Origin of the sequence: Sodalis sp. C49 (genome assembly GCF_046352915.1) — a bacterium.
Classification (GTDB): domain Bacteria; phylum Pseudomonadota; class Gammaproteobacteria; order Enterobacterales; family Enterobacteriaceae; genus Acerihabitans.
This window is the reverse complement of sequence record NZ_CP163303.1, coordinates 5,124,201-5,238,398: the sequence shown is the minus strand read 5'-3', so window position 1 is coordinate 5,238,398 and position 114,198 is coordinate 5,124,201. Positions and strand designations below refer to the sequence as shown.

105 protein-coding genes, 2 pseudogenes and 1 riboswitch (2 of these 108 running past the window's edge) are annotated in these 114,198 nt (G+C 60.6%); of the genes and pseudogenes, 56 read left to right on the top strand and 51 right to left on the bottom strand.

Annotated features, from left to right (window positions below):
- A protein-coding gene (locus tag ABUK12_RS23740) for an ABC transporter permease (protein WP_410014128.1) crosses the window boundary here: on the bottom strand, positions 1–542 show its 5' portion. 397 nt of this gene lie to the left of the window's left edge; 542 of the gene's 939 nt are visible here — the first part of the coding sequence; its start codon is at positions 540–542; its stop codon lies off the left edge, out of view.
- Between the two features lie 23 nt (positions 543–565).
- Positions 566–979, bottom strand: a pseudogene (locus ABUK12_RS23735) (alpha/beta fold hydrolase); the annotation flags it as partial.
- A 253-nt stretch (positions 980–1,232) separates the two neighbouring features.
- Between ABUK12_RS23735 and ABUK12_RS23730 the strand changes: the two are divergent.
- Positions 1,233–1,991, top strand: a complete 759-nt coding sequence (locus ABUK12_RS23730; protein WP_410014127.1) for a LuxR family transcriptional regulator — start codon at positions 1,233–1,235, stop codon at positions 1,989–1,991.
- Positions 1,992–2,081: 90 nt separating this feature from the next.
- Positions 2,082–3,002, top strand: coding sequence for a proline iminopeptidase-family hydrolase (locus ABUK12_RS23725; protein ID WP_410014126.1), 921 nt, complete (start codon positions 2,082–2,084; stop codon positions 3,000–3,002).
- Positions 3,003–3,067: 65 nt separating this feature from the next.
- Here ABUK12_RS23725 and ABUK12_RS23720 read toward each other — a convergent pair whose 3' ends face one another.
- On the bottom strand, positions 3,068–4,546 hold the full coding sequence (locus tag ABUK12_RS23720; protein WP_410014125.1) for a 4-hydroxyphenylacetate 3-hydroxylase N-terminal domain-containing protein: 1,479 nt from the start codon (positions 4,544–4,546) through the stop codon (positions 3,068–3,070).
- 198 nt (positions 4,547–4,744) lie between these two features.
- Positions 4,745–5,188, bottom strand: coding sequence for a hypothetical protein (locus ABUK12_RS23715; protein ID WP_410014124.1), 444 nt, complete (start codon positions 5,186–5,188; stop codon positions 4,745–4,747).
- Positions 5,189–5,284: 96 nt separating this feature from the next.
- Here ABUK12_RS23715 and ABUK12_RS23710 point away from each other — a divergent pair, with 96 nt between their 5' ends.
- From ABUK12_RS23710 to ABUK12_RS23695, 4 genes are all read left to right on the top strand, one after another.
- The gene (locus ABUK12_RS23710; protein ID WP_410014123.1) at positions 5,285–6,316 is read left to right on the top strand and encodes a putative B6 ABC transporter substrate-binding protein; all 1,032 of its coding nucleotides are present in this window, start codon (positions 5,285–5,287) and stop codon (positions 6,314–6,316) included.
- Between the two features lie 62 nt (positions 6,317–6,378).
- Positions 6,379–7,941 carry a putative B6 ABC transporter ATP-binding protein gene (locus ABUK12_RS23705; RefSeq protein WP_410014122.1) on the top strand — a complete coding sequence of 521 codons (1,563 nt, stop codon included), beginning with the start codon at positions 6,379–6,381 and terminating at the stop codon, positions 7,939–7,941.
- Positions 7,938–9,026 carry a putative B6 ABC transporter permease subunit 2 gene (locus ABUK12_RS23700; protein ID WP_410014121.1) on the top strand — a complete coding sequence of 363 codons (1,089 nt, stop codon included), beginning with the start codon at positions 7,938–7,940 and terminating at the stop codon, positions 9,024–9,026. Before ABUK12_RS23705 ends, ABUK12_RS23700 begins: the two co-directional genes overlap by 4 nt.
- Positions 9,027–9,036: 10 nt before the next feature.
- Complete coding sequence (locus ABUK12_RS23695) at positions 9,037–9,969, top strand: putative B6 ABC transporter permease subunit 1 (protein WP_410014120.1); 933 nt, start codon at positions 9,037–9,039, stop codon at positions 9,967–9,969.
- 6 nt (positions 9,970–9,975) lie between these two features.
- On the opposite strand, the gene ABUK12_RS23690 is transcribed toward ABUK12_RS23695, so the two are convergent.
- From ABUK12_RS23690 to zipA, 3 genes are all read right to left on the bottom strand, one after another.
- The gene (locus ABUK12_RS23690) at positions 9,976–10,191 is read right to left on the bottom strand and encodes a DUF3820 family protein (protein WP_410014119.1); all 216 of its coding nucleotides are present in this window, start codon (positions 10,189–10,191) and stop codon (positions 9,976–9,978) included.
- Positions 10,192–10,220: 29 nt separating this feature from the next.
- Positions 10,221–12,245, bottom strand: a complete 2,025-nt coding sequence (gene ligA, locus ABUK12_RS23685) for an NAD-dependent DNA ligase LigA (RefSeq protein ID WP_410014118.1) — start codon at positions 12,243–12,245, stop codon at positions 10,221–10,223.
- A 68-nt stretch (positions 12,246–12,313) separates the two neighbouring features.
- Complete coding sequence (zipA, locus tag ABUK12_RS23680; protein ID WP_410014117.1) at positions 12,314–13,318, bottom strand: cell division protein ZipA; 1,005 nt, start codon at positions 13,316–13,318, stop codon at positions 12,314–12,316.
- Between the two features lie 228 nt (positions 13,319–13,546).
- Here zipA and cysZ point away from each other — a divergent pair, with 228 nt between their 5' ends.
- The 5 genes from cysZ (at position 13,547) to crr (ending at position 18,427) form a co-directional block, all read left to right on the top strand.
- Positions 13,547–14,311, top strand: a complete 765-nt coding sequence (cysZ, locus tag ABUK12_RS23675) for a sulfate transporter CysZ (protein ID WP_410014116.1) — start codon at positions 13,547–13,549, stop codon at positions 14,309–14,311.
- A gap of 143 nt (positions 14,312–14,454) precedes the next feature.
- Entirely contained in the window at positions 14,455–15,423 is a 969-nt protein-coding gene (gene cysK, locus ABUK12_RS23670; RefSeq protein WP_410014115.1) for a cysteine synthase A, read from the top strand.
- Between the two features lie 414 nt (positions 15,424–15,837).
- Entirely contained in the window at positions 15,838–16,095 is a 258-nt protein-coding gene (gene ptsH / locus ABUK12_RS23665; protein WP_162368145.1) for a phosphocarrier protein Hpr, read from the top strand.
- 53 nt (positions 16,096–16,148) lie between these two features.
- Positions 16,149–17,876, top strand: a complete 1,728-nt coding sequence (gene ptsI / locus ABUK12_RS23660; protein ID WP_410014114.1) for a phosphoenolpyruvate-protein phosphotransferase PtsI — start codon at positions 16,149–16,151, stop codon at positions 17,874–17,876.
- Between the two features lie 41 nt (positions 17,877–17,917).
- The gene (crr, locus tag ABUK12_RS23655) at positions 17,918–18,427 is read left to right on the top strand and encodes a PTS glucose transporter subunit IIA (protein ID WP_162368143.1); all 510 of its coding nucleotides are present in this window, start codon (positions 17,918–17,920) and stop codon (positions 18,425–18,427) included.
- A 1,453-nt stretch (positions 18,428–19,880) separates the two neighbouring features.
- Here crr and ABUK12_RS23650 read toward each other — a convergent pair.
- From ABUK12_RS23650 to ABUK12_RS23615, 8 genes are all read right to left on the bottom strand, one after another.
- Positions 19,881–21,197: an ATP-binding protein gene (locus ABUK12_RS23650; protein ID WP_410014113.1), complete on the bottom strand. Its 1,317-nt coding sequence runs from the start codon at positions 21,195–21,197 to the stop codon at positions 19,881–19,883.
- Positions 21,197–21,877: a response regulator transcription factor gene (locus tag ABUK12_RS23645; protein ID WP_410014112.1), complete on the bottom strand. Its 681-nt coding sequence runs from the start codon at positions 21,875–21,877 to the stop codon at positions 21,197–21,199. Before ABUK12_RS23645 ends, ABUK12_RS23650 begins: the two co-directional genes overlap by 1 nt.
- A 110-nt stretch (positions 21,878–21,987) precedes the next feature.
- Positions 21,988–22,875 (bottom strand): cysteine synthase CysM, encoded by an 888-nt coding sequence (cysM, locus tag ABUK12_RS23640; protein WP_410014111.1) that lies wholly within the window; start codon positions 22,873–22,875, stop codon positions 21,988–21,990.
- A gap of 72 nt (positions 22,876–22,947) precedes the next feature.
- Positions 22,948–24,039: a sulfate/thiosulfate ABC transporter ATP-binding protein CysA gene (gene cysA, locus ABUK12_RS23635; protein ID WP_410014110.1), complete on the bottom strand. Its 1,092-nt coding sequence runs from the start codon at positions 24,037–24,039 to the stop codon at positions 22,948–22,950.
- The gene (gene cysW / locus ABUK12_RS23630; protein WP_410014109.1) at positions 24,039–24,905 is read right to left on the bottom strand and encodes a sulfate/thiosulfate ABC transporter permease CysW; all 867 of its coding nucleotides are present in this window, start codon (positions 24,903–24,905) and stop codon (positions 24,039–24,041) included. The genes cysA and cysW overlap by 1 nt, the downstream gene beginning before the upstream one ends.
- Complete coding sequence (gene cysT, locus ABUK12_RS23625; RefSeq protein ID WP_410014108.1) at positions 24,905–25,738, bottom strand: sulfate/thiosulfate ABC transporter permease CysT; 834 nt, start codon at positions 25,736–25,738, stop codon at positions 24,905–24,907. The genes cysW and cysT overlap by 1 nt, the downstream gene beginning before the upstream one ends.
- On the bottom strand, positions 25,738–26,760 hold the full coding sequence (locus tag ABUK12_RS23620) for a sulfate ABC transporter substrate-binding protein (RefSeq protein WP_410014107.1): 1,023 nt from the start codon (positions 26,758–26,760) through the stop codon (positions 25,738–25,740). The genes cysT and ABUK12_RS23620 overlap by 1 nt, the downstream gene beginning before the upstream one ends.
- 250 nt (positions 26,761–27,010) lie before the next feature.
- The gene (locus tag ABUK12_RS23615; protein WP_410014106.1) at positions 27,011–27,595 is read right to left on the bottom strand and encodes an RpoE-regulated lipoprotein; all 585 of its coding nucleotides are present in this window, start codon (positions 27,593–27,595) and stop codon (positions 27,011–27,013) included.
- Between the two features lie 299 nt (positions 27,596–27,894).
- On the opposite strand from ABUK12_RS23615, the gene ABUK12_RS23610 reads away from it, so the two are divergent.
- The gene (locus ABUK12_RS23610; RefSeq protein WP_410014105.1) at positions 27,895–28,290 is read left to right on the top strand and encodes a YgiW/YdeI family stress tolerance OB fold protein; all 396 of its coding nucleotides are present in this window, start codon (positions 27,895–27,897) and stop codon (positions 28,288–28,290) included.
- A 43-nt stretch (positions 28,291–28,333) separates the two neighbouring features.
- Here the strand turns inward: ABUK12_RS23610 and ABUK12_RS23605 are convergent, their stop codons facing one another.
- The gene (locus ABUK12_RS23605) at positions 28,334–28,759 is read right to left on the bottom strand and encodes a GNAT family acetyltransferase (RefSeq protein WP_410014104.1); all 426 of its coding nucleotides are present in this window, start codon (positions 28,757–28,759) and stop codon (positions 28,334–28,336) included.
- 245 nt (positions 28,760–29,004) lie between these two features.
- Here ABUK12_RS23605 and amiA point away from each other — a divergent pair, with 245 nt between their 5' ends.
- The 5 genes from amiA (at position 29,005) to tkt (ending at position 34,535) form a co-directional block, all read left to right on the top strand.
- Positions 29,005–29,880, top strand: a complete 876-nt coding sequence (amiA, locus tag ABUK12_RS23600; RefSeq protein ID WP_410014103.1) for an N-acetylmuramoyl-L-alanine amidase AmiA — start codon at positions 29,005–29,007, stop codon at positions 29,878–29,880.
- Positions 29,881–29,983: 103 nt separating this feature from the next.
- Positions 29,984–30,904: an oxygen-dependent coproporphyrinogen oxidase gene (hemF, locus tag ABUK12_RS23595; RefSeq protein WP_410014102.1), complete on the top strand. Its 921-nt coding sequence runs from the start codon at positions 29,984–29,986 to the stop codon at positions 30,902–30,904.
- Positions 30,904–31,353: a YaiI/YqxD family protein gene (locus ABUK12_RS23590; RefSeq protein WP_410014101.1), complete on the top strand. Its 450-nt coding sequence runs from the start codon at positions 30,904–30,906 to the stop codon at positions 31,351–31,353. Before hemF ends, ABUK12_RS23590 begins: the two co-directional genes overlap by 1 nt.
- A 221-nt stretch (positions 31,354–31,574) precedes the next feature.
- The gene (gene tal, locus ABUK12_RS23585) at positions 31,575–32,525 is read left to right on the top strand and encodes a transaldolase (protein ID WP_410014100.1); all 951 of its coding nucleotides are present in this window, start codon (positions 31,575–31,577) and stop codon (positions 32,523–32,525) included.
- A 15-nt stretch (positions 32,526–32,540) separates the two neighbouring features.
- Complete coding sequence (gene tkt, locus ABUK12_RS23580; RefSeq protein WP_410014099.1) at positions 32,541–34,535, top strand: transketolase; 1,995 nt, start codon at positions 32,541–32,543, stop codon at positions 34,533–34,535.
- Between the two features lie 171 nt (positions 34,536–34,706).
- Here the strand turns inward: tkt and ABUK12_RS23575 are convergent, their stop codons facing one another.
- Together ABUK12_RS23575 and nudK are read right to left on the bottom strand one after the other, a co-directional pair.
- On the bottom strand, positions 34,707–35,414 hold the full coding sequence (locus tag ABUK12_RS23575; RefSeq protein WP_410014098.1) for a phage antirepressor KilAC domain-containing protein: 708 nt from the start codon (positions 35,412–35,414) through the stop codon (positions 34,707–34,709).
- 218 nt (positions 35,415–35,632) lie between these two features.
- Complete coding sequence (nudK, locus tag ABUK12_RS23570; protein ID WP_410014097.1) at positions 35,633–36,211, bottom strand: GDP-mannose pyrophosphatase NudK; 579 nt, start codon at positions 36,209–36,211, stop codon at positions 35,633–35,635.
- A 307-nt stretch (positions 36,212–36,518) separates the two neighbouring features.
- Here nudK and acrD point away from each other — a divergent pair, with 307 nt between their 5' ends.
- Complete coding sequence (gene acrD / locus ABUK12_RS23565) at positions 36,519–39,695, top strand: multidrug efflux RND transporter permease AcrD (protein WP_410014096.1); 3,177 nt, start codon at positions 36,519–36,521, stop codon at positions 39,693–39,695.
- Between the two features lie 117 nt (positions 39,696–39,812).
- Here acrD and ypfM read toward each other — a convergent pair whose 3' ends face one another.
- A complete protein-coding gene (ypfM, locus tag ABUK12_RS23560; RefSeq protein ID WP_410016756.1) occupies positions 39,813–39,872 on the bottom strand; it encodes a protein YpfM in 60 nt (19 codons plus the stop codon).
- Between the two features lie 363 nt (positions 39,873–40,235).
- On the opposite strand from ypfM, the gene ABUK12_RS23555 reads away from it, so the two are divergent.
- The 5 genes from ABUK12_RS23555 (at position 40,236) to ABUK12_RS23535 (ending at position 43,005) form a co-directional block, all read left to right on the top strand.
- Positions 40,236–40,412 carry a hypothetical protein gene (locus ABUK12_RS23555; protein ID WP_410014095.1) on the top strand — a complete coding sequence of 59 codons (177 nt, stop codon included), beginning with the start codon at positions 40,236–40,238 and terminating at the stop codon, positions 40,410–40,412.
- A gap of 219 nt (positions 40,413–40,631) precedes the next feature.
- The gene (locus ABUK12_RS23550) at positions 40,632–41,012 is read left to right on the top strand and encodes an ArsC family reductase (RefSeq protein WP_410014094.1); all 381 of its coding nucleotides are present in this window, start codon (positions 40,632–40,634) and stop codon (positions 41,010–41,012) included.
- Between the two features lies 1 nt (position 41,013).
- Complete coding sequence (gene dapE, locus ABUK12_RS23545) at positions 41,014–42,141, top strand: succinyl-diaminopimelate desuccinylase (protein ID WP_410014093.1); 1,128 nt, start codon at positions 41,014–41,016, stop codon at positions 42,139–42,141.
- Positions 42,138–42,812: a M15 family metallopeptidase gene (locus ABUK12_RS23540; protein WP_410014092.1), complete on the top strand. Its 675-nt coding sequence runs from the start codon at positions 42,138–42,140 to the stop codon at positions 42,810–42,812. The genes dapE and ABUK12_RS23540 overlap by 4 nt, the downstream gene beginning before the upstream one ends.
- A gap of 4 nt (positions 42,813–42,816) precedes the next feature.
- The gene (locus ABUK12_RS23535) at positions 42,817–43,005 is read left to right on the top strand and encodes a YpfN family protein (protein WP_331117783.1); all 189 of its coding nucleotides are present in this window, start codon (positions 42,817–42,819) and stop codon (positions 43,003–43,005) included.
- Between the two features lie 55 nt (positions 43,006–43,060).
- Here ABUK12_RS23535 and ABUK12_RS23530 read toward each other — a convergent pair whose 3' ends face one another.
- The 6 genes from ABUK12_RS23530 to dapA all read right to left on the bottom strand — a co-directional run bounded on the left by ABUK12_RS23530 (position 43,061) and on the right by dapA (position 49,547).
- Positions 43,061–45,082, bottom strand: coding sequence for a tRNA(Met) cytidine acetyltransferase TmcA (locus ABUK12_RS23530; protein ID WP_410016755.1), 2,022 nt, complete (start codon positions 45,080–45,082; stop codon positions 43,061–43,063).
- A gap of 55 nt (positions 45,083–45,137) precedes the next feature.
- Positions 45,138–45,590 (bottom strand): DUF441 domain-containing protein, encoded by a 453-nt coding sequence (locus ABUK12_RS23525; protein WP_331117787.1) that lies wholly within the window; start codon positions 45,588–45,590, stop codon positions 45,138–45,140.
- Between the two features lie 22 nt (positions 45,591–45,612).
- Entirely contained in the window at positions 45,613–46,470 is an 858-nt protein-coding gene (locus ABUK12_RS23520) for a neutral zinc metallopeptidase (protein ID WP_410014091.1), read from the bottom strand.
- A gap of 159 nt (positions 46,471–46,629) precedes the next feature.
- Positions 46,630–47,343: a phosphoribosylaminoimidazolesuccinocarboxamide synthase gene (gene purC, locus ABUK12_RS23515; RefSeq protein WP_410014090.1), complete on the bottom strand. Its 714-nt coding sequence runs from the start codon at positions 47,341–47,343 to the stop codon at positions 46,630–46,632.
- 245 nt (positions 47,344–47,588) lie between these two features.
- The gene (gene bamC, locus ABUK12_RS23510; RefSeq protein ID WP_410014089.1) at positions 47,589–48,638 is read right to left on the bottom strand and encodes an outer membrane protein assembly factor BamC; all 1,050 of its coding nucleotides are present in this window, start codon (positions 48,636–48,638) and stop codon (positions 47,589–47,591) included.
- Between the two features lie 18 nt (positions 48,639–48,656).
- Positions 48,657–49,547 carry a 4-hydroxy-tetrahydrodipicolinate synthase gene (gene dapA / locus ABUK12_RS23505; protein ID WP_410014088.1) on the bottom strand — a complete coding sequence of 297 codons (891 nt, stop codon included), beginning with the start codon at positions 49,545–49,547 and terminating at the stop codon, positions 48,657–48,659.
- Between the two features lie 128 nt (positions 49,548–49,675).
- Here dapA and ABUK12_RS23500 point away from each other — a divergent pair, with 128 nt between their 5' ends.
- The 3 genes from ABUK12_RS23500 to ABUK12_RS23490 all read left to right on the top strand — a co-directional run bounded on the left by ABUK12_RS23500 (position 49,676) and on the right by ABUK12_RS23490 (position 52,311).
- The gene (locus ABUK12_RS23500; RefSeq protein ID WP_410014087.1) at positions 49,676–50,266 is read left to right on the top strand and encodes a glycine cleavage system transcriptional repressor; all 591 of its coding nucleotides are present in this window, start codon (positions 49,676–49,678) and stop codon (positions 50,264–50,266) included.
- On the top strand, positions 50,266–50,733 hold the full coding sequence (gene bcp, locus ABUK12_RS23495) for a thioredoxin-dependent thiol peroxidase (RefSeq protein ID WP_410014086.1): 468 nt from the start codon (positions 50,266–50,268) through the stop codon (positions 50,731–50,733). Before ABUK12_RS23500 ends, bcp begins: the two co-directional genes overlap by 1 nt.
- Positions 50,734–50,838: 105 nt before the next feature.
- Positions 50,839–52,311 (top strand): M48 family metalloprotease, encoded by a 1,473-nt coding sequence (locus ABUK12_RS23490; RefSeq protein ID WP_410014085.1) that lies wholly within the window; start codon positions 50,839–50,841, stop codon positions 52,309–52,311.
- A 44-nt stretch (positions 52,312–52,355) separates the two neighbouring features.
- Here the strand turns inward: ABUK12_RS23490 and hda are convergent, their stop codons facing one another.
- The 3 genes from hda to upp form a co-directional block, all read right to left on the bottom strand.
- Positions 52,356–53,069, bottom strand: a complete 714-nt coding sequence (hda, locus tag ABUK12_RS23485) for a DnaA inactivator Hda (protein ID WP_410016754.1) — start codon at positions 53,067–53,069, stop codon at positions 52,356–52,358.
- Positions 53,070–53,176: 107 nt separating this feature from the next.
- A complete protein-coding gene (gene uraA, locus ABUK12_RS23480) occupies positions 53,177–54,475 on the bottom strand; it encodes a uracil permease (protein ID WP_410014084.1) in 1,299 nt (432 codons plus the stop codon).
- Between the two features lie 57 nt (positions 54,476–54,532).
- On the bottom strand, positions 54,533–55,159 hold the full coding sequence (gene upp / locus ABUK12_RS23475; protein ID WP_162368174.1) for a uracil phosphoribosyltransferase: 627 nt from the start codon (positions 55,157–55,159) through the stop codon (positions 54,533–54,535).
- A gap of 235 nt (positions 55,160–55,394) precedes the next feature.
- Here upp and purM point away from each other — a divergent pair, with 235 nt between their 5' ends.
- On the top strand, positions 55,395–56,432 hold the full coding sequence (gene purM / locus ABUK12_RS23470) for a phosphoribosylformylglycinamidine cyclo-ligase (RefSeq protein ID WP_410014083.1): 1,038 nt from the start codon (positions 55,395–55,397) through the stop codon (positions 56,430–56,432).
- Positions 56,432–57,070: a phosphoribosylglycinamide formyltransferase gene (gene purN, locus ABUK12_RS23465; protein ID WP_410014082.1), complete on the top strand. Its 639-nt coding sequence runs from the start codon at positions 56,432–56,434 to the stop codon at positions 57,068–57,070. Before purM ends, purN begins: the two co-directional genes overlap by 1 nt.
- Before the next feature lie 104 nt (positions 57,071–57,174).
- Here the strand turns inward: purN and pstB are convergent, their stop codons facing one another.
- From pstB to ABUK12_RS23450, 3 genes are read right to left on the bottom strand one after another with little or no spacing between them, the layout of a single operon-like run.
- Entirely contained in the window at positions 57,175–57,990 is an 816-nt protein-coding gene (gene pstB, locus ABUK12_RS23460; protein WP_410014081.1) for a phosphate ABC transporter ATP-binding protein PstB, read from the bottom strand.
- Positions 57,991–58,003: 13 nt separating this feature from the next.
- Positions 58,004–59,617 (bottom strand): phosphate ABC transporter permease PstA, encoded by a 1,614-nt coding sequence (gene pstA / locus ABUK12_RS23455; RefSeq protein WP_410014080.1) that lies wholly within the window; start codon positions 59,615–59,617, stop codon positions 58,004–58,006.
- Positions 59,614–61,848: a phosphate ABC transporter permease gene (locus ABUK12_RS23450; RefSeq protein WP_410014079.1), complete on the bottom strand. Its 2,235-nt coding sequence runs from the start codon at positions 61,846–61,848 to the stop codon at positions 59,614–59,616. The genes pstA and ABUK12_RS23450 overlap by 4 nt, the downstream gene beginning before the upstream one ends.
- A gap of 178 nt (positions 61,849–62,026) precedes the next feature.
- Here ABUK12_RS23450 and ppk1 point away from each other — a divergent pair, with 178 nt between their 5' ends.
- From ppk1 to yegD, 6 genes and pseudogenes are all read left to right on the top strand, one after another.
- Positions 62,027–64,096, top strand: coding sequence for a polyphosphate kinase 1 (gene ppk1, locus ABUK12_RS23445; protein ID WP_410014078.1), 2,070 nt, complete (start codon positions 62,027–62,029; stop codon positions 64,094–64,096).
- 3 nt (positions 64,097–64,099) lie between these two features.
- Complete coding sequence (gene ppx, locus ABUK12_RS23440) at positions 64,100–65,635, top strand: exopolyphosphatase (protein WP_410014077.1); 1,536 nt, start codon at positions 64,100–64,102, stop codon at positions 65,633–65,635.
- A 263-nt stretch (positions 65,636–65,898) separates the two neighbouring features.
- On the top strand, positions 65,899–66,045 hold the full coding sequence (locus tag ABUK12_RS23435; protein WP_410014076.1) for a YfgG family protein: 147 nt from the start codon (positions 65,899–65,901) through the stop codon (positions 66,043–66,045).
- Positions 66,046–66,425: 380 nt separating this feature from the next.
- Positions 66,426–67,685, top strand: a pseudogene (locus ABUK12_RS23430) (magnesium transporter); the annotation flags it as partial.
- Between the two features lie 142 nt (positions 67,686–67,827).
- Positions 67,828–71,190, top strand: a complete 3,363-nt coding sequence (locus ABUK12_RS23425) for a diguanylate cyclase (RefSeq protein WP_410014075.1) — start codon at positions 67,828–67,830, stop codon at positions 71,188–71,190.
- Positions 71,191–71,262: 72 nt separating this feature from the next.
- Positions 71,263–72,621 carry a molecular chaperone gene (gene yegD / locus ABUK12_RS23420; RefSeq protein WP_410014074.1) on the top strand — a complete coding sequence of 453 codons (1,359 nt, stop codon included), beginning with the start codon at positions 71,263–71,265 and terminating at the stop codon, positions 72,619–72,621.
- Positions 72,622–72,655: 34 nt separating this feature from the next.
- On the opposite strand, the gene ureG is transcribed toward yegD, so the two are convergent.
- From ureG to ABUK12_RS23380, 8 genes are all read right to left on the bottom strand, one after another.
- On the bottom strand, positions 72,656–73,291 hold the full coding sequence (ureG, locus tag ABUK12_RS23415) for an urease accessory protein UreG (RefSeq protein WP_410014073.1): 636 nt from the start codon (positions 73,289–73,291) through the stop codon (positions 72,656–72,658).
- 105 nt (positions 73,292–73,396) lie between these two features.
- Entirely contained in the window at positions 73,397–74,074 is a 678-nt protein-coding gene (locus ABUK12_RS23410; protein WP_410016753.1) for an urease accessory protein UreF, read from the bottom strand.
- A 1-nt stretch (position 74,075) separates the two neighbouring features.
- The gene (gene ureE, locus ABUK12_RS23405; RefSeq protein ID WP_410014072.1) at positions 74,076–74,528 is read right to left on the bottom strand and encodes an urease accessory protein UreE; all 453 of its coding nucleotides are present in this window, start codon (positions 74,526–74,528) and stop codon (positions 74,076–74,078) included.
- Between the two features lie 17 nt (positions 74,529–74,545).
- Positions 74,546–76,249 (bottom strand): urease subunit alpha, encoded by a 1,704-nt coding sequence (gene ureC / locus ABUK12_RS23400; RefSeq protein ID WP_410014071.1) that lies wholly within the window; start codon positions 76,247–76,249, stop codon positions 74,546–74,548.
- Positions 76,246–76,563: an urease subunit beta gene (locus tag ABUK12_RS23395; RefSeq protein ID WP_410014070.1), complete on the bottom strand. Its 318-nt coding sequence runs from the start codon at positions 76,561–76,563 to the stop codon at positions 76,246–76,248. Before ABUK12_RS23395 ends, ureC begins: the two co-directional genes overlap by 4 nt.
- 16 nt (positions 76,564–76,579) lie before the next feature.
- Entirely contained in the window at positions 76,580–76,882 is a 303-nt protein-coding gene (locus ABUK12_RS23390; RefSeq protein ID WP_323476240.1) for an urease subunit gamma, read from the bottom strand.
- 11 nt (positions 76,883–76,893) lie between these two features.
- Entirely contained in the window at positions 76,894–77,727 is an 834-nt protein-coding gene (locus ABUK12_RS23385) for an urease accessory protein UreD (protein ID WP_410014069.1), read from the bottom strand.
- A 341-nt stretch (positions 77,728–78,068) separates the two neighbouring features.
- On the bottom strand, positions 78,069–78,581 hold the full coding sequence (locus tag ABUK12_RS23380; RefSeq protein WP_410014068.1) for a GNAT family N-acetyltransferase: 513 nt from the start codon (positions 78,579–78,581) through the stop codon (positions 78,069–78,071).
- 147 nt (positions 78,582–78,728) lie between these two features.
- Between ABUK12_RS23380 and ABUK12_RS23375 the strand changes: the two genes are divergently transcribed.
- Together ABUK12_RS23375 and ABUK12_RS23370 are read left to right on the top strand one after the other, a co-directional pair.
- Positions 78,729–78,959, top strand: coding sequence for a DUF1272 domain-containing protein (locus tag ABUK12_RS23375; protein WP_410014067.1), 231 nt, complete (start codon positions 78,729–78,731; stop codon positions 78,957–78,959).
- A 177-nt stretch (positions 78,960–79,136) separates the two neighbouring features.
- Positions 79,137–79,319, top strand: coding sequence for a hypothetical protein (locus ABUK12_RS23370; RefSeq protein ID WP_410014066.1), 183 nt, complete (start codon positions 79,137–79,139; stop codon positions 79,317–79,319).
- A gap of 96 nt (positions 79,320–79,415) precedes the next feature.
- On the opposite strand, the gene ABUK12_RS23365 is transcribed toward ABUK12_RS23370, so the two are convergent.
- Both ABUK12_RS23365 and ABUK12_RS23360 read right to left on the bottom strand, forming a co-directional pair.
- Complete coding sequence (locus ABUK12_RS23365; protein ID WP_410014065.1) at positions 79,416–80,372, bottom strand: aldo/keto reductase; 957 nt, start codon at positions 80,370–80,372, stop codon at positions 79,416–79,418.
- A gap of 31 nt (positions 80,373–80,403) precedes the next feature.
- Positions 80,404–81,333: a LysR substrate-binding domain-containing protein gene (locus ABUK12_RS23360; protein ID WP_410014064.1), complete on the bottom strand. Its 930-nt coding sequence runs from the start codon at positions 81,331–81,333 to the stop codon at positions 80,404–80,406.
- Positions 81,334–81,581: 248 nt separating this feature from the next.
- Between ABUK12_RS23360 and ABUK12_RS23355 the strand changes: the two genes are divergently transcribed.
- The 12 genes from ABUK12_RS23355 (at position 81,582) to ABUK12_RS23300 (ending at position 98,968) form a co-directional block, all read left to right on the top strand.
- Positions 81,582–82,745 (top strand): methionine aminotransferase, encoded by a 1,164-nt coding sequence (locus ABUK12_RS23355; protein ID WP_410014063.1) that lies wholly within the window; start codon positions 81,582–81,584, stop codon positions 82,743–82,745.
- Positions 82,746–82,804: 59 nt separating this feature from the next.
- Positions 82,805–83,587 carry an ABC transporter substrate-binding protein gene (locus tag ABUK12_RS23350; RefSeq protein WP_410014062.1) on the top strand — a complete coding sequence of 261 codons (783 nt, stop codon included), beginning with the start codon at positions 82,805–82,807 and terminating at the stop codon, positions 83,585–83,587.
- A 190-nt stretch (positions 83,588–83,777) separates the two neighbouring features.
- A complete protein-coding gene (locus ABUK12_RS23345) occupies positions 83,778–85,034 on the top strand; it encodes an MdtA/MuxA family multidrug efflux RND transporter periplasmic adaptor subunit (protein ID WP_410014061.1) in 1,257 nt (418 codons plus the stop codon).
- Positions 85,034–88,153 carry an MdtB/MuxB family multidrug efflux RND transporter permease subunit gene (locus ABUK12_RS23340; RefSeq protein WP_410014060.1) on the top strand — a complete coding sequence of 1,040 codons (3,120 nt, stop codon included), beginning with the start codon at positions 85,034–85,036 and terminating at the stop codon, positions 88,151–88,153. Before ABUK12_RS23345 ends, ABUK12_RS23340 begins: the two co-directional genes overlap by 1 nt.
- The gene (gene mdtC, locus ABUK12_RS23335; protein ID WP_410014059.1) at positions 88,150–91,236 is read left to right on the top strand and encodes a multidrug efflux RND transporter permease subunit MdtC; all 3,087 of its coding nucleotides are present in this window, start codon (positions 88,150–88,152) and stop codon (positions 91,234–91,236) included. Before ABUK12_RS23340 ends, mdtC begins: the two co-directional genes overlap by 4 nt.
- 7 nt (positions 91,237–91,243) lie before the next feature.
- Positions 91,244–92,698 carry a multidrug transporter subunit MdtD gene (mdtD, locus tag ABUK12_RS23330; protein ID WP_410014058.1) on the top strand — a complete coding sequence of 485 codons (1,455 nt, stop codon included), beginning with the start codon at positions 91,244–91,246 and terminating at the stop codon, positions 92,696–92,698.
- An 11-nt stretch (positions 92,699–92,709) separates the two neighbouring features.
- Positions 92,710–94,095: a two-component system sensor histidine kinase BaeS gene (gene baeS, locus ABUK12_RS23325; RefSeq protein WP_410014057.1), complete on the top strand. Its 1,386-nt coding sequence runs from the start codon at positions 92,710–92,712 to the stop codon at positions 94,093–94,095.
- Complete coding sequence (gene baeR, locus ABUK12_RS23320; RefSeq protein WP_410014056.1) at positions 94,092–94,802, top strand: two-component system response regulator BaeR; 711 nt, start codon at positions 94,092–94,094, stop codon at positions 94,800–94,802. The genes baeS and baeR overlap by 4 nt, the downstream gene beginning before the upstream one ends.
- An 85-nt stretch (positions 94,803–94,887) precedes the next feature.
- A complete protein-coding gene (locus ABUK12_RS23315) occupies positions 94,888–95,226 on the top strand; it encodes a YegP family protein (RefSeq protein WP_410014055.1) in 339 nt (112 codons plus the stop codon).
- Between the two features lie 155 nt (positions 95,227–95,381).
- A complete protein-coding gene (yegQ, locus tag ABUK12_RS23310; protein ID WP_410014054.1) occupies positions 95,382–96,770 on the top strand; it encodes a tRNA 5-hydroxyuridine modification protein YegQ in 1,389 nt (462 codons plus the stop codon).
- A gap of 252 nt (positions 96,771–97,022) precedes the next feature.
- Positions 97,023–97,922, top strand: a complete 900-nt coding sequence (yegS, locus tag ABUK12_RS23305) for a lipid kinase YegS (RefSeq protein ID WP_410016752.1) — start codon at positions 97,023–97,025, stop codon at positions 97,920–97,922.
- A gap of 131 nt (positions 97,923–98,053) precedes the next feature.
- Entirely contained in the window at positions 98,054–98,968 is a 915-nt protein-coding gene (locus ABUK12_RS23300; protein ID WP_410014053.1) for a hypothetical protein, read from the top strand.
- On the opposite strand, the gene thiD is transcribed toward ABUK12_RS23300, so the two are convergent.
- From thiD to ABUK12_RS23280, 4 genes are all read right to left on the bottom strand, one after another.
- The gene (gene thiD, locus ABUK12_RS23295; protein ID WP_410014052.1) at positions 98,915–99,718 is read right to left on the bottom strand and encodes a bifunctional hydroxymethylpyrimidine kinase/phosphomethylpyrimidine kinase; all 804 of its coding nucleotides are present in this window, start codon (positions 99,716–99,718) and stop codon (positions 98,915–98,917) included. The two genes, ABUK12_RS23300 and thiD, sit on opposite strands and share 54 nt — an antisense overlap.
- Entirely contained in the window at positions 99,715–100,509 is a 795-nt protein-coding gene (gene thiM / locus ABUK12_RS23290; protein WP_410014051.1) for a hydroxyethylthiazole kinase, read from the bottom strand. Before thiM ends, thiD begins: the two co-directional genes overlap by 4 nt.
- A gap of 39 nt (positions 100,510–100,548) precedes the next feature.
- Positions 100,549–100,649: riboswitch (TPP riboswitch) on the bottom strand.
- A 114-nt stretch (positions 100,650–100,763) separates the two neighbouring features.
- Positions 100,764–100,991 carry a hypothetical protein gene (locus tag ABUK12_RS23285; protein ID WP_410014050.1) on the bottom strand — a complete coding sequence of 76 codons (228 nt, stop codon included), beginning with the start codon at positions 100,989–100,991 and terminating at the stop codon, positions 100,764–100,766.
- A 303-nt stretch (positions 100,992–101,294) separates the two neighbouring features.
- Positions 101,295–102,026 (bottom strand): helix-turn-helix transcriptional regulator, encoded by a 732-nt coding sequence (locus ABUK12_RS23280; RefSeq protein ID WP_410014049.1) that lies wholly within the window; start codon positions 102,024–102,026, stop codon positions 101,295–101,297.
- Between the two features lie 424 nt (positions 102,027–102,450).
- Here ABUK12_RS23280 and ABUK12_RS23275 point away from each other — a divergent pair, with 424 nt between their 5' ends.
- From ABUK12_RS23275 to ABUK12_RS23265, 3 genes are all read left to right on the top strand, one after another.
- Positions 102,451–102,897 carry an N-acetyltransferase family protein gene (locus tag ABUK12_RS23275; RefSeq protein WP_410014048.1) on the top strand — a complete coding sequence of 149 codons (447 nt, stop codon included), beginning with the start codon at positions 102,451–102,453 and terminating at the stop codon, positions 102,895–102,897.
- A 202-nt stretch (positions 102,898–103,099) separates the two neighbouring features.
- Positions 103,100–104,053 carry a zinc-binding alcohol dehydrogenase family protein gene (locus ABUK12_RS23270; RefSeq protein ID WP_410014047.1) on the top strand — a complete coding sequence of 318 codons (954 nt, stop codon included), beginning with the start codon at positions 103,100–103,102 and terminating at the stop codon, positions 104,051–104,053.
- A gap of 119 nt (positions 104,054–104,172) precedes the next feature.
- Positions 104,173–105,066, top strand: a complete 894-nt coding sequence (locus tag ABUK12_RS23265; protein ID WP_410014046.1) for an SDR family oxidoreductase — start codon at positions 104,173–104,175, stop codon at positions 105,064–105,066.
- A 26-nt stretch (positions 105,067–105,092) separates the two neighbouring features.
- On the opposite strand, the gene ABUK12_RS23260 is transcribed toward ABUK12_RS23265, so the two are convergent.
- Entirely contained in the window at positions 105,093–105,701 is a 609-nt protein-coding gene (locus ABUK12_RS23260; protein WP_410014045.1) for a TetR/AcrR family transcriptional regulator, read from the bottom strand.
- 115 nt (positions 105,702–105,816) lie between these two features.
- Here ABUK12_RS23260 and ABUK12_RS23255 point away from each other — a divergent pair, with 115 nt between their 5' ends.
- Positions 105,817–106,212 (top strand): tautomerase family protein, encoded by a 396-nt coding sequence (locus ABUK12_RS23255; protein ID WP_410014044.1) that lies wholly within the window; start codon positions 105,817–105,819, stop codon positions 106,210–106,212.
- Positions 106,213–106,323: 111 nt separating this feature from the next.
- On the opposite strand, the gene ABUK12_RS23250 is transcribed toward ABUK12_RS23255, so the two are convergent.
- A complete protein-coding gene (locus tag ABUK12_RS23250; protein ID WP_410014043.1) occupies positions 106,324–107,343 on the bottom strand; it encodes a zinc-dependent alcohol dehydrogenase family protein in 1,020 nt (339 codons plus the stop codon).
- 154 nt (positions 107,344–107,497) lie between these two features.
- Here ABUK12_RS23250 and ABUK12_RS23245 point away from each other — a divergent pair, with 154 nt between their 5' ends.
- The gene (locus ABUK12_RS23245) at positions 107,498–108,412 is read left to right on the top strand and encodes a LysR family transcriptional regulator (RefSeq protein ID WP_410014042.1); all 915 of its coding nucleotides are present in this window, start codon (positions 107,498–107,500) and stop codon (positions 108,410–108,412) included.
- Here the strand turns inward: ABUK12_RS23245 and ampC are convergent.
- Both ampC and ABUK12_RS23235 read right to left on the bottom strand, forming a co-directional pair.
- Positions 108,409–109,584, bottom strand: coding sequence for a class C beta-lactamase (gene ampC / locus ABUK12_RS23240; protein WP_410014041.1), 1,176 nt, complete (start codon positions 109,582–109,584; stop codon positions 108,409–108,411). The genes ABUK12_RS23245 and ampC overlap by 4 nt on opposite strands.
- 285 nt (positions 109,585–109,869) lie before the next feature.
- Positions 109,870–110,367, bottom strand: coding sequence for a MarR family winged helix-turn-helix transcriptional regulator (locus ABUK12_RS23235; RefSeq protein ID WP_410016751.1), 498 nt, complete (start codon positions 110,365–110,367; stop codon positions 109,870–109,872).
- Positions 110,368–110,523: 156 nt separating this feature from the next.
- Here ABUK12_RS23235 and ABUK12_RS23230 point away from each other — a divergent pair, with 156 nt between their 5' ends.
- On the top strand, positions 110,524–111,462 hold the full coding sequence (locus ABUK12_RS23230; RefSeq protein WP_410014040.1) for an AraC family transcriptional regulator N-terminal domain-containing protein: 939 nt from the start codon (positions 110,524–110,526) through the stop codon (positions 111,460–111,462).
- Positions 111,463–111,508: 46 nt separating this feature from the next.
- On the opposite strand, the gene ABUK12_RS23225 is transcribed toward ABUK12_RS23230, so the two are convergent.
- Complete coding sequence (locus ABUK12_RS23225) at positions 111,509–111,940, bottom strand: helix-turn-helix domain-containing protein (protein WP_410014039.1); 432 nt, start codon at positions 111,938–111,940, stop codon at positions 111,509–111,511.
- A gap of 488 nt (positions 111,941–112,428) precedes the next feature.
- On the opposite strand from ABUK12_RS23225, the gene ABUK12_RS23220 reads away from it, so the two are divergent.
- On the top strand, positions 112,429–113,040 hold the full coding sequence (locus tag ABUK12_RS23220) for a glutathione S-transferase family protein (RefSeq protein ID WP_410014038.1): 612 nt from the start codon (positions 112,429–112,431) through the stop codon (positions 113,038–113,040).
- Here ABUK12_RS23220 and ABUK12_RS23215 read toward each other — a convergent pair.
- Positions 113,037–113,945 carry a LysR family transcriptional regulator gene (locus tag ABUK12_RS23215; protein WP_410014037.1) on the bottom strand — a complete coding sequence of 303 codons (909 nt, stop codon included), beginning with the start codon at positions 113,943–113,945 and terminating at the stop codon, positions 113,037–113,039. The genes ABUK12_RS23220 and ABUK12_RS23215 overlap by 4 nt on opposite strands.
- 107 nt (positions 113,946–114,052) lie before the next feature.
- On the opposite strand from ABUK12_RS23215, the gene ABUK12_RS23210 reads away from it, so the two are divergent.
- Positions 114,053–114,198, top strand: partial view of an NADP-dependent oxidoreductase gene (locus tag ABUK12_RS23210; protein ID WP_410014036.1) — the 5' portion only. It continues 787 nt past the right edge of the window; only the first 146 of its 933 coding nucleotides appear in the window; it begins with the start codon at positions 114,053–114,055; the stop codon falls past the right edge of the window.

The window sequence follows — 114,198 nt, the reverse complement described above, 5'->3', positions numbered from 1 at the left end:
ACCAGGTGATGCAGCCTTGCGCTCCACGCGTCGCCATAACCGGAGACAGGAAACCAGCCCAGGGTGACGCTGAACAGCAGGATCAGCATAATGCCCAGCCAGAACGCCGGAAAACCCAGTCCGGCGGTGGAAAGCAGCCGGATAACCTGGTCGGCGGCGCTCCCCCGCCGGCGGGCGGCGACGGCGGCCAGCGGCACGGTGAGCAGCAGCGCCAGCAGCACGCTGCCCGCGACCAGGCACAGCGTGGGCTCAATGCGGGTCATAATCAGTTTCAGGGTATCGACGCGATAGACAATGGAGCGTCCCAGCTCGCCGTGCAGCAGGTTAGTGAGAAAATAGCCGTACTGTACCCATAGCGGCTGATCCAACGCATACTGGGCGCGAATACGCGCGATCGCCGCCGGGGTGCTGCGTACCCCCAGCAGAATGCGCGCCGGATCGCCCGGGATGGCGCGCACCAGCATAAAGGTGATGATGCTGATGCCCAGCAATACCGGCACCAGTTGCAGCGGACGGAACAGGACAAAGCGATAACGGTGCATTCTCCCTACCCCCTGCCGCGTTGATGGGGTATATCCGCCGCGGTATTTTCCAGGATCAGGCGTTTGATTGCACCCGGATGGTGCAATACCACCTCGATGCCCAGCCAGCCGCCCCAGGAATGACCGAGCAGATGCACCCGATCCAGTCCCATGGCCCGGCGTACGGTGTCCACTTCACGCACATAGCGCGCCATGGTCCATAATCCGGGCAGATCCGGCCGATCGGACCGGCCGGTGCCCAATTGATCAAACGCCACCACCCGGTAGCCGTGGTTGCTGAGGCAGGGTTGCGCTTCGCGCAGGTAGTCGCAGGGCAGCCCCGGGCCGCCGTTCAGGCACAGCGCTGTCTCGTCGCCCGCGCCGAACTCGTAGGCCGTCACCCGATAACCGTCGACCTCAATATCCACTTGCCGGTCAGGCCTGATCTCACTCCACATATCTCCCCCGGTGCTTGCCGGCGGCCCGCGCCACGCCGCCATGATGATGTCTTTACGCTACGCATAAGCCGCGGCGCTGAACAGTTAGTAAAAATGCTAGGTTTCGCCTCCGGTCCCCGGGCGGCGTGGCATCCAAATTGCATGCCATCCGGTGGCCGACAACAAGCGTCGCGAGCGCCGGAAGCGATACGGGAATGGCTTTGCAGGATCCATGCCCTGGCGCCATGGAGACTGGAAGAGATAAGGGGGGCCGATGAGCATTGTGGTAACCGATGCATTGCCGACGCCGCAGGCCGGCTGCAGTCTTGACGACGCCTTTTTATACCTGTACCGGCAAAGCGCCCGGCTGGGCATGGAGGCGCTGATTTATGATTACACGCCGGTGCCGCGCTCGCTGGAAGGCGAACTCATTACGCCGTCGGTGCTGCGCATGAGCAATGTGCCGGAGGATATGCGGCAGCTATGGACCGAAAGCGGCTACTACCAGGTGGATCCAGTGCAGTTGTACGCCCTGAAAAGCTGCGCGCCTTTCGTTTGGTCTTATCAGCGCCCGGATACGACCTTGCTGCGCGATATCATCGGTGAGCGACATCAGCCTGTAACGCACTATATGCGCGACAACAATATGCCCTGCGGCGCCACGGTGCCCCTGCACCTGCCGCAGGGGGGATTCGCCACCCTGACCGGCATCGTCAGCGGCGGCGGCCGGGAGCGCGATCTGACCCAGACTCTGGCGGAGCTGGGCCTGCTGGCCCATACCTTTCAGGAGCGTGTTTATCCGCTATTCGACCGCCAGATGCTGACCTGCCAGTATGTGCGCCTGAGCAAACGCGAAAGGGAGTGCCTGAGCTGGTCGGCCGAGGGGCTGACCGCCAAGGAGATCGCCCGCAAGCTGTCGCGCTCGATTGCCACCGTGACGCTGCATTTGAACTCCGCGGCACGCAAGCTGGGGGCCAGCAACCGGGTCCAGGCCGTGGTGCGGGCGATGCATTACCGCCTGCTCGACAGCTGAGCCGGCGCAATACCTAGCATTTTCTCTAGCTATCCGCCGCCGGGCGCGCTGTTTTACCCTAGGTTATCCTTAACCGACAGGTAAACCGTCATGTACAGCATTACCGAAGGCTACGCGCCGTTTCAGCAATACCAAACCTGGTACCGCATCTGCGGCGATCTCCATAATGGCAAGACACCCCTGGTGGTGGTCCACGGCGGCCCGGGCTGCACCCATGATTATGTCGACGCGTTCCGCGATATCGCCGCCAGCGGCCGGGCGGTCATCCATTACGATCAGCTCGGCAATGGCCGTTCCACCCATTTACCGGACCAGGGAGCCGACTTCTGGCGGGTATCGCTGTTCCTGGCGGAGCTGGATAACCTGCTGGCGCATCTGGGCATCGGCAACAACTATGCCTTGCTCGGCCAGTCGTGGGGCGGGATGCTGACGGCGGAGCACGCCGTATTGCGCCCGGAAGGTCTCAAGGCAATCGTCATCGCCAATTCGCCGGCGTCGATGGCGCTATGGCTACAGGCGGCGGCCAGGCTGCGCGCCCAGTTACCGGCCCCGGTACAGCGCTGTCTGGTGGAGCACGAAACCGCGGGCACCCTGGACAGCGAGGCGTATCGCCAGGCCACCCGGGTATTTTACCAGCGGCACGTCTGCCGGCTTACGCCCTGGCCGGAAGAAGTCACGCGCACCTTCGCCGCCATGGACGCCGACCCGACGGTGTACCATGCCATGAACGGTCCGACGGAATTCCACGTTATCGGCACCATGAAAAACTGGGACATTATTGACCGGTTGGCGCGGATACAGGTGCCGGCGCTGCTGATATCGGGCCGCTACGACGAGGCGGCGCCGGAGGTGGTGCAGCCCTTCAAGGATCATATCGCCGGCGCCGAATGGGTGATATTCGAGCAATCAAGCCATATGCCGCACGTAGAGGAGCGCGCGGCCTGCATGCAGGTAGTGGGGAACTTCCTGGACCGTCAGTTGGAAACCCGGGAGAGCGTCGCCGGCCGTTAACCGCCGCGGCGACGTTGCCGGCGGCGATGTGTTGGCGCGGCCCGGCAACCGCGGCCGTGCGGTCATCAGGCCAGCCCGGCCAGTTTTTTTACCTGGCCGACGAACGCATCGCGCTTCACTTCCTCGAATAGCCGGGCGCGCAGCCGCGGCGCCGGGCTGGCATTCACGTTCTCGAACAGCGCCACCCGTCCGGCCAGCGCCCCGGTGGTCATATCCCAGATAAAATTCATCAAGCGTTCTTTTTCCATGGCGCTGGCGCCGTGGCCGGCCAATAACTCCCGCAGCGCGTGACCGATATCGGGATTGTCGAAGGCCGCCTTGCCAAAACGCATCACCAGCCCCTGCCCGCACATCTCCTGCAGGATATGGACAATGTGCGGATAGTGCCGGATGGAATACAGGCGGCCGGCGGTCAGCATGCCGGCATCGGGCGCCATTACGCCGCCCTCGGTAAGACGCGCCTGCGCTTCGGCGGCATAGATAAAGGCGCGCAGGGTTTGGGCATATTCAATCAGCTCCCCCAGCATGGCCTGCACGGCGGGAATGCGGCCGGTGCCCAGCACATCCAGCACCAGCTGCCCGGCGCCGACAAACAGCTCGGCCTTTACCGCCAGCCTTGTCAGCACATGCCAGTGGGCGAAAACGCATACCGGGCCGTAATACCGCATCGCGTCGGGATCGCCAAGATTAAAAATACGCTCGGCGGGCACAAAAACGTTATCGAAAATAATAAACTGGTCGGCTTCTTCCCCCAGTCCGGCGAGGGGGTGGTCAAACGGATCGGCGCCGGGATGGGAGACCATTTCCCGCGAAATCAATTTGATGCCCTCGGCGTTAACCGGGATCGCCCCCCAGATGCAGGCTTCCGGCGGCGTTTCCTGGCTGCTCCCCAGGTTGGTGAAAAAAATCTCGTTGGCCTGGGCGGCAACGGAGCCGACGGTTTTGGCCCCTGAGACGCGAATCCCGCCCCGCTCGATACTTTTTACCCGCAGCAGCGACCCCCAACCCGCCTTGGGCGACGATCGGTCAGCCTGCGGGCCCGCCAGGCTTTCCGCGGCGGTCAGGTTATTATCGCGGCCATAGGCCAGGTAGCGTTCGATATTTTCGGCAAAATCGGGACGGCAGCCGTCCAGGGCGGACCGCTTGGCTTTAAAGACAGGCAGCAGGGCATAGAGTCCCACGACGATGGCGGGCGCCAGATCGGGCGGGCGACCGAAGGTGCCGCCGGTCTTGAGCGAGGTGTATTCAATCATTTTGCGCCGCTCGCGCAGATCATCGCAGGTCCGGGGAATTTGCCAGGCGCGGCTGACCACCGTCCCGCTGGCGGGATCGACGCAGGTGGTGGCGTCGGCATGCTCCGCGCTGAACTGGTCGTCGAACATCGACGCCAGCACATTGACCCCCGCCGCCAGCGCGGGGTCGTCCATCACGCTGCCAAGCCTGTTGCCGTTAACCCACAGCCGCCGTCCATCCTCCAGGGATGCCTTGAACTCGGCGCCGGTCTTAAGCCGGTGCGGCTTACCCTTTGCCAACACGGATGTCATAGTGATTCCCCTTCCCTTGGGTCAAAAACGCAACGCCCCGGCTTTACGCGCGCCGGGCGCTATTTTTACCTATCCCGGCCCGGTCTTTATGGCCTGCCGCTATCCACCGTACCCGGCCGGTTAAGCTAAGCACGGGCTAAAGCAAGATTCAAACGTTATGTCTTGCCGGGATAAGAAGGGTTTAAGAAACCCTCTGGGCTACAGACCGCTCGGCGCGACGCGGCACTGGATGGGGTCCGCGCCGCCGGCGCAGTCGAGCGTAAGGGAGCGCGGGCTTTCGCCCCGGTGCGTCGACAAGGCCACCTCGTAGCGGGTTTGCCAGGATCGCCCCTGCTCGCCGCACCAGAAGCGTTGAACGGGCAACCGATCCTGATGGTCATTGAGGATAATCACCTCGCCGCTGGCGATATTCTTCCACAGTCCGGTGGATAGCGTCGCGCCGGGGGCAACGGCGCCCAACGCGACCGAATACCAGTGGGCGGTGGTCGCTTCGCAGTCCAGCGGACGATGGCCGGTGTTGTTCACCACCACCAGAAAAGGGGTTAATCCCCGCGTACCGCGTTGATAATTTGTTGATTCCCCGGCGCAGATTGCGGTGGTGAAAAAAAACAAACAGGGCAATACTAGCCCCTTTAGTGTCATAAAGTGCTCCAGTAAACAGGTCCTATCCGTTAGGAATGCATCAGAAAAGATTTTATTAGCCGTATTGTCAACAATAAAATGTATCGAGGACAGAAGATGATGGGTAAAGGTTGGTTAAAATACGCGGCTGCGATGTCGGTGCTGTCGGTGCTCTGTTCAGCGGCCTATGCCGCTGATATTAAAACTATCGCCATAGTCACCCCCGAACCCGGCACTGATTTCGGCTGGAACCAACAGGGCATCAGCGCCGCCAGGGCGGCCGGTACCAAAGAAGGCGTCAAAGTCATGGTGGCGGAGAACCTCGGCTACGGCGATATCCGCCCCACGCTGCGCGACCTGACGGAAGATGGGGCGCAGCTTATCATCGCCCACGCCAGCGGTTATAACCAGTCAGGGCCGGAAATCGGCGCGCAGGCCAATGTGCCGGTGGCCATCACCGACAGCCCGTCGTCGTTAAAAGCCGGCAAAGTGGCCGATTATACGGTAAGCGGCCAGGAGGGGGCCTACCTGGCCGGCGCGCTGGCGGCGAAAATGACGCGCAGCGGCACCATCGGCATCGTGGTTTCCGGCGAGCCGCCGGCCTGGAACGCGCAGTCCTCGGCTTTTATCCGCGGCGCCAGGGCGGCCAGGAGCGATATTAAAATCCGTTACGCGGTGATCGGCCCGGCGGCGTACAGCGATGCCGCGGGCGGTAAACGCGTGGCGGCCTCCGTTATCGCCGCCGGCGCGGATATTATCTTCGGCCAGGGCAACGGCTCGAGCTTCGGCATGCTGCAGGCGGTGGAAACCACCCCGGCGCCGGACGGCGGCAAAGTCTATTTTATCGACGTCATCGGCGACAAATCCCCCATTGATAAAGGCAACCTGCTCAGTTCCGTCCTGTGGAACCTGACGCCGGTCTACACCGCCATGATCGAGGATCTCAAGCAGGATAAATTCGGCTCCCACAACTACAAGACTTCGCTGGCGGACGGCTCGATCAGTCTGCTGAAAACCGCCCATATCCCGGACGATATCTGGCAGAGCGTCAACGCGGTGCGCGACGACATCATCAGCGGTAAAATCACCGTGCCGGCGGATTACGACGCTAAATCGCTGCACGACCTGCTGGCCGCCGGCGGTAAATAGTCCGGCGGCAAACGCCCCGGCCGGGGCGCGCCCGTCGCGCTCCGCTTAACGTTATCGAGATCATGATGAGCCAGAATCTGCCTTCATCGGCCTGCCCGGTCGTGACCGTCTGCCAGGTCACCAAGCGGTATCCCGGCATTATCGCCAATGACCAGGTTGACCTGGCGCTGTGGCCCGGCGAGGTTCATGTGCTGCTGGGGGAAAACGGCGCCGGGAAATCCACCCTGGTCGCCATGCTTTCCGGGCTGCAGCAACCTGACGAGGGGCATATCGCGGTGGGGGGCCGGGTCGAATCGCTGTCCTCCCCCCGTCGCGCCCGCGCGCTGGGCATCGGCACCGTGTTCCAGCATGCCATGATGGTGCCGGCATTAAGCGTGGTGGATAATATCGCCCTCGGCGATCCCTGGTGGCGGCGTCCCGCGCGCCGCCATTATGCGGATCGGGTTAATGCCATCGCCCGGGATATCGGCGTCAGGGTCAACCCGTTCGCCCTGGCGGGATCGCTCTCGCTCGGTGAGCTGCAGCAGGCGGAAATCGTTCGTACCCTGCTACGCGGCAGCCGTGTACTGATCCTTGACGAAGCCACCGCCATGCTGACGCCCGACAACGCGCATGAACTGGGGCGGTTGATGCGCCGGCTGGTGGCGCAGGGCCTGGCGGTGGTCTTCATCACCCATAAGCTTAACGAGGCGCTGGCCTGGGGCGATCGCATCTCGGTGCTGCGCCGCGGCCGTAAAGCCGGCGAGATAGGGCCTGAACGGCTCAAATCCCTTACCGCCCCGCAGACGACCCAGGAAGTGGTCGAAATGATGTTCGGCATTCCCGGCCAGGCCGCCGCGACGCCCGCGGCAGCCGCGGCGCCGGCGCCGAAAACAGCCGGTAAGCCGGTGCTTGAGGCGCAGGGGTTGGCGGTAGAGGATCCGCTGGTGCCGGTCGCCGGCATCGATTTGATGGTTCGCGCCGGTGAAATCGTCGGCATCGCCGGCATCGACGGCAACGGGCAAAAACAGCTGGCCGAGGCGCTGGCTGGCCAGCGCCCGCTGGCCGGCGGGCAAATCTGCCTGGACGGCGAGCGGATAGACCATGAAAACATCGGCCAGCGGCGCCGGCGCGGTCTGCGCTACGTCACCGACGACAGGCTGGGCGAAGGTACCGTCGCCACCTTTCCGGTCTCGATTAACCTGCTGCTCAAGCAGATAGGCGACACGCCCTTCTGGCGGCGGGGCATCGTGCAGCCGGCGGCTATTGCACGGCACGCGCTCAGGCAAATCCTGGAATACGATATCCGTACCCCGGCGGTCGATACGCCGGTTGGCAAGCTGTCCGGCGGCAATATCCAAAAGACGCTGCTGGCGCGCGAACTTAGCGGCCAGGCCCGGGTGGTCATCTTCGCCAAGCCGACCCATGGGCTCGACCTGCAAAACACGCAATCGATCCGCGGGAGGATACGCCGCGCGGCCGGTGCGGGCATGGCGGTATTGCTGATATCAACGGATTTGGAGGAACTGCTGGAACTGGCGGACCGGATCGCGGTGATGGCGCAGGGCGGAATAATCGGCATGGTGGAGAATAATCCGGCGGCCCGGGGCCGCATCGGCGAGCTGATGAGCGGAGCCATGACATGAGCGGTCGCTCCGGTCCTGCCTGGGGGCGACGGCTGTCGCCGGCCCGGCTTAAATCCGCCCTGGCACGCGCCGGGCTGTCCGTGGCGCCGGTGGTTATCGCCCTGGTGATCACCGGCGCCCTGTTGCGGATCATGGGGGTCAATCCCCTGGATTATTACGGTTTTATTCTGCAAAAGGGGCTGATGACGCCCTCGGGCCTGCAGGCGACGCTGACCCGCATGGGGCCGCTGTTGCTTATTGCCGCCAGTTTGATGGTGGCGTTTCGCGCCGGTCTGTGGAACCTGGGCGGCGACGGCCAGTTTTTACTGGGCGCGGTTATCGCCTCGGCGGTGGCGGCCCCGCTGAATCAGCTCGGGGCGCCGTCGTGGCTGACGCTACTGGCGGCAATGGCGGCCGGTACGTTGATGGGCGGCGCATGGGCGATTCTGCCGGCCATCTTAAAGGCCTGGCAGCATATTAACGAAATCATTACCACGATGATGATGTCCTTTTTAGGCATTTCGCTGGCCAATGTGCTGGTCAAGCTGGTGTTCGCCGATCCCGCCACCACCGTGCCGGAAACCCGTACCCTTCCTTATGCGCAGCGGCTGCCGCCGCTGTTCGGCACCCATACCTCAAGCGGATTGCTGATTGGCCTGTTTGCCGTGATCGCGGTGCATTGGCTCATGAACCGCACCGCCTTCGGGCTGCGGTTGCGCACCGTCGGCGCCAATCCGCGCGCGGCGCTCCATGCCGGCCTGCCGGTCGGGACGCTGACCATCGCGGTACTCGCCCTGTCCGCCGCGCTGGCGGGCCTGGCCGGCGCGGTGGAGGTTATCGGCATCGAAGGCAACGTGCGCGCCGACTGGAACCCGGCCTATAGCCTGCTGGTGGTGCCGCTGGTGTTTCTGGCCCGCTTCAACGGGTTCGCCACCATCGCCTTTGTCTTTATTTTTTCGGTGCTGTCCATCGGCAGCGAAAGCGCGGCCCGGCGGATGGGCGTTCCCAACCATTTTACCCTGGTCACGGTAGCCGTGCTGCTTATCGTGCTCGGCCTGACGGAAATGGTCGCGCAGCGGCGGCGCGGCCGTGCCGGCGGGCAATGAGGCAAATCATATGGATTTACTGACGCAAGGTTTTCTCTCGTCCCTGCTGCTGGGGGCGATTATCGCCGGCGTACCGTTGTTGTTGACCGGCCTGGGCGAACAGTTATCGGAAAAGGCCGGCGTTTTGAATATCGGACTGGAGGGCATGATGCTCACCGGCGCCTACCTGGGTTTTTATACCGCCTGGCAGACCCAGTCCATGGGCCTGGGGCTATTGGGCGGCGCTGCCGGCGGCATACTCATCGCCCTGCTGATGGCCGTGCTGTGCGTCTGGCTGCGCCTTAACCAGATCGTCATCGGCATCGCGCTGACGCTCGGCGCCCAGGGCGCCACCGCGTTGTTGCACTACCTGCAATTCAGCCGCACCTACCCCCGCCTGGGCGGAATCGACAGCGTGGCGCTGCCGCTGCTGTCCGGCATACCCTTTATCGGGCGCATCTTGTTCAACCAGCCGCTGGTTGTCTATCTGGCGGTGGGGTGCGTGGCGCTGTTTGCCGCGGTCTATCGCCATACTAACCTCGGCCTGTATCTGCAGGCCGCCGGCGACAAGCCCGCCGCCCTCGACGCCGCCGGGGTAAGCGTTTTGTGGACACGCACGCTGGCGGTACTGGTGACGGGCGCGCTGGCGGGGCTTGGCGGCGCCTTTATGTCGCAGGTCGGCGCCGGTATTTTTGTGCCCTTCATGACCCAGGGCAACGGCTTTATCGGCATTGTGCTGGCGATGCTGGCGCGCGGCAGGCCGCTGTGGGTACTGGGGGGAGCATTGCTGTTCGGCGCCTGCCTGTCGTTGACCACCGCCCTGCAAGTGCTGGGGGTGGATATGCCCACCGATGTGATCCAGATGCTGCCGTTTATGGCGGTGATGGTGGTGCTGGTCGCATTCGGCCGGCGCGCCAGCTTGCCCGACGCCCTGGGTACGGCCTATATCCGGGGTGAACGCTAAGGACGGTTATTTGCGCTTCAGCGGCTTGATAAGCCCCTCAAGCCCCTCGATTTTAATGGCGAGCGTAATCGACATCAGTTCCCCCAGCCGGCCCTGGGGGAATTCACCTTTACGGGCAAACCACAGCAGATAAGGCTCGGGCAGATCGATAAGCGCCCGCCCCTGGTATTTGCCGAACGGCATTTCGGTATTGGCGATGGCCACCAGATCTTCTTTCTCCATGATTTACTCCTCTTGGGCCGGGATCGGTGTCACTCGCCCAGCAGGCGCATCATTTCCGCCTCATCTATTACCGGAATATTGAGCTGCTGCGCCTTGGTCAGCTTGGAGCCGGCCGCCTCGCCCGCAATCACCAGATTGGTCTTGGCCGACACGCTGCCGCTGACCTTGGCGCCCAGGGCCACCAGGCGATCCTTGGCCTCGTCGCGGGAAAGCCCGGTTAACGAGCCGGTCAGCACGATGGTCTTGCCGGCGAACGGGTTGTTGTCTTCGGCGGGCGCCGCCGCCGGCTCCGGCCAGTGGATACCGATGGCGGGACTGACCAGCTCGGCGATGACATCCAGGTTGTGCTGCTCGTCAAAAAAGTTGCGCACATGGGCGGCCACCACTTTACCAATATCCTGCACGCTCACCAGCGCGTCAATATCGGCGGCGTACAGCGCATCCAGGGTTTTGAATTCCGCCGCCAGGTTGGCGGCGGTGGCCTCCCCCACTTCGCGAATGCCCAGGGCATACAGAAAACGGGCAAACGTGGTTTGTTTGGCGGTCTCCAGGGCCGCCAGCAGATTTTGCGCCGACTTCGGCCCCATGCGATCAAGACGGGCCAGGATGTCTTTATTCAGGCGGAACAGATCGGCGGGCGTCTTGACCAGCTCGCGCTCGACCAGCTGATCGATGATTTTATCGCCCATGCCGTCCACATCCAGCGCCCGGCGCGACACAAAATGCTTCAGCGCCTCTTTGCGCTGGGCGCCGCAGACCAGGCCGGCGGTACAGCGTACCACGGCTTCGCCTTCCACCCGCTCGACGTCGGAGCCGCACACCGGGCAATGGGTGGGAAAGACGATCGGCCGGGCATCGCCGGGGCGTCGCTCCAGCACCACACCCACCACCTGGGGGATAACGTCGCCGGCGCGGCGGATAATCACCGTATCGCCGATTTTCAGCCCCAGGCGCTCGATTTCATCGGCATTGTGCAAGGTGGCGTTGCTGACCATGGCGCCCGACACCAGCACCGGCTCCAGACGCGCCACCGGCGTTACCGCCCCGGTACGGCCCACCTGGAACTCGACGTCCCGCACCCGCGTCATCTGCTCCTGCGCCGGAAATTTATAGGCGATGGCCCAGCGCGGCGCGCGGGCGACAAAACCCAGCCGCTGCTGCAGCGCCAGGGAATCGACCTTGATCACCACGCCGTCGATATCAAAGCCCAGGCTGGCGCGCTGTTCCTGGACATGGCGATAGAATTCCAGCACCTGTTCGGCGCCGGTACACAACCTAATACGGTTGCTGACCGGCACGCCCCAGGATTTAAACAGCTGCAAGCGTTGCCAATGGCTGGCGGGCAGCTCGCCGCCTTCCAGCAGGCCGACGCCGTAAGCGAAAAAGGTCAGCGGCCGTTTGGCGGTGATGGCCGGATCCAATTGACGCAGCGAGCCGGCGGCGGCGTTGCGCGGATTGGCGAACACTTTGCCGCCCTCGCGTTTGGCGTCGTCGTTCAGCCGCTGGAAACCGGCCTCGGACATAAACACTTCGCCGCGGATTTCCAGCCGTTGGGGAAGGGGTCCGTCGCCGTCCTGTAACCGCAGGGGGATGGTGCGGATGGTGCGCACGTTGGCGGTGATGTCTTCGCCGGTGGTGCCGTCGCCGCGGGTGGCGGCGCGTACCAGCCGGCCGTCTTCATACAGCAGGCTGACCGCCAGGCCGTCGAGCTTCAGCTCGCAGCAGAACACCAGGTCGTCGTCGCTTCTCAGGCGATCGCGCACCCGCTTGTCAAACGCCAGAAAACCGTCTTCGTCAAACACGTTATCCAGCGACAGCATCGGCACTTCATGGCGAATCTGGTGAAAGACGGTCAGCGGCGCGCCGCCGACGCGCTGGGTGGGGGAATCCGCGGTAAGCAGTTCAGGATGCTGCGCTTCCAGCTCGCGCAGCTGCGCCATCAGCCGATCGTATTCGGCATCCGGCACCTGCGGCTCATCCATCACATGATAAAAATATTCATAACGGCGCAGCAGGGCGCGCAGGGCGTCTATTTGTTGATTGATTGGTTCCATTGCTCACCATCAGCGAAAAACCCCCCGCAAGCGGGGGGCGTGAAAATCAGGCGCAACAGCCGTTGGCGTCAGGCGCTGGCGTTAACATCAAGCACGTCGCGAATGCGCGCCTTGTAGATATCCAGCTTCTGGGGCGTTAACATCCGGCGTTCATCATCCAGCACCACGCCGCCGCAATCGTCTGCGATACGCTGCGCCGATTGCAGCATCAGTTTGAAATTCTGATGCGCGTCGCCATAGGAGGGTACCATCATAAACATGGAGACGCCCGGGGTGGTGAAGGCCGCCATTTCCTCGGGATCAAAGGATCCGGGTTTGACCATGTTCGCCAGGCTGAACAGCACCGGGCCGCTGCCCGCGGGATTCAGGTGACGATGGAAGATATTCATTTCGCCAAACTGGAAGCCGGCCTGCAGCACGCTTTGCAGCAGTTCCTCGCCACCGATGACGGTGCCGTTGTGGGCCGCGACGTGCAGGACCAGTACAGTCTCCCGGCGCTTGGCCGGCTGGGGGTCGGCGTCCCTTGGCGCGTCGCCGCGCGTTTCCTCACGGGGGCGGGACGGCGCGGGAGCCGCGGGCGGCTCGTCCGGCAGCACGGCCTGCTGGCGTTTTTTGAAAAATGAGGTCTTCATCCGCGGCGCCGGAGCGGGCGGCGCGAGCTCGTCTTCCGCTTCTTCCGCCTCGCTGTCGGCGTCGACATCATCGAGCAGGGGATCGAAGTTATTGCGCCCCGGGGTTGCGGACTTATTGCCGAAACCCGGTTCCTGCTGCGAACGCGGTCCACGCGCATGTCCTCCCGGGACGCGAATCTCGGGTTCCTGCGTGTCATAGCGCCCAAACGCGGGCTCGTCGTCGGCACGGACCTTGGTTACCCTGACTTCGCCCACACCTTCATCACGCTCTTCCAGCGGAGGCTCGTCCTGATCCTGTCGGTCTTGTTTCAGTCGTTTAACCGGGCGATCGCGGAAAACCGATGAGCGTTCTTTACGGCTGGTCCACAGGCCGTGCAAGAGCAACGCTATGATAGCGATCGCACCAACAACGATTAATATCAGACGCAAATCCTGCATCATTGCCATCTCAGTTGTTCTAATTCATTGCCACGGCGGCAAACATTTACTCTGTTAACTCTATTTGCCTGCGTAGACAAGTGCAAGTCCGCGCGGTACTTTCTGACAATAAAGATAGCATCAGCACAGTTTTTTGCTGTTTTTTCAACCAAAAGTGCTAAAACGACAAAATACTGACGTAGCCGATGCGTCCGTTTTCCTTTTTCTCCGTATAAAAAATGGTCGAAAAAAATGTTTAACGATACAAAATCCCGCAGCGGTTGCCATTATTTTGTCCGCGGCTGGCATTTAATCATGCTGCCGGGCATCAAACGCTACGTTGTACTGCCGCTTATCATGAATATCGTGCTGCTCGGCGGCGCGTTCTGGTGGCTGTACACACGTCTGAATATCTGGATCCCCAGGCTGATGGAACATATCCCCGCCTGGATGCAATGGCTGGGCTATTTGTTATGGCCGCTGTGCGTCCTGGCGGTGCTGCTGATATTCAGCTATTTTTTCAGCACCGTCGCCAACTGGATTGCCGCGCCGTTCTGCGGTTTGCTCGCCGAACAGCTGGAAGCGCGTCTCACCGGTCATACCCTGCCCGACAGCGGGGTCATGGCCATGGTCCGGGATACGCCGCGCATCCTGCACCGCGAATGGCTTAAACTGGCGTACTACTTGCCGCGGGCTCTGGCGCTGCTGCTGTTGCACCTGATACCGGCCTTCGGCCAGACCGTGGCGCCGGTGCTGTGGTTTTTGTTCGGCGCCTGGATGATGGCCATCCAGTACAGCGATTATCCCTTCGATAATCACAAAGTGCCTTTTATCGCCATGCGCCGCGCATTGGCGCGACACAAAGCCCAGAACCTGCAGTTCGGTGCCCTGGTCTATATTTGTACCGTAATCCCCTTGCTTAATCTGGTGATTATGCCGGTGGCGGTATGCGGCGCCACGGCGATGTGGGTCGACAGGTATCGTACCGATTTCGCGGCGCCGGTGCCTATGAGGTAATGGCCCGCCCCCCGGCGGTACGTTCTTAAAACTTATGTCTTAATAACATATCGATATACTATTCTTTTACTTCCGTCGGCCATGCGAAAGGGTATGCTTTGGTTATCATTCCCCTAATTTGCACTTACAGTAAAGGACCGGCCATGAGCAATATTTACGAAGACAATTCCTACACCATCGGCCATACGCCCCTTGTCCGCTTAAACCGCATCGGCAATGGTCGTATTCTGGCGAAAGTGGAATCCCGTAATCCGAGCTTCAGCGTGAAATGCCGCATCGGCGCCAATATGATTTGGGACGCGGAAAAACGCGGCGTGCTCAAACCCGGCGTTGAACTGGTGGAACCCACCAGCGGCAACACCGGCATCGCCCTGGCCTATGTCGCGGCGGCGCGGGGCTACAAGCTGACCCTGACCATGCCGGAAACCATGAGCACCGAACGCCGTAAGCTGCTCAAGGCGTTGGGCGCCAGCCTGGTGCTCACCGAAGGGCCGAAAGGCATGAAGGGCGCCATCGCCAAGGCGGAAGAGATCGTGGCCACCGATCCCAAGCGTTACCTGATGCTGCAACAGTTCAGCAATCCGGCCAACCCGGCCATCCATGAACAGACCACCGGCCCGGAAATCTGGGAAGATACCGATGGCGATGTCGACGTCTTCATCGCCGGCGTCGGCACCGGCGGCACCCTGACCGGGGTGAGCCGTTATCTGAAAAAGACCAAGGGAAAAGCGGTTATTTCGGTGGCGGTTGAACCCACGGACTCGCCGGTGATCACCCAGGCGCTGGCCGGTGAAGAAATCAAGCCCGGCCCACATAAAATTCAGGGCATCGGCGCCGGTTTTATCCCGGAAAACCTGGATTTGAGCCTGATTGACCGCGTGGTGAAGATCACCAACGACGAGGCCATCGCCACCGCCCGCCGCCTGATGGAAGAAGAAGGCATTCTCGCCGGCATTTCCTCCGGCGCCGCGGTTGCCGCCGCGCTGAAATTACAGGAAGACGCGGCCTTCGCCGACAAGACCATTGTCGTGGTACTGCCCTCTTCCGGCGAGCGTTATCTCAGCACCGCGCTGTTTGCCGATGTGTTTACCGAAAAAGAGTTGCAGCAGTAAAATCCATCGTCGCTTATGTGCGCTTCTACCCCAAAAAGCACCCTGCCGGGTGCTTTTTTGTGGAGTAGATCAAATTTTTGCCCCCTGCATAATTGATTTTGTTGGCTCTGTCTTGTATTTAAGCAGACAATTATTTCGATGTATGAAATTAATCAGGCTATTAATTGTTCTGCTAGCTGAATCGATTAACGCCCTATGGATTTTGGCGCAAAAGCGGCATAATGGTAAATGGCACAACGGCGTATCACAGCTTTCATAAGCGTTAGCCAGAAATGCTTTTATACCGTTTTTTGCTCGCATACATCTTTGTCTTTGTAACATACTCAGGCACTAACCATATAGGCTAAAGTCCATGTTTTAAGCTAAACTTTAGCCCCACAACACTGATATCATCTAATAAGTTGGGGAAACATAATGTTCCAGCAAGAAGTCACGATTACCGCACCTAATGGTCTGCATACCCGCCCTGCCGCTCAGTTTGTCAAGGAAGCCAAAGGCTTCGTTTCCGATATCACCGTAAGCTCCAACGGTAAAAGCGCCAGCGCAAAAAGCCTGTTCAAACTGCAAACGCTGGGCCTGACCCAGGGTACCGTGGTCGCCATTATCGCCGAAGGGGAAGACGAGCAAAAAGCTGTGGAACATCTGGTTAAACTGATGGCAGAGCTTGAGTAATCCAGGCCCGTTTTTTTACGTTAACGCGAGTCACGAGTGAGTAAGGTAGGGTTATGATTTCAGGCATTTTAGCATCACCGGGCATCGCCTTTGGTAAAGCGCTCTTACTAAAGGAAGATGACATCGTCATCAACCGGAAAAAGATTTCTGCCAACCAGGTTGAGCAGGAAATCGAGCGTTTTCTGGCTGGACGTACCAAAGCATCCGCGCAGCTGGAAGCGATCAAAACCAAAGCTGGCGAAACCTTCGGTGAAGAAAAGGAAGCAATCTTCGAAGGCCATATCATGTTATTGGAAGACGAAGAGCTTGAGCAGGATATCATAGCCCTTATCAAAGAAGACCTGGCGACGGCGGACGCCGCCGTTTACAACGTTATCGAGACCCAGGCCAAGGCGCTGGAAGAGCTTGACGACGAATATCTGAAGGAACGCGCCACTGACGTGCGCGATATCGGCAAGCGGCTGCTGCGCAACATTCTCGGCATGCCCATCATCGATTTAAGCGCCATCGCCGAAGAAGTGGTGCTGGTGGCAACCGATCTGACGCCCTCAGAGACGGCGCAGCTCAATCTTGACAAGGTGCTGGGGTTTGTCACCGATCTGGGCGGGCGCACCTCCCATACGTCCATTATGGCCCGTTCCCTGGAACTGCCGGCCATCGTGGGCACCGGCAACGTCACTAAAAGCGTGGTTAATGGCGATTATCTGATTCTTGATGCCGTCAACAACCAGGTGTATGTCAATCCGACGCCGCAGCAAATCGAAGAACTCAAGGCGCTGCACAGCCAGTACGTGCTGGAAAAGACCGAGCTGGCCAAGCTGAAGGACCTGCCGGCCATTACCCTTGACGGCCATCAGGTCGAAGTGTGCGCCAATATCGGCACGGTGCGCGACGTCGCGGGCGCCGAGCGCAACGGCGCCGAAGGCGTGGGCCTGTATCGCACCGAGTTCCTGTTTATGGATCGCGACTCCCTGCCGACCGAGGAAGAACAGTTCCAGGCCTATAAAGCCGTGGCGGAATCCCTCAGCACCGGTTCCATTATCGTGCGCACCATGGATATCGGCGGCGATAAAGATTTGCCTTATATGAACCTGCCGAAAGAAGACAATCCGTTCCTGGGCTGGCGCGCCATCCGCATCGGCCTGGATCGCAAGGAAATGCTGCACGCGCAGCTGCGCGCCATTCTGCGGGCGTCGTCCTTCGGCAAGCTGCGCATCATGTACCCGATGATTATCTCGGTGGAAGAAGTGCGCGAACTGAAGGTGGAGCTGGACCTGCTGAAAGCCCAGTTGCGCGAGGAAGGGAAATCCTTCGACGAGTCTATCGAAGTGGGCGTGATGGTGGAAACACCGGCCGCCGCGACCATTGCCCATCATCTGGCGAAAGAAGTTGATTTCTTTAGTATTGGGACAAACGATTTAACTCAGTATACTCTGGCGGTGGATCGCGGTAACGAGTTAATTTCGCATCTCTACAACCCCATGTCACCGGCGGTGTTGACGCTGATTAAACAGGTTATTGACGCATCTCACGCGGAAGGTAAATGGACTGGTATGTGTGGCGAGCTGGCAGGTGATGAACGTGCTACACTACTGTTATTAGGGATGGGACTGGATGAATTCAGCATGAGTGCTATCTCTATCCCGCGCATCAAGAAAATTATTCGTAATACGAATTTTGGCGATGCAAAGGCGTTAGCAGAGGAAGCTTTAGCTCAACCGACCGCGGACGAGTTGATGAATCTGATAAACAAATTCATTGAAGAAAAAACGCTCTGCTGATTTCACGACGCTGACCCGCTATAAATGCTTAGGAGAAGATCATGGGTTTGTTCGATAAACTGAAATCTCTGGTTTCCGATGATAAGAAAGACATGGGAAGCATAGAAATAGTTGCACCCCTTTCAGGTGAAATTGTTAACATTGAAGATGTGCCTGATGTCGTTTTTGCCGAAAAGATCGTGGGCGACGGCATTGCCATTAAACCCAGCGGTAACAAAATGGTGGCACCGGTTGACGGCACCATTGGGAAAATTTTTGAAACCAACCATGCTTTTTCCATCGAATCCGATAGCGGGATCGAGCTTTTTGTCCATTTCGGCATCGATACCGTCGAGCTGAAGGGCGAGGGCTTTAAGCGTATCGCACAGGAAGGTCAGCGCGTCAAGAAAGGCGACGTCGTGATTGAGTTTGATCTGCCGTTATTGGAAGAGAAAGCCAAATCCACCTTGACTCCGGTCGTGATCTCCAATATGGATGAGATCAAGGAACTGATTAAGCTGACCGGCAGTGTTGTTGTAGGCGAAACACCCATTATTCGTATAAAGAAATAATACCAGGCAACCCAGTCCCAGCCAGGATGTGTTATCGTCCGGCGCAAACGGCACCCCAGCGGGTGCCGTTTCTCTTTGCTGAACCCGGTGTTGCCATGATTTGCCTTTAACACGTCTGTATTGCGACCGGTGATCATGGGGTCCGTCGCGCCATGGGACTGAGGTGGTCTGGCGATATTAGGTTCTGTGCAAGTGAATGTCGCCGCGATAAGGTTTATGTTGCCGTGGCGTGGGTTATGCCGCTGCGGTAAGGTTTATGTTGCCGTGGCGTGGGTTATGCCGCTGCGGTAAGGTTTATGTCGCTGCGGCGTGGGTTATGCCGCGGCGGTAAGGTTTATGTTGCCGTGGCGTGGGTTATGCCGCTGCGGTAAGGTTTATGTTGCCGTGGCGTGGGTTTCGCTTGCCGTGCGTGCGGTGGTTATATGCAATGCCGGGCGCCGGCAAGCGACAAGGAGGCCGTACCGCGACGGCCTCCTTGACCTCCGCGCGCCCGGCAGGTCGCGCGTCGCTGCGCGATGCCTTCCGCCGCCCATGTCCCCGTTATGCACCGGCCCGGTTAGCGCTCCCGGCGCAACCGGGCCTTTCGCCGCTCCCGGCGGCTCATGCCGGGGCCACTGGCGCCGTCAGCGCGCTTTATGCCGGTCCACATGTCGCTGTTCGCCTGCAGCCTATGAAGCGATCGCGACGCTGTTGCCTGGGATAGGGTCTGGCGTCGGCAGACGATTGACCGTTATAGATGCAGTTGGTAGAGCAAAAGACAGGTCATACAGGCATGCTCTTAGCAGTCATGCAGTCATGCAGTCATGCAGTCATGCAGTCATGCAGTTAGGCAGTTAGGCAGTTAGGCAGTTAGGCAGTAAAGTGTTTATCATTCAACTTTAAGCTTTAACAGTAAGCATTACACTTTCGGCCATCAGCGGGTAGACTCTGGGCCAAAATGGATGCTGATATTTTTCCCGGTAAGTGCATGCCGCAAGAAACCCAAAAACGCTATTTTACTCACAGGCGATGGTGTTGACGTGGTGCCGGCATAGAGTGCGCCGGCGGCGCGCATCACGGCTGGATGAGCCGCCGGGAGCGGCGAAAGCCCGGATTGCGCCGGGAGCGCATATCGGGCGGTCCAAAAGCCGGGATGGGTGATGCCGGGCACCGCGCAGCGGCGCACGATCTGCCGGACGCGCGGAGGTCAAGGAGGCCGTCGCGGTACGGCCTCTTTGTCGCTTGCCGGCGCCCGGCATTGCATATAACCACCGCACGCACGGCAAGCGAAACCCTCTCCGCGGCAACATAAATCTCACCCGCAAGCCCTCGCCGCGGCAACATAAACCTCACCCGCAAGCGTCAGCGAAACCCTCACTACGGCAACATAAACCTCACCCGCAAGCCTGTCGCGCAGTTGACTAAAAAACTGGCCCGACGCTACGCCATCTGCACCCTTAAACACGCGCAGGGTTCAGGCCCAGTGAGGAATACGGATACGGATGACCAGGCCGCCGCTGGCGCCGTTAAACGCTTCCACCTGCCCGCCGTGCGCCAGCACCGCCTTGCGGGCGATCGCCAGGCCCAGACCGTAGCCCTTGCCGTTCAAGGGCGAATTGACGCGCACGAAGGGATCGAAAATACTCGAGAGCTTGCTCTCCTCCACGCCCGGCCCCTGATCGGCAACGGTAATATCCAGTTGAGTCTCCACCCGGGACAGCGTCACGCTGACGCGTTGCCCGTGGGTGGAAAAACGCACGGCGTTGCGCACGATATTTTCCACCGCGCGCCGCATCATTTCCGCATTGCCTTTCACGGTATAGTCTTCCGGCTGGGCGGCGCTCAGCGCGATTTCCACCCCGGGCACCTGCGCCTCGTAGCGTGCGTCGTTGACCACCGCCTCCACCAGCCCGTACAGATCAAAATAGTCTTCGCCGGCAGACCCCTGGTGCTCGGCGCGGGTGAGCGCCAGCAGCTCGCCAATCATCCGGTCCAGACGGCCCGCCTCATGTTCGATGCGATCCAGGGATGCGGAAACATTATTCGGATTCTGGTGCGCCAGGCCGATGGCCAGCTGCAGGCGCGCCAGCGGCGAGCGCAGCTCATGGGAAACGTCATGCAGCAACGCCTCGCGATCGCTGACCAGCACCTGCAACCGTTCGGCCATGGCGTCGAAATCCTTGGCCACGTCGGTAATTTCGTCGTGGCGCCGACGCATCACCGGCAGCAGGCGCACGCTTAAATCGCCGCGGGATACCCGTTCAAACGCCCTGCGCAGCATCAGCATCGGCCGGGTCAGGTTCCAGGCCAGCAGCATGCTGAACAGCAGCCCGCCCGTCAGGCCCAGCCAGAACAACGGGCTTGGCATATGCAAAATGCTGCCGCGGCGTCCCTGGTGCGCGTCATGGCGCAGCCCGAGAAGATCGTAACTGAGCAGGTAATGCCGTCCGTCGGCGGCGGTAACCCGCCGGCTGATGATGTCGGGCGGTCCGAAGCGGGTGGTATCGTCCGCGACCGGATCGGCGACGTCGGCGACAAAGGAGAAGAACTGCCGATCGGTGCTCGTCCATGCCGCGCGCAGGGCCTCGAACGCCGGCGTCCCGCCGCTGGCCAGTACGGACGCGGCGGAGTCAAGCTGCAGGTTGGCGATACGGCGGGCGATATTTTCCTCGGGCGGCTCGTGATGGCTGCCGTAGAGGGAGAAAACCACCCAGAGCAGTTGGGTAATCAACAGGAAAATCAGCCAGAATCCCAGCAGTATCTTCCAGAACAAACGACCCCGGTTGGCCATTAGCGAATCCGGTAACCGATGCTGCGCACGGTTTCAATGCTCAGATTACTGCCGGGCAAAACGGATAATTTCTGGCGAATATTGCTGATATGGACATCGACGCTGCGATCGTAGGCCTCGCGGCGACGGCCCAATCCCTTTTCCGACAGGTCGTCCTTCGAAACCACGCGATCCGGCGTGCGCATCAGCAGTTCCAGTAAATTAAACTCCGAGGCGGTCAGGTCAAAGGCCACCCCCTGCCACTGGCTGGAGCGGGTAGCGGGATTGAGCGTCAGTTCGCCATAGCGTACCGCCCCCGATTCCGGCGGTTCACTGCGCTGCTCGTCAAACCGGCGCATCACGGCGCGCAGCCGCGCCACCAGTTCGCGTGGATAACAGGGTTTGGGCATATAGTCGTCGGCGCCCATTTCCAGCCCGATCACCCGGTCGATATTATCGCCTTTGGCGGTAAGCATGATAATCGGGATACGGCTGCTTTTGCGCACCTGGCGCAGCACATCGGTACCGCTCATATCCGGCAGCATGATATCCAGCACCATGGCGGTATAGTCGCCGGACAACGCGCCGATGACGCCTTCCTTTCCGGTCAGGGCCAACGACGTGGTAAATCCTTCAGCGGACAGGTATTCACTGAGCATCTTGCCCAGTTCCTGATCGTCGTCAACCAGCAAAATCTTCATGTTTTTCTCCATAACAGCGGCATCTCTCTTCATCAGGCCTAAGCATGGCATAAAACCGCGCCGGGCAGGCGAATTATCCCCTTATGCAGACCGCTAATCAGGTAAGTCGTTCAGACCGCGTCAAACACGCCGGTGGAAAGATATCGGTCGCCGCGATCGCAGATAATCGCCACGACCAGACTGCCAGGCGCCTCGCGGGCAATGCGCAGCGCGCCGGCCACCGCGCCGCCGGAGCTGACGCCGCAGAAAATGCCCTCCTCGCGCGCCAGCTGACGCATGGTATCCTCAGCTTCCCGCTGGTGGATATCCATGATCACATCAACCACCTCCGGGCGGAATATGCCTGGCAGATAGGCCTGCGGCCAGCGGCGTATGCCGGGGATAGCGCTGCCTTCGGCGGGCTGCAGCCCGATAACGCGCACGCCGCCGTTCTGGTTTTTCAGGTACTGGCCGACGCCGGTGATGGTGCCGGTGGTGCCCATGGCCGAGACAAAGTGGGTGATGCCGCCCGCGGTTTGCCGCCAGATTTCCGGGCCGGTGGTGGAAAAGTGGGCATAGGTATTATCAGGATTATTAAACTGGTCGAGCACCTTGCCCTCGCCTGAGCGCGCCATAGCCTGCGCCCGATCGCGCGCGCCTTCCATCCCCTCCTCCCGGCTCACCAGCACCAGCTCGGCGCCATAGGCACGCATCGCCGCCTGCCGCTCCATGCTCATGTTCTCCGGCATCAGCAGCCGCAGCCGGTAGCCCTTCATGGCGGCAATCATCGCCAGCGCAATGCCGGTATTGCCGCTGGTGGCTTCGATAAGCCTATCGCCCGGCGCGATTTCGCCACGCCGCTCCGCCTGGGCTATCATCGCCAGCGCCGCGCGATCCTTGACCGAGCCGGCCGGGTTATTGCCTTCCAGCTTAACCCGGATCTCGCTGCCGGTCCCCGCCCCCATACGGCTTAATGTTACCAACGGGGTATTGCCTATGCATTGTTCAAGGGTTGTCACGTCGCTATTCCAATAATAAAACAGGCGGCCACCGGGCCGCCTGTTGCGAGAAGGGGTAAGGTAAAGAACTTATCAAGCGCTTTCAGCGAAAGCAACGGGTTGCAACGCCTTATCGCCCACATACAGGCGGGCGTTCTGCGCCCCGAGGTAATACCGCTCGCCGCGCCGCGGCGGCGTCACGCCCGCGCCGGGCAATACCACGCTCAGGGGCTCCTGGTGCCAGCCGACGGGCTGGACCAGCAGTTGCCAATAATGCCCGCGCGGGCTGATATCAATGACCTGCACCGGCAGCGGACAACGATCGCTGGGCTGATCGGCGATCTCCATTTCCCAGGGACGCAGGAACAGATCCACGTGGCCCTGGTGGATGGGCGCATAGTACAGCGGCCAATGATACTGGCCGATATACAACTGCGACCCGCGGATTTCGCCATCCAGCCGGTTTACCTCGCCCATGAACTCCAGCACAAAACGGGTGGCCGGCTCGCGCCAGACGTCCTGCGGCGTGCCGACCTGCTCAATATTGCCCTGGCTCATCACCACCACGCGGTCGGCCACTTCCATGGCTTCTTCCTGGTCGTGGGTAACAAACACGCTGGTGAATTTCAGCTCTTCATGCAGCTGGCGCAGCCAGCGGCGCAGTTCTTTGCGCACCTGGGCATCCAGCGCGCCGAAAGGCTCGTCGAGCAGCAGGATTTCAGGTTCCACCGCCAGGGCGCGCGCCAGCGCCACCCGCTGTTTCTGTCCGCCGGAAAGCTGCGAGGGGAAGCGGTTGGCCAGGTGGCCAAGCTGCACCATCTCCAGCAGTTGCGCCACCTTCTGCTTGATGGCGGCGGCGGAGGGACGCGCGCGCCTGGGCAATACCGTCAGGCCGAAGGCGATATTGTCGGCCACGGTCATATGGCGAAACAGCGCATAGTGCTGGAACACGAAACCGACATGGCGATCGCGCGCATGACGCTGGCTGACATCCTGCCCGCCAAAACGCAGATGGCCGCTGTTATGGTGTTCAAGACCGGCGATAATGCGCAGCAGGGTGGTCTTGCCGGAACCGGACGGCCCCAGTAGCGCCACCATCTCGCCGGTGGGAATATCAAGGGAGATATTGTTCAGCACCTTGGTGCTGTCGAAATATTTGCTGATATTGTCGATTTCGATACTCATCACTGCTCCCCCTGCCGAAGATGCGCCTGCTGGCGCGCCAGGCGCCACTGCAAACCGCTCTTCAGGAATAATGTAACGATAGCCATCAGCGTCAGCAGCGCGGCGGCGGTAAAGGCGCCCACGGTGTTGTAATCCTGATGCAACAATTCAACCTGCAACGGTAAGGTATAGGTCTCGCCGCGAATCGAGCCGGAAACCACCGACACCGCGCCGAATTCGCCGATGGTGCGCGCATTGGTGAGGATGACGCCGTACAATAACGCCCAGCGGATATTGGGCAACGTCACCCGGCGGAACATCTGCCAGCCGGAGGCGCCAAGCAAAATCGCCGCCTCATCCTCGTCGCTGCCCTGGCTTAGCATCACCGGCACCAGCTCGCGCACCACGAACGGACACGTGACAAACACCGTGACCAGCACCATGCCCGGCCAGGCAAACATCAGCTGGATATTATGGGTGTCCAGCCAGCCGGCCAGCGGGCCGTTGGATCCGTAGAACAGCAGATACAGCAGGCCGGCCACTACCGGCGATACCGCAAACGGCACATCCATCAGCGTCAGCAGTAGCTGCCGGCCGCGGAAGTTAAACCGGGTTACCAGCCAGGCCATCAGCGTACCGAACACCACGTTGACCGGCACGGCGATCAGCGCCACCAGCACCGTCAGCCAGATGGCGTGCAGCATGTCCGAATCGTTCAGGTTGCGCCAAACCGGCGCCAGGCCATCCGCCAGCGCGGTGACGAAAATGTAACCCATCGGGATCACCAAAAACAGCAGTGAAATCACCATGCCGGTGCCGATTAACAGCCATTTCAGCCAGTCGGTGCGCACGCGTTCCGCGCCGTTAAAGGCGGAGATATCAGCCATCAGTGACCTCCCAGGCGCCTGCCGAAGCGCGATTGCAAGACGTTAATGGCGAACAGCAGCAGCAGCGACGCCGCCAGGATCACCGAGGCGATGGCGCTGGCGGCGGGATAATCGAACTCCTGCAGCCGGATGAAAATCATCAGCGAGGTGACCTCGGTTTTCCAGGCGATATTGCCGGCGATAAAAATCACCGCGCCGAACTCGCCCAGGCTGCGGGTAAACGACAGCGCGGCGCCGGCCAGCAGCGCCGGGGCCACCTCCGGCAATACCACCCGGCGAAACGACTGCCAGCGGCTGGCGCCCAGAGTTTGGGCCGCCTCCTCATATTCCGGGCCCAGTTCCTCAAGCACTGGCTGCACCGTGCGCACCACGAACGGAATGCTGGTAAAGGCCATCGCCACGGTAATGCCCAGCCAGGTATAGGATACCTTGATGCCGAAGTGCGCCAGCCAGGCGCCGTAGAAGCCGGTGGTGGAAAACAGCGTCGCCAGGGTCAGGCCCGCCACCGCCGTGGGCAGGGCAAAGGGTAAATCCATCAATCCGTCCAGCAGCCGGCGGCCGGGAAAATCATAGCGCGTCAGGATCCAGGCCATCAGCATGCCGAACGCGGCGTTAAACAGCGAGGCGACGCCCGCCGACAGCAGCGTGACCTTATAGGCCGCCAGCAGCTGCGGGCTGGTGATCACCTCCCAATACTGCTGCCAGCTCATCTGCGCGAGCTGCATCACCAGCGCGCTCAGCGGCAATAATAAAATCAGGCAGACAAACAGCAGACTGCTGCCCAGGCTCAAGCCGAAACCGGGCAGCACGCGTTTGCTTTGCAGGGCCAACATCAACGATGTCCCGCCGCGATTAATTTATCCAGCTCGCCGCCATTGCCGAAATGGGCGGTCATAACCTGCGGCCAGCCGCCGAACTGGTCCTCGACCCGAAACAGCGTGATTGCCGGAAATTTATCCTTCGCCGCCGTCATGATGGCGTCATTATTGACCCGGTAATAGAAGTTGGCGATGACCTGCTGCGCCGCCGGGCTGTAAAGGTAATTCAGGTAGGCTTTCGCCGCCTCGAGGGTGCCGTTTTTCTCGACGTTTTTATCCACCCAGGCTACCGGGAATTCCGCCAGGATATTCACCGCGGGCACGATAACCTCATAGTTGTCGGCGCCGTACTGGTTACGGATATTATTCACCTCCGATTCAAAGGAGATCAGCACGTCTCCCTGGCCCCGTTCGGCAAAGGTGGTGGTGGCGCCGCGGCCGCCGGTGTCGAAAACCTCGACATTGGCGATGAATTTCTGCATCCAGGCGCGGGTCTTCGCCTCGTCGCCGCCGTCCGCAAGGCTGGCGGCGCCCCAGGCGCCCAGATAGGTATAACGCCCGTTGCCGGAGGTTTTCGGGTTGGGGAACACCAGCTTCACGTCGTCGCGCACCAGATCGTTCCAGCCATGGATATTTTTGGGATTGCCCTTGCGCACCAGGAACGCCATGGTGGAATAAAACGGCGAGCTATTGTTGGGCAGCCGACTTTGCCAGTTCGCCGGGATTAAATCGCCGCGGTCGTGCAGGATCTGCACGTCGGTAACCTGGTTGTAGGTCACCACGTCCGCTTTCAGGCCCTGCAAAATCGCCAGCGCCTGTTTGGAGGAACCGGCGTGGGATTGTTTAATGGTCAGCGTGTCGCCGGGATGCTGCGTTTGCCACTGCTGCTCGAACGCCGGGTTCAGGGCCGCAAACAGCTCGCGCGACACATCATAGGAGCTGTTCAGCAATTCAGTCGAGTGCGCCGGACCGCAAGCCAGCAATACCGCCGCGATGCAACCTTTGACTGCACGGCTTGAAATCAGCGTTTGATTCATTCTTTACCTTTGGTTCATGCGTTATAAAACCTGCCTTATGGTGATACAGTTTATTTATAACAGCCCTATAACCTGTAACGGTTTTTTATACCTTTTTCTGCTTTAAGAGCATGAAAAGCTATAAGCACCCTCATGGTGCGTAAAACGCCGCCCGACGGCGGCCGTTAAGGCTAGGAACCAGGGTAAAAAAACGCCGGCTGCGGCGGTGAGCCGCACCGGCATCTCATGCGCGCCGCCGGCGGGAAACGGCTTAACCGGCGCTGTTGGCGTGCCAGACTATTTTGCTGACCCGCCAGCTTTTTAACGTGTCGTCCGCCGGCATCAGCTCATCCGGACCATGCCAGGTGCCGGAAAAAACATAGCTCACATGGCGGCTCTGCGGCGCGGCGCACACCACCTGATCCTCGCCTGCGCCGCGCGCGCAGGCGCCGAAGGCTTTGTCGTACAGACTGCTGAAGGGCGTGCCGATTTTTACGCCCCAGGCGCTGGCGATGTCGCTGTCCGTCACTTCCACGCGTTCAACCTTCCCCGCCTGCGGACCGTAAAACGTCATTTTTACCCGATCGTCTTTTAACGCCTGATAAAAGGCGACGATACCGCCGCTGCGCGTCTCCATGCCGCCGCGCAAACGATAATTGCCGTTCAGCGCCTTATCCAGCGCCTCATGTTCCAGCGGCGTGGCGGCGGTAACATTACCGACGCCGGTATCGCCGACAGTGGCGCTGCTGCCGAACCAGTTAAACGGCGACAGGCTGGACCAGGAGAAATTGGACAGGGTCGAACAGCCCGCCAACAAAATGGGAAGCCCGATAATCAACGGGCGCAACTGCTTCATGTAAACTCCTTAACAAAGATTCCGGCAAGCGTTTGCGGTATTGGATACCGCAAGCGACGTAAAGTGCCATTTATCGGATTTTTTGACAAACCCCGTTTCTAACACGGGAACATTCCGGCGGATAACGGATTATAGGGTGCGTTAATGTCTGTTTACCGGCCCCGTAATGACGGCGGGCTCGCAAATCAAGCGCCATGTGCCATGCTTAGGTTTTCATTGTATAAATAAATAATCGGGATTCTACCCTGCCCATGCCACCGGTTACGGCGGCATGGGCCGATTTAAAAGGAGAACTATTGATGATGAAAAAAGCGACAATTGCCGCGCTTATCCTATTATGCAGCCTGCCGGCACTGGCGCAAAACGGCGGTTTTCACGGCGACGAGCCGCCCCCGCCCCCCGACAAACAGCAAAGCGGCTTCAGAGGCTCCGCCGATGCCAAGCAGGTCACCATAAAGCAGGCCAAGGGGATGAAAGACAATGCCTGGGTCACCCTGCAGGGCAATATCGAGAAAAAGCTTGGCGGGGATAAATACCTGTTTCGCGACCATACCGGCAGTATCGAGGTGGAAATCGATAATGATAAATGGAACGGGCAGGATGTCTCTCCCAAGGATTTACTGGTCATCAGCGGTAAGCTGGATAAGGATCGCCACGGCGTAAACGTGGACGTGGAACATCTCCTGAAGCAATAAGCCGGCCGGGGCCGGCACGACCACCGGCCCTTCCCCCGCCGCGCTAGTACTCCTGATCCTCGATCAGCCGCTTGCCCAGGGTCACGCTCTCGATAAGTTCGTATTCCAGCTTTTCATACATGCCGATCACCGCCTCGTTGTCTTCGCGCACCATCAGATGGATCTTCGGACAACCGCGCGCGATAAGCTTTTTCTCCAGACGGCTTATCAGCGCGTTGGCAATGCCCCGGCCGCGGTAATCGGGGTGTACGCCAAGATAATAGGCCGAGCCGCGATGGCCGTCGTACCCGCCCATAATCGAGCCGACCACTTCCCCCGCCACCTCGGCCACCATAAACAGGTCGGCGCCGCACTGCATTTTGCGCTCGATATCCATTTCCGGATCGTTCCAGGGACGCAGCAAATCGCAACGTTCCCAAAGCGTAATCACTTCCTCGAAATCGTCTTGACGAAATACACGGATTTCCATAGCTGACCGCCGTAATCTCAAGCAAATAAACCTAATAGCCTGATTATCGCGTTATTTACCCTGAAGGCAAATAACATCGTCGCCGGGAGCGCTATTTCTTGCTTATTAACCTGATAACGGTTTTTCCCGCGCGCCGGCAGGTAATAGATGGACATAGTTCCGCCATCGATCGCGGGAGATTCTTATGTTATACCCTAACATTTGCCGCCAACCCTCAGAGCATCCGGTCTGTTTTAGCTATGGTCATGAAAAAAGTCATACCCTCCGCCCCCCTGAATATTCTGCAATCCCGCCGCCAAATGCTGCTGTCGTGCCTGGCGCTGGCCTCGTTGACCGCCCGGCCGGGCTTTGCCGCCGGCGCGCTGCTGCCCGCAAGCCCGGGCGCGCCCAGGCCCGCCGGCGGTCCGCACTGCGTGATGATTGATCCCGGCCATGGCGGCATCGATCCCGGCGCCATTGGCCATCAGGGCGCCAAGGAGAAGCATGTGGTGCTGGCGATTGCCAACAAGGTGCGCGACAACCTGGCGCGGCACGGCCATATCCAGACCCGGCTGACCCGCGAGCAGGACGAATTTATTCCCTTGTTCCGGCGGGTCGAGCTGGCCCATGAGCACCGGGCGGATCTGTTTGTTTCCATCCACGCCGACGGGTTTACCAGCCCGGACGCCGCCGGCGCGTCGGTATTCGCCCTGTCCAATCGCGGCGCCAGCAGCGCCATGGCCGGATATCTGTCGCAAAAGGAAAACGCCGCCGATGACGTGGCGGGAGGCAAATACCGGCAGCAGGATAATTATCTGCAGCAGGTGTTGTTTGATCTGGTGCAGACCGATACGATTAAAAACAGCCTGACGCTGGGCCGCCACCTGCTTAACCATATCCGGCCGGTGCATCAGCTGCACAGCCAGCATACCGAGCAGGCGGCGTTCGCGGTGCTGAAATCCGCCTCGATCCCGTCGGTGCTGGTGGAAACCTCCTTTATCACCAACCATCGGGAGGAGCAGTTGCTGGAAACCGCGGCGTTTCAGGATCGTATCGCCTCGGCCATCAGCAGCGGCATCGTGGACTTTTTCGCCTATTTCGACGCCCATGAGCGGCATGCGGGCGGCGCCACCCGCCCTTAAGGGGCGTTGCGGCGGTTGGTCACGGCAGCCGGCGAGGTTATACTGCATGGCCTATATCTCCGCGCGGCCTTAACCCCGCGCGCAATCAACCAGGGCTTGCGACATGACTTCACCTGATATTGGACATATCAAAGGCTTCCTGCTGGATCTGCAGGACAGAATCTGCCATGCCCTAGCCGCGGAAGACGGCGGCGCCTTCAGGGAAGACCTGTGGACGCGCGACGAGGGCGGCGGCGGGCGCACCCGGGTCCTGCGCCAGGGCCAGGTATTTGAACAGGCGGGAGTCAATTTTTCCCACGTGGAGGGCGCGCGCCTGCCCGCCTCCGCGAGCGCGCACCGGCCCGAACTGGCCGGGCGGAGCTTTCAGGCACTGGGCGTGTCGCTGGTGGTCCATCCGCACAACCCCTACGTTCCCACAAGCCATGCCAACGTGCGTTTTTTTATCGCCGAAAAACCCGGCGCCGATCCGGTGTGGTGGTTTGGCGGCGGCTTCGATCTCACGCCGTTTTATGGTTTCCAGGAAGATGCGGTGCACTGGCACCAGACCGCCCATGACCTCTGCCGTCCGTTTGGCGACGATGTGTATTCCCGCTACAAAAGCTGGTGTGACGACTACTTCTTCCTGAAACACCGCAACGAGGCGCGCGGCATCGGCGGGCTGTTTTTCGATGATCTCAACACGCCGGATTTCGAGCGGGCCTATGCCTTTACCCGTGCGGTGGGCGAAGGCTACCTGGACGCCTACCTGCCGATAGTCCGCCGGCGCAAGGTTTTGCCGTGGGGAGAGCGGGAACGCCAGTTTCAGCTCTATCGCCGCGGGCGCTACGTCGAGTTCAACCTGGTCTGGGATCGCGGTACGCAGTTCGGGCTGCATTCGGGCGGGCGCACGGAATCCATTCTGATGTCGCTGCCGCCGCAGGTGCGGTGGGAATATGATTATCAACCGCAGCCGGACAGCCCGGAGGCGGCGCTGTACCGCGACTTTCTGCCGGTGCGCGACTGGCTGTCCCAAGGAGAACGTTAATGGCGATATGGGTTGACGCCGATGCCTGCCCCAAGGTCATCAAGGAGATTTTATTCCGCGCCGCGCAACGGTTGTCGGTCATGGTGACGCTGGTAGCCAACCAGACCCTGGCGGTGCCGCCCTCGCCCTTTATCCGCACCCTGCGCGTCGGCGCCGGCTTTGACGTGGCGGATAATGAAATCGTCCGCCGCGTCGGCCCGGGCGATCTGGTGATCACCGCCGATATTCCCCTGGCGGCGGAAGTGCTGGAAAAAGGCGCGGTGGCGCTCAACCCGCGCGGCGAGATGTACCGGCCCGAGACGATTCGCGAACGGCTGACCATGCGGGATTTTATGGATACCCTGCGCTCCAGCGGCATCCAGACCGGCGGGCCGCCGCCGCTCAGCCAGCGCGAACGCCAGGAATTCGCCCGCGAGCTGGATAAGTGGCTGCAGCAGGCCAAAGGCTGACGACGCCGCGGTTTCACCCGGCACACGGCGGCGCCGGCGGCGGACGGGCCGCCGCTTTTTATTCGGCGCCCGGGCCCCGCTTGCCGCGGGGCCGCCATCGTTTTTGTCCATTATAATAATCAGAAAAAGCGCATTTCATTCTGCGTCTTGTTGAGGCAGTGTTATCCTTAGGTTAACTGTAACTTAGATCAGATGTATTATTTTCTTCATGGAGTTGAGAAATGAATCAGTTAGAAGCGCTAAAGCAATTCACTACCGTCGTGGCCGACAGCGGCGACATCGAATCGATTCGTCATTATACCCCGCAGGATGCCACCACTAATCCATCGCTGATCCTCAAGGCCGCCAGCCTGACCGCCTACCAGCCGCTGTTTGAAGACGCGCTGGCCTATGCCCGCAAGCAGGGCGGCACCCGGGAAACGCAGATCATCAATGCCAGCGATAAGCTGGCGGTGAATATTGGCGTCGAAATACTGAAAAGCGTCCCGGGCCGCGTCTCCACCGAAGTGGATGCCCGCCTGTCATTCGATCGCGGTATGTGCGTGGCCAAGGCGCGCAAACTGGTCGGCCTTTACCAGGATCAGGGCATTGATAAATCCCGTATCCTGATCAAGCTGGCCTCCACCTGGGAAGGCATCAAGGCGGCGGAGGAATTGGAACGGGAAGGCATCAACTGTAACCTGACCCTGCTGTTTTCGTTCGCCCAGGCCCGTGCCTGCGCCGAAGCCGGCGTATACCTGATTTCGCCGTTCGTCGGGCGCATCTATGACTGGTATAACCAGCGTAAACCGATGGAACCGTACGATGTGGAACAGGATCCGGGCGTTAAGTCGGTGCGCGCTATCTATGATTATTATAAAGAACATCGCTACCAGACGGTGATCATGGGCGCAAGCTTCCGCAAGACGGAACAGATCCTGGCGTTAGCCGGCTGCGATCGCCTGACCATTTCCCCGGCCTTGCTGGAAGAGTTGCATAACAGCGAAGAACCGGTAGAGCGCAAGCTCTCTCCTTCCACTGAAGGTTTTCACCAGCCCGCCCCGTTGTCCGAACCCGAATTCCGTTGGGAACACAACCAGGATCCGATGGCCGTTGATAAACTGGCTGAAGGCATTCGTCAGTTTGCGGTGGACCAACAGAGCCTGGAAGACCTCCTGGCGGCCAAACTGTAATCTTTGGAGCATTCAATGACCTCTCGTAAAGTGCTTGCCAATGCCATCCGCGCCTTAAGCATGGATGCGGTTCAAAAAGCCAACTCCGGCCATCCCGGCGCCCCGATGGGCATGGCGGATATCGCCGAAGTGTTGTGGCGCGATTATCTGAACCATAATCCGTCCAATCCGAAATGGATGGATCGCGACCGGTTTATCCTTTCCAACGGCCACGGCTCGATGCTGCTCTACAGCCTGCTGCACCTGACCGGCTACAACCTTCCCATCGAAGAGTTGAAAAACTTCCGTCAACTGCATTCCAAAACACCGGGCCACCCTGAATACGGTTATACCGACGGCGTGGAAACCACCACCGGCCCATTGGGCCAGGGCCTCGCCAACGCGGTGGGCATCGCCATCGCCGAACGCACCCTGGCGGCGCAGTTTAACCGTCCGGGCCATGAGATCGTCGATCATCATACCTATGTCTTTTTAGGCGACGGCTGCATGATGGAAGGCATTTCCCACGAGGTCTCCTCCCTGGCCGGCACCATGAAGCTCGGCAAGCTGGTGGCATTCTACGACGATAACGGCATATCCATCGACGGGCATGTGGAGGGCTGGTTTAACGACGATACCGCCAAGCGGTTTGAAGCCTACGGCTGGCACGTGGTGCGCGGTGTTGACGGTCACGACAGCGATGCGGTGAAAGCGGCAATTGAAGAAGCGCGCGCGGTGACCGATAAGCCGTCGCTGCTGATGTGCAAGACGGTAATCGCCTTCGGCTCGCCGAATAAAGCCGGCACTCATGGGGCGCACGGCGCGCCGCTGGGCGCCGACGAAGTCGCCGCCACGCGTAAGGCCATCGGCTGGAACGAGCCGCCGTTTGTCATCCCGCAAGAGGTGTATGACGGGTGGGACGCCAAACAGGCCGGCGCGGCCAAAGAGTCCGCCTGGAACGAAAAATTCGCCGCCTATGAAAAAGCCTTCCCGGAGCTGGCGGCGGAATTCAAGCGCCGTACCCAGGGCCATTTGCCCGCCGACTGGCAGGCGCAGAGCAAGGCGTATATCGAAAAACTGCAGGCCAACCCGGCCAGTATCGCCAGCCGTAAAGCCTCGCAAAACGCCCTGGAGGCTTTTGGCCCGCTGCTGCCGGAACTGTTGGGCGGCTCCGCCGACCTGGCGCCGAGCAACCTGACCCTTTGGTCGAAATCGGTGTCCATCGCCGATGACGCCGCGGGCAACTATATTCATTACGGCGTGCGCGAGTTCGGCATGACCGCTATCGGCAACGGTATCGCGCATCACGGCGGCTTTGTGCCTTATACCGCCACTTTCCTGATGTTCGTGGAATATGCCCGCAACGCGGTGCGTATGGCGGCGCTGATGAAGGCGCGGCAGATCATGGTGTATACCCATGATTCCATCGGCCTGGGCGAGGACGGCCCGACCCATCAGCCGGTGGAGCAGTTGGCGAGCCTGCGGCTGACGCCGAACATGAGCAACTGGCGGCCGTGCGACCAGGTGGAAACCGCCGTGGCCTGGCAGCAGGCGCTTGAGCGTCATGACGGACCTACCGCGCTTATCCTCTCGCGCCAGAACCTGGCGCAGCAGGATCGCAGCGCGCAGCAATTGGCCGATATCGCCCGCGGCGGTTACGTCCTGAAAGACAGCGAGGGTACGCCTGAGCTTATTATTATCGCCACCGGCTCGGAAGTGTCGCTGGCGGTGGCGGCGTGGGAGAAACTGAGCGGCGAGGGCCGTAAGGTGCGGGTGGTGTCGCTGCCGTCCACCGACGTGTTTGATAAGCAGGATGAGGCGTACCGTGAAGCGGTGCTGCCCCATGGGGTGCAGGCGCGCCTGGCGATTGAAGCCGGCATTGCCGATTATTGGTATAAATATGTCGGCCTGAACGGCGCCATTGTCGGCATGACCACCTTTGGTGAATCGGCTCCGGCCGAGGAACTGTTTAAGGTGTTCGGTTTTACGGTCGAGAATGTGCTGGAAAAAGCGCGCGGCTTGTTAAAGTAGTCTTGGGCGCTCGGTCGGGCGGCAACACCACGCCCGAGTCGACCCCATCGGCACGCTCTGCCTTGAACAGGTTTACCTGCGGATTTCATTCTCCGTGACTACCCTGCTTCTGAAACCAGCCGGCATTTGCCGGCTGGTTTTTTTTATGCCGGGAAGCGGCGGAAACGGTACTCAGGCCGCGGCGCCTTTTTGTTCCTGGGCGATATGCGCCGCCCATAAGCCGGCGGCCCATTTTACGCCTTTGGCCGTGAAGCGGGTCTGGGAAAAGGCGTGGCGGTTTTCCCCGGTGCCACGGTACAGTTCAAAGCGCCCCGCCTCCAGGTGCTGCTGGTGCGGCGTGAGCACGCCGGACAGGCGGTACATGATTTGGCGTTCCAGCAGGAACTGGCGGAAATCCGCTTCTTTGGCTTTCAGTAATTTGCAGACCTGGCGAAACCCCAGGGCGCCGTCGACCACCACGTAGCGATCGAAAAAATCCGCTTTGGGCGCGATAGCGGCAAGGCGGTTTTCCAGCGCCTGGCGGCGTTCATATTCCTGGGCCCAGGCGCGCGCCGCCACCGCCGGGTTGGTAAAGTCCGGCAGGTCGTGCTGCATTTCCCGTTCATGCCAGCGATCGAGCACCGCCGGGGTGTAGCCCGGCGACAGCCGCGCAATGACCGTAAGCGAGTCGCGCTTGTTCAGCTGATATTCCTGGGAGGTTCCGTCCGGGCGTTGATAATCCGTCGCGCGCACAGGCTGGCTTAGGCGCCGGGAGGCGTCCAGGCTGTTGATCAGGCGTTTCACTTCACCGTGGGAGATGCCGGTCAGACCGGCCAGTTCACGGCTGCTCATCGAGACCGTTTGATGAAGGGTTTCAAAACCCGCTGCGGATATCATCATAGCTTTCCCCACGTCTTTATCAGTACGGCAAACAGGCAGTGCGGGCATATCGCCGAACAGAGCCCATTATGGTTCACCACCGGACCGGAGCCTTTGCCGGGAGACAGGCTCCCTGTCGGTAGTGTAATAAATATACAGCATAGCTGTGTATTTATCCAGTACTTTATTAACGCGAGTCGTTACAGCCGCCGATTACCCAGCCGTCCGCCGCCTGGGCGTTATGCCTTCAGCCAGCCCCGGATGTGCGCCTGCTGCAACAGCATAATGGTCTTGCCGTCCTGGATGCGGCCGTCCTGCACCATCGCCATGGCCTCAGGGTACGGCAGCTCCAGCACTTCGATATCCTCATCATCAATACCGCCGCCGCTGTTGTCGCGCTGCGCATCGTCATATTCGGCGGCAAAAAAATGCAGGATTTCCGTAACGCCGCCCGGCGACATATAGGCCGAAAAGAGTTTCTCCACCGTTCCCACCGCATAGCCGGTTTCCTCAATGGCTTCGCGCCGGATGCACGCCTCCGGCGAGTCATCGTCCAGCAGGCCGGCGCAGGCTTCCAGCAGCATGCCGGTGGCGTTGCCGTTAACGTAGGTAGGCATACGGAACTGGCGTATCAGCACCACGCTGTTTTTGGCGCGGTTATACAGCAGGATGACGGCGCCGTTGCCGCGGTCGTAGACTTCGCGCATCTGGCGTACCGGCGTGCCGTCTTTTCTTTGCAGTTCGAAAACAAATCTCCGCAATACAAACCAATGGTCCGATAACAACTTATTTTCGATAATTTTGATCATAAACGCCATGACGCCCTCTATAATCCGACTAAAGACCTGGAACTGTGATCTTGATCATAACGCAAACCGGCGCCGGAGCGAGAGCGATTCCGGGCAAACCGCGTTAAAGGATAAGGTGGGAACAGGCTTGGCGCCGCGCGCGACCGGCGTGGAAAACGGCGGCGTCCGCCTCGGATACAACGACACTAGTACTTCTTTACACGATCTCCTTTTTTTCTCCACGTTTTCTTCGGTCCCGGCGCGTAAAGTACCATGGCGGCGAGCAACGTCACTTTCGCCGTACGATAACAGGACACTCGCCCCGGGGTTTTATTGAATGGCTAATTTTTTTATCGATCGCCCGATTTTCGCCTGGGTACTGGCAATTATCGTTGCCTTGACCGGCACCATGGCTATATTTACGCTGCCCATTGAGCAATATCCCAAATTAACGCCGCCCACGGTGCGTATTACCTCCAAGTATCCCGGCGCTTCCGCTAAAACGGTGGAGAATGCCGTTACCCAGATTATCGAACAAAACATGACCGGCCTGGATAATCTGCTATATATGGCCTCGCAAAGCAGCAATACCGGCCAGGCCACCACCACCCTGACTTTCGAGGCGGGGACCGACCCCAACGAAGCGATGCAGGAAGTGCAGAACCAACTGCAGGTGGCGATGAAACGATTGCCGCAGGCGGTGCAGACCCAGGGCGTGACCGTCACCAAGACCGGCGACAGCAACCTGATGATGGTGGCCTTTGTGTCCACCGACGGGTCGATGGATAAATCCGATATCGCGGATTATATGGTGAGCAACCTGCAAGAACCGCTCAGCCGGGTCAGCGGGGTCGGCAGCATCGATGCCTACGGGTCGCAATACTCGATGCGCATCTGGCTTAATCCTGATGCCCTGGTCAATTACCAGTTAACCACCGCCGACGTGGTCACGGCCATCGAGGCGCAAAACAGCCAGGTGGCGGTCGGCCAGCTGGGCGGCACGCCGGCGGTGAACGGGCAGGCGCTTAACGCCACCATTAACGCCCAGTCGCAGTTGCAGACGCCGGAGCAGTTTCGCGCCATTACCCTGCGGGTCAACAGCGACGGCTCGGCGGTGACGCTCGGCCAGGTGGCGACCATCGAGCTGGGTTCGGAAAGCTACGATTACCTGACCCGCTATAACGGCATGGCCGCGGCGGGCATGGGTATCAAGCTGGCCTCCGGGGCCAATGAGCTCGATACCAACCGGCTGGTAAAACAAAAGCTGGCGGAGCTGGCGCCCTTTTTCCCCCATGGCCTGAAGGCCGAAATCGCCTATGAAACAGCGCCGTTTGTCACCGCCTCCATCGAGGACGTGGTGAAAACCCTGCTGGAAGCCATTGTGCTGGTGTTCCTGGTCATGTACCTGTTCCTGCAGAATTTCCGCGCCACCCTGATCCCGACTATCGCCGTGCCGGTGGTGCTGCTCGGCACCTTTGCGGTGCTCTCTGCCAGCGGGTTCAGCATCAATACCCTGACCATGTTCGCCATGGTGCTGGCGATAGGGCTGCTGGTGGACGACGCCATCGTGGTGGTGGAAAACGTCGAGCGGGTGATGAGCACCGAGGGCCTGTCGCCGCGCGACGCCACGCGCAAATCCATGAGCCAGATCCAGGGCGCGCTGGTGGGCATCGCCCTGGTGCTGTCGGCGGTGTTTGTGCCGATGGCCTTTTTTGGCGGCACCACCGGCGCCATCTATCGTCAGTTTTCGGTCACCATCGTCGCCGCGATGGTGCTGTCGGTGCTGGTGGCCATGATATTGACCCCGGCGCTGTGCGCCACCCTGCTTAAACCGCTGCCGGCAAATCATCAGCACGCGCGGCGCGGTTTTTTCGGCTGGTTTAACCGCGTATTTGACCGGGGGGCGGAACGTTACCAGCAGGGGGTCACGCGCATTTTGCAACGCACGGCGCGCTGGCTGCTGCTTTACGGCCTGCTGCTGGCCGGCATGGCGTTTCTGTTTTTGCACCTGCCCACGTCGTTCTTGCCCGAGGAGGACCGGGGGGTGTTTATGGGACAGGTGACGCTTCCCACCAATGCGACCCAGGAACAAACGCTGAAGGTGGTCGCCAAGGTGGAAAACTACTTTCTGACCCATGAAAAAGATAATGTGCTGTCGGTATTCTCCACCATCGGCGCCGGTCCCGGCGGCAACGGGCAAAATGTCGCCAGGATGTTTATCCGCCTGAAGAACTGGGATGACCGCGCGAGCGCCGATCGCACCGCATCAGCCATTATCGCGCGCGCCACCAGGGAGTTCAGCCATATTTCCGAGGCGCGGGTGCTGGCCAATAATCCGCCGGCCATCTCCGGCCTGGGCAACGCCGCCGGTTTCGATTTGATGCTGGAAGACAAGGCGGGCCAGGGCCATGACACATTGATGAAGGCGCGCGACCAGCTGCTGTCACAGGCGGCCGCTTCGCCTGAGCTGTCGCGCGTGCGGCATAACGGGCTGGACGACAGTCCGCAGTTGCAGATCGACATCGATCAGCGCAAGGCGCAGGCCCTGGGCGTGAGCGTTGACGATATTAACGATACGCTGCAGACCGCCTGGGGTTCCAACTACGTCAACGACTTTATCGATCGCGGCCGCGTCAAGCGGGTCTATGTGCAAGCGGCGGCCAAATACCGCATGCTGCCCGACGACGTGTATCGCTGGTATGTGCGTAACGGCAGCGGCACCATGGTGCCCTTCTCCGCGTTCGCCACCTCACATTGGGAATACGGCTCGCCGCGGCTGGAACGCTATAACGGCGTTCCGTCGGTGGAAATTGTCGGCGAAGCCGCGGCCGGCGTGAGCAACGGCACGGCGATGGACCTGATGGAGAAGCTGGTGGCGGGACTACCCAACGGCATGGGGCTGGAATGGACCGCGATGTCGTATCAGGAACGGCTCTCGGGTTCCCAGGCGCCGGCGCTGTACGCTATCTCGCTGCTGGTGGTATTCCTGAGCCTGGCGGCGCTGTATGAAAGCTGGTCGATACCTTTTTCGGTGATGCTGGTGGTGCCGCTGGGCGTGGTGGGCGCGCTGCTGGCAACCTGGATGCGCGGGCTGGAAAACGATGTGTATTTCCAGGTCGGCCTGCTGACGGTTATCGGCCTCTCGGCGAAAAACGCCATTCTGATCGTAGAGTTCGCCAATGAGCTGAACCAGCGCGGCCAGGGAGTGATCGAGGCCACACTGCACGCCTCGCGCATGCGGTTAAGGCCCATCCTGATGACCTCGCTGGCGTTTATCTTCGGGGTGCTGCCGATGGCCATCAGCCGGGGAGCGGGGTCCGCCAGCCAGCACGCGGTCGGTACCGGCGTTATCGGCGGCATGATCTCGGCCACGATACTGGCGATCTTTTTTATCCCGCTGTTTTTTGTGCTGATCCGCCAGCGCTTCCCGACCAAAGATCATCCGGACGCCAATATCCAGTTATTGCCGGATAACGCGGACGTAACGCCCGGCGACGGCCCAACCCGGCTTTAAACCGATAATCCGCTAAAACGACAAAGGCCACCTTGATGAGAGGTGGCCGTTTATTCGTACGATGATTTCCAAGCTGGTTAGCGTTAAAAAGGAACAACGCCTTTTTTCAGCTTGCCACTACTTGCGCAGCATTGCTTCGATGAAATCTTTCCAAGTGACTAACTCTGTATCAATCATACCCTGCCTCTCTTTTTTGTACGGCGATTATACAAAGTCTCTTTAGAAAATAAAAGAGGGCTACGGATGTATTAATTTTAATTGCCCGTAGAGATCACATAATATATTAGCCTCAGGGGGCTAATGCCCTGTTTTGATGCACGACTCTCCGGCCATGACCGGTTTTTTCCCCGCAATGGTTAATGTTTAGATCAAAAATGTGACAATTCAGCCGCAATGATTGCAATTTGCTAAAAATTGCAATTAATTGCTGATTTTAAACAATAAATCTTTAATCATCATCGCAATATCCGCATTTGAACAGGCAAAACCAGGCATTTGCCCTACGCTTTCTTCATAAGTTCTTTTTATGGTTTGGCGCCCATGAACCAGGTAATGATAAAAAAACATATTCACCCTGAATGCTTAAAAGCGGGTGTCGGGGAGTCGAACGCAACCCTTTATAAGCGCAGCAAGAAATCCTTTATTGCCTTCATTGTCTTGGCGCTGCTTTTTAATAAACAGCACTATGGCCCGGCAGAAAAAACGCAACCCCGGTAAAGCGATACATGGGCGTAAAATAATAAATCGATGCATAAGTTAAATTATTGGCACATTATGTTATCACTTGGGTTAATAATAGGGTTTTTAGCGCGGTAAAAAAGACAGTATTGCCCGTCGTCTATAACGATAAGCAATGATTGCCCCGCCGTCTGGATCCTCCGGCCATTTTCCCGCATTATTGGCGCAACAATGTTTTTTTACAGGTAACGCTTTGCCATGGCAGACCCGGATGTTGCATTTACGCTCTACGGTATCAAAAACTGCGATACGATAAAAAAGGCCCGCCGCTGGCTTGACGAGCGGCAGGTGGCTTACCGGTTCCACGACTATCGCGTCGATGGCGTCGACCGCGGATTAGTGCAGGGTTTCGCGGACGGCGTGGGCTGGCAGGCGCTGCTTAATACCCGCGGCACCACCTGGCGCAAGCTAAGCGACGCCGAGCGGCAGGCGGCCGAAGGGGCCGCGGGGGCGCTGGCGCTGATGGTCGGCCAGCCGGCCGTCATCAAGCGGCCGGTGCTGCAGTCCCCTGACGGCAGGCTTATGGTGGGTTTCGACGCCGAAGGCTACCAACTCTTCATCACCCACAAGGAGGCCTGACATGTCTTGTCCGGTACTGGAGCTGGCGCAGCAGTTAATCAAACGCCCGTCCCTCAGCCCCGACGACGCCGGCTGCCAGGCGCTGCTGATTGACCGCCTGCGGGCGGCCGGGTTTACCATCGAGCCGATGAACTTTGGCGCCACGCACAATTTTTGGGCCTGGCGCGGCGAGGGCAGAACCCTGGCGTTTGCCGGCCATACCGACGTGGTGCCGGCGGGCGATGCTCTCGGCTGGGATAATCCGCCGTTCGAGCCGGCCCTGCGCGACGGCATGCTTTTCGGCCGCGGCGCCGCCGATATGAAAGGTTCGCTGGCCGCCATGATCGTCGCCGCCGAGCGTTTCGTCGCCCAGCATCCACAGCATCGGGGACGGCTGGCATTCCTTATCACTTCGGATGAGGAGGCCACCGGCGCCGACGGTACGGTAAAAGTGGTGGAAGCGTTGATGGCGCGCGATGAGCGGCTGGATTATTGCCTGGTGGGTGAACCGTCGAGCCATCTGCGCGTCGGCGATATCGTGAAAAACGGCCGGCGCGGTTCGCTTACCGCCACGCTTACCGTGCTCGGCACCCAGGGGCATGTGGCTTACCCGCATCTGGCGGATAATCCGGTGCACCGCGCCATGGCGGCGCTCAATGAGCTGGTGGCGATCGTCTGGGACGAAGGCAATGCGTTTTTCCCCCCCACCACCATGCAAATCGCTAATATCCACGCCGGTACCGGCAGCAATAATGTGATTCCGGGCGAATTGCTGGTGCAGTTCAACTTCCGCTTCAGCACCGAACTGACCGATACCCTGATCCGGTCCCGGGTGGAGGCCCTGCTGGAGCGTCACGGGCTGCGCTACCATATCGACTGGTGGTTATCGGGCCAGCCGTTTCTCACGCCGCCCGGAGAGCTGGTGGCGGCGGTCATCAACGCGGTCAGGCATTACCAGGACCTGACGCCGCGCCTGGAAACCACCGGCGGCACCTCGGACGGGCGTTTTATTGCCCGCATGGGCGCGCAGGTGGTGGAACTGGGGCCGGTGAACGCCACTATCCATAAAGTGAACGAATGCGTCAGCGCCGCCGACCTGCAATTGCTAAGCCGGATGTATCAGCGCATCATGGAGCAACTGATCCCATGATGACGCCGGACATGTTGACCGGCCAGACCGACCGGCACCTGGCGCCGCTGTGCGATCGCCATCGCCTGCAGCCCGAGGCGGTCGCCGCCTTTCAAGACCTGCGGCAGGCTGCGCGCCAGGCGGGTTTCAATCTGCAGCCGGCCAGCAGTTTTCGTGATTTTGACCGCCAATTGGCTATCTGGAATGGCAAGTTTCGCGGCGAGCGGCCATTATTAGATAACCACAGCTGGCCGCTGGACAGTCAAAGCCTGACGGTGGCCGAGCGCTGCCACGCCATCCTGCGCTGGTCGGCCCTGCCGGGCGCCAGCCGCCATCACTGGGGCAGCGATCTGGATGTGTACGATCCGGACTTATTGCCCGCCGGCGCGACGCTGCAGCTGGAGCCGTGGGAGTATCTGCCGGGCGGCTATCTTGCCCCGCTGGCCGACTGGCTGGGCGAATGGATGGCCGGATACGGTTTTTACCGCCCCTACGCCCATGACCGCGGCGGCGTGGCCGCGGAACCCTGGCACCTGAGCTATCGTCCCCTGGCGCAGGAGGCGGAGCGGCTGCTTACGCCGCAATTACTGCTGGCATCATGGAAAGACCGCGATGTGGCGGGCGCATCCTGGCTGACGCCTCGATTGCCGGCCCTGTTTCGCCGTTATATTGGAAATGTGGATAAGGAGTAAGGATATGCATTGGCTGGCGGACTACTGGTGGATTATTTTAATTATCCTGGCGGGTATGCTGATAAGCGGCATTAAAGAGTTGCGCCGCGTAGATGTGAAACGCTACCTGAAAGACAAGCCCGAGTTGCCGCCGCACCGCGACAACAACGCAAAATGGGACGACGACGACGACTGGCCGAAAAAGAAACCCTAGCGGCCAGAAATAACGGCAGGTTCCGTCGCGTGAAGAGGCGACGGGTCTTGCTGCGTCACGCCCCTTGAAGGTGCCCGCCGGGCGCGCTCCAGTCACGCCAGCGGCGGCAAGTGTCGCTACTGATATCTTCCAACGCCCGCGCGGTCTCCTCCCGCCAGCGTGTTATCACCGCCTTTTTACCGCTTAATCCCGTTTGCTCCACGATAGCGTTGACGTCAAGCCGTTGCTCCAGCCATAACCGCAGCGCCGCCAGCGGCAAGTCCGACCGGCGCAGCAACCGGCTAAGCGACATGCGGCAGGCCTCCGGCGTTCGCCGGGCAAACGCGAACCCGGCCAGGTTGCGCCAGTCATCATCATCCAGCTCGTCGGCGGCCGGCCGTGCGCAACCGTGTCCGCCGCCGGCGCCGGCGGCATGGAAGGCGTCTGCGTGGATAACACCATCACGAGTTAACAGCGCCGCGCCCTGCGCCGCCAGCCGATGACCGGCGGAACTGAGCGGATAGAGCGCCATGGCGCTGTAGCACCCGCTGCTGGCCTCCCGATGGGTGCCGATGTGCACCAGATGAAATCCCACCGCCTGCCAGAACCGCCACAGCTCGGCGGTCAGCCCGAAGCTGACCGAGACAAAATCCAATGGCGCGGCCCCGGCCACCATGCACGCTACCAGCTGCCGTCCCCACCCCCGGCGGCGCCCGGCCGCGGTCACCGCAATGCGGCTGATGCGGCGCGATCGCAGGCAGGGCGCCGTCCACAGGCCGCCGTGCGCCGCCAGCGATTGGGCGACCAGGCTGCCCGCCGGGCGCCGTCTTCCCGCCCAGACCTCATGGGCCAGCGCCGGCGGCAAACCGCCCTCCGCCACCGACCAGAGCGCGCCGGTTAAGCGATCGCCCGACCGGGCGGCAATAAAATACTGCCCCGGCGCATCCATTAACCGGCGTAAATCCAGCGGGGTGGTACGGTAATGGGCGCTGGCCAACAACTGGTAGAACGCCTGTAATTCCCGGGGATGGGACAACCAGTGTTCCCGGGCGGGACGGATCAGCGCCGGGGCGGCGTCAGGGGGCGCGGCGTCCCGCTCCGCCGGCTCGGCGAACAGCAGCGCCGCGCCCAGCCAGCGCTCCAGCGGGTCGTCTTTGGCCCAGCGCAGGGGGTGTTCCAGGGTAAGGTGATGCCATCTCGGCAGCGTTGCGCAGAACTTAAGCAGAAAACCCCGTCCGGTGCCTTCGTAGCCCTGCACGGTGGTGGTCAATAATACCCGGGGGAAATAACCCAGCAGTTCCCGTAGCAGCGGCATGGGAATGGCGGCGGCTTCATCCACCAGCAGCCAGTCCGCCGCCGGATGATGGCGGCACTGCAGCAGCAGGGCGTCGGGCGCGAAAAAGCGGACACGGTGACCGGCATGCCGCTCCAGGACCTCGGCCGTGGCTTTGGCGGGCGCCGTCGCCCAGCAGTGTCCTTCGCTGCGCGCCGCCAGCATCCCGGCCAGGGTCGATTTGCCGCGTCCGCGCGGCGCGGTCAGGACAAAAATACCGGTTTTAGCCGCCTGCAGCCGGGACAATACTGCCCGCTGTTCATCGGTAGGCCCCGGTGCCGGCGGCCGCCAGCGTGGGAGCGCCGGCTGCGGCGTAAAAATAGCGTCCTGCGGCTGGTGCTGGCGCAGCAGCGCCACGCCGGGGTCGGCCAACAGGCTTTGCCGGAAATGCGCCACAAAATGGGGGGTTGCAATGGGTATGGGACGTTCGCTCCAGCGCAGGGAATCGATATCGGGACGCGTTGGCCAGGATGCCCATTCGGGCACCAGCAGCACCAGCCAACTGCCGGCCCGCAGCGTGCCGGCCAGCGCCGCCAGCGCGTCGACCGCCAGGCCGTGGCGCGCGTCAAACACCGCGTGCCTGAATTCACGCCCCAACAGCGTCCTGAATGCGGCGGGCGCGCAGCAAAGCGGCCAGTCCTCTGGCGGCGCGCCAATCCAGGGCCAGTCCCCGGGCAACCGGCCGCGCAGCATCCGCGCCTGCGCGAGGCTCCATTCGGCGTCGCCGCTTACCACCAGCAAACGGCGCACGCCGGCGCGCCGCATTCGGGCCGTCGCCGCGCGCCAGGGGTCCGTCACGCCGGGAGCCGCCCTGTCCATGTCAGGTTTTGCCAATCAACAGCGACAGTATGCCTGCGGCAATCAGCGGCCCGACCGGCACGCCGCGAAACAGCGCCACGCCCATCACCGTTCCCACCAGCAACCCGGCCACCACCGAAGGCTGGTGGGCCATGAGGGACACGCCCCGCCCCCCCAGCCAGGACACCGCCACGCCGATAAGGATTGCCAGCAGTGATTTCCAATGCAGAAAGGAGTGCATGACGCTGCCGGCGGAAATGGTGCCGCTGGCGATGGGCGCCATGACGCCGATGGTCAGGATAATGATGCCCAGCGTCAGCCCCTGTTTTTCCACCCAGGGGAAAAAATGGCTCAGCGGGGTAATGCGGATAATCAGTAATACCAGGATCGCCACCGTAACGGTGTTGTTGTGGCTGATAATGCCCAGCGCCGCCAGCGCCAGCAAAATCAGCAGCGTAGGATCCAGAAATGTCATGGTGTAGTCCCTGCTGAGTCCTTTAGCGACCGGCAAAGGTATCGCATTGATTCATATCGCCGGTGTCAAAACCGCGTTTAAACCAGGTATAACGCTGCTGCGACGTGCCGTGGGTAAAGCTGTCCGGCACCACCCTGCCCTGTCCGCGCTGCTGCAGGCGGTCGTCGCCGATCGCCGTGGCCGCGTTCAGCGCCTCCTGCAGATCGCCGGTCTCGAGGATCTGCTGTTTTTGCATGGCGTTGCCCCACACGCCGGCATAACAATCCGCCTGCAGCTCCATTTTTACCGAAAGCTGGTTGATCTGTTGCTGCGTGGCGCCCTGCTGCATTTGCCTGACCTTTTGCTCGGTGCCCAGCAGATGCTGGACATGATGTCCCACTTCATGGGCAATCACATATCCTTGGGCAAAATCGCCGCCGGCCCCGAGTTTATTTTTCATTTCATCATAAAACGACAGATCGATATAGACCGTGCTGTCGGCGGGACAATAAAAGGGCCCCATCACCGACTGGCCGGTGCCGCAACCGGTTTGCGTGGCGCCGCGGTACATGACGAGCTTAGGCGGCGCATAGGTGTTGCCGGTGCGCTGGAAAATCTCTTTCCAGGTATCTTCGGTGGTGGCCAGCATCACCGAGGTAAATTTGGCCGCCTCGTCGTCATTGGGACTGGCGCGCTGCGGTGACGACTGCTGCACGGACTGGCCGCCGCCGGTAAGCAAAGGCGTCAAATCGATGCCGTAATAACCGGCCACCACCACCACGATCAGCACCACCACGCCCGTCTTGCCGCGCAGCGGGATGCGCATGCCGCCACCGCCGCCGGAAGATGAATTACGCCTGTCTTCAACATTATCGCTTTCGCGACGTCCTTGCCAACGCATACGCTTACCTACGGCTGTTTAGTTATACCGTGGAGGATAGCACAAAATGCCGTTTTGGACGGCGCCGTCCGCAGGCGCGCGCGGGAAAAACGGCATGACGCGGCATGCCTGTCGCCTCGGTCGGCAGGCCGCGGCGACGGCAGGGAAACGATTGCGTCGTTAGTCCAGCGTTACGCCAATACGGTGGGCAACTTCCTCGTAGGCTTCGATAACCCCGCCCAGGCTCTGGCGAAAACGGTCTTTATCCATCTTATTGAGGGTGGCTTTGTCCCACAGGCGGCTGCCGTCCGGCGAAAATTCATCCCCCAGCACCACCTCGCCATTAAACAGGCCGAACTCAAGTTTGAAATCCACCAGGATCAGGCCGGCATCGTCAAATATTTTACTCAGCACGTCATTGGCCCGGTAGGTCAGTTCTTTCATGCGCGCCAGATGCGGTGCGCTGGCCCAGCCGAAGGTCTCGCAGTAGGACTCGTTGATCATCGGGTCGTGTTTGGCGTCGTTCTTCAAAAACATATCGAACAACGGCGGATTGAGCACCAGCCCTTCCTCTATCCCCAAGCGTTTCACCAGGGAGCCCGCCGCACGGTTGCGCACGACGCACTCGACCGGCACCATGGCGAGTTTTTTCACCAGCACTTCGGTATCCGAAAGCAGACGCACGATTTGCGTCGGGATCCCGGCCTCGGCGAGTTTGGTCATGATAAAATAGTTGAATTTATTGTTAACCATGCCTTTGCGCTCGAACTGCTCAATGCGCTGACCGTCTAACGCTGACGTATCGTTGCGGAATTCCAGAATCAGCAAATCCGGATCGGCGGTGGTATAGACCGTTTTCGCCTTTCCGCGATACAACTCAGCTAACTTTTGCATCTTTTTTACTCCAGTGGCAGATAACGCAGACTAAAAATAAAAAAGGGCGTAGGCCCTCTGTTTGCTAACAAACCGCTGCCCGCGGGTAGAAGTTCATCAAGCCGCCGTCAATACGTCCATGCCGGCTCGGGCGCGCCATCCCTGGCGCGCCACCTTTATTTACCTTTATACACCTTGCCCATCCTGGCGGTACAAACGCCTACGAAGGCTGGTCAGCAAATACAGCGGGGCGTTAGCCCCTGATATTACTTACTCGATGTCTTACTGAACGCCGCCTGGAACACCGCCACCAGCGCGTCGTTTTTCGCCTGGGCGAGGGTATGGCCCTTCGGATCGGTAAACTGCAAGGTGCTGCGGTTGCCGAGATCGCCGACCTGCAGCTTGTAGTCGCCGTTAAGAAGATCCGGATCCTTGACGCCCAGGTCGTCCCAGGTGCCGCTGCCCGGCGCATCATAGGTCACGGAAATAGTGCCCAGCGGACGGCTGGTATCCTTGACCTTCATCCCGATTTTTTCAAGCGCCGCCGGCAGGTGTTGCCATACCACGGCATAAGGGGAACGCACCACCAGCAACGGCAGGCCGGAATCGTCGGCGCCGCTGATAACGCTCAGATCCGCCGTCTGGCCCGAGGCGATTTTACTTGCCTGGTCGCTGTCGAGCTGTTCAATCCCCTGCGCCACGCTGTTCAGCATGGCGACGGTATAGCGCTGTACGACAGCCGGGGCGCTGACCGGATTGCCCTGCTGCTCAAGCCCTAAGGATTTAACCATTAGCGAGGTTTGGTAGCCCTCGGTGCGCAGGCTGACCTGGTAACGGCCGCGGTATTGCACGTCCTCGTCGGCCCGCGTCCACTGCACCCAATCGGTATTGAGCGTCTGGCTGCCGTCCTGGCGGGAGGCGATGGTGTAACCTTTGCTTTGCACCACAGCGACCACCTTGGACCAAAGGTCGCGGGTTTGCGCGCTGTTTTCAAGCTGGATGACCGCGGTATCGCCCGTATATTGCGAGCGGGAACCATCAAGCAAAGCCAAAGGCTGCGCCGGAGGACGAATATCCAGTCCCTTGCCCACGTTCCCGCGGGCGTTCGCGACGGGCACTTCGTAATCCCCGGTCTGCACCGGCAGGATCATCCCTGATGGACTGTTGAGCGGGCGCAGCGCCGGCGCTTTCAGGTATTCTTCGTTGCCGTTGACCTGCCGTTTGTAACGTTGATCGCTGGAACAGGCCGCAAGCAGCATGAACAACGACGCGCCCACCACTTTTGCCACCATCGACTTTTGCAATAAATAAGCCATCAATTCTCCCTAACAGAGTTATAGCAAACCGGCATCCGTTAAAGCTTGCTCAACAACACGGCTATCATTCTCGGTCAGCGGCGTCATCGGCAAACGTAACGTATCGGTTGCCATTAATCCCAATGCTTTACAGGCCCATTTAACGGGAATTGGGTTGGATTCAATAAATAATTTCTGATGTAGCGGCATCAGGCGTTGGTTCAGGCGGCGCGCTTCGGCAAAATTGCCCTGCAGCGCCAGAGCGCAAAGCTCCGCCATTTCCCGCGCGGCGATATTGGCCGTGACGGAAATCACGCCTTTGCCGCCCAGTTGCATGAAGTCCAGACCCGTGGAATCGTCGCCGCTCAACAGGATAAAGTCCTCATCAACCAGCTCTTGGATCTGGCTGACGCGGTTTAAGTTCCCCGTCGCTTCCTTAACAGCCACGATATTCTTGATTTTCGATAAACGCCCGATGGTCGGCGGCAGCATATCGCACCCGGTACGCGCCGGCACATTATACAGGATTTGCGGCAGATCGGTGTGTTCGGCAATCGCCTTGAAGTGCTGGAACAACCCTTCCTGGGTCGGTTTATTGTAATAAGGCGTCACCGTCAGGCATCCGACCACGCCGCTATCGTTAAAGCGCTGCGTCAGGCTGACCGCCTCGGCGGTGGAATTGGCGCCGGTGCCGGCGATAACCGGAATGCGCCCGTCGCTTAACTCCAGGGTGCGCATCACCACTTCGCCGTGTTCGTCATGGCTCAGCGTCGCCGATTCCCCTGTCGTCCCGACGGAGACGATAGCCGACGTCCCGCTGGCCACATGATAATCGATTAATTTTTTTAGACTTACCCAATCGACGGCACCCTTGTCATCCATTGGTGTAACCAGCGCAACTATGCTGCCAATAAAGCTTCCCGTAAACATTGACCATCCCCTCCACAAACAGGTTATTCATGGTACTTTTGTCACCTATCCAAAAGCAAGCAAACATCGGCCATGTAAGCCCTTGGCAGCAGGTTTTTTTTAGGGTTACCATGTAAATCACATCAGCCATGACAGGAAGCACCATTTTGCCACAGTCACAACAACACTATCTGGTCATTACTGCGCTTGGCACCGACCGTCCCGGTATCGTCAATACCATTACCCGTCACGTCAGCAGTTGTGGATGCAATATTGAAGATAGCCGTCTTGCCATGCTGGGTGAAGAGTTTACGCTTATCATGCTGTTGTCGGGCAGTTGGAATGCGATTACCCTGATCGAATCCACCCTGCCGCTCAAGGGCGCCGAGCTGGACCTGCTGATTGTCATGAAACGCACCAACGCCGGCGAGCAGCAGGCGACGCCGAATACCGTCTGGGTCAAGGTCGATGTGCAGGACTCGCCGCATTTGATCGAGCGTTTTACCGATCTGTTCGACAGCCAGCACATGAATATCGCCGAGCTGGCCTCCAAGACCCAGCCGGCGCGGGGCGACGCGCCGCCGCGCCTGAATATCCAGATTACCGCGCACGGTCCCTCCGGCTGGCCGATGGAACAGATCGAAGATAGGTTTCATCAGCTCTGTACAGAACTGAATGCGCAAGGCAGTATTAGCATTGTGAATCATCCACAGAATCAAGAGAAAGATGGAGTATGTTAATGATGCCACTGAAAGCCGGAGATACCGCACCGAAATTTAGTTTGCCCGATCAGGACGGCGAACAGGTCAGTCTGACCGACTTCCAGGGACAAAAAGTGTTGGTCTACTTTTATCCCAAAGCCATGACGCCCGGTTGTACCGTCCAGGCATGCGGACTGCGCGACAATATGGACCAGCTGAAAAAAGCGGGTGTGGAAGTGCTGGGCATCAGCACCGACAAACCGGAGAAACTCTCGCGCTTCGCCGAAAAAGAGCTGCTGAATTTCACCTTATTGTCCGATGCGGATCATCAGGTGGCCGAGGAATTCGGCGTCTGGGGCGAAAAATCGTTTATGGGCAAAACCTACGACGGCATCCATCGCATCAGTTTCCTGGTGGGACTGGACGGCAGGATTGAAAAAGTCTTCGACGACTTCAAGACCAGCAACCACCATGACATCGTGCTGGCTTATCTGCAGGAGGCGTAGCCCCGCCGGGTCCGCTGTGCCCGTACACCGGGCGCGCCAGCGGTGAGAACACTTTCCGGCCCTGGCTGTCCAAGTGATATCACCCAGGTTAAGGTTGGATAGTTTATGTACACATGGATGAAAAAAAGTCTTGTCGCCGGCCTGTTGACCGCCATGGTCGCGGGCGGGCAGCCCGTGCTGGCCGACGAATTGCAGGACCAGCTGCCGGATATGGGCACCACCGCCGGCAGCACGCTCAGCATCGACCAGGAAATGCAGATGGGGGATTTTTATGTCCGCCAGATGCGGGGCGGCGCGCCGCTGATTAACGATCCCCTCCTCAACGCCTACATCAATCATCTGGGCGGCGTGCTGGTGGCGCATGCCAATTCGGTGCGTACGCCGTTCCATTTTTTCCTGATCCACAGCGATGAGCTGAACGCCTTCGCCTTTTTCGGCGGCAATGTGGTGATGCATTCCGCCCTGTTCTACTATACCGCCAATGAAAGCGAGCTGGCCTCGGTGCTGGCCCATGAACTTTCCCATGTCACCCAGCGCCATCTGGCGCGGGCGATGGAAGACCAGAAGCGCAACGCTCCCCTGACCTGGGCCGGCGCCCTGGGGTCGATATTACTGACCATGGCCAATCCGCAAATGGGCATGGCGGCCCTGAGCGGCACCATCGCCGGCACCCAGCAGGGCATGATCAGCTTCACCCAGGCGAACGAGCAGGAAGCGGATCGTATCGGCATCCAGGTGCTGCAACGATCCGGTTTTGATCCCCAGGCCATGCCAGACTTTCTGCAAAAGCTTTCCGATCGGGTGCGCTACTCCACCGCGCCGCCTGAAATGCTGCTCACCCATCCCCTGCCGATGAGCCGCCTGTCGGACATCCGCAACCGGGCGAACCAGATGAAGCATCTGGTCATCGATTCGTCGCAGGATTTTTATCTGGCCAAGGCGCGTATCCTCGGCATGTACGGCTCGGGCGGCATCGTGCTGGACGACGATCTGATCGCCGCCTGGAAAAAAGGCAACGCGCGCCAGCAGCTTGCCGCCGAGTACGGCCAGGCCATCCTGTTCTACCAGGCGAAAAAATACGACGACGCCCGCAGGGCGCTGCAACCCCTGCTGGCCAAACAGCCGGCCAATATCTGGTTCGTGGATTTGATGACCGATATCGATCTGGCGCAACAGCAGGCTCCCCGGGCCATTACCCGCCTGGAGGCGCTGGTGAAGGTCCAGGACAACAACGCGAATCCGGTGCTGTTGCTTAACCTGGCGAACGCCTATGTGGAGGGGAAACGTTTTGCCGATGCCAGCCGTTTGCTTAACCGCTACACCTTTAATCATCCCGACGACACCAACGGCTGGGACCTGCTGGCGCAGGCCAACGCCGGCCAGGGACTGCGCGATCAGGAACTGGCGGCGCGCGCCGAAAGCCTGGCGCTGAACGGCGAGCTGGATCAGGCGGTACGGGCGTTAAGCAGCGCCAGCTCGCAGGTTAAGCTCGGCAGCCTGCAGCAGGCGCGCTATGACGCGCGCATCGACCAGCTGCGCCAGATGCAAAAACGCTTTAAACCCTTCCAGAAGTCATAAGCATTGCGCCGGGCACGGTGCGTTGCTTATCCGGCGCGCGGCCGTTACAGATTAAGGATATCTTTGACGAAGGGAATAGTCAGCTTGCGCTGTGCGCGAATGGAGGCGTGATCGAGCTGATCGAGCGTATGCGACAGCGTGCGCATATCCCGCTCCAGCCGTTTGAGCAAAAAACGGCTGACATCTTCCGGCAGCTCAAAACCGCGCAGCCGGGCCCGCAGCTGCAGCGCGGCCCCTTTTTCCTCATCGGAGAGGGCCTGCAGGCGGTAAATCTGCCCCCAGTCCAGGCGCGAGGCCAGATCGGGCAAATTCAGGTTCAGCTGGCGCGGCGGACAGTTGCCGCTGATGATAAGCCGGGTGCGGCCCGTTTCCTGGATGCGGTTGTACAGGTTGAAAATGGCCATTTCCCAGGGTTCGTCGCCGACGATGCATTCGATGTTGTCGATGGTGACCAGCGCCAGTTGCTCCATGCCGTCCATCACCTCCGGCACAAACCAGGTGCGCTTATCCAGCGGCACATACCCCACCGCCTCCCCCCGTTGGGAAAGTTCGGCGCAGGCGGCGTGCATCAGATGGCTGCGGCCTCCCCCCTTGCGTGACCAAAAGTAAAGATAGCTGCCGTGTTCCTGCGCCAGCATGCTGTGCAGCGCCGCCAGCAACGACCTGTTTTCGCCCGGATAAAAGCTGGCGAAAGTTTCATCGTCGGGGAGATAAAGCGGTAAGGAAAGCTGTGCCGGCGTGTTCAGAAAGACCTCTATGCATACGGGCGGGAACCGATCTAGTTTATCATAGAATGGCCGCGGCGGCGTATTGCTTCACCGCCGGGCACCGGCCGCGGGTTATCCGTACACCCGTGGGCGCGAGGTTATTTTTCGGCGGATTCGGGAGCCGGGAGTTCGGTCGCCTCGATAATCACTTCTTCGCCGCGCACCAGGGTAATGACCCGGAACAGCAGGCTCAGGCCGATGCCCACCACGGTGGCCAGCGCCATGCCTTTCAGTTCGGCGGCGCCCAGATGGATTTTGGCGCCGCTGACGCCGATGATAAGGATAACCGAGGTCAGGATCAGATTTTGCGGTTTATTATAATCCACCTTCGATTCGATCAGCACCCGGATGCCCGAGGCGGCAATCACCCCGTACAGCAGCAGGGAAACGCCGCCCATTACCGGCACCGGCACCGCCTGGATGGCCGCCGCCAGCTTGCCGACGCAGGAAAGCAGGATGGCGAGGATAGCCGCGCCGCCGATAACCCAGGTACTGTAGACCTTGGTAATGGCCATCACGCCGATATTCTCGCCGTAGGTGGTATTGGGCGTCGATCCAAAAAATCCGGACAGCATGGTGGAAAAACCGTTGGCGAACAGCGAGCGATGCAGGCCGGGATCGCGCAACAGATCTTTTTTGACGATATTGGCCGTCACCACCAGGTGGCCGACGTGTTCGGCTATCACCACCAGCGCCGCCGGCAGGATGGTCAGGATGCCGATCCACTCAAAGCGCGGGGTATAAAAGGTCGGCAGCGCGAACCAATGGGCGGCGGCGACCGGGGATAAATCCACCACGCCCATCGCCCAGGCCAGCGCATAGCCCACCAGCACCCCGATCAGGATCGGGATAATGGCCAGGAAGCCGCGAAACAGCACCGATCCCAGCACGGTAACACCCAGGGTCACCAGGGAAATAATAATGGTGGAACTCGCCACCGGCGCGCCTTCCGTCGGCAGCAGCCCCGCCATATTGGCCGCGACGCCGGCCAGTTCCAGGCCGATTACCGAGACGATGGCGCCCATGGCGGCCGGCGGAAACACCACGTCAATCCAGCCGATACCGGCGACCTTGACGATCAGCGCCACCACGCAAAACAGCGCGCCGCAGGCGATAAAACCGCCCAGCGCCGCTTCATAGCCCAGCGGCAGCAACAGCAGCACCGGCGATATAAAGGCAAAACTGGAACCCAGGTACGCCGGGATCTTGCCCTTGCAGATAAACAGGTACAGCAAGGTGCCGATACCGTTAAACAGCAGGACGGTGGCCGGATTGATTTTAAATAAAATCGGCACCAGCACCGTGGCGCCGAACATGGCGAACAGATGCTGAAAGCTGAGCGGGATGGTTTGCAGTAGCGGCGGGCGTTCATCAACACCGATGGCGCGACGGGTCATGTTGAGTTTCCTTAAAGTGAGAAGCAAAAAAAAGCCGGCCTGCCGGCCGGCTTGATTTTATTTGGTGCCAAAGAGTTTATCGCCCGCATCGCCGAGGCCCGGCATAATATAGCCGTGCTCGTTAAGCCCCTTGTCGATGGCCGCGGTATACAGCTCGACATCGGGATGGGCTTTTTCCAGCGCCGCGATACCTTCGGGCGCCGCCACCAGGACCAATATCTTGATACTCTTGCAGCCGGCCTTCTTCAGTAGGTCGATGGTGGCGATCATCGAGCCGCCGGTGGCCAGCATCGGGTCGACCACCAGCGCCATGCGCTCGTCTATGCTCGAGGCCAGCTTCTGGAAATAAGGCACCGGCTCCAGGGTGGTTTCATCGCGATACATGCCGACCACGCTGATACGCGCGCTGGGCACGTTCTCCAACACGCCGTCCATCATGCCCAGGCCCGCGCGCAGGATAGGCACCACGGTGATCTTCTTGCCCTTGATTTGTTCAATTTCCACCGGACCGCACCATCCCTCGATGGTGACCTTTTCAGTTTCCAGATCGGCGGTTGCTACGTAGGTCAGTAAACTTCCCACTTCAGAGGCCAATTCACGAAAACGCTTGGTGCTGATATCATTTTCACGCATCAAACCTAATTTATGTTTCACAAGCGGGTGCTTTACCTCAACGATCTTCATCATTATTCTCCCCAAGTAGCATTAATTGCGCAAAAAAATCGCGAGATTATAACCCCTTTTATTTACTGCGCCATACGAAAATAGCTGATCCTGATCAACCGTTAAGCGAAATAAAGGCTGGACAACAAAAGCCGGGAGGGCGTTTGACATCACCACTCGCAAACGATTGCCCACGCTGTTAGAATTGCCTGCGCCAGAATACAAGCCAACATACCATCTCCGTGGGGATCTTGCAGTGACCGATAAAACCTCTCTCAGCTATAAAGACGCAGGCGTGGATATTGATGCCGGCAACGCCTTGGTAGACCGCATCAAAGGTGTGGTGAAACAGACAAAACGTCCGGAAGTCATGGGCGGGCTGGGTGGGTTCGGCGCGCTATGCGCCCTGCCGCAGAAATACCGCGAACCCATCCTGGTATCCGGCACCGACGGCGTCGGCACCAAGCTGCGTCTGGCGATGGATTTAAAACGTCACGATACCATCGGCATCGATCTGGTGGCGATGTGTGTCAACGATCTGGTGGTGCAGGGCGCCGAGCCGCTGTTCTTCCTGGACTATTTCGCCACCGGCAAACTGGATGTGGATACCGCGGCGGCGGTGATTACCGGCATTGCCGAAGGCTGTAAACAGTCCGGCTGCGCCCTGGTCGGCGGCGAAACGGCGGAAATGCCCGGCATGTATCATGGCGAGGATTATGACGTGGCGGGTTTTTGCGTCGGCGTGGTGGAAAAATCGGAAATCATCGACGGCAGCAAGGTACAGGCCGGTGATACTCTGCTGGCCCTGGCCTCAAGCGGCCCGCATTCCAACGGGTATTCCCTGGTGCGTAAGATCCTTGAGTTCAGCCAGACCGACCCGCTCACCACCCAACTGGACGGCAAGCCCCTGGCCGATCACCTGCTTGAGCCGACGCGCATTTATGTTAAGGCGCTGCTGGAGCTTATCGCGCAAACCGAGATCCACGCCATCGCCCACCTCACCGGCGGCGGTTTTTGGGAAAACATCCCCCGGGTATTGCCGGCGGACACGCAGGCGGTCATCGACGAGGGCAGTTGGCAATGGCCGGCGGTATTCGGCTGGCTGCAGCAGGCCGGCAACGTCAGCCGCCATGAAATGTACCGCACCTTTAACTGCGGCGTCGGCATGATTGTCGTGGTGCCTGCGCACAGCGCCGATCGGGCGCTGTCGTTGCTGACCGGCCTGGGCGAGACCGCCTGGAAGCTGGGCGAGATCCAGACGCTGGCCGGCGGCGAACGGGTTATTATCCGTTAATGAAAAAGCTGGTGGTGCTGATCTCGGGCGAGGGCAGCAATCTGCAGGCGGTGATCGACGCCTGCCGGCAGGAAAGAATGCCGGCACGGGTCGCGGCGGTCTTCAGCAACCGGGCCGACGCGTTAGGACTCAGGCGCGCCGCCCGCGCCGATGTGCCCGCCCGCGCGCTGCTGCCCGGCGACTATCCCGACCGCGCGTCCTTCGACCGCGCCCTATGCGAGGCCATCGACCGCTATCAGCCGGACGCGGTGATCCTGGCCGGTTATATGCGCATCCTGTCGCCGGACTTTGTCAGCCATTACGCGGGACGGATGCTGAATATCCACCCTTCCCTGCTTCCCTTGTATCCGGGCCTGCATACCCATCGCCAGGCGTTGGCCAACGGCGATCGCGAACACGGCACCTCGGTGCATTTCGTGACGGAACAGCTGGACGGCGGCCCGGTCATCCTGCAGGCGAAAGTGCCGGTCTTCCCCGGCGACACCGAGGCCGACCTGATCGCCCGGATTAAAACCCAGGAGCATGACATCTACCCACTGGTGATAAGCTGGCTGCTGGACGGCCGGCTTACGCTGCGGGAAGGCGCCGCCTGGCTGGACGGCGCGCCCCTGCCGCCGGCGGGATACGCGGCGGAATAAACGCCGCCGCGCCGCGCCATAACGCCGGCGGCAGCCACGGCGCCCGGCCGGTAAGGACGTTCACTGGGCGCCGACGCCCTTTGCCGGTAACATCGCCAGGCGAATTAGCGCAGGCGGCCGGTAATATATTCCTCGGTCTTACGCTGCGCGGGCGAGGTGAACAGCCGATCGGTGCCGGCGTATTCCACCAGCCTGCCCTGATGGATAAAGGCGGTATAATCCGATACCCGCGCGGCCTGCTGCATATTGTGGGTCACCAGCACCAGGGTGAAATGCGCTTTCAGCGAAATCATCAGTTCCTCGATGGTCAGCGTGGTGATGGGATCAAGCGCCGAGGTCGGTTCATCCAGCAGCAATACTTCCGGTTCAATGGCTATAGCCCTGGCGATGACCAGCCGCTGCTGCTGGCCGTTGGACAAGCGGAACGCATTCTCCTTCAGCCGATCTTTTACTTCATGCCATAGCGCCGCCGCGCGCAGCGCCTGCTCGGCCGCGTCGTCCAGCACCCGCCGGTCGCGAATGCCCAGCAGGCGCAGGCCGTATACCACGTTATCGTAGATGGATTTCGGAAAGGGATTGGGCCGCTGGAACACCATGCCCACCCGCCGCCGGAGCGCCACCACATCCTGCCGCGCGTCGTTGACATCCCGCCCCGCCAGGCGCACCGCGCCTTCGACGCGGCAATCATCGTTCAAATCGTTCATGCGGTTAAAACAGCGCAGCAAGGTCGATTTGCCGCAGCCGGAGGGACCGATCAGCGCGGTAATACGCTGCCGCGGGATGCGCAGGGTGATATCCTCAAGCACCGTGCGTCCGCCGTAGGAGACGCTAAGATGCTCGGTCTCCAGGACAGTCTGCTGCGGGGTAAAGCGCTGGACATCCGGCATCTGCGCAAAGAGATCGGGGGTTAGCAGGGACATAAATCACACTCCATTAAAGCGCCAGCGCGCGGTATTTTTCCCGCAGGCGGTGACGCAGGCCGATGGCCGCCAGGTTCAGCCCCACCACGATCACCACCAGCAACAGCGCCGTGGCGAAGACCAAAGGACCCGCCGCGTCGCTATCGGGACTTTGCAGCGCCATATCGTAAATCTGGAAGCCCAGATGCATAAATTTCCGCTCGGCGTGCAGATAGGGAAACACCCCGTCCAGCGGCAGCAGCGGCGCGGATTTAATGACCCCGACCAGCATCAACGGCGCGGTCTCGCCCGCCGCCCGCGCCACCGCCAGGATAAGCCCGGTGATCATCGCCGGGGCCGCGCCCGGCAGCACGACGCGCCACAGCGTTTCCGCCCGGGTGGCCCCCAGCGCCAGCGACCCATGGCGCAGCGACGGCGGAATGCGCGCCAGGCCTTCCTCGGTGGCGACGATCACCACCGGCAACGTCAGCAGGGCCAGCGTCAGCGCGGCCCACAGCAGTCCGGGGGTGCCGAAGGTCGGATTGGGCAACGCATCGGCATAAAACAGTTGGTCCAGCGTACCGCCAAGCACATAGACAAAAAAGCCCAGGCCGAACACGCCATACACAATAGAGGGCACCCCCGCCAGGTTGCCCACCGCAATACGGATTAGCCGGGTCAGCCAGCCGGACTTGGCATATTCATGCAGGTACACCGCCGCCATCACCCCGAGCGGCATCACCATCACCGACATCAGCATCACCAGCAGCAGCGTGCCGACAATGGCCGGGAAAACCCCGACCTGCGCCGGATTGTCATTGGCGTCGCGGGCGACAAAATGACCGATCTGCGTGGCCCAAAGCCTGACTTTTGCCATAAATCCCATCGCGTTGGGATACCAGGCGCGTTCGATTTCCCGCAGCGGTATCTCGCGGGTGGCGCCCCGGGCGTCACGCAGCAGCACCCGATCGCGGTCCATCTCTTTATCAATATCCGCCGCCTGGCGGGAGAGACTCTGCGCCTGGTGTTCGAGCTCACCCTGGCCGGCGCGGTACAGCGCCTGGTTGAGCGGCGTCCATAGCCCGTCTTTTTCCCATTGCTGCCGCCGGGCGGCTAACCGTTCGGCGCGCTGGCCAAGGTCGGCCTGCATCCTGGCGCGCAGTCCCGCGGCCAGCCGGCGCTGCGTGGCCATTGACGCCAGCCGCTGCTGCAGCGCCCGCGGCATATCGTCGGCGGTCAGGGGTTGCCCGTCCTCGGTCATGCCCTGCAAGAAACCATACTCCCTGCCATAGCCGCTGCGTTCCAGCACCACCAGATCCGGCGGGCGGGAACGCGCCACCACCCGATCAGCCCGCACCCGATAAAAATCCCGGGCGGCTGAGGCGCCGCCGGTGCGGATAATATAAAATTTATCCCCCTCGCCGCCGGGCGGCGCGGCGCGTTTTTCGGCGTAGATTTCGCCGATCCACGTGTCCGGCTGGCCGGACGCCGTCTCCAATTGCAATTGATACACCGGCTGCGGCCAGAACAGGCGCATGCCCTGCAGGCTGAGCAACGCCACCAGCATCAGCATGGCCAGCAGGCTGACGCTGACCGAACCGGCCGTCAGCCAGACCCATGGGCGGCCGGATTGGAACCAGTGCTTCATCCCGTCTCCCCGTCCTGTTGGCGGTAATGGGCGCGCAGGCGCAGGCGCAGCGCTTCGGCCAGGGTGTTTATCAGGAACGTAAAGATAAACAGCACCAGGGCTGTCAGCAGCAATAACCGATAGTGCCCGCTGTTAAGCGACGCCTCGGGTATCTCGATGGCGATATTGGCCGCCAGCGCGCGCAGGCCCTGGAACAGGTTGCCGTCCACGCGCGCCATGTTGCCGCTGGCCATCAGCACGATCATCGTCTCGCCGGTGGCGCGTCCGAGTCCCAGGATAAACGCCGAAAACAGGCCGGCGCCGGCGGACGGCAGGGTAACCCCCAGCAGCGTTTGCCAGGGGGTTGCGCCCAGCGCCAGCGATCCCTGGATCAACCGCGCCGGCACGTTGAACAGCGCGTCCTCCGCCAGAGAAAACATCACCGGCACCAGGGCGAAACCCATGGCGGTGCCGACCACCAGCGCGTTCAGCGGGTTAAAATCGTCTCCCAGCCAACCCGACAGGGGCTGGCCGAACAACGCCGCATCGATCCAGGGCGAAAGGCGGCACGCCAGCCAAACCACCAGCGCCACCACGGGCAGCAGCAGCAGACAGTCCCAGCCCGCGGAAAACCGGGCGCCGAGGCGGGCGGGCAACCGGCTGACCCCCCAGCCGGTCGCCAGTATCGCCAGCGGCAGCAAGAGCGGCAGCAGCAAAATGCCGCTCAGCACCCGGCTATAGTAGGGCGCCAGCCACAGAGCGGCGATCAGGCCGATAACGACGCTTGGCACCGCCCCCATGATTTCCATGGCCGGCTTGATCCACCGCCGCAGCGCCGGCGCCATAAACCAGGCGGTATACATTGCCGCCGCCAGCGCCAGCGGGGTGGCGAACAGCATGGCGTAACCGGCGGCCTTCAGGGTGCCGGCCAGCAGCGGCACCAGGCTGAATTTGCCGCCGTCCAGGCCGCCGGCGGCGGTGGATTGCCAAACCCAGGCCGGCGCGGGATAGTGGTGATAGGCTATTTTTTGCGTCAGCGTGCGCCAGCTGATATCGGGGAAGGCGGTATCGAGCCGCCAGATGCGCCAGCCGCCGGCATCCAGGGTGACGATGGCCTCATCCGCCCCGCCGCCGGGGCCGGGGCCGGGCTCACCGATTATCGGACTGAATACCGCGCGCAGGGCGGGCGCCAAACGGGTCTGCAGCAGGGGGGCCTCCTGGCGGGCGCTGAACAGGGAGAACGTACCGTCCGGGGCCAGCACGCCGAACACCGCGCGCTGCGCCGACGCCAGGATCTGCGCGCCGGGCGGCAGCGGGGCGGCAAATTCCCGAATGCGCGCCAAATGATGTCCGTTATCGTCGCTGACATCGAACCACAGGGCGAGCCGCTGGCCGGCAGCGCGCACCAGCAGGGAGCCGTCCGCGGGCAGCAGGGTCACCTGCGCCGGGCCCGCGGGCGCCAGCGCCTGCCGCTGGCGCAGCTGGATTTGACCGTCATCGCTGAGCCGGTAGATGCTCAGCAGGTTTCCGGCCCGCAGATACAGCAGGCGACCGTCCGGCGACAGCAGTACCTCATCGACGTCGCCGTCATCCGGGGTCAGTTCGCTACGCGTCAAGCCGGCTGGCCCCAGGCGGGCGACCAGAATCCGGCCGGATGCCAGCTGCGCCGCCATGACCGCCTGCTTTTCCGCCGGCTGCGCCAGCGCCGCATGACGCAGCGGCTGGCCGTCGCCGCTTAACGGCAGCGGGTTTTCCCCGAACGGAAATACCCATGAGAGCGCGGCGGCGCGGCCGTGCGGCTGCGCCAGACGGGCGTTGCCGCGGCGGTCAAGCAGCAGGTACAGCGGCTGGCCGCCGCTGGCGGCCGCCAGTCCGGCAAAATCCGCCATCAGGCCGGCCGCGGACGGCGCCGCGCCGCGCCGCGGCAGCAGATGTCCCTGCCCGCGCCCATCAATAACATAAGCGCTGGACAGGGAGGCGTCGATACCCATGGCCTGAATGGCGGCCACGCCAGCGCCGTCCGGCGGCGCGGCCGCCTGATCCCTTACCGCCTGACTCCAGGGGACGGCGCCAAGCGGCGTGACCGAGGGGGAACGAAACAGCGGCAATACCGCGTACAGCAGATAAAAAAACATGACCAACAGCGTTAACAGCACCAATGCCCCGCCGCCGCTGACGAGGCCGCGCGTCACGCGGTCGCTCCATCGACGGTAGGCGGCGGTTTTCGTATTGGATAGCCGTTTTATTGTCATATTCCTCTGTTATATAGAGTCAACCCTATGGTCGGTACTGATTAAGGAAGCCTATGTTGCCTGTAAGATATTAAGATGACAATCTTAAGAAGGTTGTTCTGATGGACTTTGCTCCCGTGGGGGCGATAATACTCTTAATACAGGATCCCCCCTTCCTGAACAAATTAACGGAGTGGCAATGGGTCAGGAAAAGCTTTACAGCGAAAAAGAACTGAGTTGGTTATCGTTTAATGAACGTGTTTTGCAGGAAGCCGCGGACAAATCCAATCCGCTCATTGAGCGGATGCGGTTTTTAGGCATTTATTCCAACAACCTGGACGAGTTTTATAAAGTCAGGTTCGCGGAATTAAAACGGCGCATCCTGATAAGCGAAGAACAAGGATCCAAGGTAACATCGCGCCATCTGCTGAATAAAATCCAGGCCAAGGTGCTCAATGCCGAGCAGGAGTTCGATAATCTCTATAACGATCTGCTGCTGGAAATGGCGCGCAACCAGATATTCCTGATTAACGAACGGCAATTATCCCCCAATCAGCAGGAGTGGCTGCGCGTATATTTCAAACAGCAGCTGCGCCAGCATATTACGCCGATCCTCATCCAGCATGACACGAATCTGGTGCAATTCCTGAAGGATGACTATACCTATCTGGCGGTGGAGATTATCCGCGGCCAGGAGACCAACTACGCCCTGCTGGAAATTCCGGCCGATAAAGTGCCGCGTTTTATCAATCTGCCCGCCGAGCCGCCACGCCGTCGCAAGCCGATGATTTTGCTTGATAATATACTGCGCTATTGCCTTGACGATATTTTTATCGGCTTTTTTGACTACGATACCCTGAACGCGTACTCCATGAAAATGACCCGTGACGCGGAGTATGACCTGGTCACGGAAATGGAGTCGAGCCTGCTGGAGCTGATGTCGTCAAGCCTTAAGCAGCGCCTGACCGCGGAGCCGGTACGGTTTGTCTACCAGCGCGATATGCCCAACAGCATGGTGGAAATGCTCAAGGATAAGCTGGGTATTTCATCCTATGACTCGGTCATCCCGGGCGGCCGTTACCATAATTTCAAGGATTTTATTACCTTCCCCAATGTCGGCAAGGCCAACCTGGTGAATAAACCGTTGCCGCGCCTGCGCCATACGTGGTTCGAACACTTCCGCAACGGATTCGACGCCATCCGGGAACGGGATATATTGCTGTATTATCCTTATCATACCTTCGAGCACGTCCTGGAATTATTGCGCCAGGCGTCCTTCGACCCCAACGTGCTGTCGATTAAAATCAATATTTACCGGGTGGCGAAAGATTCGCGCATTATCGACGCCATGATCCATGCCGCCCATAACGGCAAAAAGGTCACCGTGGTGGTGGAGTTGCAGGCGCGCTTTGATGAAGAAGCTAATATCCACTGGGCAAAACGGCTGACCGAAGCCGGCGTCCATGTGATTTTCTCCGCCCCTGGGCTTAAGATCCACGCCAAGCTGTTCCTGATATCGCGCATGGAAGGCGAGGAGATCATGCGCTATGCGCATATCGGCACCGGCAACTTCAATGAAAAAACCGCTCGCCTCTACACCGATTATTCTCTGATTACCGCCGACCCGCGCATTACCAACGAAGTGCGGCGGGTGTTTAATTTTATCGAAAATCCTTATCGTCCGGTCAGCTTCGATTATCTGATGGTATCGCCCCAGAATTCGCGCCATATGCTGTACCAGATGATCGATCAGGAAATCGCCAATGCCCAGGCCGGGCTTGCCTCGGGCATTACGCTTAAAATTAACAACCTGGTGGATCAGGGGCTTATCGACCGGCTGTACGCGGCCTCCGGCGTGGGGGTGCGCATCCGTATCCTGGTGCGCAGCATGTGCTCGCTGATCCCCAACCTGCCGGGCATCAGCGACAATATCCAGGTAACCAGCATCGTCGATCGGTACCTGGAGCACGATCGGGTCTATGTCTTTGAAAACGGCGGTGATAAAAAGGTATTCCTCTCCTCCGCCGACTGGATGACCCGCAATATCGATTACCGTATCGAAGTGGCGGTGGCGCTGCTGGACCCGCGCCTCAAGCAGCAGGTTCTGGATATTCTGGCATTACTGTTCAGCGATACGGTAAAAGCGCGCTATATTGATGCCGCCCTCAGTAATCGCTATGTCCCGCGCGGCAATCGTCGTAAGGTACGTGCGCAGATAGCCATCTATGATTATATTAAGCGACTTGAGCAATCCGGAGATCAGGCCTGACGTATGCCATTAAATAACTTAACCACGCCCAAACCCGAAGAATTCGCGGCCATCGATCTGGGATCGAACAGCTTCCATATGGTGGTCGCCCGGGTGGTCAACGGCGCGTTGCAAGTGCTGAGCCGGCTAAAGCAGCGGGTGCACCTGGCCGACGGGCTGGATGCCAATAATGTGTTAAGCGACGAGGCCATAGAGCGCGGGATAAACTGCCTGGCGCTGTTTGCCGAGCGCCTGCAGGGGTTTTCCCCGCTGCGGGTGACCATTGTCGGCACCCATGCCCTGCGCGAGGCGGTGAATGCCGAAAAGTTTCTCACCCTGGCGGCGCAGGTGATCCCTTACCCGATTGAAATTATTTCCGGCCATGAGGAAGCGCGGCTGATTTTTATGGGCGTGGAGCATACCCAATCCGAAAAAGGCCGCAAGCTGGTGATTGATATCGGCGGCGGCTCGACTGAGCTGGTGATTGGCGAAAATTTTGAGCCTATCCTGGTGGAAAGCCGCAGGATGGGGTGCGTGAGTTTCGGCAATCTGTTTTTCCCCGGCGGCGTCATCAGCCCGGCGCATTTCCGGCGCGCCCGCCTCGCGGCGGCGCAAAAAGTGGAAACCCTGGCCTGGCAATACCGCATTCTCGGCTGGCAGGTGGCCCTGGGCGCGTCCGGCACCATCAAGGCGGCCTGTGAAGTGCTGCTGGCGCTGGGCGAAAAAGACGGCGCCATTACGCCTGAGCGTTTGCAACTGCTGCATGACAAAATCATGAAGTTTAAAAATTTCAGCGCCCTGAACCTGCCGGGACTGTCCGAGGAGCGAAAGAGCGTGTTCGTGCCCGGCCTGGCGATTCTGTGCGGCGTGGTGGATGCCCTGGCCATCAGTGAATTACAGCTTTCCGACTGCGCCCTGCGCGAAGGGGTGCTGTATGAGATGGAAGGCCGCTTCCGGCATCAGGATATTCGCTCGCGCACCGCCAGAAGCCTGGCGGAACACTACAATATCGACAGCGATCAGGCCAAACGCGTCTGCGACACCACCGATCATCTGTATCAGCAATGGTGCCGGCAGAACGAGGATTTGCAAAACCCGCAGCTGGAAGCGCTGTTGATCTGGGCCGCGCAGTTGCATGAAGTGGGCCTGGGTATTAACCATAGCGGTTTGCAGCGTCATTCGGCCTATATATTGCAGCAGACCAATATGCCGGGATTTAACCAGGAACAGCAGCTGTTGCTGGCGACATTGGTGCGTTTTCACCGCAAGGGCATCAAGCTCGACGACATGCCGCGCCTGACGCTGTTCAAGAAAAAGCATTTTCTGCCCTGCCTGCAGCTACTGCGGCTGGCCGTATTGCTGAATAACCAGCGCCAGGCCACTTCGCCGACGCAGCTGCGGCTGCTGACCCACGAGCATCATTGGACGCTGGTGTTCCCGGCCGGTTTTTTCGCCCAGAACAATCTGGTGCAGCTGGATTTGGAACGGGAGCAAGCATACTGGGCGGAAGTTCCCGGCTGGCGCCTTGATATCACCGAGGAAGCCGAGGCGGTGAGTTAACCGCGGCGCGCAGCGGCTCCCGGCGTAGGGGGCCATGGCGCGCTATGGCTTAGCACAATGTTACCGCCCCAGGCTCATGTGCGGCTTGTGTGCGGTTTGACATGGATGTATAACATTCTTATGACTGAAAAGCGTCCGGAGATCATACAATCGCTTCCCCAATGCGGTTATACTGACAACCGATGCCGTTATCCCATAACCTTGAAAGGACCCCTTTAGTGAAGTTGGCCTATCCTATGCGCAGACGACGAACCTCGGTGCGAATGACTCGCTGGATCCTGTTTATCAGCTTTATTTTTTTATTCGCCCGTCTGATCTTCGCCACACTTGGCGCCTGGGACCATCACCAGGATACCCTGTCGGAACCGGCCGGCCAGATCATCAATGTCGACAATAGCCACGACGATTAATCCCGCCCCCGCCGCCGTTCGCGTGTAGTCGGCTGTAAGCTGTTCCGGCACAGGCCCGCGCAATCCGCTGCGCCGCGACCGTTTTCCCCGTCGCTTTTATCGCGTCCGATCCTTCCCGCGCCCCGCTGTGCTATCTATACTGCTTGCGACGGTAACCGATTTATCCGCCCGCAGCCCATAGTCAAACACGGGGAACGCACGCTATGCCCGCCATCAAACAACACTCCCTGGAACTGACCGGCCTGCGCCGTCAGGTACTGGGTTTACTGCTGTCCAACCGGGCGCTGGTCGACAGCATCCTGGGAAGGCCGGCGCGCGATACCTCGGTCGCTCCCCAGCTCATTTCCGACCAGACCGGCCGGCTGGTGGCGATTCAACGGCACCTGCACGCGGCGGATCTGGCGGATTTGCTGGAAAGCCTGCCCCATGATGAGCGGCTGGCGCTCTGGCGGCTGGTGGGCAACGATAAGCGCGGCAAAACGCTGGTGGAAGCCTCTGAAAGCGTCTGGGAAAGTCTGATCGCCGGAATGAGCAACCGCGATATCCTCAATGCCATCAGGCCGCTGGATGTCGACGAGCAGGCCTACCTGGCCCGCTATCTGCCGCGGGATCTGGTCGGCCGCATGCTGACGTCCCTGGAACCGCACCAGCGCGCCCAGGTACGGGCAATGATGAATTTTGACCGGGATAGCGTTGGCCATCATATGGATTTCGAACTGGCGGCGATTCGTCCCGACGTAACGCTCGCCACGGTGCAACGCTACCTGCGCTTACGCAAAACGCTGCCGGCCAATACCGATAAACTCTTTGTCGTCGATCGCCACAATCTGCTGGTGGGGGAACTGGCCCTGTCCACGCTGCTGCTTAAGCCGCTGCAGAAAAAGGTCCTTGAGGTCATGGATCCCAATCCCACTACCTTTCATCCGGAAGATCGGGCGGAGGACGCGGCCGGCGCGTTTGAACGTTACGATTTGATTACCGCGCCGGTGGTCGATGTCAAAGGCAAGCTGATGGGCAGGCTGAGCATCGAACATATGGTCGATCTGTTTTTTGAGGAAAACGACAGCAACCTGCGTAACCTGGGTGGTTTAAGCCCCGCCGAGGATATTTTCGCCCCGGTGAGCAAAACGGTGCGCACCCGCTGGGCGTGGCTGGCGGTCAACCTGTGCACCGCGTTTATCGCCTCCAGGGTGATCGGACTGTTTGAAGGCACGATATCGCAACTGGTGTCGCTGGCGGCCCTGATGCCCATCGTCGCCGGCATCGGCGGCAATACCGGTAATCAAACCATCACCATGATTGTCCGCGCGCTGGCGCTGCATCAGTTGGAAAAAGGCAACGCGGTGTTTTTACTGCTGCGGGAATTGGGCGTGGCGTTGATCAACGGCCTGGTCTGGGGCGGCATTATGGGCATCGTCACCTGGCTGCTCTATCGCGACGCGGGCCTTGGCGGCGTCATGATGCTGGCCATGCTGCTTAACCTGGTGCTGGCGTCATTGATGGGAGTGCTGATTCCGCTCACCATGGTACGCTTCGGTCAGGATCCGGCGGTGGGATCAAGCGTGATGATTACCGCCGTGACCGACACCGGCGGTTTTTTTATTTTTCTCGGGCTGGCGACGCTGTTTTTAATGCATTAACACGCCCTTTTTCTGACCTCGGCGCGGTGCAAGGCGCAGACCACCAGACCTATTATGTCCTTTGCTTATGTATAAACGGCCAAAACACACTTTTATGCGGTTTCTGAACTATTCTAACTATAAGAAAGCCTAGGATTCTATTATGCATGCCAACGACGCAGCCTCCGCTTATAAGGTTAAAAAAACAGGGATATTTATTGCGGCGGTAGCGTTGCTGGTTTTCATCTTGTCCATGGCTTGTCTGCGCCTCAATCATTACGCCGAACCCTTGTCCCCCTTATGGCTTGTCACCGCCGTTATGCTGTCGGTGCTGTTTTCCTGCCCTTGGCGCCGCTGGCCGGCGATGATACTGTGCTGCGCACTGGCGGTCATTGCCGCCCATAGGCTGATGGCGGAGGATATGCCGGCCGCATTGCCCCTGATTGGCATTTCCTTTGCCGAGGCCGCCTGCGGCGCCTGGCTGCTGAAATGGACGTTAGATCCCCTCGATCCGCTGGACGGCATCGTGCCCTGGATGACGTTTTTCCTGATTGCGGTGCTCCTGATCCCCTTTCTCGGCGCGCTGGCCGCGGGTTTCCTTGCCGCGCCCGCCCATATCGGTTTCATGGCGTTCGCGCCGCAGTGGTTTACCGCCGAGGCCATCGGCATCCTGGCGCTGACGCCGGTGGGCATGCTCTGCCGGCACCAGACGCTGCCGCTGATGCTAAAACAGCGGTCCTGGCTGGAACTGCTGCTGATGATCCTGCTGACGCTGGTCATCAGCTATTTTGCCCTGCGGTTTTTACCCTTCCCCTTTACCATTATTATTCTGCCGCTGCTGATGGGCGCCATACGCTTGCCGCGTTTTGAGGCCTTCGGCCTGTTTTTAGTCACCACCCTGGCATTATTCATTACGCTGGGTTCCGGGTTTATCAAGGTGGGTTTACCCACCAGCAATCACCTCGCCATTTTATTGCATATACCGCTGTTGATGATCCTGATCCCCGCCAATGCGATGGCCATGGTCATGTACGCCTTTCGCCTGGAACGCGGCCATATCATGCAAAGCGAGACCCGTTTTCGCAACGCCATGGAGTATTCCGCCATCGGCATGGCCTTGGTCTCGCTGGAAGGCACCTGGATGCAGGTGAATAAAGCGCTGTGCCGGTTCCTGGGCTATGAGGCCGCCGAACTGAAGAAGCTCAGTTTCCAGGAGATCACCTATCCGGCCGATCTCAGTTCCGATCTTATCCAACTCAACGATCTGGTTAACGGCCATATTGATAGCTATACGCTGGAAAAACGCTATATCCGCGGCGATGGGGAAATTGTCTGGGCGCTGCTGGCGGTATCCGTGGTGCGCGACCAGCAGAGCAAGCCGCTCTATTTTATTTCCCAAATAGAAGATATCAGCGAAATCAAACACAACAATATTATCAACCAGCGCCTGATGGAGCGCATTACCCTGGCCAACGAGGCGGGCGGCGTCGGTATCTGGGAGTGGGATGTCGAGGCGAAAATCATGAGCTGGGATAAGCGCATGATGGAAATTTACGCCATGCAATCCGGCGAAACCGTCAGCTATGACTATTGGCTGGCGCGCATTATCGATGAAGACCGGCCTTTGGCCCTGCAAACCCTGAACGAATCCCTGGAGGAAAATAAGCCGTTCCTGCTGGCATTCCGCATTCGCCATCCCGGCGGGGAAATCCGCCATATCCGCGCCTACGCCAATATGCTGATGGATGAGAACGACCGGGTGGTGCGCATGCTGGGCGTCAATCTGGATATGACCAGCGAGGTCCGCCTCCGGGAGGCCCTGCACGAGGAAAAGGAACGGCTGCATATTACCCTCGATTCCATCGGCGACGCGGTGATTTCCGTAGACCAGGGGATGCGCGTCAATTTCATGAACCCGGTGGCGGAAAAGATGACCGGCTGGCGCCAGGAGAAAGCCCATGGCCGGCATATCGACAGCATTATGCATATCAGCCTCGGCGTCGATGGCCCGCGGGTGGGCATGTCGATGGACGATGTCAATGCCGGGCCCCACGAGGGGTTGACCCTGCGCCAGGATCTGGTGCTCAACAACCGCAAAGGCACGCTGTTCGATATTCATTACAGCGCCACGCCGCTCAAGAACCTGAAGGGGGAAATCCTGGGCGCGGTGCTGGTTATCAAGGATGTCAGCGAGTCGCGCCAGTTGCTGTTGCAGCTCAGTTACAATGCGTCCCATGATGTCTTGACCGGCCTGCCGAACCGGGCCAGTTTCAAACAGCATCTTGATGCCGCGCTCCTGACGGCAACGCGCGAAAAACGCCGTCACGCCCTGGTCTTTATCGATCTGGACCGGTTCAAACAGATTAACGACACGGCCGGACACGCGGCGGGCGACGCCTTGCTGCTGGAGCTCGGCCTGCTGATGCAGGACAATATCCGGCAGTATGATTGCCTGGCGCGACTCGGCGGAGACGAGTTCGGCCTGCTCCTCACCGATTGTCCCTTACCCGAGGCACAGGGTCTGGCCCAGCGCGTCATCGATGCGGTTAACGCCTACCGCTTTTATTGGCAGGAGCAATTATTCCGTATCGGCGGCAGCGCCGGCGTCACGCTGATATCGGCGGATAATTGCGATCCCAAGGAAGTCATGGCCCAGGCCGACAGCGCCTGCTATGCGGCAAAACATAGCGGCCGCGGCCAGGTATTGTTATACGAGGCGCGGCAGGATCCCGCCGGCCCCGCGTCGGTAACACAGGATATCCTGAGCCGCGAGCGGCTGCTTGATATGATGGATAACGAGAGTCTCCACGTGCAGATCGAGGCGGTCGCGCCGCCCGATGCCAGGCTTGAAGTGGGTTTCTACCTGATAAGTTTCGTCATCCAGGGCCGGGACGCATTACTGGTCAGCCAGGAAGACTTTATGCGCGCGGCGCGGGCGCGTCATTTATCGCTGGCGGTGGATCGCTGGCTGCTAGGTCAGATCTTCACCGTCCATGGCGCCGCCATCGCCGCCCAGGGGATTTGCCTGGTACTCCCCCTGTCCATGGCAGGGCTGGCCGACGCAGACGTGATGGATGAGCTGCTGTCTCTCGGCGAGCGCCATCCTTTACTGAACGCGCGCCGGCTGATTATCAGTCTCGACGGCGAGGATTTCATGGCCGCTTATCCCGCCGCCGGGCTGGCCGCGGACCGATTGCGCCAGTACGGCTACCCCATCATGCTTAATCAGTTCGGCGCCGATTTAGGCGCGTTTAACAAGCTGAAAGCGGGGCATATCGATTATATCAGGCTGCCTGACCCGTTTATCGCCAATGTTCATTGCAGCCAGATGGACGATATTATGGTCAGGGTGATCCACGGCCATATCCATCGCCTGCGGGCGCGCTCCCTGGCCGGTCCCGCCAACCTGCCCGCCACGCTCGCCGCCCTTGCCGCCATCGGCGTCGATTTCGCCGCCGGCGAAACCGTAGGCCAGAGCCTGCCGCTGTCCACCCTATTGAATAAAGGCTATTTCACTGTTCAATAATCGTCGCGCGCCGTTGCCTGCTTCCCGACATTGCTGTAAAGTTCCCCGCCTCATCGGCATGGGGAGGCAGCGATGTTTATTGGTTTTGACTACGGTACCGCGAACTGCTCGGTCGCGGTGATGGACGGCGACCGGCCGCGCTTATTGCCGCTGGACGGCGCGTCGCCCTATATGGCCTCTATGCTTTGCGCGCCGACGCGCGAGGCTGTCAGCGAATACCTGCATCAATTCTGGCAGGTGCCCACCGGCAGTGATGAAAATCAACGGCTGCTGCGCCGGGCGATTAACGCCAACCGGGAAGAAGATATCGTCCTGACGGAGCAAAGCCTGCAGTTCGGCAGGCAGGCGCTGGCAAATTATATTGCCGATCCCGAAGAGGTTTATTTCGTCAAATCGCCTAAATCCTTCCTGGGCGCCAACGGTCTCAAGCCGCAGCAGATTGCGCTGTTCGAGGATCTGGTCTGCGCCATGATGCGTTATATCAAACGCCAGGCCGAGACGGCCTTGTCCACGCCCATTACCCAGGCCATGATTGGCCGGCCGGTCAATTTCCAGGGCACCGGCGGCGAGGAAGCCAACCGTCAGGCCCAGGATATTTTGCAGCGGGCCGCCTCACGCGCCGGGTTTACCGATATCGACTTCCAGTTCGAGCCGGTGGCCGCGGGGCTGGATTTCGAAGCCACCCTCGATCGGGAAAAAATTGTCCTGGTGGTGGATATCGGCGGCGGCACCACCGACTGCTCGCTGCTGCTAATGGGGCCGGAATGGCTGAAGCAGCGGGATCGCCGGCAAAGCCTGCTGGGGCACAGCGGCTGCCGCGTCGGCGGCAACGATCTGGATATCATGCTGGCGTTTAAATCGCTGATGCCGGAGCTGGGCCTGGGCGGCATGACGGAAAAAGGCCTGGCGCTGCCCGCCCTGCCGTTCTGGCAGGCGGTGGCGATTAACGATATCCCGGCGCAGGGTGATTTTTACAGCAACAATAACGGCCGGTTCCTGCGTGAACTGATCCGCGATGCCGCCGATCCCGAACGCGTCGGCGCCTTACTGCAGGTCTACCGGCAGCGGTTAAGCTATCGCCTGGTGAAGAGCGCGGAAGAGAGCAAAATCGCCCTGTCCAGCGAACCGGCGACCCGGGCGGGCCTGGAGTTTATCCGCCCCGGCATGCAGGTGCCCATCTGCCAGGCGGAACTGGAGGAGGCCATCAGGGCGCCGCTGGGCCGGATCCGGCAACAGGTGGACGACGTGCTGGCGCAGGGCGCCGCGCCGCGGCCGGATGTGGTCTATCTCACCGGCGGCAGCGCCCGCTCGCCGCTGTTGCGCCAGGCGCTTGAGCGCAGCCTGCCGGACATTCCGATCGCCGGCGGCGATGATTTCGGCTCGGTCACCGCCGGACTGGCGCGCTGGGCGCAGCGCCAGTTCATCACCTGAAGCCGGGCGGCGGCCGTAGCGCCTGGCCGGCGGCTTAGCGCGGCAACCCGCCGTCGGTTTCCAGCAGGCCCTGGCGGATGATAAAGGCGATGAGCGTATCCAGGCCGTCGCCGGTTTTCAGGTTGGTGAACGCCCAGGGGCGCGCTGGCCGCATCCGGTTGGTATCGCGCTCCATCACCTCCAGCGAGGCGCCGACGTAGGGCGCCAGATCGATTTTATTGATCACCAGGAAATCGGATTTGGTAATGCCCGGCCCGCCTTTGCGCGGGATCTTCTCCCCTTCCGCCACGTCAATCACGTAAATGGTCAGATCGGCCAGCTCCGGACTGAAGGTCGCGCTCAGGTTATCGCCGCCGCTTTCGATGAAAATAATGTCCAGATTGCCGAATTTGCGCGCCAGATCCTCCACCGCCGCCAGGTTCATGGACGCATCCTCGCGAATGGCGGTATGCGGGCAACCGCCGGTTTCCACACCGACGATACGATCGGCCGCCAGCGCGCCCGCCTCGGTGAGGATGCGCTGATCTTCCCTGGTATAAATATCGTTGGTCACCACCGCCAGCTGATAGCGATCGCGCAGCGATTTACACAGCACCTCCAGCAGCGCGGTCTTGCCGGAACCCACCGGACCGCCGACGCCGACGCGTAAGGGTTGTTTATATTCTTGCATCTTAACTCCCGGATAACATCGCAAAATAGGGCATTGTTCAATAACCCGTGCCGCACTCAGCACAGGGGGCGAAGCGTCCGCCGTTTGCGCCCGATACTGACATCATCAGGAACGAAACAGGCGTGAATACTGGGTTTCATGGCGGGACGACGCAATGGCCTGCAGCGGAAAACTGCCGCCCAGCGCATCGTCCTCCAGCCGCCCGGCGCGGGCGAATGCCGCCGGCAGCAGCGCGGACAGCTCACGTAACAGGCTTTGCGCCTTCTGCTGGCCGAACGGCACCAGCTTCAGCCCCGCCATGACGCCGCTTTCCAGCACGCTGTAGCCGTAGCCCATGGCCAGCGCCTCCAGAGGAATCGCCCATTGCCAGCCCAGCCAGGCCATACCCGCCAATTGGCTCTGGCGCAGCGCCGGCAGCCATGCGCCGTCCAGCGGCAGGTCCGGCCATTCCAGGATCAGCCGGCTTAACGCCTGGCCCCGCTGCTGTTCTTCGCGCCTGAGCTCGCAGGTCTCGCGCGCGGCCAGCAGAAAATCGCTCCAGCGGGCAAATTGTCCGCTGTCATCCGCCGCGCAGGCCCGGTACAGGCGGATCAATACCGGCCAGTCCAGGCCGCCTAAGGTGTCGGCGATAATCTGCCGCTGCCAGTCGGCAAAGGCGTCGCCTGACATAACCCAGCCCGCCTCCACCGCCCATTCCAGCCCCTGCGAATAGGTAAAGCCGCCCACCGGTAGGCTGGGGCTGATAAGCTGCATCAGGCGCAGCAGCGCGGTTTGCTCCAGCATATCAGTGCGGATGATGATGGCCATGGGGCGCGCTCTGGTACGCCCCGGCCTCGGGTTCGAACGCCGCCTGCTCGGTCCTGACCGCCGCGCCCAATCCCATCACCATGGCGTCCAGCACATGATCGTGCTGATAGCGCACCCAATCGCGCTCGATCTGCAACGGCACATGGCGGTTGCCCAGGTGATAGCAGACCCGCGCCAGCAGCAGCGTATCGCGCGCATACACCGTGGAGACGGTTTCAGGCGCGGCAATCACCCGCACGACTTCGTCGCCGTCTTCGGTGGCAAGCACGTCCCCGCCGCGGATCACCTGCCCGCGCGGCAACAGCAGGCCGGCCTCGCGGCCGTCGTCCAGCCGCACCTGGGCCCGGCTCTTGATGCGTGTATCCAGATCCAGCGTCACGGTGGCGGTAGCCTCTAAAGCCTTATCAAGGTGTTTCGTTAAAACAATCATCCTGATTCCCGACTCGGTTAAAAAAGAAAATAGCGCTGCGCCATCGGTAAAATATCGGCGGGCTCGCAGGTCAGGAGTTCGCCGTCGGCCCGGACCTGATAGGTCTGCGCGTCCACCTCGATGGTAGGCTGCCAGTGATTATGGATCATATCGGCCTTCCTGACGTGGCGGCAGTGCCTGACCTCGCCCAGCAGGCTTTGCAGGCCCAGCCGGCCGGCCAGGCCGTTGCCGTATGCCGCCTGGGACAAAAACGTCATGCGCGTGGCATGGCGCGCGCCGCCGAGCGCGCCGAACATCGGGCGGTAGTGGACCGGCTGCGGCGTGGGAATCGACGCGTTGGCATCGCCCATCGGCGCCATGGCGATCATGCCGCCCTTAATGATAAGCGCCGGCTTGACGCCGAAAAACGCCGGCGACCACAGCACCAGATCCGCCAGCTTGCCGCGCTCGATGGAGCCGACCTCATGGGATATGCCGTGGGTGATGGCCGGGTTGATGGTGTATTTGGCGATATAGCGCTTGACCCGGAAATTGTCGTTGCGCTCACCGTCCGGCGCGAGCGGGCCGCGCTGCACCTTCATTTTATGCGCCGCCTGCCAGGTGCGCAGGATCACCTCGCCCACCCGGCCCATCGCCTGCGAGTCGGACGACAGCATGGAGAAGGCGCCCAAATCGTGCAGGATATCCTCGGCGGCGATGGTTTCACGCCGGATGCGCGATTCGGCGAACGCCACGTCCTCGGCGATGCCGGCGTCAAGATGGTGGCAGACCATCAGCATATCCAGATGCTCGTCGATGGTGTTCACCGTATAAGGCATGGTGGGGTTGGTGGATGAGGGCAGGATGTTCGCGTGGCCGCACACCTTGATGATATCCGGCGCATGGCCGCCCCCCGCCCCTTCGGTATGATAGGTATGGATGGTGCGATCGCCGATGGCGGCCAGCGTATCCTCGACAAATCCCGCTTCGTTCAGGGTGTCGGTATGGATAGCCACCTGCACATCATACTTATCCGCCACGCCCAGGCAGCAATCGATGGCCGCCGGCGTGGTGCCCCAGTCCTCATGCAGCTTCAGGCCGATGGCCCCGGCTTCCACCTGTTCGGCCAGCGCTGCCGGCTGCGACGCATTGCCCTTACCGGTAAAACCGATATTGACCGGCAGGGTTTCCGCCGCCTGCAGCATGCGCGCCAGATACCAGGGACCGGGGGTGCAGGTGGTGGCGTTGGTGCCCGCCGCGGGCCCGGTGCCGCCGCCGATCATGGTCGTTACGCCGGCGCAGATGGCTTCTTCCACCTGCTGCGGGCAGATAAAATGAATATGCGCGTCGATACCGCCGGCGGTGACGATTTTGCCCTCCGCCGCCACCACTTCAGTGCCGGGACCGATGGGGATGGTCACCCCGGGCTGGATGTCCGGATTGCCCGCCTTGCCGATGCCGACGATCCGTCCGTCCTTGACGCCGATATCCGCTTTAACGATACCCCAGTGATCGATAATCAGGGCGTTGGTCAGCACCAGATCGACACAAAACGCCGACGTCATCTGCCCCTGCCCCATGCCATCGCGGATCACTTTGCCGCCGCCGAACTTTACCTCTTCGCCATACAGGGTAAAGTCCTTTTCCACCTCGATCCACAGCTCGGTATCCGCCAGCCGCAGCCGGTCGCCCACCGTGGGGCCGAACATTTCCGCGTAGGCGCGGCGGGAAATTTTGCTCATGACGATGACTCCAGCTTGCCCATGATCTCGCCGCGAAAGCCGTAGACTTCGCGTTTGCCCGCATAGGCCACCAGGGTAACGTCCCGGGACTGCCCCGGTTCGAAGCGCACCGCCGTGCCGGCGGCAATATCCAGCCTGAACCCGCGCGCCGCCGCGCGATCGAACTTCAGCGCCGGATTAACTTCGAAAAAATGGTAATGCGATCCCACCTGTACCGGCCGGTCGCCATGGTTGGCGACGGTAACCGTCACGCGATCGCGGTCGGTGTTAAGCTCGATATCGCCCTCGGCGATACACATTTCACCAGGTATCATAACGCCTCGCTGCTTGTCAGATTATCGGATCGTGGACCGTCACCAGTTTGGTGCCGTCGGGGAAGGTCGCTTCCACCTGCACGTCGGGGATCATTTCCGGCACCCCTTCCATCACGTCATCGCGGGTTAATACCTCGCGGCCCAGGCTCATCAGTTCGGCCACCGTCAGCCCGTCGCGCGCGCCCTCCAGGATCGCGGCGCTTATCAGCGCCACCGCCTCCGGATAATTCAGCTTCAGCCCACGGGCCTGCCGCCGTTCCGCCAGAAGGGCGGCGGTAAACAGCAACAGCTTGTCTTTTTCTCTTGGCGACAATTCCATTCTTCAACTCCTCAGGTTGCCCAGATACGCGGGGGCGACGCTTCCAGCCCCAGCATCCCGGGCCGTAAACAGGCCCAGATCCGGTGCAGCAGATGCTGCAGCCGCTGGTTATCATTATCCAGCACCCGTACGACCAGCAATGAATCCAGCAGGCTGGCGCCGGCCGCCGGCGCATGGGCGGCGTCGAGCAGCAGACGCACCTCGGCCAGCATCTTCTCGGTGACGGGGGTGGCATAAAAGGTCGCGCTTAGCGGATGGCCGCCCAGTTTTTCCAGCCGGCCCGCGCTGATGCGCAACCGCTCGAACAGGCCCGGCGATCCCGGCAGGATAATGCGCAGGGACGCATCCAGGCTACCGGAGGTAAAGGCTTCGCCGGCCGCCGGCCGGCCAAGGCACAGGGTTTCAAAGCCCAGCAGGCGCGCGCCGGGGGCCAGCCGGAACTCGGTATCGATAGCCACCCTGGCGGCCGGGAACAGGATATTATCCTGCGGCAGCCATTCAAGTATGCTGTCCTCGCCGAGCGAAAATCGCTGCGACACCCGGGCCAGCTGGCCCGCGCTGCGGTAAAATTTGGTGGCGCCCGGCATGGTCAGCAGCGCATGACTCTGCGCCGCCATGGCGACCGATAATTCAAGCCGGTCACCGCCGACCACGCCGCCCGGCGGATGCAGCAAATAGACGTGGGGGTGATCGGCCTGGGGATAAAACGCCCGCTGCACCCGGTAGGGTCCGCTATGCCGCCGGGTCGTCAGCAACGTCCGGCCGTGGCGCCGCTCGAATCCCAGCGCGAGCTTACCCAGCCAGCCCGCGGGCGGCGGCACGGGTAGAACAGTGTCGTTTGTCATAGCACCCTACTGCACGGCATACCATGGCCTTGTAGTGACAGGCCATGAGATAACAAGTCCAAAGCCTTTCCGTAGCAATATTTAAGCCAATTCTCAACCGGGGATCACCTGTGCTCACGCCCTCATGGCGCACCATATTAGTGCCATGCCTGCACCCCAAGCGGTAACAGCGATAAAAATGCGCCATGCCGGTGCGCAAGGGTGAACGCGCTATAACACCAACACCGCCTTCCCCGGCGGGAAAAACAGGGTTACCCGCCGACCCGGGTTCAGCTATAGGGCGAGATAAAATTAACCGTTGGGCGCGTTAAGGCACCGGGGATTAGGGGGCTAAAATGGCGTTAAGCCAAGGCGCCAGAACCGCGCAACATGGCGTACAGGGCGGTATCCCAGCGCTCCCGGCCCACTTTGGCCGAGCTGCGGCGCACGCCTTCGCGGATAAAACCCAGTTTTTCATAGGTGTGGATTGCCGCCTGGTTAAAGGTGTAGACATTCAGTTCCAGACGCTCAATCAGCGGCTCGGCAAACACCCGCTGCACAATGGCGCTCAGGAAGGGGATGGCGATGCCCTGCCCCCGGTTGGCGGGGTTCACGGCCACCCGCCCCAGCAGGGCGACGCCGTTGCGCCAGTCAAAAGTCACCTGGGCGGTAGCGGTGGCCGCGCCGGGCTCCCCGGCGCAAAACAGCCATCTCCGGGGAGGCGTGCCAGCCGATTCGCCGAGCATTTCAGCTAATTGCGGCAGATCCAGGGGAAAACGCGGCAGGGGACCGCCCCATTGCGCCAGCTCTTTTTCGGTGTTAAACCAGCGGCAGATGCCGGGAAAATCAGCTTCCGCCATATGACGTATATTCATTCTACCCCGCCGTGTAAGGACATTAACCCGACCCTGGGATATCTGTCCCGAAATGGACCTCATCCCGGCCGCTTTTGGCCTGTACTATATCAATATATTTTGTTAAAAATCACAAGTTGCCGTCAAACTTTATCACGTGGGGACAAGATGCTTGAATTACGCCCGAACTGCGAACGCTGTGATTGCGATTTACCCCCCGCAAGCCATCAGGCGCGCATCTGTTCTTATGAATGCACCTTCTGCGCCGACTGTGCCGCCAATGAACTTAATAATACCTGCCCCAACTGCGGCGGAGAATTAACTGCCAGGCCCATCCGTCCACCCCACCGGCTTAAACTGCATCCGGCCTCGACACGGCGTATTATTGCAAAACGTTAACTTTCAGCTATCGAATCCATCTATGAAAGCAGCTATCAAAGATAAGGCATTAACGTAATATGCTTTCATCGGCGACAAAGGAATGATGACCATTCGGTGCTGGCCGATAGATAAAGGATTAATACCCTTATCCGGCCCACTTTTTGTGCATAAAATTAACGTTATCCGAGGCAAAAAATGTATAATTTTTCACGTTTTCAGGCAAAAGAATTGGCATTGGCCTATATGAGCGGCAAGGCCACCGGCCTGACGCCGGAAGAATTTTTTCAACAGGTGATGAAAGCGGAAAAATCCTTTGATTCCCTGATCAGAACAGGAACCGCGCAGCCCGCCAAGGGTGTGCTGGTCAAATCCTTTTAACGCCCGCGGGCGGGAAAGTGAAGCCGCCCGCCCGGTATGATGCCCTACCCGGCGCGTGGCTCCTCCCGGCATGGCTGCGCGCCGCGGCCGCGAGGTTTATTTCCAGGCGCTGGCTTCATCCAGCACGCGGACATCCTCGGCGCTGAGGCGCAGTTCGAGCGCTTGCGCCAGTTCGTCAAGCTGTTCCACCGACGTTGCGCTGGCAATAGGCGCCGTGATGCCGGGCTGCTTGAGATTCCAGGCCAGCGCCACCTGGGTCGGCGTGACCTGGTGCTGCTCGCTGACGGCATCCAGCGCCTTCAGGATGCGCAGGCCGCGTGGGTTTAAGTATCCCTCGACCACGCTTTGCCCGCGCGGGCTTTTGGCGGCATCTTCGGCGGCGCGGTATTTACCGGTCAGGAAGCCGCTTGCCAGCGCGTAAAAGTTGATTACGCCAACGCCATGCGCGGTCACCACCGGCGCCAGGTTTTGCTCGTATTCCTGGCGATCGTAGAGATTAAACTTGGGCTGCAGCGTTTCATAACGCGCCAGGCCATTCTGTTCGCTGATGCGCAGCGCCTGCGCCAGGCGCGGACCTTCATAATTCGACGCCCCGATGGCCCGCACCTTGCCTGCTTTAATCAAGGCGTCGAACGCGGCCAGGGTCTCCTCCAGCGGTACGGACTTGTCGTCGTCGTGGGATTGATACAGATCGATATAATCGGTTTGCAGGCGCTTAAGCGACTCTTCCACCGCGCGTTTGATATACGCCGCCGACAGTCCCTTTTTATCGCCGCCCATGGGCTTGCCCACCTTGGTGGCGATAATCATCCCGTCCCGCCTGCCGCTTTTTTTCAGCCACTCGCCGATAATGGTTTCGGATTCGCCGCCCTGGTTGCCGTCAACCCAGGCCGAGTAGACGTCGGCCGTATCGATGAAATTCAGCCCGCGCTCCACGAGGGCGTCAAGCAGGCGAAAGGACATCTGCCGGTCGATGGTCCAGCCAAATACATTGCCGCCGAATGCCAGCGGCGGCACGGTAATCCCGGAACGGCCCAGCGTTCTTGTTTCCATGGTGATACCCCCTTATTGCTGTTGAGCGTTACTATTTTGCCATGCTGACTACCTTAGCACTCCCCAGGTTACGCGCCAGCCTTTGCCGGCTCTCCCGCGCCTCCCGCTCCAGCCAGTGCTTGAACAGCGTAAGCGAAGGCGACAGGACCTTTTGCTCAGGATGAATCAGATAATAAGAGGCGCCGCTTTGTATGCACAGCGGAAACGGCGCCGTCAGGCGCCGGGCCTCAAGATCGAACTCCAGCAGGCAGAGATCGCCCATGGCGATGCCATATCCCTGCAGGGCCGCGGTCATGGCCAGATCCAGCGTGTCAAAATGCTGCGCCTTGGTCAGCGGCGCTACGTCGCAGCCCGCCGTCTTTAACCATAATAGCCAATCACGGCGATCGCGGGTGGGATGAAGCAGGGTTTTATCCGCCAGCCGGGCGACGTCGGCGTCAGGCGCGGTCCACAGTGCCGGGATGCACACCGGAGTGAGTATTTCATCAAACAGCGGGGTGGCCTGGATGCGTTTATTCTCCGGCCGGCCGAAGATCACCGCCGCGTCAAAATGTTCGCTGGCGAAATTAACGCCGTGCGAGAATGAGGTGGTCAGGGCGATATCGATTTCCGGATGCTGGTTTTGCAGTTGCATAATGCGCGGCAGCAGCCAGCGCATGGCGCAAGTGGGGCATTTTACCCGCAGCGTGCCCGTGCGCCTGGCGGCAAGGGCGAGCGTGGCGTCGATTTGCCCCAGCGCCTGCTGCAGCGGCGCCAGCAGGGCGGCGCCCTGCTCGGTCAGTTCCAGTCCCCGCGCCTGGCGAATAAACAGCGCGCAGCCCAGGTGCCGTTCCAGGCCGGCTATCTGGCGGCTGACGGCGCCCTGGGTGAGATGCATATGTCGCGCGGCATGAGTGAAATTTAGCCGCTCAGCGACTACGATAAAGGTTTTCAGCACGTCCAGCGAGGGCAGCGGATTCATGATTCGGCTCCGGATAACAGCAGGATTGATGAAACATCCACGGGCATGGCTCCAGTGGTAATAGGGCCGGCGAAGGCGGCTGCGCCGCGCTGATGAGATTATCGCCGCGCTCCAGGCATGTTCCCGGCGCATGGCATGCATGATAAAGGATCGGTTGTCGCGCGGCCGGATATGTTGCTTAATCATGATTCATCCAGCCTTACGTGTCACGGCTTTTGCGGTTTTAACCCTACCAGGAGGTTGTTCCCATGCAGAGCGTTATTCCCCCCAGGTCTAAGTTGCCCGATGTCGGCACCACGATCTTCACCACCATCGGACAGCTGAGCGCCGAGCACCAGGCCCTGAATCTGTCCTCGGGGGCGCCAAGCTTTGACTGCGATCCGCTGTTGATAGACGGCGTGGCGAAAGCCATGCGTGCCGGACATAACCAGTATGCGGCAATGCCGGGACTGATGGCCCTGCGCGAGGCGCTGGCGGATAAAGTCGAGCGCCTGTACGGCTGCCGGTATGATCCTGAAAGCGAAATCACCATACTCGCCAGCGCCAGCCAGGGGCTTTACAGCGCCATCAGCGCCCTGGTGCATCCGGGCGACGAGGTGATCTATTTTGAACCGGCGTTTGACAGCTATTCCCCCATCGCCCGCTTGCAGGGGGCGGTGCCGGTGCCGGTGAAAATCCCGCTGGAACAGCACGCTATCGATTGGGACGCGGTGGCCGCGGCCGTGACGCCGCGCACGCGCATGATTATCGTCAACAGCCCGCATAACCCTACCGGCATGGTGTTCAGCGAAGAAGATATCCAACGGCTGACCGCCCTGACCGCCGGCACCGATATCCTGATCCTCTCCGACGAAGTGTATGAGCATATGGTGTTCGACGGCGCGCCTCACCGCAGCATGGCGGCGTATCCCGCCCTGGCCGAGCGCAGCGTGGTGGTTTCGTCCTTCGGTAAAACCTACAGCGTCACCGGCTGGCGCGTGGGGTATTGCCTGGCGCCGGCCGAATTGATGCTGGAAATCCGCAAGGTGCATCAGTTTATGGTTTTTGCCGCCGATACGCCGATGCAGTATGCGTTTGCCGAAGCGTTGGGCAAGCCGGAAAGTTATCTCGGCCTGGCGGCTTTTTACCAGCAAAAGCGCGATATACTGACCCGCGCCCTGCGCGATTCGCCGTTTAAACTGCTGCCCAGCGCGGGCGGTTTTTTCCTGTTGGCGCAGTTCAGCCATTTCTCGGCGGACAGCGATAACGATATGGTTATAAAATTAATCCGCGATGCCAAAGTCTCGTCGATACCCCTGTCGGCGTTTTACAGCGACGGCACCGAAACCGGCATGATCAGGCTCAGTTTCGCCAAAGATGAAGCCACGCTGCGCGAAGGCGCGCGCCGGCTTTGCGCATGGCGCCAGGCGTAAGTGGCCGGGATGGCCATATTTTTTTGACGTTCACACACTACCTATGACGGGACACGACAATGAAAAAAATAGCGACACTGTTGATATTGGCCTGCGGCATGGCCGCGCTGCCGGCCATGGCGGCCGAGGGCAAAATCCGTTTTGGCCTGGAAGCGCTTTACCCGCCGTTTGAATCCAAATCGCCGAGCGGTGAATTGCAGGGGTTCGATATCGATTTGGGCAACGCCGTGTGCCAGGCCGCCGGCGTCAAATGCGAATGGCTGGATACCTCATTCGATGGTTTAATCCCGGCGCTGCAGGGACGCAAATTCGACGCCATCAACTCGGCGATGAATGTCACCGAGAAGCGCCGCCAGGCCATCGATTTCACCCAGGTGATCTATCGGGTGCCCACCAAACTTATCGCCCGCGCCGACGCGGGGCTGCAGCCGACCCCGGACGCGCTGAAAGGTAAAAGCATCGGCGTGCTGCAAGGCTCCATCCAGGAATCCTACGCCAACGCCCACTGGGCCGGCCAGGGCGTGAACGTGGTGGCCTACCAGGATCAAAACCAGATCTATATGGATTTGACCTCCGGCCGCCTCGATGGCACGCTGGTGCTGGCGCCGGCCGGGCAGTCCGGTTTCCTGTCCCAGCCCCAGGGCAAGGGTTTTGCGTTTAGCGGACCCGCGGTCAGCGATGACGCCATCCTCGGCAGCGGCATCGCCTTCGGCATTCGCAAAGGCGACGACGCCCTGAAAAAACAGCTGGACGACGCCATCGCCAAGGTGAAGGCCCAGGGAACCATCGGCACCCTGGCGAAAAAATATTTCGGCGATATCGACGTGTCCGCCCCCAACTGATGCGTCCGCAGGCCCCGGAAAGCACTTTTCGGGGCAATATTCATACCAGAACGACAAACCCTGACAATACCTCCACACTTCCTCCATTTTTACCCGCGTTTTTTTGGCTAAACTGGGTATATCATTCTTATTTTATGCGGGAACGTGCGATTCTGATGCCTTGTCCGCATGATTACAGGTATAGCGATACATGAAGGGTAAACGCAATGGACGCTTATTGCTCCTGATAACGACACTGCTGATCCTCCTTATCGGCGCGTTTTTCATATGGCGGCATGTCCGGGAACAGCCCGCCGCCGAACCCACCGCCGCCGCCCGGCCGGGCGCGGCCCGCCCCGAGACCGGGCGGCGTGGCGGCCGCGCCGGGCGCCACGCGCAAACGCTGTCGCCGGTGCAGGCGGCCACCGCGCAGTCCCGATCGGTGCCGCGGTTTCTCACGGGCCTGGGCACGGTGACCGCCGCCGGCACCGTCACCGTAAGGAGCCGGGTGGACGGCCAGCTGATGGCGCTGCATTTCGCCGAGGGCCAATGGGTCAAGGCGGGGACGTTATTGGCGCAAATCGATCCGCGGCCGTTTGAGGTGGCGCTGCTGCAGGCCAAGGGGCAGCTGGCGAAGGACCAGGCGACGCTCGCCAACGCCCGGCAGGATATGGCGCGCTACCAGCAGTTGGTCAAAACCAGCCTGGTCTCCCGTCAGCAGCTCGACACCCAGCAATCATTGGTGCGCGAGGCCGAGGGCACTTTGCTGGTGGACCAGGCGGCGGTGGCCAGCGCCGAGCTGCAACTGGCCTACAGCCGCATTACCGCGCCGATGGACGGCCGGGTCGGCCTGCGCCAGGTGGATGTGGGTAATTTTATCACCAGCGGCGATACCACGGGCATCGTGGTGCTGACCCAGACGCGGCCGATCGATGTGCTCTTTACGCTGCCGGAAAGCGATATTCCAAGCGTTATCGCCGCGCAGAAAACCGGCAACGCGCCCCTGATTGAAGTATGGGATCGCACCAATAAAACCAAGCTGACCGAGGGCGCGCTGCTCAGCCTGGACAATCAAATCGACGCCACCACCGGCACGGTAAGGCTTAAGGGCCGCTTTGCCAATGCCGACGACAGCCTGTTTCCCAATCAGTTCGTCAATATCCGCATGAAGGTGGACACCTTGCAAAACGCGGTGGTGATCCCCCCCGCCGCGGTACAGATGAGCAACGACGGCCATTTTGTCTGGGTCCTGAACGATGACGACCAGGTGAGCCAGCACCGGGTCACCACCGGCATGGAAGACAGCCAGCAGGTGGTGATCACCGCCGGCCTGCAGGCGGGGCAGCGGGTGGTTACCGACGGTCTTGACCGGCTGACCGAAGGGGTCAAGGTCGAGGTTATCGCCCCCGCCAGCACGCAGCCCGCCGCAGGCCCCCGCGCCCCCGCGCGCCGCGGGGAAAAATCCTGATGGAGTTGCTGCCGTCCAGCCATAGCGGCGGCCCCTCGCGCCTGTTTATCCTGCGGCCGGTCGCCACGACGCTGCTGATGATCGCCATCCTGCTGGCCGGTATCCTCGGCTACCGGACGCTGCCGGTGTCGGCGCTGCCCGAGGTGGATTATCCCACGATCCAGGTGGTGACGCTGTATCCCGGCGCCAGCCCGGACGTGGTCACCTCCGCCATCACCGCGCCGCTGGAGCGGCAGTTCGGCCAGATGTCGGGATTAAAGCAAATGGCGTCGCAAAGCTCGGGCGGCGCGTCGGTGGTTACGCTGCAGTTCCAGCTGTCGCTGCCGCTTGACGTGGCGGAACAAGAAGTGCAGGCGGCCATCAATAACGCCACCAACCTGCTGCCGGACGATCTGCCCAATCCGCCGGTATACAGCAAGGTCAATCCCGCCGATCCGCCCATTATGACGCTTGCGGTCACGTCGACATCCATGTCGATGATCCAGGTGGAAGATATGGTGGAAACGCGGGTGGCGCAGAAAATTTCCCAGGTCAGCGGCGTGGGGCTGGTCTCGATTTCCGGCGGCCAGCGCCCGGCGGTGCGGGTCAAGCTTAACGCCCCCGCCCTGGCGGCCTACGGCCTGGACAGTGAAAGCGTGCGCACCGCCATCGACGCCGCCAACGTCAATTCCGCCAAGGGCAGCCTGGATGGCCCGCAGCGTTCGGTAACCCTGTCGGCCAACGATCAGATGAAATCCGCCGAGGATTACCGCCGGCTTATCGTCACCTGGCAAAACGGCGCGCCGGTGCGGCTGCGCGATGTGGCGACCATTGAACAGGGCGCCGAGAACAACCGCCTGGGCGCCTGGGCCAACCGTCAGCCGGCCATTGTCATGAATATCCAGCGCCAGCCCGGCGCCAATGTCATTACCACCGCCGACAGCATCCGCGCCCTGTTGCCGTCGTTGACCGCCAGCCTGCCGAAGTCGGTCACCGTCTCGCTGCTGGCCGACCGTACCGACAATATCCGCGCCTCGGTCAGCGATGTGCAGTTTGAACTGTTGCTGTCCATTGCGCTGGTGGTGATGGTGATTTACCTGTTCCTGCGCAATGCCGCCGCCACGATTATCCCCGCCGTGGCCGTGCCGCTGTCGCTGGTGGGCACCTTCGGGGTGATGTATCTGCTCGGATTTTCCGTCAATAACCTGACCCTGATGGCGCTGACCATCGCCACCGGTTTTGTGGTGGACGACGCCATCGTGGTGATCGAGAACATCTCCCGTTATATCGAACAGGGGGAAAAACCCCTGGCGGCGGCGCTGAAGGGCGCCGGCGAGATAGGCTTTACCATTATTTCCCTCACCGTGTCGTTGATCGCGGTGTTAATCCCGCTGCTGTTCATGGGCGATATCGTCGGGCGGCTGTTCCGGGAATTTGCGGTGACCCTGGCGATAGCCATCCTGATTTCGGCGGTGGTGTCCCTGACCCTGACGCCGATGATGTGCGCGCGCATGCTGAGCTACGAATCCCTGCGCCGGCAGAACCGCTTTACCCGCGCCAGCGAAAGGCTGTTCGAACAACTGGTGGCCGGCTACGGCCGCTGGCTGCGCAAAGTGCTGTTTCATCCCTGGCTGACGCTGTCGGTGGCGATTGCCATGCTGGCGCTGACCATTGTCCTGTACCTGGTTATCCCGAAAGGATTTTTCCCCACCCAGGACAACAGCGTGATCCAGGGCACGGTGCAGGCGGCGCAAAGCGTGTCGTTCAGCAATATGGCCCAGCGCCAGCAGGAGGTGCTGTCGGTCGTCATGCGCGATCCGGCGGTACAAAGCGTATCCTCGCTGATTGGCGTGGACGGCGCCAACGCCACGCTGAACAGCGGACGGCTGCAGATCAACCTCAAGCCGCTGGATAAGCGCCAGGACAGGATCGGCGTGGTGATCGAACGCCTGCAGCGGGCCACCGCCGGCCTGACCGGCATCCAGCTTTACCTGCAGCCGGTGCAGGACCTGACCATCGATACCCAGCTCAGCCATACCCAGTATCAGTTTACCCTGCAGTCCTTGTCCCTGACCGATTTGGGTAAATGGATACCGCCGCTGCTCACCCGGTTGCAAAGCCTGCCTCAGCTGCGGGATGTCAGCAGCGATTTGCAAGATCGCGGCCTGGAAGCCTATATCAAGGTGGACCGGGACAGCGCCAGCCGCCTGGGCGTCAGCATGGCCGATGTGGCGAACGCGCTGTATAACGCCTTTGGCCAGCGCTTGGTTTCCACCATCTATACCCAGGCCAACCAATACCGCGTGGTGCTGGAGCAGGATACCGACACCCTTTCCGGGCTCGCGGCGCTCGACGATATCCGCATCAGGGGCGCCGACGGCAATATGGTGCCGCTAAGCGCCATCAGCAGCGTACAGCAGCGCCTGGGCGCCTTGTCCATCAACCATCTCGAGCAATTCCCCGCCGCCACCGTCTCGTTCAATCTCGCCCCCGGGTATTCGCTGGGCCAAGCGGTGCAGGCCATTACCCGGGCGGAACAGGATCTGGATGTGCCCGACTCCGTGGCCACCCGGTTCCAGGGCAGTACGCTGGCGTTCCAATCGGCGCTGGAGAGCACCGTATGGCTTATCGTGGCGGCCATCGTGGCGGTGTATATCGTGCTGGGCGTGCTGTATGAAAGCTTTATCCATCCGGTCACCATCCTGTCCACCCTGCCCACCGCCGGAGTGGGCGCGCTGCTGGCGCTGATCCTGTCCGGCCACGAGCTGGACGTGATAGCCATAATCGGCATTATCCTGCTGATCGGCATCGTCAAGAAAAACGCCATCATGATGATCGACTTTGCCCTGGCCGCCGAACGGGAAAAAGGCATGACGCCCTATGACGCCATTTTCCAGGCGTGCCTGCTGCGTTTTCGCCCGATCCTGATGACCACCCTTGCCGCGCTGTTCGGCGCCCTGCCGCTGATGTTCAGCACCGGGGTCGGGGCGGAGCTGCGCCGGCCGCTGGGAATTTGCATGGTGGGAGGGCTGGTGGTGAGCCAGGTGCTGACATTGTTCACCACCCCGGTGATCTATCTGCTGTTCGACCGCCTGTCGCGCCGCGGCCGGGCCGTTGTCGATAAGCCGGAAACGACATGAAATTCTTCGCCCTGTTTATCTACCGCCCGGTGGCCACGCTGCTGCTGACGCTGGCGATTGCCCTGTGCGGGGTGATAGGCTTTCGCCTGCTGCCGGTGGCGCCGCTGCCGCAGGTGGATTTTCCGGTGCTGCTGGTCACGGCGTCCCTGCCCGGCGCCTCCCCCGAGACCATGGCCTCGTCGGTGGCCACGCCGCTTGAGCGGGCGCTGGGCCATGTGGCCGGCGTCAACGAGATGACGTCCACCAGCGCCCTGGGCACCACGCGCATTATCCTGCAGTTTGATTTTGACCGCGATATCAACGGCGCCGCGCGCGATGTTCAGGCGGCGCTGAACGCGGCGCAAAGCCTGCTGCCCAGCGGCATGCCCAACCGGCCGCAGTACCGCAAGGTGAATCCGTCCGACGCGCCGATCGTGATCCTGACCCTGACCTCGGACACCTACAGCCAGGGCCAGCTTTACGATATCGCGTCCACCCAGCTGGCGCAGAATATTTCCCAGATGGACGGCGTCGGCAATGTCACGGTCGGCGGCGGCTCGCTGCCGGCGGTGCGGGTCGAGCTCAATCCCCAGGCGTTGTTCAACCAGGGCGTATCGCTTGACGAAGTGCGCGAGGCCATCAGCCAGGCGAACGTGCGCCGTCCGCAGGGGGCGCTGGAGGACAACCAGTCCCGCTGGCAAATCCGCACCAACGACGCCCTGTCTACTGCGCGGGAATACCAGCCGCTGATTGTGCACTACCAAAACGGCGGCGTGGTGCGGCTGCAGGACGTGGCCGACGTGCGCGATGCGGTACAGGATGTGCGCAACGCCGGCATGGTCAACAGCAAGCCGGCCATTTTGATCGTGATTTTCCGCTCCCCCGACGCCAATATCATTTCCACGGTGCAAAGCATCCGGGCGGCCATCCCCGCCCTGCGCGCCTCGATACCGGCCGGCATCGAGATGAACGTGGCGCAGGATCGCTCGCCGACTATCCGCGCCTCCCTCGACGAAGTGGAACAGTCGCTGGTGATTGCGGTGGCGCTGGTGATCCTGGTGGTCCTGCTGTTCCTGCGCTCCTGGCGCGCGACGCTGATTCCGGCGCTGGCCGTGCCGGTGTCGCTGATCGGCACCTTCGCCGCCATGTACCTGTGCGGGTTCAGCCTGAATAATATCTCGCTGATGGCGCTGACCATCGCCACCGGTTTCGTGGTGGATGACGCCATCGTGGTGGTGGAGAATATCGCCCGTCACGTGGAATCCGGTATGAATCCCCTGGCGGCGTCCCTGCTGGGGGTGCGTGAAGTGGGTTTTACCGTACTGTCGATGAGCCTGTCCCTGGTGGCGGTATTTATTCCGCTGCTGCTGATGAGCGGCCTGCCGGGCCGGCTGTTCCGCGAGTTCGCCGTGACGCTGTCGGTGGCTATCATGATTTCCCTGGTGGTGTCGCTGACGCTCACGCCCATGCTTTGCGCCCGCCTGCTGGGCAGGGATACCGCGCGCGCCGCTAAAAAAACCGATCGGTTTACCGCCCTGCTGCTGCGGCTGCAGGGCGGCTACGCCCGTTCGCTGCGCTGGGTGCTTAATCATGCCGGCTGGGTGCTGGTGCTGTTTTTGACCACCCTGGCGCTGAATGTATGGCTGTATATCGCCATACCCAAAACCCTGATGCCGGAGCAGGATACCGGGCGGATACAGGGGTTTATCCAGGCCGATCAGAGTATTTCCTTCCAGGCGATGCGCGGCAAGCTGCAGGACTTTATGAAAATCGTGGCGGCCGATCCGGCGGTGGACAATGTCACCGGGTATACCGGCGGCTCGCGCACCAATGCCGGCTCGATGTACATCTCCCTGAAGCCGTTATCCGAACGCCGGGAAAACTCGCAGGAAATTATCGCCCGCCTGCGCGCCAAGCTTGCCCGGGAGCCGGGCGCCGATCTGTATTTGTCGGCGGTGCAGGATATCCGCGTCGGCGGGCGGGAGTCCAACGCCGCCTACCAGTACACGCTGCTGGCGGACGATCTGGCGGATCTGCGCGCCTGGGAACCCAAGGTGCGCCTGGCGCTGGCGGCGCTGCCCGAACTGGCCGATGTGAACTCCGACCAGCAGGATAAAGGGGCGGAGCTGGGATTGATCTATAATCGCGACGTGCTGTCCAGCCTGGGTCTGGCGGTCTCGGACGTCAATAATCTGCTTAACAATGCGTTCGGCCAGCGCCAGATATCCACCATCTACCAGCCCCTGAATCAATATAAAGTAGTGATGGAAGTGGCGCCGGCCTATACCCAGGACCCCAGCGCGCTGGACCACATGTTTTTGATCAACAGCGCCGGTCAGCCGATCCCGCTGTCGGCATTTGCCCAATGGCAACCGGCCAACGCCCCGCTGTCGGTTAACCACCAGGGACTGTCCGCTGCCTCGACCATCTCCTTTAACCTGCCGGAAGGCATGGCGCTGTCCACCGCCTCCGGCGCCATCGAACGCGCCATGACGGAATTGGGCGTGCCCGCCAGCGTGCGCGGCACCTTCGCCGGCACGGCCAAGGTCTTCCAGCAGACCCAGCAATCCCAACTGTGGCTTATCATCGCCGCCATCGCCACGGTGTATATCGTGCTGGGGATCCTCTATGAAAGCTATGTTCATCCGCTGACCATCCTGTCCACCCTGCCCTCGGCGGGCATCGGCGCGCTGCTGGCCCTGGAGGCGTTCAGCGCCCCGTTCAGCCTGATTGCCATGATAGGCATCCTGCTGCTGATAGGCATCGTCAAAAAGAACGCCATTATGATGGTGGACTTCGCCCTGACCGCCCAGCGGCAAAGCGGCATCAGCGCGGCGGATGCCATTTTTCAGGCCTGCCAGCTGCGCTTTAGGCCCATTCTCATGACCACCCTGGCCGCGCTGTTCGGCGCGCTGCCGCTGGTGATCGGCAGCGGCGACGGCGCCGAGCTGCGCCAGCCCCTGGGCATTACCATCGTCGGCGGGCTGGTGGTCAGCCAGCTGATGACCCTGTACACCACGCCGGTGATTTATCTGTTTTTTGATAAATTGCGTCTGAAAGGGCGTCCGTCCCGCGCCGGCATCGTTATCCCCGAGCAAGAGTAACCGCGATATGCAATGGCATCCCTTTCATCATAACACCGCCCCCGCCGACCCCCGGCCCTCCGCTTCCGTGCACTGGCAGTTGTGGACGGTGGCCTTTGGCTTTTTTATGCAAACGCTGGACACCACCATCGTCAATACCGCCTTGCCCTCGATGGCCCATAGCCTGAAGGAAAACCCGCTGCATATGCATTCGGTTATCGTCTCCTATGTGCTGACGGTGGCGGTGATGCTGCCGGCCAGCGGCTGGCTGGCGGACCGGTTCGGGGTGAAAAAGGTTTTTTTCAGCGCCATCGTGCTGTTTACCCTGGGTTCCCTGCTGTGCGCGCGGGCCGGGTCGCTGCAGGAACTGGTGCTGTCACGGGTGGTGCAGGGCATCGGCGGCGCGATGATGGTGCCGGTGGGCCGCCTGACGGTGATGAAAATCGTGCCGCGTTCGCAGTATATGGCGGCGATGGCGTTTGTCACCATGCCGGGGCAGATCGGGCCGCTGATCGGTCCCGCCCTGGGCGGCTTCCTGGTGCAATACGCCAGCTGGCACTGGATCTTCCTGATTAACCTGCCGGTGGGGATTGTCGGCGCCCTGATCACCTGGCTGCTGATGCCGAACTACAAAATGGAAACCCGCGGCTTTGATATCGGCGGATTTTTCCTGCTGGCGGTGGGCATGGCCACCATGACCCTGGGGCTGGAAGGCCATAAAGGGCTGAATATCCCCGCGGCGTATATCGTCGGCCTGATGCTGACCGGCCTGCTGGCGCTGTTTGGCTACTGGCTGCACGCCAGGCGCAATGAAAACGCGTTGTTCAACCTGCGGCTGTTTGAAACGCCCACCTTCGCCATCGGCCTGCTCGGCAGCCTGCTGGGCCGCATCGGCAGCGGCATGCTGCCATTTATGACGCCGCTGTTTTTACAGCTCGGCATGGGCTACACCCCTTTCCACGCCGGGCTGATGATGATCCCGATGGTGATAGGCAGCATGGGCACCAAACGCATTATCGTGCAGTTGGTCAACCGCGCCGGTTATCGGAACGTCCTGACCGGCGCCACGCTCGGGCTGGCGGCGGTGAGCCTGGTGTTTCCGCTGGTGGCGCTGGCGGGCTGGACTTACGCCATCCCGGTGGTACTGTTTTTCCAGGGGGTGGTTAACGCCATGCGTTTCACCTCGATGAACACCCTGACGCTCAAGGATCTGCCCGATCCGCTGGCCAGCGGCGGCAACAGCCTGTTGTCGATGGTGATGCAGCTGTCCATGAGCCTGGGCGTGACCACGGTGGGCATCCTGTTGGGCTTGTTTGCCGGCGGTCAGGCGCCGCTGGCGACAGGCGATATCCACGGCGTGTTTATCGCCACCTATTTATGCATGGCGGTGGTGATTGCCCTGCCGGCGCTGGTATTTATGCGCGTACCGCCGGACACCTCGCCCAATGGGCTATTATCCCAAAGCGACCCGAAGGGCCAATAAGGCATAAGAAGATGAAATTCGGCATTACCGCAAAGCTGTTCCTCGCCATTTTCGCCACCTGCATGCTGGTGGTGATTACCATGCACTGGGGCGTGCGCGTCAGCTTTGAGCGCGGTTTTATCGATTATATTAAACGTAGCAATAACCAGCGCATCGAGCTGTTAAGCACCGCGCTGGCCGAACAGTACCAGCTGCACGGCGACTGGCGTTTCCTGCGCAATAACGATCGTTTTGTCTATCAGCTGCTGCGTTCCTTTGAACAAAACCTGGACGAGGGCAAGAACCTGCCGCCCCACGGCCTGCGCACCCAGATCTGGGTGGTGGACGCGCAGCGGCAAAAGCTGGTCGGGCCGGGCGGCCCCCTGCCGGATGAAGGCCCGCGCCGTGCGATCAACGTGAACGGCACCCTGGTCGGCTGGGTGATGTCGACGCCGGTCGAGCGCCTGACACGCGATGCGGATATCAATTTCGACGCCCAGCAGCGGCGCACCAGCTGGCTGATTGTCGCGCTGGCGGGACTGCTGGCGGCGGCGGTTACCTGGCTGACCGCGCGCGGCCTGCTGGCGCCGGTCAAACGGCTGGTGAGCGGGACCCATCAGCTGGCCGCCGGCAACTTTTCAACCCGGGTGGAGACCGGCACTCAGGATGAGCTGGGGCGGCTGGCCAATGACTTTAACCAACTGGCCATGTCGCTGGAAAAAAACGACGCCATGCGCCGCGCGTTCATGGCCGATATTTCCCACGAGCTGCGCACGCCGCTGTCGATACTGCGCGGCGAGCTGGAAGCGCTGCAGGACGGGGTGCGCCAGCCCACCGGCGAATCCCTCGCGTCCCTGCAGGCGGAGGTCGCCATCCTGACCAAGCTCGTGGATGATTTACATCAGCTTTCCCTCTCCGACTCAGGCGCGCTGGCCTATCGCAAGGACCGGGTGGACACCATCCATATCCTGGCTATCGCCGCGGCCTCGTTTCGGGAACGTTTTGTGCTCAAAGGGCTGGACCTGACCCTGGCGCTGCCCGACAAGGCATGGATATTCGGCGATGCGGATCGCCTGACGCAGCTGTTCCTCAACCTGCTGGAAAACAGTTTGCGTTATACCGACGCCCCGGGCAGCGTGGCCGTCGAGGGATGGATACGGGAAGACAGCCTGACGCTGCGCTGGCGGGACAGCACGCCCGGGGTCGAGGATGACCAGCTTACGCAGATTTTTGAACGTTTCTACCGTACCGAGGGCTCACGCAATCGCGCCAGCGGCGGCTCGGGGCTCGGGCTGCCTATTTGCCAGAATATCGTCGAGGCGCACGGGGGACGCATATCGGCCGCGCATTCGGCTTCTGGCGGCCTGCAAATCACGGTACAATTACCCCTCGATCAACGGGCACCCAGGACTCTATGAGCGAACTCGACAGCGCGCCGCTAACCATCCTTATCGTCGAGGATGAGCCCAAGCTTGGGCAATTACTGGTGGATTACCTCCAGGCGGCGGATTATCGCACCCATTGGCTGACGCGGGGCGACGAAGTGGCCGACTATCTGCTGAAGACGCCGGCCGCGCTGGTGCTGCTGGATTTGATGCTGCCGGGCCGCGACGGCTTGTCGGTGTGCCGCGATATCCGGCGCTTTTCCGATGTGCCGATTATCATGATGACCGCCAAGACCGATGAGATCGACCGCCTGCTGGGCCTTGAAATCGGCGCGGATGATTATATCTGCAAACCTTACAGCCCGCGGGAAGTGGTGGCCCGGGTCAAGGCCATCATGCGCCGCTGCTATCGTCCGCAGGCCTGCGCGCCGCAGCCCAGTCCGTTAAAAATCGACGAGAACAGGTTCAAGGCCAGCTACCGCGATCTGGCGCTGGATTTAACCCCGGCTGAATTCCGCCTGCTGAAAATACTGGCCGGCGCGCCCGGCCAGGTCTTCTCGCGCGAAGCCCTGCTCAACCAGCTGTATGACGATTACCGCGTGGTGACCGACCGCACCATAGACAGCCATATCAAGAATTTACGCCGCAAGCTGGAAGCACTGGCCGACGATGTGGTGTTTATCCGCGCCGTCTACGGCATGGGCTATCGCTGGGAAGCCGAGCCCGGAGATTTAATTTAACCGATTCAGCCACGGTGACAGCCGCGATCGTCTCCTATACTTCATTTAGCGCGAAGGCGCCGTGCAACGTTGAGGAGGAGCCGACATGGCAACCGTACATTATGAGCTGGAAAAAGTGAAGAACGGGCATTTCATATTTAAATTAAAGGGTAATAACGACGAAATCATTTTATCCAGCGCCACCTTTTGCAGCAAGGCGTCAGCGGAAAATGCCATTCGTTTCGCCCGTTACAATGCCCCCGACGAGAATAACTACGAGCTGAAAAGCAGCCGGGACCGGCATGCGTATTTTATTCTGCGGGGCGGCAATTATCAAATCCTCGGCCAAAGCGGTCCTTACAATTCCGAAACCGCCGCCCGACGAGGCATCAAAGCCGCGATGGAATGCGCCGCCACGAAAGAGATCATGGATTTGACGGCCTGATCCGTTCCGCCGGGGGCGCATCCGGTGTCCCCGTTGCGATGAATTAACCCTGCCTGTTAGCGGTTTTTGCTGATCTTTTCCCCGCCAGGGGCTAAAATCCCGTGCTGCACTGCCCCCGCAGGGGCAGCCTGACTTGACATCAGACGAGATTTATCATGTTTACTCCGGAATTACTCTCACCCGCCGGTTCGTTAAAAAATATGCGTTACGCTTTTGCCTACGGCGCCGACGCGGTCTATGCCGGCCAGCCGCGCTATAGCCTGCGGGTACGCAATAACGAATTCAATCACGAAAACCTGTCCGCGGGCATTCAGGAAGCCCATAGCCTGGGTAAGAAATTCTATGTGGTGGTGAATATCGCCCCGCACAACGCCAAGCTGAAAACCTTTATCCGCGATCTCACGCCGGTGGTCGAGATGGGTCCCGACGCGCTGATCATGTCCGATCCCGGCCTGATTATGCTGGTGCGCCAGGCGTTTCCGGCCATGCCCATCCATCTGTCGGTCCAGGCCAACGCGGTAAACTGGGCAACGGTAAAATTCTGGCAGCAGGCCGGACTGACCCGGGTGATCCTTTCCCGGGAACTGTCGCTGGAGGAGATTGCGGAAATCCGGGCGCAGGTACCGGAAATCGAGCTGGAAGTGTTTGTCCACGGCGCCCTGTGCATGGCCTATTCCGGCCGCTGCCTGCTGTCGGGATACCTCAATAAGCGCGACCCCAACCAGGGCGCCTGCACCAATGCCTGTCGCTGGGAATATAACGTGCAGGAGGGCAAGGAAGACGATGTAGGCAATATCGTTCATCAGCATGAGCCGATCGCCGTTACCCAGGTTGAGCCGACGCTCGGCATCGGCGCGCCGACCGGCAAGGTGTTCATGCTGGAAGAGGCCCAGCGCCCAGGCGAATATATGAGCGCGTTCGAGGATGAACACGGCACCTATATCATGAATTCAAAGGATCTGCGCGCCGTCGCGCACGTGGAACGCCTGACGGCGATGGGCGTGCATTCCCTGAAAATAGAAGGCCGCACCAAATCTTTTTATTATTGCGCGCGCACCGCCCAGGTCTATCGCCGGGCGATTGACGACGCCGTAGCCGGCAAGCCGTTTGACGTCTCCCTGCTCAAAACGCTTGAGGGCCTGGCGCACCGGGGTTATACCGAAGGCTTCCTGCGCCGCCATGTCCATGAGGATCAGCAGAATTACGATTACGGTTATTCTGTTTCAGACCGCCAGCAGTTCGTCGGCGAATTTACCGGCGCCCGGCGCGACGGGCTGGCCGAAGTGGACGTGAAAAACAAATTCTCCCGCGGCGACAGCGTGGAACTGATGACCCCACAAGGCAATATCAGCTTTACCCTGGAACGCATCGTCACCGGCAAAGGCGCCGACGCCGACGTGGCGCCGGGCAACGGCCATAGGGTCTACCTGCCGATCCCGGAGGCTATCGACGTGCGCTTCGCCATATTGTTGCGAAACCTGCCGGGCACCACCACGCGTAATCCGCACGGCAGCGTCGCGGCGGCGGACACCACCGCGGGCTGATCGTTCAGAGAAATTCAGCATTGGTCATCCGGAAATTAGAATTGGGTCACAATACGTACCGGGGGCAAAGCGTATAATGCGCTTGCTGAATCAAAATGCAAAACAATGACCCAGCCTCACCAGGAACCACCTCTTTCGCCAGCTCATCCTCCCTTGAGCTGGCTTTTTATTTGGCGAAAAGCCCCTTCATGACGCATTATCATTTCTGTATGAAAACCCCTACTTCAAGGAAAGGCATTGATGCAATCAGCCATGGCAACCACTCCCGCCTCACTGCTTATCGTGAACGGCAAAAGCGCGGGTAACGAAGAGCTCAGACTGGCGGTGGAGCAGCAACGCGAAGCCGGTTTTCCGCTGCACGTGCGCGTTACCTGGGAGCATGGAGACGCGCAGCGCTACGTCGAGGAAGCCGTTCGCCTGCGGGTGGACACGGTCATCGCCGGCGGCGGCGACGGCACCATTAACGAAATCGCCAGCGCCCTGGCGCTGCTGCCGGCGGCGCGCCGCCCTTGCCTGGGTATCCTGCCGCTGGGCACCGCCAACGATTTTGCCCTCAGCTGCGCCATTCCCCAGGAGCTGGATAAAGCGCTGATGCTGGCCATTAACGGCAAGGCGGTGGATATCGACATCGCCCAGGTTAATCACGATCGTTATTTCATCAATATGGCCACCGGCGGCTTCGGCACCCGCATCACCGCCGAGACGCCGGCCAAGCTGAAATCCGCCCTGGGCGGCGCATCCTATTTTATCCATGGCCTGCTGCGCATGGATACCCTGAAAGCCGACAGCTGCGCAATCCGCGGCCCGGGCTTTAACTGGGCGGGCGAGGCGCTGGTTATCGGTATCGGCAACGGCCGCCAGGCCGGCGGCGGGCAGGCGCTTTGCCCGGACGCGCTGATCAACGACGGCCTGCTGCAGCTGCGCGTTTTCGCCTCGGAGGCGCTGCTGCCGATCCTCCTCAACAGCCTGACCAGCGATGAGCAAAACCCCCATGTCATCGCCGCTTCTCTGCCCTGGCTTGAAATCGAGGCGCCGCATGAGGTCACCTTCAACCTCGACGGTGAGCCGCTGAAGGGAAAAAAATTCCTGATTACCATCTTACCGGCGGCGCTGGCATGCCGTCTGCCGCCCCTTTGTCCGCTGCTGGCCTAGGGGAACCGGCCATGTCGCCGCCAGTGATTTGATCTTACGCACATTTTCGACAGTCCGGGACGACACGCGCAAGAATTTGTATAACAACTTAGGGTAATCTATAGGCTATGTAGCTGTTTCAGGAAGTTATCATGCAAGCATTTTCACCCGCCCTGCCCGCGCCGCAAACGCTTTACTACAGCGCCGGGGAAGCCCATCCCCTGGAGACGCTGACGGAAAAAAGCCTGTGCGGCATGGTCGAGGATATGAAAGTCACCCAGAGTGACAAAGAACATTATATTACCGGCTGGATGGGGCCCCACAGCGTGGTGGTTATCCATAACTACCGCGAAAAGCGCGGCACCTCCAACGGTTTTGTGTTGACCAAAGAGAACCAGTACCGGCTCAGCGTGCAATCCATTGAGTTCCGCATCCCGAAATTAATCCTTTGGCTGTCGCTGCGCCGCAATCCGCGCACCATGACGCTGATTACCTACAATACGCTGGGCGATATGGTCAGCCCGCTGATGCAGTTTCGCAATATGACCGATAAGCCGGTCAAGCGCATGCTGGAGCAGGACTGGCAGGCGCTTAACGACTATATCGGCATGGCCTGCTGGCAGTTGGAAAACGGCAATCCGCTGTGGCATCAGCTGCTGCAGACGTTAACGCCCGACACGCTATCAGGCTTGATCAACGCGCCGGTGTTCAGCGAAAAACGACTGCAAAAAGACGGCGAGTACGAAGGTTTCTGGGCCGGGAATGTCTTTATCGGCCGCTGTCTCGGCCCTTATCCGGCGCTGCAATTATTATGGCGCGATGAAGACAACCAGATGCAGCCGGGGTATATCTATACGGCGGTACCGGAATACCGGGGCGGCACTCCCCTGCCGTCATTGCGCATCCGCCCGCACCGCGGCGAGAACAGTTATTTGCTCAACGCCTTCGACGCCCGACATCTGCACGACGCCCGCTCGCTGCTTAACTTTGCCCAGGGCATTCTCACCGGAATGTCACCACCACTGGTGGAAATGATGGACCGGCCCGATCCCCTGCCCGACCTGTAGATCATCCGCATGCAGCAGCGCCTGCTGCAGCCAGGCTTTGGCCGCCGCGAGCGTTTGCGCCCAGTCGTCATGCAGCGGACGCAGGGCCGCCAGCGCGGCGGAGAGCGTGCAACCGGTGCCATGGGTATGCCGGGTGTTCACCCTGACGGCGTCGAAACGCCGTTCGTCCGTGGCGGTGATAAGCCAGTCGGGACTGGAGTCGCCATGCAGGTGGCCGCCCTTCATCACCACCGCCTGGCAGCCGTAGGCCAGGAGTTCCCGGCCCTGCCGGCGCATTTCCTCCTCGCTGGCGGCGGCGCGGCAGCCCAGCAGCGCCGCCGCTTCCGGCAAATTAGGGGTGATGATGGACGCCAGCGGCAATAAGACATCCCGCACGGCGCTCACGGCATCCGGCGACAGCAGGAAATCGCCGCTTTTCGCCACCATCACGGTATCGAGCACCACATAGGGTATGGGATATTGCCGCAGTTTTGCCGCCACCGTCCGCACGATGTCCGCCTGCCCGAGCATGCCGATTTTGGCGCTGTCGATACGCAGGTCCCCGAGCACGGAATCCAGCTGGGCGGCGACGAATTCAGCGCTGATAGGATAGATGGACTGCACGCCGCGGGTATTTTGCGCCACGAGCGCGGTGATGACCGTGGCGCCATAGGCGCCAAGCGCCGAGAAGGTTTTTAAATCAGCCTGGATACCGGCGCCGCCGCTGGGATCGGTGCCGGCGATACTGAGCAGGTTATGGCAGCGCTTCATTGTATATCCTCCTCCTGCAGGCCGTACAGCCGGTCGAGGAAGCCGACGGCAAAGCTGCCCGGACCCGCCGCGTCCCGGGCGGTTAACCGCCCGGCCCGCGCCATGATCCTGCAGGCGGCGGCCAGATGCTGCAACCGATCGCCCGGCAGGGCGCAAAACGCCGCCGCCACGGCCGATAAGGCGCAGCCGGTACCGGTGACGCGCGTCATCATGGCGTCGCCGTCGGTTACGGACCAGACCCGATCGCCGTCGGTGATAAAATCCACCCGGCCGGTAACCGCGACCAGGGTGCCATAGTCCGCGGCCAGCCGGCGGGCAAAAGGCAGGGCGTGGCGGGAGTCGTCGGCGCTGTCCACGCCGCGGCCCAGGGCCGGCTGCCCGGCCAGCGCCAAGATTTCCGAGGCATTGGCGCGAATGGCGGCGGGTTTTAACGTCAATATGCCCCGGGCAAATTCAGTACGGAAGGTTAATGCGCCCACGGCCACCGGATCCAGCACCCATGGCGTGCCGGCCTGATTGGCCGACGTAATGGCGGCCATCATCGCCTCGGCCCGCGGCGCGGTCAGCGTGCCGATATTCACCAGCAGCGCATCGGCCATGGCGGCGAACTGAACCGCCTCACGGGGTTCGATCACCATGGCCGGGGCGGCGCCGACGGCCAGGAGCGCATTGGCGGTAAACGCCTGTACCACGTCATTGGTCATACAATGGACTAATGGCTTGCGCTGGCGCAGCAGGGTAAGGGAAGACGCGGCGGCTAAGCCGGGCAGTTCGGCAGGTTCGGTAATCATAGCGCTCCCAGCCGGCGCTGAGGAAGACGGACCCGGCGGGACAACAGGCCGTGACTTCCCTACGCTGGCATTATCCAGATCAGGTCATACGGGTAAAATCTCAGTCCGGCGCACAGCGGCGGACACCCCGAGTCAAGTGGCATGATTATCCGGCGGGCGGGAGAAAAGATCAATGGTGAGTTTGCTGGCGGAGCCTGGTCCCTCCGCCGGCGTCGATCTCATAAACACAATTATCAGCAGACTTAATAATAAGGCTATGAGCAGGGCCGCTGGGGACTGACCAACATCCGGCCGTAACAAACGTCCCCGCAGAATTGCGCACCCGTGGCGCCGGTGGGCGTCAACCACCACTGCGCACTGTCCCCGGCCCCCTCCAGGCGGGCAAATCCCGCCTCGGCCAGCGCGCTTAACCGCCCGGCCAGCCAGGGATCGTCTTTTATCGGCGGGGAAAAGCGCCAACGGGGCTCAGCATGACAAAACATTGGCTTATTATTCATGAGATCGATTAAAATTATTTTATGGAGATGCTCAGAGGAATATGCCGTTAATGAAAACAAAGCTAATAAATTAAAAAGACAGAATCTAATCATGCCTACCTTCAACAGCCAGAAGAATCACCGGGCAATGATAGCATCAAATTTCTCGCGGCAACGCCTGCATCTTAAACACTATATAAATGATTGCAAATATATTGGCAACGCTGTCCATTTTAAGCCGACAGCATAATAAAACTCCCACAGATGGACAGGGTTGTGATCACGTTGCGCGAAATGATAAATGGATAGTTAACCAAATAATTTAAGTTCCGTGGCCCGGCTGATGGCATGTTTTGCATTCGTAACGCCTAGCTTATCAATAATATTTCTGATATGAAATTTTACCGTTCCCTCGCGTATTGCCAGGATGGTCGCGACCTCGCCATAGGTTTTTCCGACACTGGCCCAGAATAATACTTCTTTTTCCCGGGGAGACAGCGCCTGGACGTGTGATCTCTCGCCATGGGACGTGGCGTTGGGCAACGTATTTTGCATAAAGTTCAATACCTTATCATGAGTGCTAATCAGCAGCATCTGCAGTCTTTCTTTGTTTTGCTCAATAAAATGATAAAAGTCCTCCTTTCCCTGGCGGTTGCTGATGCTTAATGTAGCCAGGTTGTTATCGCAATCATGCAACGTAAAAGTGTAGCCGCTGTCAAGCCGGTAATATTTTGACAGCCTGAAAAAGCTATGCTCTTGTATTATCGACGGATTATCAGGCCAAAAAAAAGGGGTGAATTTCCGGCAGGCGATGAGCATCACCGGGTCGATTTTTTGATAACCGTAACTGCGGTATTGATTCAGCCAGCCGCTGGGGTAGTCGGATATTATATAGGCTGGGAAGTTATCGCTTTTATTCATCATAAAGTAGGCAAAACAGAACGCGTTGGCGTTCTTGAATATCTGCTGAAGATAAAGTTTGATTTCTATTTTCATCGTTTGGATAAAGAAATCTTGATTATTCTCTAAGGGTTTTTCCATAAAATATGCCTGCCATATTAACTAACACTCATCATTTATTATCCATAAGGGGTAATAAAGAGCAGTTTCAACATGTAATACCGGTGGGATTTTGGATAATATAAGAGGCAGGCTATGGATGCAACCTCTAACAGTTTTATCAATCATTGCGGCGCTAATGACTGCCGCCCAGGGCTTGCGCTACCCTCATACCGGTGTTTAAGACGGTTTATCCTCAGCGGCATCCCGCGTTTATATTAATCTAGTTTAAGCTTCAGCTAGATGCGACCGGATAATAATCGCGATCGCCTGCCGGCGGACCGCACCGCGCCGGCACCGCATCCTATACCGCCTGGAAATAATAAGCACAATATTATTTATTCCATCTATAAGTTAAACTTGATACTGAGAAGGTAACAAATCAATAAGTTAACTAAGGTTTCAGATGAAAAAAGAGGATGTGGTTGTCAGGGATTACCGGGAAGCGGATCGTCCTTTTCTGCGTACTCTCTATCTGTCGGCACGCAAGGCCGGCTGGACCTGGCTTGATAACCGGCAGTGGCGGCTGGAGGATTTTGACGGCGCCACGTTCGATGAAAAGATCATCGTCGCCGAAATACAGGGCCATATTGCCGGTTTTGCCTCGCTTTGGCTGCCGGACAGCTTTTTGCATAATTTGTTTGTCGATCCTGCCTGGCAGCGCCGCGGGGTAGCCACCGCGCTGCTGACGGCGTGCTATCCGCTCTGCCGCGGCACCATGGCGCTTAAATGCCTGCAGGAGAATGTGGGCGCGCAGCAATTCTATCTGCGTCACGGCTGGACGATTATCTCATCCGGTGTTTCCGAGCACGGCAAATATTATCTGATGCACCGCAGGATCCGGCAGCAGTAGCCAGGCGCGCCCGCGCCGCGTTTTCGTGGCCGCTGCCCCCGTCTTGGGGTTACAGGACGATGCGCGGGCGTCTGTTGCCGTGACGATTTATTCTTCCGTGCGGCTTTTCCTGGCGGCCATGTATGTGCATAATACACATATTATCCATTTGAACCCGGTTGCCATCGGGGATGGCCGGATTCGCGCCCAGGGGTGAAACGGAATGAAAGCAGCGATCGTAACAACGGCGGGCCAGCCCCCCGTCTACGGAGACTTCAGTGAACCAGCGCCCGCGCCGGGCAAAAGCCTGATCCGCGTCAGCGCGTCGTCGCTGAGCCACATCACCAGGAATCGCGCGTCGGGCGCGCATTACAGCGCCGACAGCGCGCTGCCGTTTATTCCCGGCATCGATGGCACCGGCATCACGCAAGACGGCCGGCGCGTCTATTTTCTGTTGCCGGAGCAGCCTTACGGCGCCATGGCCGAGCAATGCCTGGTGGACGCGGGCCATTGCATCGCCCTGCCGGACGACCTGGACGAGGTTTCCGCCGCCGCCATGGCCATACCGGGCATGTCGTCATGGGCGGCCCTGGTGGAACGCGCCCGGCTGCGCGGGGGTGAAACGGTGCTGATTAACGGCGCCGCCGGCACGTCCGGCCGCCTGGCAATCCAGATTGCCCGGCATCTCGGCGCCGGGAAAATCATTGCGACGGGACGCCGGACCGCATCGTTCGGCGATCTCCGCCGTCTTGGCGCCGACGTGACGATTCCGCTGGTCCAGGATTTGAACGCCCAGGAGCAGGCCTTTACGCACGAATTTCGCCAGGGCGTCGATATCGTGCTGGATTATTTATGGGGGGTTAGCGCGCAAACGCTGGCTATAGCCGCCGCCAAGGCCGGTCCGGAGGGCGTGCCGATTCGTTTTGTGCAAATCGGCTCGTTAAGCGGGGCCGATATCACCCTGCCTGGGGCGGCGCTGCGGTCGTCCGCGTTGCAGTTGATGGGCAGCGGCATCGGCAGCGTGCCGTTTCCGCGCATGCTGGCGGCCATCCAGGGCGTGCTGGCGGCGGCCCCGGGGGCCGGTTTTACCATCGCGGCGCAATCCATGCCGCTGGCGGAGGTCGCGCGGGCCTGGGCCGCTGATAACGACGGCGCGCGCATCGTATTGCGGCCCTGAAAGCCCGTTCAGGGTCATTGAACCTGTTAGTCGATATACCCGTATAACGTCACTACTTTACCCCTACGGCCGGTAAGCCGATAGTAGCTCTTCGCCCATACCTTTCTGGAGAAGCTATCATGCGTGTCTTTGTTACCGGCGCTACGGGGTTTATCGGCTCCGCCATTGTCAGGGAACTGATCGCCGCCGGCCATCAGGTGCTCGGTCTCGCCCGTTCGGAGGCCTCCGCCGGGTCGCTTATCGCCGCCGGCGCCCAGGCGCATCGCGGCAGCCTGGAAGATCTGGACAGCCTGCGCGCCGGGGCGTCCCTGTCCGACGGCGTCATTCATACCGCCTTTATCCACGACTTCACCAAAATGAAGGAAAATTGCGCGATAGACCGGCGCGCCATCGAGGCGCTCGGCGCCGCGGTCTCCGGCAGCGGCCGCCCCCTGGTGGTCACCTCCGCCACCGGGCTGATGTCGCTCGGCCGTAGCGCCACCGAGGACGATGTCCCGGCGGCCGGCCCCGACGCGATACCCAGGGTCGCCTCGGATGATGCGGTGGCCGCGCTGGCGGCGCAGGGCGTGCGCGTCTCGCTGGTACGCCTGCCGCCTTCGGTCCATGGTGAGGGCGATCATGGCTTTGTGCCGCTGCTGATCGGCATCGCGCGCGAACGGGGCGTTTCAGCGTATGTGGACGAGGGCCTTAATCTTTGGCCCGCCGTGCACCGGCTCGACGCGGCGCGTTTGTTCCGGCTGGTGCTTGAACAAGGCGCTGCGGGCGCCCGCTATCATGCCGTCGCAGAAGAAGGGGTGCCGTTTCGCGCGATCGCCGAGGTTATCGGCCGCCGCCTGGGCCTGCCGGTCGTCGCCAAGACCGCCGGTGAAGCCGCCGCACACTTCGGTTGGTTCGCGCACTTCGCCGCGCTTAACAGCCCGGCCCTGAGCCGGCAGACCCGCGAACAGCTGGGCTGGCGGCCGGAGCAGCCTGGACTGATTGCCGATCTCGACCACCCACGCTATTTTTCCTGACCGGCACGGCGGTTTTCGGCCGGTGATCAGGAAGAAGCCGGTATGTTTTGGGCTTCGCCGGCGAGCAGATGGCGCCTGGCGCTCGCCATAATCTCATCCGAGAGCGCCTGCCCTTTTGTGGCCCGGGCCAGCACCAGCGCCCCGACCAGGGTGGCCATCTCAGCCAGTGCGGCTTCCCGCGCAGCGCCGGCATCGCCCTCTTCCCGCCCATCGGCAAGCAGGGCAATCAGTTTTTCCAGCCCCTGGAGAAACGCCAGGCGCACGGGCTTGTCTTGCGGCTCACGGGCGACATCGGTGGCCAAGGCGGCCAGCGGACACCCCGTTGCCACCGCCGTCAGGTTCTGCGGCGCGAGATATGCCTCAATCAGCGCGGCGTGCGCCGCGGCGGGGTCCCCGGTCCCGTCCATGCGCGCATGCCAGCGCTCAACCGAATCCCCGAAGGCCTTGGCGCAGGCAATGGCGGCCAGTTCATCCTTCGACGCAAAATGCCCGTAGAACCCGCCATGCGTCAAGCCCACCGCGCCCATCAGATCGGCGACGCTGACGCGCAGGCCCTGTTCACGGAACAAACGTGACGAGGCGTCTACAATGGCGACGCGGTTGCGTTCGGTTTCGGCTCTTGATACCCGCGGCATGGCAACTCCCACTATGGCATATACATTATCAGCATCATCTATTATAGCCCTGGCAGCTATCCGGCGCTACACTGTTTGCCCCTGCCCGCGTGTTTCACTGTGAAGGAGAGAGCCCATGCCTTATCTGCAACTTGATGTAAACGGCCATTATGCCACGCCGGATAAGCAGCGCCTGGCCGCCAAACTCAGCGCCACCTATGCCGAGATGATGTCCGTCGATATCCGGCGTATCAGCATCGCCATCCGGGAATTGGGCGCAGGCGGCGTCTGGCGTATTACGGCGGCCGATAGCGCGCCGGAGCCGGTTTCGGTGCTGATGCTGGACATCCGCAAAGGCCGGTCGGCCGACCAGCGCATGGCGGTGGCCAAGGCGCTTTGCGCGCACTGTGTCGAAATACTGGGACTGCGCGCGGATCGGCTCAACGTCGAGTTTACCCAGCATGACGGCGACGAGATGTATCACCCGCAGCTGGGCGGCTACAGCCCGGATTGGGAGCCAGGCCAACGCTAGGCGGCAGACAATTTGTCGGCGCTATTGCGCAGCGCCCGCGCAAAGACGCGCCAGCACGCCTGGGGATATTGCGGCGAAGGCTTTCCGCAAGCTGGCGCCGTTGGCCGGGCGCTACATTTCCATAACGATCTTGCCGAAAGCGCCGCGGTCGAGATGATCGAGCGCCGCGGCAAGATCAGCCAGCGGATAGCGGGTATCGATCACCGGTTTCAGGCCCGTCCGGTCGACGGCCCGGACCAGATCCTCCAGCGCGCGGCGATGGCCGGTGCCTATACCCTGGATGCTGACATCCTTAAGCATCAGCGGCATGGCCTGAGCCGACACCTCGAACCCCTCCAGCGCGCCAATCTGATAGATGCGCCCGCCGACAGCCGCCGTCTGCACGGCCTTGCCGAGGTGCGGTCCGCCGACCAGCTCGAGAATATGATCGGCACCGCGGTCGCCGGTGATGCGCAGTACCGCGTCCACCCAATCTGCGTGCCGGCGATCGATGCCATGATCCGCGCCCAGCGCCATGGCGCGCCCCAGCTTGTCGGCACTGGCGGAGACAATGGCTTCGGCCCCATGCGCCTTGGCGATCTGCAGGCCGAACAGCGCAACGCCGCCCGTTCCCTCTATCAGCACCGTCTCGCCGGCGCGCAGGCGGCCGCGCTCGACAAGCGCGAACCAGGCGGTAAGCCCGGCGCAGGGCAATGTACTGGCTTGCGCATCGTCCAGCGTATGCGGCGCCCGCACGAACCAGTCTTCCGGGAACGCCACATAGTCCGCCAGCACGCCGGGATAAAAACCGCCCAGGGTACGATAGGACGGCGTACGGGCGTCACCGCGCCGGACGCCGTCGATCCAGCCGGGCGTGAAGGTCGAGATGACGCGCTCGCCGGTGCTGAAGCGGGCGGCATCCGCGCCCGCGGCGATCACCGTTCCCGCGAGATCGGAACCGGGGGTGAAGGGAAACGCGATGGGTAAACCCCGGCCGCTTTCGGTTACCATCTTGTCGCGATAATTGAGCGAGACGGCGGCCACCTTCACCAGGACTTCGCCCCGCCCCGGCGCCGGAATCGGCACCTCACGCAGCGCCAGCCGGTCCCGGCCTATGGCGTCCATCTCCCAACGTCTCATGGTTTTTGTCATCACGTACTCCGTTGCATCTTGGCGGAAAGGGCGTCCCGCGCGATCATCCGCCCGGCAGAGGCCCTTGAGGTTAGGGTCCGCACAGTATCGCATCCTGGATAGTGCATGATAATGCGCTATAATCGGCACAATCTGTTGAATGTGAGGCAACTGTATGAAAGGCGCGGAATTCGCCGAGCTGCTGGCTTTTATGGCCGTCGCGGAAGAAAGAAGCTTCCGTCGCGCCGCCCGGCGGCTGGGCCTGTCGCCCTCCGCCCTCAGCCACACCATCCGCTCGCTTGAGGAGCGCCTGGGCGCCAGGTTGCTTAACCGCACTACCCGCAGCGTGGCGCCAACCCAAGCCGGCAGCGACCTGGCCAATCGCCTGCGCCCCGCGGTCGCCGATATGGAGGGGGCCGTCAGGGACGTCGGCGCCTGCCAGCTGCAGCCGCGCGGCGTGGTGCGCGTGAACCTGCCGCGTATTGCCGCCCGCCTGGTGGTGACGCCTGTCCTGGCGGCGTTCCAGGCGCTTTATCCTGACGTATGGCTTGACCTGGTGATTGATGACAGCCTTACCGATGTCGTGGCCAGGGGGTTTGACGCGGGGATCCGTTCGGGGGAGCTGGTGCAGCAGGATATGGTGGCGGTCAGACTGACGCCGGACCTGAAGATGGCGGTCGTCGGGTCACCCGCCTATTTCGCTGGCCGAACGGCGCCCCTGGCGCCACGGGAGCTGCGCGATCACCGGTGCGTCACCTACCGCTGGCACGAGACCGGCGCGCTGTACCGCTGGAGCTTCCAGGGTCCGGACGGCTCCCTGGCCGTCGACGTCGACAGCGCCATTACCGCCAACGACACGGATCTGCTCCTTGCGGCGGCGCTGCAAGGCGCCGGCCTCGCGTTCCTGCCCGAAAGCTTTGTTGCGCCCTATATTGACCGCGGGGAGCTGATCCATGTATTGGAAGAATGGTGCAAACCCTTTCCGGGCTTTTATCTCTATTATCCCAACAAGCCCCATATGCCGGCGGCGCTCAGGGCGTTCGTCGACTTTATCAAGCTGCCGATCCCCTCGCTTGGCGCGCGGGTTTAGCGCGCCAGGGCGTCCTGCCCGGCTATGTCGTTAAAGATCCGCCATGCCGCCTGGGCGCGCTCAGCATTCGGATAGTTGCGGTTGGCCAGCATCACGATGCCCATTTTTTTCTCGGGGATAAAGGCCACATAGGCGCCAAAGCCGTTGGTGGCGCCGGTTTTATTCAGGAAAACGGCCTGATTGGGCGGCGTGGGAGGGGTATGGATTGTTACCGGCTGGATAGCATACGTCATATCATCCGCATTCCCGTCGATAACCGTCTGCAGCGCCACCGGCCAGGGGTATTGCTCCCAAATCATATCCTGGGTGTATTTCGTGGTTGAGAAATAGCCGCGATGGGTTGCGGTCACGGCTTGCTGCACAGGCGATCCCTCGCCATTGCCCAGCATATTGGCGTCGACAAAGCGGATCATATCGGCGGCGGTGGATTTTACGCCATAGGCCTCTTCGCCCAGCAGGCCGGGAGTGACGCGTACCGGCTTATTCTGCTTATCATACCCCCAGGCATAGTTTTTCATCTCCTGTTCCGGCACGGTAATCCAGGTATGGCGCATGTCCAGCCCCGGCAGGATGACGTCCCGCAGCAGATTAACATAGGTTCCTCCCATCGCCCGGGCGGAAATAAGTCCCAGGACGCCGATACTGATATTGGAATAAGAGCGCCCCTGCCCGGCGCCCTGCGCGGAACGCCAGGCGCGCAGGTAGTCCATCAGCTGCGCCTCGCTGGTTACGGCATCGGGAACCTGCAGCGGCAGCCCGCCGCTGGTATGGGTGGCCAAATTGATAAGCGTCAGGTTGCCGAAAGGGGTATCCCGCAAGACGGGCAGGTATTGCCCGACCTTGTCGGATAAGGCCAATTTATTGTGCTGTGCGGCATAGGCGGCCAGCGCCACGTTAAACGTTTTACTCACCGACCCGAGCTCAAACAGGGTATCGGACGTCACTTTTTTTGCCGGTGCCCGTTGCGCCAGCCCGTAGTTATAGAAATAGTGCCTGCCGTCCACCGTAAGGGCCACGGCCATGCCGGGAATCTGGTGCTTTTTCATCATCGGCAGGATGGCGCGATCGACGTCGGCGCGATAGGCATCCGGCGCTGCGTCGGCAGCCTGGGCGCTTAGGGTGATGGCAAGCAGGGACAGGGCGATAAAGGGAAATGGCTTTGTTTTATACATAAAACGCTCATTACGATGGATGATAGGCACTGGTGCAGTCATTAACCTGTATGACTGTTAAAACAGCGTGGGTGCATGCGATGTTGTCTTCGCCAACGGATAACATGATCATCTCCACTGATTCAATATCTGATAAACCGGCCATGATTAGGTCGTATTTGCCCGCCGCGAATCCGCTGCTTAATGTCAAAAATACCCCCGCCGGGTACCGCCGCTCAGCGGCAAAATACGATGCCTACCCTTTATTGCCCGGTAATGCCGATGCCTTAGAAGATAACCCGCGCGCTATGCATCGGCCTGATTGTCGGACGCAGAGCGTTCAAGATCGTGCGCAAACCGGCACGCCAGCCGCACCAGTTCGTCAAATTCCGCCGGGTCCCAATGCGAAAAAATCGCCCGTCCCCTCCGCTCCCGCGCGGCATCCACGGCATCGGTCATTAATTGTCCCTTCGGCGTTACCTCCGCTTCCCGCAGGCGGCGATCGATCATCCCGGGCCGACGCGTCACCAAACCCAGGCTCTCAAGCTTGGCAACCTGGCGGCTGACCGTGGTGTGGTCGCGCCCGACGCGATCGGCAAGGCCCACCACGCCGATGGGTCCGAGACGCTCTATCAATACGAGCAGTGGAAACAAGGCCCGATCGAGCGCAATGCCGGCCTCCCGTACCATGGCTTCATCGTTCTGCGGACGGTTCATCACGCTCACGATCCCCAGCAGCGCCCCGTGCAACGCCCGGAGCTGTTCAGAAATTTGTTTATCCCGCACTCTTTTTCCCGTTGATATAGCCCGATGCCTATTCTGTGCATATTACACAGACAGGATCGGATCGCGATAGCGAATTCAGCGGCTGAGCCATTCCCTTGCCGGAAATTAATCAATCAATCAACCACCACGATTGAGTATACTGACGTCCTACACCATCGCATCAGGAAGGCCGCCATGATTTTTGAACCTGACGAAGCGGATCGCCGCCTGCGCAATGAAACCGAACACATCCGTGCCGGGCTTGCACGCCGGATCACGGCCTTTGTCGGGGACGGCGAGGAACGCGCCACGACTCTGCCCGGCCTGAGCTTTGCACAGGTCAGGGAGCCGAGACCGCCGACGTCCTATCTCTATGAGCCGAGCCTTTCCATGATTATTCGCGGCAGGAAGCGCGTTCAGCTCGGCAATACCACCTACCTCTATGACGAGTCCCGCTTCCTGCTGACCGCGGTCAATCTTCCTACCGTGACCGAGGTGCTGGAGGCCAGCCCCGCGGTCCCCTATGTCTCGTTGCTGATGAGGCTGGATCTTCAGGCGGCGCGGCAAATCATCGCCGACGTGGATACGCACGCATCGAACGCGCCTGTGGCGGGAACGGCCATGGCAACCGGTCCCGCCACCCCTGAGCTTTTCAATGCCGTGACGCGTCTGGTCGATCTGCTCGACAAGCCTCGGGATCTTCCCCATCTGGGTGCGCTTATCCAGCGGGAGATCATCTATCGCATCCTCACCAGTTCGGCGGGGACGCGTTTTCGGGAAACCGTCTTACTCGGTACGCAAAGTCAACGAACCGCCAAGGCGATCGCCTGGCTGCGGGAAAACTATACGCAACCACTGCGCGTCGAGAACCTGGCGGAACTGGCCGCCATGGGCGTCTCCACGCTGCACCATCACTTCCGGGCCATGACCGCGATGAGTCCCTTGCAATATCAAAAGCATCTGCGGCTGCATGAAGCCCGGCGCATTCTCCTGGGAGAAAATATCGATGCCGGCACCGCGGCGATCCGGGTCGGCTACGAAAGCGTCACGCAGTTCAACCGCGAGTACCGGCGCATGTTCGGCGCGCCGCCCATTCGCGACGTCACGTCATTACGGACGGCCAGGGCGAGATGAACCGCGCAGGGCCCGCCCTCCCGTTACTGGCGGGCCAATAGGTAATTTAAAGGCGATAACCGGGGCCTGGGCGCGGGCTGTTTTTTAATGTGAGGACCGGCTGTAAACCATCATCCGTGCGCACGGGTAAACGCCGGTACGCCGAAGGCGTGATATGGAAATTTTTTTTAAACGCCCGGGTCAGGGCCGAATGATCGTCGAATTGGTATTTATGGGCGATGTCCTTGATGGTGATTGCCGACTGGCGCAACTCCTCGGCCGCACGGGTCAACCTTCTTTTGCGGGTGTAGGCGGCAAGGGAATACCCGGTGAGCTTTTTGAACAATCGCTGTAAATACCATTTGCTGTAGCCGGACTTGGCGGAGAGTATCCCCACATTCAGCGGCGCCTCAAGATTGCTTTCAATCCATATCAACAAATCATCCAAAATATTCTCATGGTACATAATGACTCCCAGGTTAAGATCGTTCTTTTCCACCCGGTTCCCTTTACAGGCACGGTAAGGCGGCAAGGTATGTTATGGCTTACCGGCTTACCACCCACTTACTGTCGCGCACCAGAACTCGAAGCGGCGAACGGATGGCACTGAAATACTTGCGGCCATTTCCCCTTTGATTTGCGCCGCGACCGCCTCTGGTGGATGAGCTGAGGCAACGCTTATGCTGCCTGGCCTCAAGTGGCGCGTCGCAATGAATCAGGCGGCAGGCCGCCGAAGCGTAACCGGCCCTTTGGCACCTTTGGCGACGACGAGATGCGGCTGGCCCTGTCATGCTGGATCCATTGCCGCCCCCGTTGTGCCAATCAGCGGACAATGCTACCGGCTAAGCGGCACGTTAAACATGATCCCGTTACCGCGGATAATCCCGGGCAACAACGCGCGATACGTTGGGAGGCCGTGTTACGTTGCCGTAAAGGATCGCAATTCTGTCGGCGTTGACATCAAGCTACAAACAAGAGGTTGGAACAATGTTGCTGTATCAATTTCGCATGGGCACAAACCCGCGGCGCGTCATCATCTATCTCGCGGAGAAAGGGATCGACATCCCACGCTACGAACTCGATTACGCGAACGGCGAGCATCGCTCCGTTCGCTACCTGGGCATCAATCCGTCGGGCAGGGCCCCGACCCTGGTAACCGATACCGGCCTTGCGATCACTGATTCGGCGGCGATCGTCGAATACCTGGAGGAACGCTTTCCGGACAGGCCGATGATAGGTTCCGACCCCCTCTCACGGGCACGCGTGCGCTCGCTTGAAAGGCTGGGCAGCGATCTGGTCGCCCGGGGCCAGTTGTGGCTCTGGAACCAGACCAACGCCTTCCCGGCAAAGGAGCCGGCCCCGTCGCAGGAGACGGCCGATCGCATCTCCCGCTACTTATCGGAACTTCTCGATATCCTGGAGAAAGAAATTGGCGGGAAGGCATTCCTCGCCGGCGATGAACCGACGATTGCCGACTTCACCGTCTTCCCGATTTTTCAAACGGCGCGCGAGAGGTTCAGCCTTCCCTTCGGCGAAGATCATCCGCGGTTGGATGCCTGGTACAGGCGCTTTCGGTTACGCCCGAGCGCAGACTATTAGAGCGGTTGGCGCAAACCATTATCCCCCATGGGCAGGGTAAAGGATCCATGGGGATACTGGTTGCACATGAACTCCACGAAGGCCCGGACTTTGGCGCTCTGCAAACGGCGCGACGTGTGCAGAACCCATAGCTCGACTTCGTCGCCGGCAATCCCCCACATCACCAGTTCGCCCTTTTCCAGCAGGCTCCCGATAATGGACTGCGGCAGCATCGCCGCCCCGGCGCCGGCGGCAATGGCATCCCGCACCATCAGGAGCGAAGACAAACGCAGAACAGGTTGTGGTTCGACGGTGAACTGACCGTTGCGGACCGACCAAATATCGCCGTCGCGATAGGAAGGCATGACGACCGCCGGAACCTGGAAAGGCTTGTCGCGTCGCCCCGTCGGCATCTGAACGGATGGCGCGGCGGCAAGGACCAGCCTGTCCCTGGCAAAGCACCTGCCGACCAATGTGCTGTCCTTGCCCGGATTGATGCGGATGGCGACATCGAAATGTTCTTCCACGAGATTGACGAGACGATCCTCCGCCACGGCGTCGAGCTGGACGTCGGGATAGAGCACCAGGAACTCAGCGGCAAGCCGCCCCAGCGCCAACTGCGAAAACAGGAGCGGTGCCGCGAGGCGCAGACGGCCCCGCGGCGTCCCGAGGCCGTCCCGTGCCGCCGCCACCGCTTCAACAACCTCGCGCATCGGCCCCTCCGTTCTGCTCAGCAACAGGTGGCCGGCTTCGGTCAACTCCAGGCGCTGCGTACCCCGCTCGATAAGCCTAATGCCCAGCGCTTCTTCGAGATCGGCGACACGGCGCGACAGGGTTGCCTTAGACCGGCCGCTGGCGCGGCTGGCTTTGCCGAAGCCGCCGTGAGCCGCCACCAGCTGAAAATCCTCTAGGGCGTTTAAATTCATGATGTCTCATTTTCAATACAAGTTGTCTATATTTTAGAGTCTTTGTTTTGAATATGAAACCCTTTATTGTTGGGTCATACGCAACCCACACCCTAAAGGAGTTTCTTATGAACCACATTCGTGCACTGGTGCTCAACGAGTACGGCGGCCCCGCCGCCGTCGGGATTTCGTCAGTGGCGGCGCCGACGGCAGGCGCAGGCCAGGTGCTGGTCCGCGTCCAGGCCGCCGGCGTCAATGGCCTGGACTGGAAGGT

Bases quoted from the DNA above. Each gene is read 5' to 3' on its own strand.
- ABUK12_RS23730 (WP_410014127.1), top strand. From the start codon at position 1,233: ATGAGCATTGTGGTAACCGATGCATTGCCGACGCCGCAGGCCGGCTGC.
- ABUK12_RS23725 (WP_410014126.1), top strand. From the start codon at position 2,082: ATGTACAGCATTACCGAAGGCTACGCGCCGTTTCAGCAATACCAAACC.
- ABUK12_RS23720 (WP_410014125.1), bottom strand. From the start codon at position 4,546: ATGACATCCGTGTTGGCAAAGGGTAAGCCGCACCGGCTTAAGACCGGC.
- ABUK12_RS23715 (WP_410014124.1), bottom strand. From the start codon at position 5,188: ATGACACTAAAGGGGCTAGTATTGCCCTGTTTGTTTTTTTTCACCACC.
- ABUK12_RS23710 (WP_410014123.1), top strand. From the start codon at position 5,285: ATGATGGGTAAAGGTTGGTTAAAATACGCGGCTGCGATGTCGGTGCTG.
- ABUK12_RS23705 (WP_410014122.1), top strand. From the start codon at position 6,379: ATGATGAGCCAGAATCTGCCTTCATCGGCCTGCCCGGTCGTGACCGTC.
- ABUK12_RS23700 (WP_410014121.1), top strand. From the start codon at position 7,938: ATGAGCGGTCGCTCCGGTCCTGCCTGGGGGCGACGGCTGTCGCCGGCC.
- ABUK12_RS23695 (WP_410014120.1), top strand. From the start codon at position 9,037: ATGGATTTACTGACGCAAGGTTTTCTCTCGTCCCTGCTGCTGGGGGCG.
- ABUK12_RS23690 (WP_410014119.1), bottom strand. From the start codon at position 10,191: ATGGAGAAAGAAGATCTGGTGGCCATCGCCAATACCGAAATGCCGTTC.
- ligA (WP_410014118.1), bottom strand. From the start codon at position 12,245: ATGGAACCAATCAATCAACAAATAGACGCCCTGCGCGCCCTGCTGCGC.
- zipA (WP_410014117.1), bottom strand. From the start codon at position 13,318: ATGATGCAGGATTTGCGTCTGATATTAATCGTTGTTGGTGCGATCGCT.
- cysZ (WP_410014116.1), top strand. From the start codon at position 13,547: ATGTTTAACGATACAAAATCCCGCAGCGGTTGCCATTATTTTGTCCGC.
- cysK (WP_410014115.1), top strand. From the start codon at position 14,455: ATGAGCAATATTTACGAAGACAATTCCTACACCATCGGCCATACGCCC.
- ptsH (WP_162368145.1), top strand. From the start codon at position 15,838: ATGTTCCAGCAAGAAGTCACGATTACCGCACCTAATGGTCTGCATACC.
- ptsI (WP_410014114.1), top strand. From the start codon at position 16,149: ATGATTTCAGGCATTTTAGCATCACCGGGCATCGCCTTTGGTAAAGCG.
- crr (WP_162368143.1), top strand. From the start codon at position 17,918: ATGGGTTTGTTCGATAAACTGAAATCTCTGGTTTCCGATGATAAGAAA.
- ABUK12_RS23650 (WP_410014113.1), bottom strand. From the start codon at position 21,197: ATGGCCAACCGGGGTCGTTTGTTCTGGAAGATACTGCTGGGATTCTGG.
- ABUK12_RS23645 (WP_410014112.1), bottom strand. From the start codon at position 21,877: ATGAAGATTTTGCTGGTTGACGACGATCAGGAACTGGGCAAGATGCTC.
- cysA (WP_410014110.1), bottom strand. From the start codon at position 24,039: ATGAGTATCGAAATCGACAATATCAGCAAATATTTCGACAGCACCAAG.
- cysW (WP_410014109.1), bottom strand. From the start codon at position 24,905: ATGGCTGATATCTCCGCCTTTAACGGCGCGGAACGCGTGCGCACCGAC.
- cysT (WP_410014108.1), bottom strand. From the start codon at position 25,738: ATGTTGGCCCTGCAAAGCAAACGCGTGCTGCCCGGTTTCGGCTTGAGC.
- ABUK12_RS23620 (WP_410014107.1), bottom strand. From the start codon at position 26,760: ATGAATCAAACGCTGATTTCAAGCCGTGCAGTCAAAGGTTGCATCGCG.
- ABUK12_RS23615 (WP_410014106.1), bottom strand. From the start codon at position 27,595: ATGAAGCAGTTGCGCCCGTTGATTATCGGGCTTCCCATTTTGTTGGCG.
- ABUK12_RS23610 (WP_410014105.1), top strand. From the start codon at position 27,895: ATGATGAAAAAAGCGACAATTGCCGCGCTTATCCTATTATGCAGCCTG.
- ABUK12_RS23605 (WP_410014104.1), bottom strand. From the start codon at position 28,759: ATGGAAATCCGTGTATTTCGTCAAGACGATTTCGAGGAAGTGATTACG.
- amiA (WP_410014103.1), top strand. From the start codon at position 29,005: ATGAAAAAAGTCATACCCTCCGCCCCCCTGAATATTCTGCAATCCCGC.
- hemF (WP_410014102.1), top strand. From the start codon at position 29,984: ATGACTTCACCTGATATTGGACATATCAAAGGCTTCCTGCTGGATCTG.
- ABUK12_RS23590 (WP_410014101.1), top strand. From the start codon at position 30,904: ATGGCGATATGGGTTGACGCCGATGCCTGCCCCAAGGTCATCAAGGAG.
- tal (WP_410014100.1), top strand. From the start codon at position 31,575: ATGAATCAGTTAGAAGCGCTAAAGCAATTCACTACCGTCGTGGCCGAC.
- tkt (WP_410014099.1), top strand. From the start codon at position 32,541: ATGACCTCTCGTAAAGTGCTTGCCAATGCCATCCGCGCCTTAAGCATG.
- ABUK12_RS23575 (WP_410014098.1), bottom strand. From the start codon at position 35,414: ATGATGATATCCGCAGCGGGTTTTGAAACCCTTCATCAAACGGTCTCG.
- nudK (WP_410014097.1), bottom strand. From the start codon at position 36,211: ATGGCGTTTATGATCAAAATTATCGAAAATAAGTTGTTATCGGACCAT.
- acrD (WP_410014096.1), top strand. From the start codon at position 36,519: ATGGCTAATTTTTTTATCGATCGCCCGATTTTCGCCTGGGTACTGGCA.
- ABUK12_RS23555 (WP_410014095.1), top strand. From the start codon at position 40,236: ATGAACCAGGTAATGATAAAAAAACATATTCACCCTGAATGCTTAAAA.
- ABUK12_RS23550 (WP_410014094.1), top strand. From the start codon at position 40,632: ATGGCAGACCCGGATGTTGCATTTACGCTCTACGGTATCAAAAACTGC.
- dapE (WP_410014093.1), top strand. From the start codon at position 41,014: ATGTCTTGTCCGGTACTGGAGCTGGCGCAGCAGTTAATCAAACGCCCG.
- ABUK12_RS23540 (WP_410014092.1), top strand. From the start codon at position 42,138: ATGATGACGCCGGACATGTTGACCGGCCAGACCGACCGGCACCTGGCG.
- ABUK12_RS23535 (WP_331117783.1), top strand. From the start codon at position 42,817: ATGCATTGGCTGGCGGACTACTGGTGGATTATTTTAATTATCCTGGCG.
- ABUK12_RS23530 (WP_410016755.1), bottom strand. From the start codon at position 45,082: ATGCGGCGCGCCGGCGTGCGCCGTTTGCTGGTGGTAAGCGGCGACGCC.
- ABUK12_RS23525 (WP_331117787.1), bottom strand. From the start codon at position 45,590: ATGACATTTCTGGATCCTACGCTGCTGATTTTGCTGGCGCTGGCGGCG.
- ABUK12_RS23520 (WP_410014091.1), bottom strand. From the start codon at position 46,470: ATGCGTTGGCAAGGACGTCGCGAAAGCGATAATGTTGAAGACAGGCGT.
- purC (WP_410014090.1), bottom strand. From the start codon at position 47,343: ATGCAAAAGTTAGCTGAGTTGTATCGCGGAAAGGCGAAAACGGTCTAT.
- bamC (WP_410014089.1), bottom strand. From the start codon at position 48,638: ATGGCTTATTTATTGCAAAAGTCGATGGTGGCAAAAGTGGTGGGCGCG.
- dapA (WP_410014088.1), bottom strand. From the start codon at position 49,547: ATGTTTACGGGAAGCTTTATTGGCAGCATAGTTGCGCTGGTTACACCA.
- ABUK12_RS23500 (WP_410014087.1), top strand. From the start codon at position 49,676: ATGACAGGAAGCACCATTTTGCCACAGTCACAACAACACTATCTGGTC.
- bcp (WP_410014086.1), top strand. From the start codon at position 50,266: ATGATGCCACTGAAAGCCGGAGATACCGCACCGAAATTTAGTTTGCCC.
- ABUK12_RS23490 (WP_410014085.1), top strand. From the start codon at position 50,839: ATGTACACATGGATGAAAAAAAGTCTTGTCGCCGGCCTGTTGACCGCC.
- uraA (WP_410014084.1), bottom strand. From the start codon at position 54,475: ATGACCCGTCGCGCCATCGGTGTTGATGAACGCCCGCCGCTACTGCAA.
- upp (WP_162368174.1), bottom strand. From the start codon at position 55,159: ATGAAGATCGTTGAGGTAAAGCACCCGCTTGTGAAACATAAATTAGGT.
- purN (WP_410014082.1), top strand. From the start codon at position 56,432: ATGAAAAAGCTGGTGGTGCTGATCTCGGGCGAGGGCAGCAATCTGCAG.
- pstB (WP_410014081.1), bottom strand. From the start codon at position 57,990: ATGTCCCTGCTAACCCCCGATCTCTTTGCGCAGATGCCGGATGTCCAG.
- pstA (WP_410014080.1), bottom strand. From the start codon at position 59,617: ATGAAGCACTGGTTCCAATCCGGCCGCCCATGGGTCTGGCTGACGGCC.
- ABUK12_RS23450 (WP_410014079.1), bottom strand. From the start codon at position 61,848: ATGACAATAAAACGGCTATCCAATACGAAAACCGCCGCCTACCGTCGA.
- ppk1 (WP_410014078.1), top strand. From the start codon at position 62,027: ATGGGTCAGGAAAAGCTTTACAGCGAAAAAGAACTGAGTTGGTTATCG.
- ppx (WP_410014077.1), top strand. From the start codon at position 64,100: ATGCCATTAAATAACTTAACCACGCCCAAACCCGAAGAATTCGCGGCC.
- ABUK12_RS23435 (WP_410014076.1), top strand. From the start codon at position 65,899: ATGACTCGCTGGATCCTGTTTATCAGCTTTATTTTTTTATTCGCCCGT.
- ABUK12_RS23425 (WP_410014075.1), top strand. From the start codon at position 67,828: ATGCATGCCAACGACGCAGCCTCCGCTTATAAGGTTAAAAAAACAGGG.
- yegD (WP_410014074.1), top strand. From the start codon at position 71,263: ATGTTTATTGGTTTTGACTACGGTACCGCGAACTGCTCGGTCGCGGTG.
- ureG (WP_410014073.1), bottom strand. From the start codon at position 73,291: ATGCAAGAATATAAACAACCCTTACGCGTCGGCGTCGGCGGTCCGGTG.
- ABUK12_RS23410 (WP_410016753.1), bottom strand. From the start codon at position 74,074: ATGCTGGAGCAAACCGCGCTGCTGCGCCTGATGCAGCTTATCAGCCCC.
- ureE (WP_410014072.1), bottom strand. From the start codon at position 74,528: ATGATTGTTTTAACGAAACACCTTGATAAGGCTTTAGAGGCTACCGCC.
- ureC (WP_410014071.1), bottom strand. From the start codon at position 76,249: ATGAGCAAAATTTCCCGCCGCGCCTACGCGGAAATGTTCGGCCCCACG.
- ABUK12_RS23395 (WP_410014070.1), bottom strand. From the start codon at position 76,563: ATGATACCTGGTGAAATGTGTATCGCCGAGGGCGATATCGAGCTTAAC.
- ABUK12_RS23390 (WP_323476240.1), bottom strand. From the start codon at position 76,882: ATGGAATTGTCGCCAAGAGAAAAAGACAAGCTGTTGCTGTTTACCGCC.
- ABUK12_RS23385 (WP_410014069.1), bottom strand. From the start codon at position 77,727: ATGACAAACGACACTGTTCTACCCGTGCCGCCGCCCGCGGGCTGGCTG.
- ABUK12_RS23380 (WP_410014068.1), bottom strand. From the start codon at position 78,581: ATGAATATACGTCATATGGCGGAAGCTGATTTTCCCGGCATCTGCCGC.
- ABUK12_RS23375 (WP_410014067.1), top strand. From the start codon at position 78,729: ATGCTTGAATTACGCCCGAACTGCGAACGCTGTGATTGCGATTTACCC.
- ABUK12_RS23370 (WP_410014066.1), top strand. From the start codon at position 79,137: ATGTATAATTTTTCACGTTTTCAGGCAAAAGAATTGGCATTGGCCTAT.
- ABUK12_RS23365 (WP_410014065.1), bottom strand. From the start codon at position 80,372: ATGGAAACAAGAACGCTGGGCCGTTCCGGGATTACCGTGCCGCCGCTG.
- ABUK12_RS23360 (WP_410014064.1), bottom strand. From the start codon at position 81,333: ATGAATCCGCTGCCCTCGCTGGACGTGCTGAAAACCTTTATCGTAGTC.
- ABUK12_RS23355 (WP_410014063.1), top strand. From the start codon at position 81,582: ATGCAGAGCGTTATTCCCCCCAGGTCTAAGTTGCCCGATGTCGGCACC.
- ABUK12_RS23350 (WP_410014062.1), top strand. From the start codon at position 82,805: ATGAAAAAAATAGCGACACTGTTGATATTGGCCTGCGGCATGGCCGCG.
- ABUK12_RS23345 (WP_410014061.1), top strand. From the start codon at position 83,778: ATGAAGGGTAAACGCAATGGACGCTTATTGCTCCTGATAACGACACTG.
- ABUK12_RS23340 (WP_410014060.1), top strand. From the start codon at position 85,034: ATGGAGTTGCTGCCGTCCAGCCATAGCGGCGGCCCCTCGCGCCTGTTT.
- mdtC (WP_410014059.1), top strand. From the start codon at position 88,150: ATGAAATTCTTCGCCCTGTTTATCTACCGCCCGGTGGCCACGCTGCTG.
- mdtD (WP_410014058.1), top strand. From the start codon at position 91,244: ATGCAATGGCATCCCTTTCATCATAACACCGCCCCCGCCGACCCCCGG.
- baeS (WP_410014057.1), top strand. From the start codon at position 92,710: ATGAAATTCGGCATTACCGCAAAGCTGTTCCTCGCCATTTTCGCCACC.
- baeR (WP_410014056.1), top strand. From the start codon at position 94,092: ATGAGCGAACTCGACAGCGCGCCGCTAACCATCCTTATCGTCGAGGAT.
- ABUK12_RS23315 (WP_410014055.1), top strand. From the start codon at position 94,888: ATGGCAACCGTACATTATGAGCTGGAAAAAGTGAAGAACGGGCATTTC.
- yegQ (WP_410014054.1), top strand. From the start codon at position 95,382: ATGTTTACTCCGGAATTACTCTCACCCGCCGGTTCGTTAAAAAATATG.
- yegS (WP_410016752.1), top strand. From the start codon at position 97,023: ATGGCAACCACTCCCGCCTCACTGCTTATCGTGAACGGCAAAAGCGCG.
- ABUK12_RS23300 (WP_410014053.1), top strand. From the start codon at position 98,054: ATGCAAGCATTTTCACCCGCCCTGCCCGCGCCGCAAACGCTTTACTAC.
- thiD (WP_410014052.1), bottom strand. From the start codon at position 99,718: ATGAAGCGCTGCCATAACCTGCTCAGTATCGCCGGCACCGATCCCAGC.
- thiM (WP_410014051.1), bottom strand. From the start codon at position 100,509: ATGATTACCGAACCTGCCGAACTGCCCGGCTTAGCCGCCGCGTCTTCC.
- ABUK12_RS23285 (WP_410014050.1), bottom strand. From the start codon at position 100,991: ATGTTTTGTCATGCTGAGCCCCGTTGGCGCTTTTCCCCGCCGATAAAA.
- ABUK12_RS23280 (WP_410014049.1), bottom strand. From the start codon at position 102,026: ATGGAAAAACCCTTAGAGAATAATCAAGATTTCTTTATCCAAACGATG.
- ABUK12_RS23275 (WP_410014048.1), top strand. From the start codon at position 102,451: ATGAAAAAAGAGGATGTGGTTGTCAGGGATTACCGGGAAGCGGATCGT.
- ABUK12_RS23270 (WP_410014047.1), top strand. From the start codon at position 103,100: ATGAAAGCAGCGATCGTAACAACGGCGGGCCAGCCCCCCGTCTACGGA.
- ABUK12_RS23265 (WP_410014046.1), top strand. From the start codon at position 104,173: ATGCGTGTCTTTGTTACCGGCGCTACGGGGTTTATCGGCTCCGCCATT.
- ABUK12_RS23260 (WP_410014045.1), bottom strand. From the start codon at position 105,701: ATGCCGCGGGTATCAAGAGCCGAAACCGAACGCAACCGCGTCGCCATT.
- ABUK12_RS23255 (WP_410014044.1), top strand. From the start codon at position 105,817: ATGCCTTATCTGCAACTTGATGTAAACGGCCATTATGCCACGCCGGAT.
- ABUK12_RS23250 (WP_410014043.1), bottom strand. From the start codon at position 107,343: ATGACAAAAACCATGAGACGTTGGGAGATGGACGCCATAGGCCGGGAC.
- ABUK12_RS23245 (WP_410014042.1), top strand. From the start codon at position 107,498: ATGAAAGGCGCGGAATTCGCCGAGCTGCTGGCTTTTATGGCCGTCGCG.
- ampC (WP_410014041.1), bottom strand. From the start codon at position 109,584: ATGTATAAAACAAAGCCATTTCCCTTTATCGCCCTGTCCCTGCTTGCC.
- ABUK12_RS23230 (WP_410014040.1), top strand. From the start codon at position 110,524: ATGATTTTTGAACCTGACGAAGCGGATCGCCGCCTGCGCAATGAAACC.
- ABUK12_RS23220 (WP_410014038.1), top strand. From the start codon at position 112,429: ATGTTGCTGTATCAATTTCGCATGGGCACAAACCCGCGGCGCGTCATC.
- ABUK12_RS23215 (WP_410014037.1), bottom strand. From the start codon at position 113,945: ATGAATTTAAACGCCCTAGAGGATTTTCAGCTGGTGGCGGCTCACGGC.